107 protein-coding genes, 1 tRNA gene, 1 other RNA gene and 3 pseudogenes (1 of these 112 only partly in view) are annotated in these 109,231 nt (G+C 71.3%); 47 read left to right on the top strand and 65 right to left on the bottom strand.

What is annotated here, in order from left to right:
* The first annotated feature begins 155 nt into the window (after nucleotides 1–155).
* Nucleotides 156–491, top strand: coding sequence for a peptidase inhibitor family I36 protein (locus ACTVZO_RS13615; RefSeq protein WP_443298632.1), 336 nt, complete (start codon nucleotides 156–158; stop codon nucleotides 489–491).
* Between the two features lie 347 nt (nucleotides 492–838).
* Here the strand turns inward: ACTVZO_RS13615 and ACTVZO_RS13610 are convergent, their stop codons facing one another.
* From ACTVZO_RS13610 to ACTVZO_RS13600, 3 genes are read right to left on the bottom strand one after another with little or no spacing between them, the layout of a single operon-like run.
* Nucleotides 839–1,366, bottom strand: a complete 528-nt coding sequence (locus tag ACTVZO_RS13610; protein ID WP_443298631.1) for a hypothetical protein — start codon at nucleotides 1,364–1,366, stop codon at nucleotides 839–841.
* 2 nt (nucleotides 1,367–1,368) lie between these two features.
* Entirely contained in the window at nucleotides 1,369–2,808 is a 1,440-nt protein-coding gene (locus tag ACTVZO_RS13605) for a methyltransferase domain-containing protein (RefSeq protein WP_443298630.1), read from the bottom strand.
* Nucleotides 2,805–3,473, bottom strand: coding sequence for a ParB N-terminal domain-containing protein (locus ACTVZO_RS13600; RefSeq protein ID WP_443298629.1), 669 nt, complete (start codon nucleotides 3,471–3,473; stop codon nucleotides 2,805–2,807). The genes ACTVZO_RS13605 and ACTVZO_RS13600 overlap by 4 nt, the downstream gene beginning before the upstream one ends.
* Before the next feature lie 304 nt (nucleotides 3,474–3,777).
* On the opposite strand from ACTVZO_RS13600, the gene ACTVZO_RS13595 reads away from it, so the two are divergent.
* Entirely contained in the window at nucleotides 3,778–5,016 is a 1,239-nt protein-coding gene (locus ACTVZO_RS13595; RefSeq protein ID WP_443298628.1) for an MFS transporter, read from the top strand.
* Here the strand turns inward: ACTVZO_RS13595 and ACTVZO_RS13590 are convergent.
* The 6 genes from ACTVZO_RS13590 to ACTVZO_RS13565 all read right to left on the bottom strand — a co-directional run bounded on the left by ACTVZO_RS13590 (nucleotide 4,935) and on the right by ACTVZO_RS13565 (nucleotide 9,342).
* Nucleotides 4,935–6,311, bottom strand: coding sequence for a TfuA-like protein (locus tag ACTVZO_RS13590; protein ID WP_443298627.1), 1,377 nt, complete (start codon nucleotides 6,309–6,311; stop codon nucleotides 4,935–4,937). The two genes, ACTVZO_RS13595 and ACTVZO_RS13590, sit on opposite strands and share 82 nt — an antisense overlap.
* The gene (locus tag ACTVZO_RS13585) at nucleotides 6,308–7,477 is read right to left on the bottom strand and encodes a YcaO-like family protein (RefSeq protein WP_443298626.1); all 1,170 of its coding nucleotides are present in this window, start codon (nucleotides 7,475–7,477) and stop codon (nucleotides 6,308–6,310) included. The genes ACTVZO_RS13590 and ACTVZO_RS13585 overlap by 4 nt, the downstream gene beginning before the upstream one ends.
* 92 nt (nucleotides 7,478–7,569) lie before the next feature.
* Nucleotides 7,570–7,728, bottom strand: coding sequence for a hypothetical protein (locus tag ACTVZO_RS13580; RefSeq protein WP_443298625.1), 159 nt, complete (start codon nucleotides 7,726–7,728; stop codon nucleotides 7,570–7,572).
* Nucleotides 7,729–7,754: 26 nt separating this feature from the next.
* Nucleotides 7,755–8,375, bottom strand: coding sequence for a hypothetical protein (locus tag ACTVZO_RS13575; RefSeq protein ID WP_443298624.1), 621 nt, complete (start codon nucleotides 8,373–8,375; stop codon nucleotides 7,755–7,757).
* Complete coding sequence (locus ACTVZO_RS13570; RefSeq protein ID WP_443298623.1) at nucleotides 8,375–9,010, bottom strand: hypothetical protein; 636 nt, start codon at nucleotides 9,008–9,010, stop codon at nucleotides 8,375–8,377. Before ACTVZO_RS13570 ends, ACTVZO_RS13575 begins: the two co-directional genes overlap by 1 nt.
* 71 nt (nucleotides 9,011–9,081) lie before the next feature.
* Nucleotides 9,082–9,342, bottom strand: a complete 261-nt coding sequence (locus ACTVZO_RS13565) for a hypothetical protein (protein ID WP_443298622.1) — start codon at nucleotides 9,340–9,342, stop codon at nucleotides 9,082–9,084.
* Nucleotides 9,343–9,641: 299 nt separating this feature from the next.
* On the opposite strand from ACTVZO_RS13565, the gene ACTVZO_RS13560 reads away from it, so the two are divergent.
* Both ACTVZO_RS13560 and ACTVZO_RS13555 read left to right on the top strand, forming a co-directional pair.
* Complete coding sequence (locus ACTVZO_RS13560) at nucleotides 9,642–10,640, top strand: XRE family transcriptional regulator (RefSeq protein ID WP_443298621.1); 999 nt, start codon at nucleotides 9,642–9,644, stop codon at nucleotides 10,638–10,640.
* Nucleotides 10,641–10,658: 18 nt separating this feature from the next.
* A complete protein-coding gene (locus ACTVZO_RS13555) occupies nucleotides 10,659–11,237 on the top strand; it encodes an HD domain-containing protein (RefSeq protein WP_443298620.1) in 579 nt (192 codons plus the stop codon).
* Here the strand turns inward: ACTVZO_RS13555 and ACTVZO_RS13550 are convergent.
* Both ACTVZO_RS13550 and ACTVZO_RS13545 read right to left on the bottom strand, forming a co-directional pair.
* Nucleotides 11,142–11,447 carry a DUF6233 domain-containing protein gene (locus ACTVZO_RS13550; RefSeq protein WP_443298619.1) on the bottom strand — a complete coding sequence of 102 codons (306 nt, stop codon included), beginning with the start codon at nucleotides 11,445–11,447 and terminating at the stop codon, nucleotides 11,142–11,144. The two genes, ACTVZO_RS13555 and ACTVZO_RS13550, sit on opposite strands and share 96 nt — an antisense overlap.
* Before the next feature lie 306 nt (nucleotides 11,448–11,753).
* Nucleotides 11,754–11,942 carry a hypothetical protein gene (locus ACTVZO_RS13545; protein ID WP_443298618.1) on the bottom strand — a complete coding sequence of 63 codons (189 nt, stop codon included), beginning with the start codon at nucleotides 11,940–11,942 and terminating at the stop codon, nucleotides 11,754–11,756.
* Nucleotides 11,943–12,297: 355 nt separating this feature from the next.
* Here ACTVZO_RS13545 and ACTVZO_RS13540 point away from each other — a divergent pair, with 355 nt between their 5' ends.
* Complete coding sequence (locus ACTVZO_RS13540; RefSeq protein ID WP_443298617.1) at nucleotides 12,298–12,909, top strand: LON peptidase substrate-binding domain-containing protein; 612 nt, start codon at nucleotides 12,298–12,300, stop codon at nucleotides 12,907–12,909.
* Nucleotides 12,910–13,136: 227 nt separating this feature from the next.
* Here the strand turns inward: ACTVZO_RS13540 and ACTVZO_RS13535 are convergent.
* The 11 genes from ACTVZO_RS13535 to ACTVZO_RS13485 form a co-directional block, all read right to left on the bottom strand.
* Nucleotides 13,137–13,228 (bottom strand) — tRNA-OTHER (locus ACTVZO_RS13535).
* A gap of 12 nt (nucleotides 13,229–13,240) precedes the next feature.
* Nucleotides 13,241–13,510, bottom strand: coding sequence for a hypothetical protein (locus ACTVZO_RS13530; protein ID WP_443298616.1), 270 nt, complete (start codon nucleotides 13,508–13,510; stop codon nucleotides 13,241–13,243).
* On the bottom strand, nucleotides 13,510–13,671 hold the full coding sequence (locus ACTVZO_RS13525; protein WP_443298615.1) for a hypothetical protein: 162 nt from the start codon (nucleotides 13,669–13,671) through the stop codon (nucleotides 13,510–13,512). The genes ACTVZO_RS13530 and ACTVZO_RS13525 overlap by 1 nt, the downstream gene beginning before the upstream one ends.
* A 103-nt stretch (nucleotides 13,672–13,774) precedes the next feature.
* Nucleotides 13,775–14,113, bottom strand: coding sequence for a VRR-NUC domain-containing protein (locus tag ACTVZO_RS13520; protein WP_443298614.1), 339 nt, complete (start codon nucleotides 14,111–14,113; stop codon nucleotides 13,775–13,777).
* The gene (locus tag ACTVZO_RS13515) at nucleotides 14,110–14,358 is read right to left on the bottom strand and encodes a hypothetical protein (protein WP_443298613.1); all 249 of its coding nucleotides are present in this window, start codon (nucleotides 14,356–14,358) and stop codon (nucleotides 14,110–14,112) included. Before ACTVZO_RS13515 ends, ACTVZO_RS13520 begins: the two co-directional genes overlap by 4 nt.
* A gap of 390 nt (nucleotides 14,359–14,748) precedes the next feature.
* Entirely contained in the window at nucleotides 14,749–15,015 is a 267-nt protein-coding gene (locus ACTVZO_RS13510) for a hypothetical protein (protein WP_443298612.1), read from the bottom strand.
* Between the two features lie 31 nt (nucleotides 15,016–15,046).
* Nucleotides 15,047–15,283, bottom strand: coding sequence for a hypothetical protein (locus ACTVZO_RS13505; protein ID WP_443298611.1), 237 nt, complete (start codon nucleotides 15,281–15,283; stop codon nucleotides 15,047–15,049).
* Nucleotides 15,284–15,326: 43 nt separating this feature from the next.
* Nucleotides 15,327–15,941 (bottom strand): hypothetical protein, encoded by a 615-nt coding sequence (locus tag ACTVZO_RS13500; RefSeq protein WP_443298610.1) that lies wholly within the window; start codon nucleotides 15,939–15,941, stop codon nucleotides 15,327–15,329.
* Nucleotides 15,928–16,167, bottom strand: a complete 240-nt coding sequence (locus ACTVZO_RS13495; protein ID WP_443298609.1) for a hypothetical protein — start codon at nucleotides 16,165–16,167, stop codon at nucleotides 15,928–15,930. The genes ACTVZO_RS13500 and ACTVZO_RS13495 overlap by 14 nt, the downstream gene beginning before the upstream one ends.
* 67 nt (nucleotides 16,168–16,234) lie before the next feature.
* Nucleotides 16,235–17,179 carry a ParB/RepB/Spo0J family partition protein gene (locus ACTVZO_RS13490; RefSeq protein WP_443298608.1) on the bottom strand — a complete coding sequence of 315 codons (945 nt, stop codon included), beginning with the start codon at nucleotides 17,177–17,179 and terminating at the stop codon, nucleotides 16,235–16,237.
* A gap of 190 nt (nucleotides 17,180–17,369) precedes the next feature.
* Nucleotides 17,370–17,693 (bottom strand): hypothetical protein, encoded by a 324-nt coding sequence (locus ACTVZO_RS13485; protein WP_443298607.1) that lies wholly within the window; start codon nucleotides 17,691–17,693, stop codon nucleotides 17,370–17,372.
* 548 nt (nucleotides 17,694–18,241) lie between these two features.
* Between ACTVZO_RS13485 and ACTVZO_RS13480 the strand changes: the two genes are divergently transcribed.
* The 4 genes from ACTVZO_RS13480 to ACTVZO_RS13465 all read left to right on the top strand — a co-directional run bounded on the left by ACTVZO_RS13480 (nucleotide 18,242) and on the right by ACTVZO_RS13465 (nucleotide 21,385).
* A complete protein-coding gene (locus tag ACTVZO_RS13480) occupies nucleotides 18,242–18,748 on the top strand; it encodes a helix-turn-helix domain-containing protein (protein ID WP_443298606.1) in 507 nt (168 codons plus the stop codon).
* A gap of 216 nt (nucleotides 18,749–18,964) precedes the next feature.
* On the top strand, nucleotides 18,965–19,603 hold the full coding sequence (locus ACTVZO_RS13475; protein WP_443298605.1) for a hypothetical protein: 639 nt from the start codon (nucleotides 18,965–18,967) through the stop codon (nucleotides 19,601–19,603).
* Nucleotides 19,578–20,774 (top strand): MAB_1171c family putative transporter, encoded by a 1,197-nt coding sequence (locus ACTVZO_RS13470; protein WP_443303160.1) that lies wholly within the window; start codon nucleotides 19,578–19,580, stop codon nucleotides 20,772–20,774. Before ACTVZO_RS13475 ends, ACTVZO_RS13470 begins: the two co-directional genes overlap by 26 nt.
* Nucleotides 20,771–21,385: a phosphatase PAP2 family protein gene (locus tag ACTVZO_RS13465; protein WP_443298604.1), complete on the top strand. Its 615-nt coding sequence runs from the start codon at nucleotides 20,771–20,773 to the stop codon at nucleotides 21,383–21,385. The genes ACTVZO_RS13470 and ACTVZO_RS13465 overlap by 4 nt, the downstream gene beginning before the upstream one ends.
* Before the next feature lie 58 nt (nucleotides 21,386–21,443).
* Here ACTVZO_RS13465 and ACTVZO_RS13460 read toward each other — a convergent pair whose 3' ends face one another.
* Nucleotides 21,444–22,364: a hypothetical protein gene (locus ACTVZO_RS13460; protein WP_443298603.1), complete on the bottom strand. Its 921-nt coding sequence runs from the start codon at nucleotides 22,362–22,364 to the stop codon at nucleotides 21,444–21,446.
* Nucleotides 22,365–22,645: 281 nt separating this feature from the next.
* Nucleotides 22,646–22,840 carry a DNA-binding protein gene (locus tag ACTVZO_RS13455; RefSeq protein WP_443298602.1) on the bottom strand — a complete coding sequence of 65 codons (195 nt, stop codon included), beginning with the start codon at nucleotides 22,838–22,840 and terminating at the stop codon, nucleotides 22,646–22,648.
* 282 nt (nucleotides 22,841–23,122) lie between these two features.
* On the opposite strand from ACTVZO_RS13455, the gene ACTVZO_RS13450 reads away from it, so the two are divergent.
* Nucleotides 23,123–24,646, top strand: a complete 1,524-nt coding sequence (locus ACTVZO_RS13450) for a site-specific integrase (RefSeq protein ID WP_443298601.1) — start codon at nucleotides 23,123–23,125, stop codon at nucleotides 24,644–24,646.
* Nucleotides 24,647–25,075: 429 nt separating this feature from the next.
* Here ACTVZO_RS13450 and ACTVZO_RS13445 read toward each other — a convergent pair whose 3' ends face one another.
* The 3 genes and pseudogenes from ACTVZO_RS13445 to ACTVZO_RS13435 form a co-directional block, all read right to left on the bottom strand.
* Nucleotides 25,076–26,224, bottom strand: a complete 1,149-nt coding sequence (locus ACTVZO_RS13445; protein WP_443298600.1) for a site-specific integrase — start codon at nucleotides 26,222–26,224, stop codon at nucleotides 25,076–25,078.
* Nucleotides 26,224–26,421, bottom strand: a complete 198-nt coding sequence (locus tag ACTVZO_RS13440; RefSeq protein ID WP_356810335.1) for a helix-turn-helix domain-containing protein — start codon at nucleotides 26,419–26,421, stop codon at nucleotides 26,224–26,226. Before ACTVZO_RS13440 ends, ACTVZO_RS13445 begins: the two co-directional genes overlap by 1 nt.
* A gap of 448 nt (nucleotides 26,422–26,869) precedes the next feature.
* Nucleotides 26,870–27,871, bottom strand: a pseudogene (locus tag ACTVZO_RS13435) (ATP-binding protein); the annotation flags it as partial.
* A 248-nt stretch (nucleotides 27,872–28,119) separates the two neighbouring features.
* Between ACTVZO_RS13435 and ACTVZO_RS13430 the strand changes: the two are divergent.
* The gene (locus tag ACTVZO_RS13430; protein ID WP_443298599.1) at nucleotides 28,120–29,553 is read left to right on the top strand and encodes a hypothetical protein; all 1,434 of its coding nucleotides are present in this window, start codon (nucleotides 28,120–28,122) and stop codon (nucleotides 29,551–29,553) included.
* Between the two features lie 255 nt (nucleotides 29,554–29,808).
* Here ACTVZO_RS13430 and ACTVZO_RS13425 read toward each other — a convergent pair whose 3' ends face one another.
* Together ACTVZO_RS13425 and ACTVZO_RS13420 are read right to left on the bottom strand one after the other, a co-directional pair.
* A complete protein-coding gene (locus ACTVZO_RS13425; protein WP_443298598.1) occupies nucleotides 29,809–29,970 on the bottom strand; it encodes a hypothetical protein in 162 nt (53 codons plus the stop codon).
* A 524-nt stretch (nucleotides 29,971–30,494) separates the two neighbouring features.
* Complete coding sequence (locus tag ACTVZO_RS13420; RefSeq protein WP_443298597.1) at nucleotides 30,495–31,208, bottom strand: transposase; 714 nt, start codon at nucleotides 31,206–31,208, stop codon at nucleotides 30,495–30,497.
* A gap of 497 nt (nucleotides 31,209–31,705) precedes the next feature.
* Here ACTVZO_RS13420 and ACTVZO_RS13415 point away from each other — a divergent pair, with 497 nt between their 5' ends.
* Together ACTVZO_RS13415 and ACTVZO_RS13410 are read left to right on the top strand one after the other, a co-directional pair.
* Nucleotides 31,706–32,338 carry a TRADD-N-associated membrane domain-containing protein gene (locus tag ACTVZO_RS13415; protein ID WP_443298596.1) on the top strand — a complete coding sequence of 211 codons (633 nt, stop codon included), beginning with the start codon at nucleotides 31,706–31,708 and terminating at the stop codon, nucleotides 32,336–32,338.
* Nucleotides 32,339–32,354: 16 nt separating this feature from the next.
* A complete protein-coding gene (locus ACTVZO_RS13410) occupies nucleotides 32,355–32,582 on the top strand; it encodes a DUF2277 domain-containing protein (protein ID WP_443298595.1) in 228 nt (75 codons plus the stop codon).
* A 16-nt stretch (nucleotides 32,583–32,598) separates the two neighbouring features.
* Here ACTVZO_RS13410 and ACTVZO_RS13405 read toward each other — a convergent pair whose 3' ends face one another.
* The 4 genes from ACTVZO_RS13405 to ACTVZO_RS13390 form a co-directional block, all read right to left on the bottom strand.
* Nucleotides 32,599–33,120: a hypothetical protein gene (locus ACTVZO_RS13405; RefSeq protein WP_443298594.1), complete on the bottom strand. Its 522-nt coding sequence runs from the start codon at nucleotides 33,118–33,120 to the stop codon at nucleotides 32,599–32,601.
* A 168-nt stretch (nucleotides 33,121–33,288) separates the two neighbouring features.
* Nucleotides 33,289–33,921, bottom strand: coding sequence for a DedA family protein (locus ACTVZO_RS13400; protein WP_443298593.1), 633 nt, complete (start codon nucleotides 33,919–33,921; stop codon nucleotides 33,289–33,291).
* Between the two features lie 208 nt (nucleotides 33,922–34,129).
* Nucleotides 34,130–35,788, bottom strand: coding sequence for an alkaline phosphatase D family protein (locus tag ACTVZO_RS13395; RefSeq protein ID WP_443298592.1), 1,659 nt, complete (start codon nucleotides 35,786–35,788; stop codon nucleotides 34,130–34,132).
* 95 nt (nucleotides 35,789–35,883) lie between these two features.
* On the bottom strand, nucleotides 35,884–36,528 hold the full coding sequence (locus ACTVZO_RS13390) for an HNH endonuclease family protein (RefSeq protein WP_443303159.1): 645 nt from the start codon (nucleotides 36,526–36,528) through the stop codon (nucleotides 35,884–35,886).
* 513 nt (nucleotides 36,529–37,041) lie between these two features.
* On the opposite strand from ACTVZO_RS13390, the gene ACTVZO_RS13385 reads away from it, so the two are divergent.
* Nucleotides 37,042–37,623: a TMEM165/GDT1 family protein gene (locus tag ACTVZO_RS13385; RefSeq protein WP_443298591.1), complete on the top strand. Its 582-nt coding sequence runs from the start codon at nucleotides 37,042–37,044 to the stop codon at nucleotides 37,621–37,623.
* 308 nt (nucleotides 37,624–37,931) lie between these two features.
* On the opposite strand, the gene ACTVZO_RS13380 is transcribed toward ACTVZO_RS13385, so the two are convergent.
* Both ACTVZO_RS13380 and ACTVZO_RS13375 read right to left on the bottom strand, forming a co-directional pair.
* Nucleotides 37,932–38,612 (bottom strand): HAD-IA family hydrolase, encoded by a 681-nt coding sequence (locus ACTVZO_RS13380; protein WP_443298590.1) that lies wholly within the window; start codon nucleotides 38,610–38,612, stop codon nucleotides 37,932–37,934.
* A 237-nt stretch (nucleotides 38,613–38,849) separates the two neighbouring features.
* Nucleotides 38,850–39,824, bottom strand: coding sequence for a peptidoglycan-binding domain-containing protein (locus tag ACTVZO_RS13375; protein ID WP_443298589.1), 975 nt, complete (start codon nucleotides 39,822–39,824; stop codon nucleotides 38,850–38,852).
* Between the two features lie 216 nt (nucleotides 39,825–40,040).
* Here ACTVZO_RS13375 and ACTVZO_RS13370 point away from each other — a divergent pair, with 216 nt between their 5' ends.
* Complete coding sequence (locus ACTVZO_RS13370; protein WP_443298588.1) at nucleotides 40,041–42,113, top strand: DHA2 family efflux MFS transporter permease subunit; 2,073 nt, start codon at nucleotides 40,041–40,043, stop codon at nucleotides 42,111–42,113.
* 186 nt (nucleotides 42,114–42,299) lie between these two features.
* Here the strand turns inward: ACTVZO_RS13370 and ACTVZO_RS13365 are convergent, their stop codons facing one another.
* Entirely contained in the window at nucleotides 42,300–42,776 is a 477-nt protein-coding gene (locus ACTVZO_RS13365; RefSeq protein ID WP_443303158.1) for a GNAT family N-acetyltransferase, read from the bottom strand.
* Nucleotides 42,777–42,950: 174 nt separating this feature from the next.
* On the opposite strand from ACTVZO_RS13365, the gene ACTVZO_RS13360 reads away from it, so the two are divergent.
* On the top strand, nucleotides 42,951–43,346 hold the full coding sequence (locus tag ACTVZO_RS13360) for a nuclear transport factor 2 family protein (protein WP_443298587.1): 396 nt from the start codon (nucleotides 42,951–42,953) through the stop codon (nucleotides 43,344–43,346).
* Nucleotides 43,347–43,452: 106 nt separating this feature from the next.
* On the opposite strand, the gene ACTVZO_RS13355 is transcribed toward ACTVZO_RS13360, so the two are convergent.
* Complete coding sequence (locus ACTVZO_RS13355; protein ID WP_443298586.1) at nucleotides 43,453–43,800, bottom strand: antibiotic biosynthesis monooxygenase family protein; 348 nt, start codon at nucleotides 43,798–43,800, stop codon at nucleotides 43,453–43,455.
* A 119-nt stretch (nucleotides 43,801–43,919) separates the two neighbouring features.
* Here ACTVZO_RS13355 and ACTVZO_RS13350 point away from each other — a divergent pair, with 119 nt between their 5' ends.
* Complete coding sequence (locus ACTVZO_RS13350) at nucleotides 43,920–45,980, top strand: bifunctional glycosyltransferase 87/phosphatase PAP2 family protein (protein WP_443298585.1); 2,061 nt, start codon at nucleotides 43,920–43,922, stop codon at nucleotides 45,978–45,980.
* Here ACTVZO_RS13350 and ACTVZO_RS13345 read toward each other — a convergent pair.
* Together ACTVZO_RS13345 and ACTVZO_RS13340 are read right to left on the bottom strand one after the other, a co-directional pair.
* A complete protein-coding gene (locus ACTVZO_RS13345) occupies nucleotides 45,949–47,436 on the bottom strand; it encodes an FAD-binding oxidoreductase (protein ID WP_443298584.1) in 1,488 nt (495 codons plus the stop codon). The genes ACTVZO_RS13350 and ACTVZO_RS13345 overlap by 32 nt on opposite strands.
* Nucleotides 47,437–47,819: 383 nt before the next feature.
* Nucleotides 47,820–49,064 (bottom strand): cytochrome P450, encoded by a 1,245-nt coding sequence (locus ACTVZO_RS13340; protein WP_443298582.1) that lies wholly within the window; start codon nucleotides 49,062–49,064, stop codon nucleotides 47,820–47,822.
* A 242-nt stretch (nucleotides 49,065–49,306) separates the two neighbouring features.
* Between ACTVZO_RS13340 and ACTVZO_RS13335 the strand changes: the two genes are divergently transcribed.
* Complete coding sequence (locus tag ACTVZO_RS13335; RefSeq protein WP_443298581.1) at nucleotides 49,307–50,476, top strand: steroid 3-ketoacyl-CoA thiolase; 1,170 nt, start codon at nucleotides 49,307–49,309, stop codon at nucleotides 50,474–50,476.
* Between the two features lie 175 nt (nucleotides 50,477–50,651).
* Here the strand turns inward: ACTVZO_RS13335 and ACTVZO_RS13330 are convergent, their stop codons facing one another.
* The 7 genes from ACTVZO_RS13330 to ACTVZO_RS13300 all read right to left on the bottom strand — a co-directional run bounded on the left by ACTVZO_RS13330 (nucleotide 50,652) and on the right by ACTVZO_RS13300 (nucleotide 58,769).
* Nucleotides 50,652–51,095: a transglycosylase SLT domain-containing protein gene (locus tag ACTVZO_RS13330; RefSeq protein ID WP_443298580.1), complete on the bottom strand. Its 444-nt coding sequence runs from the start codon at nucleotides 51,093–51,095 to the stop codon at nucleotides 50,652–50,654.
* A gap of 279 nt (nucleotides 51,096–51,374) precedes the next feature.
* Nucleotides 51,375–52,298 carry an ECF transporter S component gene (locus ACTVZO_RS13325; protein WP_443298579.1) on the bottom strand — a complete coding sequence of 308 codons (924 nt, stop codon included), beginning with the start codon at nucleotides 52,296–52,298 and terminating at the stop codon, nucleotides 51,375–51,377.
* Entirely contained in the window at nucleotides 52,295–54,139 is a 1,845-nt protein-coding gene (locus ACTVZO_RS13320) for an ABC transporter ATP-binding protein (RefSeq protein WP_443298578.1), read from the bottom strand. Before ACTVZO_RS13320 ends, ACTVZO_RS13325 begins: the two co-directional genes overlap by 4 nt.
* Nucleotides 54,136–55,425: an energy-coupling factor transporter transmembrane component T gene (locus ACTVZO_RS13315; RefSeq protein ID WP_443298577.1), complete on the bottom strand. Its 1,290-nt coding sequence runs from the start codon at nucleotides 55,423–55,425 to the stop codon at nucleotides 54,136–54,138. The genes ACTVZO_RS13320 and ACTVZO_RS13315 overlap by 4 nt, the downstream gene beginning before the upstream one ends.
* Complete coding sequence (locus ACTVZO_RS13310) at nucleotides 55,422–56,090, bottom strand: SCO2322 family protein (protein ID WP_443298576.1); 669 nt, start codon at nucleotides 56,088–56,090, stop codon at nucleotides 55,422–55,424. Before ACTVZO_RS13310 ends, ACTVZO_RS13315 begins: the two co-directional genes overlap by 4 nt.
* Nucleotides 56,090–57,343, bottom strand: coding sequence for a prenyltransferase/squalene oxidase repeat-containing protein (locus tag ACTVZO_RS13305; RefSeq protein ID WP_443298575.1), 1,254 nt, complete (start codon nucleotides 57,341–57,343; stop codon nucleotides 56,090–56,092). Before ACTVZO_RS13305 ends, ACTVZO_RS13310 begins: the two co-directional genes overlap by 1 nt.
* A gap of 283 nt (nucleotides 57,344–57,626) precedes the next feature.
* Nucleotides 57,627–58,769: an MBL fold metallo-hydrolase gene (locus tag ACTVZO_RS13300; RefSeq protein ID WP_443298574.1), complete on the bottom strand. Its 1,143-nt coding sequence runs from the start codon at nucleotides 58,767–58,769 to the stop codon at nucleotides 57,627–57,629.
* A gap of 192 nt (nucleotides 58,770–58,961) precedes the next feature.
* On the opposite strand from ACTVZO_RS13300, the gene ACTVZO_RS13295 reads away from it, so the two are divergent.
* From ACTVZO_RS13295 to ACTVZO_RS13285, 3 genes are read left to right on the top strand one after another with little or no spacing between them, the layout of a single operon-like run.
* Complete coding sequence (locus ACTVZO_RS13295) at nucleotides 58,962–60,425, top strand: aldehyde dehydrogenase (RefSeq protein WP_443298573.1); 1,464 nt, start codon at nucleotides 58,962–58,964, stop codon at nucleotides 60,423–60,425.
* The gene (locus tag ACTVZO_RS13290) at nucleotides 60,425–60,658 is read left to right on the top strand and encodes a ferredoxin (protein ID WP_443298571.1); all 234 of its coding nucleotides are present in this window, start codon (nucleotides 60,425–60,427) and stop codon (nucleotides 60,656–60,658) included. Before ACTVZO_RS13295 ends, ACTVZO_RS13290 begins: the two co-directional genes overlap by 1 nt.
* Before the next feature lie 60 nt (nucleotides 60,659–60,718).
* Complete coding sequence (locus tag ACTVZO_RS13285) at nucleotides 60,719–61,252, top strand: GNAT family N-acetyltransferase (RefSeq protein WP_443298570.1); 534 nt, start codon at nucleotides 60,719–60,721, stop codon at nucleotides 61,250–61,252.
* Nucleotides 61,253–61,508: 256 nt separating this feature from the next.
* On the opposite strand, the gene ACTVZO_RS13280 is transcribed toward ACTVZO_RS13285, so the two are convergent.
* Nucleotides 61,509–62,144, bottom strand: coding sequence for a TetR family transcriptional regulator (locus tag ACTVZO_RS13280; RefSeq protein WP_443298569.1), 636 nt, complete (start codon nucleotides 62,142–62,144; stop codon nucleotides 61,509–61,511).
* A gap of 226 nt (nucleotides 62,145–62,370) precedes the next feature.
* Between ACTVZO_RS13280 and ACTVZO_RS13275 the strand changes: the two genes are divergently transcribed.
* Genes ACTVZO_RS13275 through ACTVZO_RS13265 form a run of 3 tightly spaced genes read left to right on the top strand, consistent with a single transcriptional unit; the run spans nucleotide 62,371 to nucleotide 65,583 of the window.
* Entirely contained in the window at nucleotides 62,371–63,687 is a 1,317-nt protein-coding gene (locus ACTVZO_RS13275) for a glycosyltransferase family 4 protein (protein WP_443298568.1), read from the top strand.
* 58 nt (nucleotides 63,688–63,745) lie between these two features.
* Nucleotides 63,746–64,489 (top strand): class I SAM-dependent methyltransferase, encoded by a 744-nt coding sequence (locus ACTVZO_RS13270; RefSeq protein ID WP_443298567.1) that lies wholly within the window; start codon nucleotides 63,746–63,748, stop codon nucleotides 64,487–64,489.
* Nucleotides 64,486–65,583, top strand: coding sequence for a prenyltransferase (locus tag ACTVZO_RS13265; protein ID WP_443298566.1), 1,098 nt, complete (start codon nucleotides 64,486–64,488; stop codon nucleotides 65,581–65,583). Before ACTVZO_RS13270 ends, ACTVZO_RS13265 begins: the two co-directional genes overlap by 4 nt.
* Nucleotides 65,584–65,589: 6 nt before the next feature.
* On the opposite strand, the gene ACTVZO_RS13260 is transcribed toward ACTVZO_RS13265, so the two are convergent.
* Nucleotides 65,590–65,898 carry a hypothetical protein gene (locus tag ACTVZO_RS13260; RefSeq protein WP_443298565.1) on the bottom strand — a complete coding sequence of 103 codons (309 nt, stop codon included), beginning with the start codon at nucleotides 65,896–65,898 and terminating at the stop codon, nucleotides 65,590–65,592.
* A gap of 112 nt (nucleotides 65,899–66,010) precedes the next feature.
* Here ACTVZO_RS13260 and ACTVZO_RS13255 point away from each other — a divergent pair, with 112 nt between their 5' ends.
* From ACTVZO_RS13255 to ACTVZO_RS13240, 4 genes are all read left to right on the top strand, one after another.
* Complete coding sequence (locus ACTVZO_RS13255; RefSeq protein ID WP_443298564.1) at nucleotides 66,011–66,649, top strand: hypothetical protein; 639 nt, start codon at nucleotides 66,011–66,013, stop codon at nucleotides 66,647–66,649.
* Nucleotides 66,650–66,690: 41 nt separating this feature from the next.
* Complete coding sequence (locus tag ACTVZO_RS13250; protein WP_443298563.1) at nucleotides 66,691–67,125, top strand: hypothetical protein; 435 nt, start codon at nucleotides 66,691–66,693, stop codon at nucleotides 67,123–67,125.
* A 104-nt stretch (nucleotides 67,126–67,229) separates the two neighbouring features.
* Nucleotides 67,230–67,949 carry a TNT domain-containing protein gene (locus tag ACTVZO_RS13245; protein ID WP_443298562.1) on the top strand — a complete coding sequence of 240 codons (720 nt, stop codon included), beginning with the start codon at nucleotides 67,230–67,232 and terminating at the stop codon, nucleotides 67,947–67,949.
* A gap of 8 nt (nucleotides 67,950–67,957) precedes the next feature.
* Nucleotides 67,958–68,197 carry a hypothetical protein gene (locus tag ACTVZO_RS13240; RefSeq protein ID WP_443303157.1) on the top strand — a complete coding sequence of 80 codons (240 nt, stop codon included), beginning with the start codon at nucleotides 67,958–67,960 and terminating at the stop codon, nucleotides 68,195–68,197.
* 43 nt (nucleotides 68,198–68,240) lie between these two features.
* Here ACTVZO_RS13240 and ACTVZO_RS13235 read toward each other — a convergent pair whose 3' ends face one another.
* The 6 genes from ACTVZO_RS13235 to ACTVZO_RS13210 all read right to left on the bottom strand — a co-directional run bounded on the left by ACTVZO_RS13235 (nucleotide 68,241) and on the right by ACTVZO_RS13210 (nucleotide 74,584).
* Nucleotides 68,241–69,254 carry an LLM class F420-dependent oxidoreductase gene (locus ACTVZO_RS13235; RefSeq protein ID WP_443298561.1) on the bottom strand — a complete coding sequence of 338 codons (1,014 nt, stop codon included), beginning with the start codon at nucleotides 69,252–69,254 and terminating at the stop codon, nucleotides 68,241–68,243.
* A 112-nt stretch (nucleotides 69,255–69,366) separates the two neighbouring features.
* The gene (locus ACTVZO_RS13230) at nucleotides 69,367–70,170 is read right to left on the bottom strand and encodes a hypothetical protein (RefSeq protein WP_443298560.1); all 804 of its coding nucleotides are present in this window, start codon (nucleotides 70,168–70,170) and stop codon (nucleotides 69,367–69,369) included.
* Between the two features lie 151 nt (nucleotides 70,171–70,321).
* On the bottom strand, nucleotides 70,322–71,257 hold the full coding sequence (locus ACTVZO_RS13225; protein WP_443298559.1) for an N-acetylmuramoyl-L-alanine amidase: 936 nt from the start codon (nucleotides 71,255–71,257) through the stop codon (nucleotides 70,322–70,324).
* 632 nt (nucleotides 71,258–71,889) lie between these two features.
* On the bottom strand, nucleotides 71,890–72,522 hold the full coding sequence (locus ACTVZO_RS13220; protein ID WP_443298558.1) for a class I SAM-dependent methyltransferase: 633 nt from the start codon (nucleotides 72,520–72,522) through the stop codon (nucleotides 71,890–71,892).
* Nucleotides 72,523–72,638: 116 nt separating this feature from the next.
* The gene (locus tag ACTVZO_RS13215) at nucleotides 72,639–74,096 is read right to left on the bottom strand and encodes an FG-GAP and VCBS repeat-containing protein (protein WP_443298557.1); all 1,458 of its coding nucleotides are present in this window, start codon (nucleotides 74,094–74,096) and stop codon (nucleotides 72,639–72,641) included.
* A 53-nt stretch (nucleotides 74,097–74,149) separates the two neighbouring features.
* A complete protein-coding gene (locus ACTVZO_RS13210) occupies nucleotides 74,150–74,584 on the bottom strand; it encodes an ATP-binding protein (RefSeq protein ID WP_443298556.1) in 435 nt (144 codons plus the stop codon).
* Between the two features lie 84 nt (nucleotides 74,585–74,668).
* Here ACTVZO_RS13210 and ACTVZO_RS13205 point away from each other — a divergent pair, with 84 nt between their 5' ends.
* From ACTVZO_RS13205 to ACTVZO_RS13195, 3 genes are read left to right on the top strand one after another with little or no spacing between them, the layout of a single operon-like run.
* Nucleotides 74,669–75,517: a helix-turn-helix domain-containing protein gene (locus ACTVZO_RS13205; protein ID WP_443298555.1), complete on the top strand. Its 849-nt coding sequence runs from the start codon at nucleotides 74,669–74,671 to the stop codon at nucleotides 75,515–75,517.
* Entirely contained in the window at nucleotides 75,477–75,743 is a 267-nt protein-coding gene (locus ACTVZO_RS13200; RefSeq protein WP_443298554.1) for a DUF397 domain-containing protein, read from the top strand. Before ACTVZO_RS13205 ends, ACTVZO_RS13200 begins: the two co-directional genes overlap by 41 nt.
* 8 nt (nucleotides 75,744–75,751) lie before the next feature.
* Nucleotides 75,752–77,338 carry a serine/threonine-protein kinase gene (locus ACTVZO_RS13195; RefSeq protein WP_443298553.1) on the top strand — a complete coding sequence of 529 codons (1,587 nt, stop codon included), beginning with the start codon at nucleotides 75,752–75,754 and terminating at the stop codon, nucleotides 77,336–77,338.
* Nucleotides 77,339–77,346: 8 nt separating this feature from the next.
* Here ACTVZO_RS13195 and ACTVZO_RS13190 read toward each other — a convergent pair whose 3' ends face one another.
* Entirely contained in the window at nucleotides 77,347–77,934 is a 588-nt protein-coding gene (locus ACTVZO_RS13190; RefSeq protein ID WP_443298552.1) for a hypothetical protein, read from the bottom strand.
* Nucleotides 77,935–78,076: 142 nt separating this feature from the next.
* Here ACTVZO_RS13190 and ACTVZO_RS13185 point away from each other — a divergent pair, with 142 nt between their 5' ends.
* The 3 genes from ACTVZO_RS13185 to ACTVZO_RS13175 all read left to right on the top strand — a co-directional run bounded on the left by ACTVZO_RS13185 (nucleotide 78,077) and on the right by ACTVZO_RS13175 (nucleotide 82,374).
* On the top strand, nucleotides 78,077–80,242 hold the full coding sequence (locus ACTVZO_RS13185) for an acyl-CoA dehydrogenase (protein ID WP_443298551.1): 2,166 nt from the start codon (nucleotides 78,077–78,079) through the stop codon (nucleotides 80,240–80,242).
* Nucleotides 80,243–80,254: 12 nt separating this feature from the next.
* Nucleotides 80,255–81,439 carry a lipid-transfer protein gene (locus tag ACTVZO_RS13180; RefSeq protein ID WP_443298550.1) on the top strand — a complete coding sequence of 395 codons (1,185 nt, stop codon included), beginning with the start codon at nucleotides 80,255–80,257 and terminating at the stop codon, nucleotides 81,437–81,439.
* Nucleotides 81,440–81,534: 95 nt separating this feature from the next.
* Complete coding sequence (locus tag ACTVZO_RS13175) at nucleotides 81,535–82,374, top strand: class II glutamine amidotransferase (protein ID WP_443298549.1); 840 nt, start codon at nucleotides 81,535–81,537, stop codon at nucleotides 82,372–82,374.
* Nucleotides 82,375–82,423: 49 nt separating this feature from the next.
* Here ACTVZO_RS13175 and ACTVZO_RS13170 read toward each other — a convergent pair whose 3' ends face one another.
* The 3 genes and pseudogenes from ACTVZO_RS13170 to ACTVZO_RS13160 all read right to left on the bottom strand — a co-directional run bounded on the left by ACTVZO_RS13170 (nucleotide 82,424) and on the right by ACTVZO_RS13160 (nucleotide 89,998).
* A complete protein-coding gene (locus ACTVZO_RS13170) occupies nucleotides 82,424–82,870 on the bottom strand; it encodes an SCO4225 family membrane protein (RefSeq protein WP_443298548.1) in 447 nt (148 codons plus the stop codon).
* Between the two features lie 122 nt (nucleotides 82,871–82,992).
* A pseudogene (locus ACTVZO_RS13165) lies at nucleotides 82,993–89,092 on the bottom strand (RHS repeat-associated core domain-containing protein).
* Nucleotides 89,093–89,632: 540 nt separating this feature from the next.
* Nucleotides 89,633–89,998, bottom strand: coding sequence for a DNA-binding response regulator (locus tag ACTVZO_RS13160; protein WP_443303156.1), 366 nt, complete (start codon nucleotides 89,996–89,998; stop codon nucleotides 89,633–89,635).
* A gap of 257 nt (nucleotides 89,999–90,255) precedes the next feature.
* Between ACTVZO_RS13160 and ACTVZO_RS13155 the strand changes: the two genes are divergently transcribed.
* The 3 genes from ACTVZO_RS13155 to ACTVZO_RS13145 are packed head-to-tail and all read left to right on the top strand — an operon-like array spanning nucleotide 90,256 to nucleotide 93,213.
* The gene (locus ACTVZO_RS13155) at nucleotides 90,256–91,128 is read left to right on the top strand and encodes a MaoC/PaaZ C-terminal domain-containing protein (RefSeq protein WP_443298547.1); all 873 of its coding nucleotides are present in this window, start codon (nucleotides 90,256–90,258) and stop codon (nucleotides 91,126–91,128) included.
* Nucleotides 91,129–91,161: 33 nt separating this feature from the next.
* Nucleotides 91,162–92,238 (top strand): Zn-dependent alcohol dehydrogenase, encoded by a 1,077-nt coding sequence (locus tag ACTVZO_RS13150; RefSeq protein WP_443298546.1) that lies wholly within the window; start codon nucleotides 91,162–91,164, stop codon nucleotides 92,236–92,238.
* Nucleotides 92,239–92,271: 33 nt separating this feature from the next.
* Nucleotides 92,272–93,213 carry a 3-oxoacyl-ACP reductase gene (locus ACTVZO_RS13145; RefSeq protein ID WP_443298545.1) on the top strand — a complete coding sequence of 314 codons (942 nt, stop codon included), beginning with the start codon at nucleotides 92,272–92,274 and terminating at the stop codon, nucleotides 93,211–93,213.
* On the opposite strand, the gene ACTVZO_RS13140 is transcribed toward ACTVZO_RS13145, so the two are convergent.
* On the bottom strand, nucleotides 93,200–94,285 hold the full coding sequence (locus ACTVZO_RS13140) for a hypothetical protein (protein ID WP_443298544.1): 1,086 nt from the start codon (nucleotides 94,283–94,285) through the stop codon (nucleotides 93,200–93,202). The two genes, ACTVZO_RS13145 and ACTVZO_RS13140, sit on opposite strands and share 14 nt — an antisense overlap.
* Before the next feature lie 216 nt (nucleotides 94,286–94,501).
* Here ACTVZO_RS13140 and ACTVZO_RS13135 point away from each other — a divergent pair, with 216 nt between their 5' ends.
* The 4 genes from ACTVZO_RS13135 (at nucleotide 94,502) to ACTVZO_RS13120 (ending at nucleotide 98,638) form a co-directional block, all read left to right on the top strand.
* Nucleotides 94,502–95,542, top strand: a complete 1,041-nt coding sequence (locus ACTVZO_RS13135; RefSeq protein WP_443298543.1) for an ABC transporter substrate-binding protein — start codon at nucleotides 94,502–94,504, stop codon at nucleotides 95,540–95,542.
* 116 nt (nucleotides 95,543–95,658) lie between these two features.
* Nucleotides 95,659–96,516, top strand: a complete 858-nt coding sequence (locus ACTVZO_RS13130) for a Nif3-like dinuclear metal center hexameric protein (RefSeq protein WP_443298542.1) — start codon at nucleotides 95,659–95,661, stop codon at nucleotides 96,514–96,516.
* Complete coding sequence (locus ACTVZO_RS13125) at nucleotides 96,513–97,256, top strand: zinc ribbon domain-containing protein (RefSeq protein ID WP_443303155.1); 744 nt, start codon at nucleotides 96,513–96,515, stop codon at nucleotides 97,254–97,256. The genes ACTVZO_RS13130 and ACTVZO_RS13125 overlap by 4 nt, the downstream gene beginning before the upstream one ends.
* Nucleotides 97,256–98,638 (top strand): bifunctional RNase H/acid phosphatase, encoded by a 1,383-nt coding sequence (locus ACTVZO_RS13120; protein ID WP_443298541.1) that lies wholly within the window; start codon nucleotides 97,256–97,258, stop codon nucleotides 98,636–98,638. The genes ACTVZO_RS13125 and ACTVZO_RS13120 overlap by 1 nt, the downstream gene beginning before the upstream one ends.
* Before the next feature lie 86 nt (nucleotides 98,639–98,724).
* Here ACTVZO_RS13120 and rnpB read toward each other — a convergent pair.
* Nucleotides 98,725–99,126: RNase P RNA component class A (gene rnpB / locus ACTVZO_RS13115), an RNA gene on the bottom strand.
* Between the two features lie 74 nt (nucleotides 99,127–99,200).
* Between rnpB and ACTVZO_RS13110 the strand changes: the two are divergent.
* A pseudogene (locus tag ACTVZO_RS13110) lies at nucleotides 99,201–99,503 on the top strand (MerR family transcriptional regulator); the annotation flags it as partial.
* A gap of 157 nt (nucleotides 99,504–99,660) precedes the next feature.
* Here ACTVZO_RS13110 and ACTVZO_RS13105 read toward each other — a convergent pair.
* Nucleotides 99,661–101,103 carry an RNB domain-containing ribonuclease gene (locus ACTVZO_RS13105; protein ID WP_443298540.1) on the bottom strand — a complete coding sequence of 481 codons (1,443 nt, stop codon included), beginning with the start codon at nucleotides 101,101–101,103 and terminating at the stop codon, nucleotides 99,661–99,663.
* Between the two features lie 158 nt (nucleotides 101,104–101,261).
* On the opposite strand from ACTVZO_RS13105, the gene yaaA reads away from it, so the two are divergent.
* The gene (yaaA, locus tag ACTVZO_RS13100) at nucleotides 101,262–102,065 is read left to right on the top strand and encodes a peroxide stress protein YaaA (RefSeq protein WP_443298539.1); all 804 of its coding nucleotides are present in this window, start codon (nucleotides 101,262–101,264) and stop codon (nucleotides 102,063–102,065) included.
* 104 nt (nucleotides 102,066–102,169) lie between these two features.
* On the opposite strand, the gene ACTVZO_RS13095 is transcribed toward yaaA, so the two are convergent.
* Complete coding sequence (locus ACTVZO_RS13095) at nucleotides 102,170–102,919, bottom strand: bifunctional DNA primase/polymerase (protein WP_443298538.1); 750 nt, start codon at nucleotides 102,917–102,919, stop codon at nucleotides 102,170–102,172.
* A gap of 149 nt (nucleotides 102,920–103,068) precedes the next feature.
* Nucleotides 103,069–103,680 (bottom strand): TetR/AcrR family transcriptional regulator, encoded by a 612-nt coding sequence (locus ACTVZO_RS13090; protein WP_443298537.1) that lies wholly within the window; start codon nucleotides 103,678–103,680, stop codon nucleotides 103,069–103,071.
* A gap of 131 nt (nucleotides 103,681–103,811) precedes the next feature.
* Between ACTVZO_RS13090 and ddaH the strand changes: the two genes are divergently transcribed.
* Nucleotides 103,812–104,621 carry a dimethylargininase gene (gene ddaH, locus ACTVZO_RS13085; RefSeq protein WP_443298536.1) on the top strand — a complete coding sequence of 270 codons (810 nt, stop codon included), beginning with the start codon at nucleotides 103,812–103,814 and terminating at the stop codon, nucleotides 104,619–104,621.
* 13 nt (nucleotides 104,622–104,634) lie between these two features.
* Here the strand turns inward: ddaH and ACTVZO_RS13080 are convergent, their stop codons facing one another.
* Together ACTVZO_RS13080 and ACTVZO_RS13075 are read right to left on the bottom strand one after the other, a co-directional pair.
* Nucleotides 104,635–105,660, bottom strand: a complete 1,026-nt coding sequence (locus tag ACTVZO_RS13080) for a small ribosomal subunit Rsm22 family protein (protein WP_443298535.1) — start codon at nucleotides 105,658–105,660, stop codon at nucleotides 104,635–104,637.
* A 9-nt stretch (nucleotides 105,661–105,669) separates the two neighbouring features.
* Nucleotides 105,670–106,980: a Bcr/CflA family multidrug efflux MFS transporter gene (locus ACTVZO_RS13075; RefSeq protein WP_443298534.1), complete on the bottom strand. Its 1,311-nt coding sequence runs from the start codon at nucleotides 106,978–106,980 to the stop codon at nucleotides 105,670–105,672.
* 109 nt (nucleotides 106,981–107,089) lie between these two features.
* On the opposite strand from ACTVZO_RS13075, the gene ACTVZO_RS13070 reads away from it, so the two are divergent.
* From ACTVZO_RS13070 to ACTVZO_RS13060, 3 genes are all read left to right on the top strand, one after another.
* Nucleotides 107,090–107,851: an SDR family oxidoreductase gene (locus ACTVZO_RS13070; protein WP_443298533.1), complete on the top strand. Its 762-nt coding sequence runs from the start codon at nucleotides 107,090–107,092 to the stop codon at nucleotides 107,849–107,851.
* A 65-nt stretch (nucleotides 107,852–107,916) separates the two neighbouring features.
* Nucleotides 107,917–108,777, top strand: coding sequence for a PhzF family phenazine biosynthesis protein (locus ACTVZO_RS13065; RefSeq protein WP_443298532.1), 861 nt, complete (start codon nucleotides 107,917–107,919; stop codon nucleotides 108,775–108,777).
* Nucleotides 108,774–109,231, top strand: the 5' portion of a protein-coding gene (locus tag ACTVZO_RS13060; RefSeq protein ID WP_443298531.1) for a GNAT family N-acetyltransferase. The gene runs 127 nt beyond the window's last position; the window shows 458 of its 585 coding nt (coding positions 1–458); its start codon is at nucleotides 108,774–108,776; its stop codon lies off the right edge, out of view. Before ACTVZO_RS13065 ends, ACTVZO_RS13060 begins: the two co-directional genes overlap by 4 nt.

Raw genomic sequence — 109,231 nt, 5'->3', positions numbered from 1 at the left:
ATGCGCACCCGCCCTTCCTCCGGCTGGCCCCCCGTTGCAGGCTCTTTTGAGCCATCGAGCGTCAAAAATTGACCAGAAGGCGAATCTTAGTCGGACGCCTCATCCCCGGACATCGAATATCGTGCCTACACAACACGACTGGGAAGGCAACACTGATGCCCGTAACCTTGTACTCAGACAGCAACTACGCTGGCAAGAACGTGGAACTCGCCGCAGGACGCTACAAGCTGGATGCGGACTTCAACGACACCATCTCCTCACTTCAGGTTCCCGCCAACTGGTCCGTGACGCTGTACGACGCCGAGGACTTCACCGGCGAAAAGGTGACCCTCACCTCCGACACCGCGAATCTGGCAGGCGTTTTCGATAACAAGGCGTCCTCCATCGAGGTGACGCACAAGGCTGCCGCCAGCACCAAGGAAAGTGAACTCTATTACGTCGGGGGTGACTGGATCATCAAGTCAGGTGGGGCCACCGGGTTTCTGCGCTGACGATCGCCGTCTCCTCCGGACGGGTTAGTCTTCGCACTTCAGGGACACTCCACAGCCTGACCTGTGGTTTCGCTGGACAAGGCGAGATAAAGCGGGCTGTGAAACGTCAGGGGCGGCGATGAAGCCGCCCCTGACACCTCAGACGCCCCAGCGGCCGTCCATCGTGCCTGCCGCCCCGTCCACCGGGCAGCCCACCCGGCTTCCAGGCTGCGACCGGGGCGGAGCAGCATCGGCAGGGAGCCGAGTGAGTCGGCGACTCATGAACGTGATCGAGACAAGCCAGAGCTTCGCTTCGGACTGCTTGAGGGAGCCGACCTCAAGCCGCGCCGGATTTGACGATGTGACGGCTAGTCGCCGAAGGCCAGCTGTGTCACCCCCGGTGGCTCCTCCAGTTGCGGCCCGGCCGGAGCCGCTGGGACATTGCGGTTCTGCTTCAGCCACCATCCGAACTGCCAGTTCCGGCAGGTCCGGAACAGTCGCGCCTGCCGGAGCGGTTCCCCAGCAGGGATCGAGTGCTCCCCCCATCCGGTGATAGGCCGCGCGTTCTGCAGCCGCACCCCCAGGCCCGGCACGAGAGCATCCCCGTCCCACTCCTGGCCGGGCGCGTACTCGAAGCCGAGGTGCGCGTTCCTGCCCCAGTCCCAAGGGATCGCCAGAGCGCACAGGTACCAGGCTGCCGGTGGATTCGCCGCCGGCAGCAGCAAGCTCTGCCTCTTCAGTCGGTGGTCCACAGCCGGCCTGTCGCACTCCGCGAAGGTCTTCAGGCAGTGCTGAGTCAGATCGACCTGACGTACCCCTGCGAGCCACATGATGCGAAACGTGTTGCGCGACTCAATTTCTATGCGAACCCCTTCCGGGTTCGCTCCCGATTTCATTCCTACCCCTCCGGTTGAGCGTTCCTTTCCTTGATCAATTCTATCAATATTTCCACAATTCCGAAATGCTTGTCGTGTCGGTATTCGTTGGGGTAAGGCATGTTGAATTCATTCCGGAAAGCCTCTTCGTATTCCTCGACTGGGAATATCCGAGGCTTGCGGCAGACGGCCTTCAGGGTCGCCCGGGTGGCGTCGCTGAGTTCGACCTCCTCGAAGTACCGCGACAGCAGACCGCGCAGCGACTCCGGCGTGTGGTACCGGATCCGCTGCCACTTCCCACGCACGAACCGCATGTCCACGTTCTCGCTGTCGAGGAACTTCAGCCGCTCCGCATCCCGGCTGATGGAGTGCTCTGAGTTCTCGTACGCCTGCTCGCGGTGCAAGTTTCTGGTGCCGATGGCGACCGTGCCGTCCTTGGTGCACAGGGCGTTGACCGTGAGGAGCACCCAGTGCTGATACTCCAGACTTGTCGTCGCGTTGATCACTGAATCCAGGACGACGACTTCGTACAGGCCCCGCTCGCGAAGGTCCCGTTCGATGGTTCGGATCATGCCGACGATGCCGCGGATGTCCAGGCTGTACTTGCCCTTGAGGGTGCGGTACGGCTCGTAGTCGTGGACCTGGTAGCCCTGCGCCCTCAGGTGACGGGCGTAGTCTCCGTGGCCGGCGCCGAAGTCGACGACCCGGTGCCCGGTCGTCAGCCACGGCAGGACCAGCTGCTCCCACGTCTCGCTCTTGTACCTGACCTGGTCCGCCTTGGCCTTCGAGGAGTGCTCCCTCAACCTGTTCGGCTGGACGATGTGCTGGTTCCACACTGGGGCCTTCTCCTCCAGGCCCGTCCAGTCGTACACGCCGTACTCGCCCGTCAGGTCCTCCACGAGCTGGCCCGCGTCGAAGGAGGCGACGGTCCAGGCAAGGACGTCGAACCTCTGCGCCTTCGCGACCGCGGCGTACTCCGCGTTCAGGACGATGCGGCCCTGGTCGTCGATGACGACGGACCCCCACGGGCCGTGGCCAGCGGTCATGAAGCCAATGGCTTGCTGGAAGGGGATGTTCTTGGAGGCGACGACCTCGATCGTCTGCCACGGGATCCAGCACCACTGACCGATCGGGCCCGCTTCCGCATACACCACGGACGACTCGGTCTCGACCCGGTTGTGCAGGAGGTTGAACTTGATCTCGTCCTGGAGGCGGACCTTCTGCGGGAGGATCATCGCGGGCACCGTCTCCTGCCCGATGGCCTTCAGGCCCTTGGTTCGCTGGTGACCTGCGACCAGCGTCCCGTCCGCGTTGAGGATGACCGGCTTCACGACGCCGTGCCGGCGCAGGGAGCCCTGGAGCCGCACGAATGACGCGTCGGACAGGCGGCGCGGGTTGTAGTCGGCCGGGCGGAGGTCGGACAGCGGGTACGCCGGGTCGAACCGGACGTCGAGCGGGTTCACGCGCTCACGTCCTCGCCTGCGTGGTGCTCCTCGTTCAGGACGTGCCAGCCGAACCCGAGGTCCGAGTCGTTGTCGTCGACGTACTTCCGGTAGAGGCCGTTCAGGAACTCGACCTCGTCCTGGGTGATCCGTACGCGGGTCGAGGACCACTGGAGGTAGCCCCACTGGAGGTAATCCACCGTCGCCGCCGCGCCGGTGCCCGCGCCGTCGCTGGGCAGCTCGATCGGCGCCGGCAGGGAGGTGTCATCGAGGAGGTCATCCAGCTGCGCCTGGTCGTAGCCGGTGCCGTCGAGGTCGGGCAGGTCGGTGAGGATGTCCGCGAGTAGCTGCGTGTCGTATCCGGCCAGGTCGCTCGTGCGGTTGTCGACGATGACGATCTTCGCCGCCGTGTCCTCGTCTACGTCCAGCCAGGTGACCGCGATCTCCTCCCACCCGAGGGCCCTGGCAGCCTTCACGGTGTGGTTGCCCGCCAGGATCTCGTTCGGGCGGCCGGTCCGCGACCCCTTATTGACCACGACCGGCTTGTACTGGCCGTGGGTGGCCAGCGACTCTGTGATCGCCTCAAGGTTGCCTGTACGCGGGTTGCGGTAGTAGTGCGAGAGGTCCGCGAGCGGTACGGCCAGTGCCGCGAGCGAGTCGGGGATGCGGGGTGCAGCAGTAGACACGAGAGCTCCAGCCCCGCGCCCGTCTACGAGCGTAGGTGATCAAGCGTGCGGCCCGCGTGCGGCGTACGTGGCCCGAGTCCCTCTCGTACGGGTGACGGTCGGGTCAGTCGTGGCGTTGGCGACACACGATCTTGGAGTTGTCCTAGGGTGTGAGGGGTTCCCGGTGGCGTCTGGCCTCCGGGACTTCGTGTTTCCTGGGCGGAGTTTGATCTTGCGGTACGGGCGCGTTGCGGGACGGCAGGAAGAATCGTCGGCCGTTCCTCGGATCAGCTGGACGGTACGTGTACGGGAAGCCTCCGCCCCCTTGAAGGTCAAGCCGTACCGGCTCCACTTCTTCGCGCGCATGCTGTCGTGGACCGGTTCAGCAGTGTCCACCATCGGCCTGGCATTCGCCGTCCTGCACATCCAGGGAGGGTCCGGCGCGCTCGGCCTGGTCCTGGCCGCCGGAATGCTGCCGCAGATCCTCCTGCTCCTGGTGGGCGGCGTCATCGCGGACCGCTGGTCGCGGGCCAAGGTGATGCTGTGGGCCAACGTGGTGTCCTTCGCAGCGGAGGGCGCGGCGGCGGCGCTGCTGTGGTCCGGTACGGCGAAGGTGTGGCACCTGGCCGCGATGGCCGCCATGTGCGGGGCGGCCTCGGCGTTTTTCACCCCGGCCGCCGGCGGTGTGGTCGTGGAGGTCGTGCCCGCCGAGATGCGGCACGCCGCCAACGCCCTGCTGAAGCTGGGGCAGAACACGGTGAAGGTCGGCGGCCCGGCGATCGGCGGCGTCATGGTCGCGCTCGTGGGACCGGCCTGGGTGATCGGCTGGGATGCGCTGACCTTCGCGGCCGCGGCTGTGCTGTGCTCGCGTATCGGCCTCAAGGCGGCGCGGGTCAAGGTGAGGGCCGGGTTCGTGGCTGATCTGCGCGAGGGCTGGTCCGACTTCTGGTCGCGGCGCTGGCTGTGGGTCATGGTCATGCAGGGAGCCGTGATCGTCCCGGCGTGGCTGGTCGGCTACCAGGCGCTCGGCCCGGTCTACGGAGAGCAGTTCCTCGGCGGGGCGGGACTCTGGGGCGTGGTGGTGTCCGGGTTCACCGGCGGCCTGATCGCGGGCGCGGCCGCCGCGCTGATGTGGAAGCCGCGCCTAGCTGCGGTGGTGGTGTGCGCGGGAACGGGCACCATGGCGCTGCCCCTAGCCGCGATGGCCCTACATCTGCCCCTGCCCGTGCTCGTGGTCACCGCAGTCACTGCCGGCGCCGGGCTCGCCTTCAGCGGAACCACGTGGGCGTCGGTGGTGCAGGCCCGCATCCCGGCGGACCGGATGAGCCGGACGATGTCCTACTCGACGCTCGGCCAGCTCCTCCCGGTTCCGGTGGGCTACATGCTCGTCGGCCCGCTCGTCGCCATCTGTGGGCTCCGGGCCACGCTTGCGGCCGGAGCCCTTCTGATCATGTGCGCGGCCGTTGTGCCCCTGGCGCTGGCTCAGGTGCGGGAGCTGTCCGTGACGGTGCCCGAGGAGGCGGACGAGACGACGTTGGCCTCATCCGCTCGGGCCCCGAGGTAGAAGGCCCGGGCCACCTCGACGGCTCCGGCGAAGTCCCGGAACGCCCGGTCGCGGGCTGCCGCGTCCAGGGCCGCCGGGTCGGCATCGGCTGGAAGTGCCCAGCGGGACAGCAGGTGCGTGGTGATGCGCCCGGCGTCCAGGTGCGCGGGAGTGTGCCGTGGGTTGTCGGCCTGCGCGGCGGCGTTGACGCGGAACGCCTGCTCAACCAGATGCTCGGTGCCCACGTCAGGGTCGAGCAGGCCAGCCGCCTCAGTGTGAGTCGCCGGCCAGACGCTCCAGGCCCCGTCGAGCCGCGCCGAGCGGACCATGATGCGCAGCATGGCCTCGCCAGGTTCGAGCTGCTGCTCTTCATCGGGGGTGAGCCAGTATGCGTGCTGCGCTGGGGACAGGTTCGGCAGGGTGGTCCCGGCCCGGTCGGCGGTGGCGAGTGCGGCGTTCTCCAAGGCCTCCAGCGGCAGTCCGGTCGGACTGTTTGAGATCGCTGCGAGGACCCTGACACGCCAGCGGTCGGCGAAGGCAGGGTCGTAAAGCTGCTGGTGCTGGAGGAGGGGCAGGAGAGGCGCTTGCCCGGCGCCGGGCCGGAAGGACGCTGTCCAGTAGCGGACGAAGCTGGTCTGCCACCGCTCTCCCCGCCATCTGGACCGGGTCGCCGGGGACGGAAGGCCTCGGGACAGGAGGGCCAGGGCGCTCTCCGCGTCCTCGTGCTTGAGGTCGTAGGGGTTGGCCTGCCGCCAGGTGTTCACAGCGTAGAAGGCGGATTCCAAGTCAGCCTGCTGGGCGGCACGTCCCAGGGCCTGCCAGGAACGGCGGGTGTAGGGCAAGGACCGTGCGAGGTCGAGCAGGGCCGCAGCGTCGGAGCTGTTGACCTGCCTGTTCGCCGCCGCACGGTCGATGGCGCAGCGGAGGTTCACCAGAGCCTCGGTGACCTTCCGGCCCTCGGGGGTGTGGAGGACGGCTACCTCGTCGTCGGCATCCAGGACGCCGCTCGCGTACCCGTCGAAGACCTGCCCGATGCCGACCATGCCGTACGGGGCGAGCTCGGCGGCTCGCAGGGCGCCCATGCTGGCGGCGCCGACCACGGTCACGCCGGCGGCCAACGCGTGGAGGATTTCCTTGTGCCGCAGCGGGGCGACCTGATGCCACAGGCCGTCGATGATCAAGACCTTGTCCGCGGCCGCCAGACCGAGCCGCAGCAGGTCACCGTGCCGGGCCGGGGGGTGGCACACGGCGTCGGGCAGGATGCGGCGGATGCCGGGTGCATCGATGGTCGGGCCGGCGAAGACGTGCACGGTCACGGTTGCTCCTGCCTGCGGGGACGCGGGATGGTGTGGCGCGCGTCGTAGCGCAGGTGCGGCGCGCAGACCTTGACGACAGCGAACTCCTCGCGGGCATAGGGCCCAGCCGTCAGGTCAATCGCGAAGGGCGGTGTGCCGGTAGCCGCGGTGACGACCTTCGCCAGGTGAGCAGCCTCGTCGTTGTGGGTGTGGAAGTGCAGGCCGTAGGCATCGCTGATGCGCGACCAAGGCGTGCACGGGACCTCCGTGGTGGCGGGCGCCTGGTAGACACCAGGCCGGTATACCGCAGAGGCGGTGTCCTCGCGGCTTCCCGCAATGAGCGTCAGACGGGACTGGGCGGCCTCGGTGATCGCGCGCGCGAGCGCCACCGCCGGGGACAGGTGGGCTCCAGACCCGCTGACCAGGACGGTGGGCTGGTCCTCCCGCCACAGGTAGCAGGCCATGACCGGTACCCCGAACGGGGTGGGCAGGTGCCACAGCTCGAACCACACCCCTGCGGCCGTCAGACGGCCGATCGCGGTGGTGCACTCGGCGGTGTCGATGCTCCAAGGGTCAATCAGTTGCGCACCAGGATGGCCGCCGGGCAGATCGCTGATCGCTTCCCGCTCGATGACCTCGTACAGGCCGTGCACGACGGCTTCCTCGGTGGTGTTGCCGGAGGCGAGTCCGTTTGTGGAGGCGCTTGGCAGGTGCATTCGCCAATCTACGTGTCCCTCGCGACCCAGCCTCACGGCGGCGCCCGGCACGGGTACGGGGCGGCCGTCGATCAGGGATCGGCCGTTGACCCAGTCCAAGCGGGTGTGGGGGGTAAGGAGGCTGCCGGCGTGCTGTTCTAGTGCGGTCACGGGATACGGCAGCGGCATGTCGATGGCTGCGGTCTGCCGCGCGATGGGCTTGGGAACGGTGCGCTCGGCGTGCCAGACCTCGATCGCCTCCATCGCGCCGGAGACGCGGGCCGCGTCCAAAGTCGCACCCTTGCCCTGCGCGACGGAGAGAGTGCGGGCCAAAGGGCGGACGGCCATGGTCACGGGAATTCCGAGGTCATCGAGCCCGGTCACGTCCGCGACGCGGCTGATCCCGTACCGGGCCAGCAGAGGGCGGATGGTCTGCCAGGTTTCCGCCGGGTGACGGGTGCGGTGCGTGCCATCGAAATAGGTCTTGAGCATGTTCACCTCCTGCAGGTGCGACGGCGCCCGGCCGCCGGGCATCCCAGGGAAGGGAGCTCCGGCGACCGGGCGCGCTCAGGGCCGGCTGTCGGTCAGACGGCGGGGTGCTCGTAGGTGTGGGTGTCGGGGAACGCGGAGTCCGGCACGGCCGGGTCGCCGCCCACGTTCTGCGAGAGGTTGCCCTCCGCGTGCAGGTCGGCCACGAACTCGGCCGGGTCCACCGCCTGGGTGGTGACTTCGAGCTTGCGCATCAGTCCTCCTGTTGATTGGGCGGCTGCTACACCGTGAGGTCGGTGTAGCAGATGGTGATCAGCACCTCGCGCGACTTCGAATCGAGCGGGGTACGCCAGTGGGGGATCCGACTTCCGTCGAACCCGGTGAGGACGCGGTGGCGGATCGGGAACTCCTCGCCACCGTCGGGGTAGGGGGTATCGGCCAGCCGTTCAGCCACCTGCTCAGTGGTGAGCCACCGCAGGTTCGGCAGCCAGCTCATCGCGGCGAGCCCGGGGGTGAGGCCACACGAGAACGTGATCTCGCACTTCCCGTCGTCGCGGTGCACGTGCATGTAGTCGCCGGGCTGGTAGTACTTCAACCCGAACCGGATCGGCGTCATCGAGGCGCGGCCGGTGGCCTCGCACGCGACTTCGGCCAGACCCTTGGACATCGCCAGGGAGTTCAGCGCCTCACCGCCGGGGTGGACCTTGCACCTCTGGGGCGAGGTGATCGACCCGTCCCGCATCGCCAGCAGCCCGGGACGCTGGTTGTGCCGAACAGCCGCGAACGGTTCGCACCGCTCAGCCTCCGCAGCGATCTCCTCCCACAAGCCGGCCTCGACCACGTCGCCCGGAACCTGCGCGCGGCCCTCGGCGAGCCACGTCCGCCGCAGCTCCGACCCCATCACAGGTCCATGAAGGACATCGTGGCCAGCAGCGCCCGCTCCTTGGCCGGCGGGCGCCAGTGCGGCACGTTGTAGCCGGCGAAGGCGCGCACGCTGCCGTCCGCGAAGGGGTGCTCCAGTGCGGTGAAGCTGTCTCCGGAGGGGAACAGGCCGTAGTCGGATACCACCTTGCCGAGCGTGTCACCCGCGGCGTTGCGCAGGTGCGGCGCCCAGCCCATCGGACCGAGCGTTTCCGTCAGGGCGATCGAGACGGTGACGGTGGACTTCACCGAGTCGGTGTGGATGCCCTGGAAGTCGCCCTCCCCATAGAGGACGACCGCACCGCCGCGGGGGATCAGCCGCGGGATCCCCGTCGCCTCACGGAGCGCCGCCAGGAGCTGTTTATCCCAGGCCAGACCTTCGAGGGCGGGCCCAGGCTCGATGAAGCCGCAGTGCACGGGTGAGGCGAAGGAGCCGTCGCGGTGGGCGGCGGTGTGGTCGTGGATGTGCGGTGTCACGCGCTCGATGCGCTCACGCGCTTCAGCCACGATCGCACGGAACCGGGCTCGCTTGAGGACGTCCGGCACGACGACGGTGCCGGTCTTGTCCCAGTCGGCACGGGCCGGGAGCTGGGTGGCGGACGGACCGGTGTCCATAAGGCAACTCCTCACAGAGCAGGGCGGAATGGATTGCCGTTGGGTGTAGATCGGCTATCGGGCATGGAAGGTCAGGACCTCGGGCGGCGCACGATGCCCGAGGGCGGGCCAGCGGGCACGAGCTCGATGTTCGTCAAGTCGGCGGGCAGCTCGATGCCGCCGTTCTTCGGCCGGATGAAGGCGCGGCGTTGGGTGACGGCCTCGCCCTTGTAGTTGCGCATCGGTTCCTGGACCACGGCGGTCAGCTCCCCCTCGGTGCCGGTGGCGGGGTCCTCCACGAGCAGGCCGAGCCAGGGGTGCGGTTCATGCAGGAAGCTGCCGACGGGGGCCATTGCGTATCGCCTCTCTTCGAGGGGGCCGCCTGTGGCGGCGGATGCGCTGAGCAAACGGTGTTGCAGGCCGAACGATGCGGCCTCACGTCCAGCAGAACTTGTGGGCCGTTTCCGAGACTTGAACGTACGGCCGGAGCGAACGCGGTAGGACTGACTGGCAGTACGTGTTGGCGGCGGAGCACGTCCGGGGAGCTGGTATGGCAGCGAGATCACCCGCGCGGGGACGTGCGGCTACGGGGGCTGTAGCGGGGTTCGTGCTGCGCCTGGCGCGTGAGAGCATCCCGCGGACCCAGGTGGACATGGCGGATGCGCTGGCCATCGACTTAGGCACGCTGCAGGGCTGGGAGTCCGGGCGCAGGCCGCTGGCGAACATGAAGGCCGGGGCACTGTTGAGCCTGCGCCGCCGGCTGGGGCTGCTAGGCGCGGACCAGGCGGTGCTGGGACTGCTGGACGCCGCGATGGATGCCGACTCGATCATCGGGGCGGCCCTGGAGCCCCCGGAAGACATCGAACTGCACCCACTCGCTTCCTGGGTACACACGAGGGACACGGCGCACATGCTGGCCTGGTCCTTGACCGGGACGGCGCCCCCGGCCTTGGCCGGGCGCCTGCCCGCGCCCCGCCGCGGCCCCTCGGCCTCCGCGCCGCTGCTTGCCGCAACGGAGAAGGCGATGTTCTTCGACCGCCTTCGAGAGGCAGCCGAAGCAGCCCGGGGGCCGGGGGGCGGCTCGCTCCTGCACCGGCAGGCCCTCTATCTGGCCTCGTACGACCGGGGCCCGGGAGCGGCTGCGTGGACGAAGCAGGCACTGCACGCCGGTCGAGATGTCCTCGCGCGACGAGGCTGGTCGCAGTACTGGGCCCAAGCGCGTTCCACGGCAACGGCATTGGCCCGCCACGGAGATCCGCAGCCGCTGCTCGACTTCATCGAGCGATCCCTCGCCGGGGATGACGACGCCGAGGCCGCCAATCTGAACTACTGGGCGTACTGGCTGGGCGGGGTCCGGCTGCCGCAGGCGGACGACCAGTTCATGCAGGACCGGGAGCTCACCAGCTGGGACCCAGTCACGCTGCTGCGGGATCTGACGTACGGGCTGCACTATGCCCCCGGGTACGTCGACCTGTACGCCCACACACTGTGGGCCCTGCTTGCGGCTCACCCGTGGCTGCCCCAGGCGTCGAAGCCGCTGGCGCACGACCTGGTGGAACGCGCGCAGCGGCTACTGGATGGGAACGGCATCTCCGAAAGATCCCGCCGCGAACTCACCACCGTGCACTACGTTCTTCGTGATCGCACCTGAGACCGGAGGTCATCACACATGGCAGACGACACGGCGCACGCCAAGGGCACAGCCGGCTTCATCTTCGAGATGGGCGTGCTCAAGAACGCCAAGCGCACCGGATGGTGGTTCACCGGCAACAACAACCCCGAGTCCATCGCCGAGCACAGCTTCCGAGTCGGCATCATCGGCTCCGTGCTGGCCATGATGGAAGGCGTTGACCCGGCCAAGGTCGCCCTCATGTGCCTGTTCCACGACACACAGGAGACCCGGATCGGGGACATCCCCCACATCGGCCGCCGCTACATCGAGGCCTCCACGAACCAGACGGTGACCGCTGACCAGGTCTCCGCCGCCCACCCGGCGGTGAAGGCCGGCGTTCAGCGCGTCGTCGACGAGTACGAATCCAACGACAGTCCAGAGGCGATCGTCGCAAAGGACGCGGACAAGCTGGAGTGCCTGGTGCAGGCCGTCGAGTACCGCGCGCAGGGTAACACCCTGGTGCAGGACTGGATCGACACCTCACTGTCCAGCCTGAAGACCGCTTCCGCCCAAGCTCTTGCGGAGGCTGCGCTGACGATGTCCCCGCTGGAGTGGCGCAAGACGTTCCTCAGCTGAGCGCGATCGTCCCCTACCGCTACCTGTACCGAGCTTAAGCGCAGGTACCAGGTCTGCGGCGGCATCACAGCTGGTGCAGGCTTCGATACCTGGGCGTTTCAGGGCATCGAGGGAATCCTCGACGCCCGGCTCCCGGCCGCCGCTCTCCCCGCGCGGGCAGTCGTGATCGTGGACGACCAGGCCGCGGCCTCCCGGTTTCGGGCGCGTCACCCATCCCCACCGGTACGGGATCGGCTAGTGAACTGCCCGATGCTTGGGAACGACGTGCAGGTCGACGCCCAGGATGGGTTCCAGCACGTAGGGGCCACCCACGTCCGGAATTCCAACTGCTCGATCTCACCGCCCTCCGCGTGCCGCCACATCGGCGCACCGATGTACATCCAGGGAGCCGTGATGGTCTTGGCGCCACGCGTAGAGCCTGGGCTCCAGCCGCAGGTGCCCGTCGGGCAGCAGCCGCGTGATCGGTGCCCACGGCTCAGGCTCGACGCCCTCTTTCCACAGGTCCGGGGCACCCACTCACGCCGCCTCCACCCACGCTTGCACCCTCGCTGTCCGGCGCAGTTCCACCAGGTCGGCGTACGAATGTCCCGGCTGGGCCCGGTAGGGGTGGGCGTACAGGTCACGCAAGTCTGCGATCAGCTGATGCCGCAGGTCGGTGGTGTGCCAGCTGTAGGGCCGGGCGAGTGTGGCGTAGGTCCGGATCACTTTGACCTGGGTGAGTAGAAGATCGTCAGGGAATGCCGTTCGCACCGTGAGTCGAATAGGCCGCTGGTTCGATTTACTCGGCAAGCCTCCAGGGGGTAGCACTGTCTGGCGCATCGCACTTTGAGTGAAGCTCACCGAGTCTGGTGAACCTTGGTTCATCTTGGCGAGAGTTAAGCACGCAGGTCAAGCCAACTATCGAGCTCTTTGAGCCGCGTTGCTGGGGCCGATGGCTGAAAGGGCGGTAGGCGGGGCAGGCAGGCTCGAAGATCGGCTACGTTCCGTCTGTGTACGGCCGTGTCACGCCTGCTCGGCAGTGCGGAGCGCGGTAGGAACTTCGAGTCTTAAGGACGGGAACATGGCAGCCAACTTCATCGGTCCGGTGCTGGTCACGACGGGGAACTTCGTGTTTCCTAAGGTCGAGATGGAATTGGAAGTCGGCCGCAAGGCCGGTGTTTCTGCTATCAACGAGGCCATCGGCAAGTTCGACGGGCAGATCGTCCTGGTCCCCCGGATGGACGACCTGAAGGCCGACATTCCACAGCTCGATGACATCGCGAAGGTCGGCACCCTGTGTCACGTCAAGGTGCACAAGACCCACGAGGATGGCACCCTCGCCGTCTCCTTCCATGGGCAGCGCCGTGTGTCTCTGACGAAGCTGAACGAAGGGGCCGCCTTCTATTCGGCCGAGACCGAGTACCTCGCTGAGGCAGAGCTCACCGAGGAGGCCGAACAGCAGCTGATCAGCAGGATCATCGACAGCCTCCAGCACATCCTGGACGTTCACGGCGCGGTGCCCCAGAACCTGATCAGCGACGTCTCCGGAGGCCTGAAGGCCACGCAGATCATCGACAAGCTGGCACAGTTCCTCCCCTACCTGACCGTGGGCAAGCGCCAGGAAATCTTGGAGGAGGCGGACCCCGTCAAGCGGCTCGACCTGCTGCTGGAGGGCACGTCACAGGGCAAGTAGCCACTGGAGGGCGCTGGCAGCTCGACACCTGCTCTCACGAGCAACAGCCTGAGAGCCCGACGGCGAGTTGCCGGCTCCCACCGGGAGGCAACCGCAGGACATCCGCTGCTCAGACTTCGGGGAGACCGCTTAAGGGGCGATGCGACAGGGCAGCACGTTTGTGCGGGCGAGCCCCCGTCGAGCGCGCGAAAAGGTCCCCCGGCTTGGACAGCCGAGGGACCTTGAGGTGCCCACCCCGGGGGTCGAACCCGGATCTCTATGGCCTTCCTCCCGAGCGAATCGGGTGACCACGCACCTCTACCAATTGGGTCAGGCGGGCAAGGGGGCAGCCCTACGGTCGGTCCGCCGCGGGGGTGCCGACGTAGCGCGCCCAGACCGCCCCGCTCGACTCGCCCGTCTTGCGTGAGGTCGCCTCGAAGGCCCCGGCGGGCCGGAAGGCGCGGATCTTGCCTTGCCGGATGCGGTACGCAAGGTTCGCGGCCTGGGTCTTCAGGTCGTGGTCGGAGATGTGCGCCCAGTCGCCGGGGCGCTCGCGCAAGGCGCGGGCAGTGCGGCCGGCCGCGGTGGCGTCGTCCGGCAGCGTGTCGAAGCGGGCGTGCATCAGTGTTCTCCGTTGGTGGCCATGGCGGACTCGGCGAGAGCCCGGATGCGGGCTGCTGTCGCGAAGGGCTCGTCGGCGAGGTGGGCGCAGAGTTCGTTGGCGAGCGCCGCGATCTCCGCGAAGGTGGCGGTGGCCGCGGCGGTCGCTCCGGGTGTCGTCATCAGCGGTGGTTGCAGCGGCATGTGTTCGTGATCGGGTTGAACCACGATTCGCAGGAATGGCACCAGACGGCGCCGGGGACCGGGGGGTTGGACGGGTCGGGGCTCATGTGGTCTCTCTGGGGCGGAAGGCATCGGACAGGGTGGCCCGCGGGCCGTCGGGGGCTAGGGTGGCGACGATCTGTACCAGGTCGCGGGGGCGCCACAGGGCGACCTCGAAACCGCAGGCGGCCAGGTGGCGGAGCCATTCCTCCTGCGCCGGCCGGATGCGGCCTGTGTCGGTCTTGAGCTCGACGAAGAGCGTCCTGCGAGCCTTCGGGTGTCCGTAGACCTCGTCAGGCCATCCGGCGTCGCTGCGTCGCGAGTTGTGCGTGTGGTAGGCGAGCGACCAGCCGCGCATCGCGGCCAGCTGGCGAACGTGGCGGCGGAAATGCTCCTCGGTCACGTGCTGCTGGGCTGGTAGGTCCAGTCCGCGATGGCTGCGGCAAGGACTCTGCGGTGGTGCGCGGCCATCGGGTCCGGGCGCGGCTTGTGCGCCGGTGGAGCGGCCTTGCGGGCGGTGCGGCGGACGCGTTCCTTGAGGACGTCCTGAACGCGGTATCGCTCACTGAGTAGTTCAGCGAGCGGGTGCCCGTACTGCTCGATGAGGTGCTGCTCGTCGAGGCCGTCAATGGTCGTGGTTGTAGGCATCTGGCTTCTCCATGGGTGGGCCGGGACCCGCAGTGGGGGCGGGTCCCGGCCGGAGGGGGTGGCTCGTATCGGACGAGCCGGTCCGGGCGGGCTGGGCGCGGGGTGTCGCTGCCCGTCCGGAGGCTGGGTGGGTGTCGGGCCGTGCCTGCGGCCTGACGATCAGACCGTAACACGTAAATAGATGGTGGCCTATATCTAGTCCACTTCGATCACCTCCGTCAGGACATGGGATGCAGGTTGGGGCCGGTCGGGCCACTGAACCCGCACGAGTCGATCGCCCGTAAACGGGTCGGTCGCGTGACCCACGACCGTCCCGAAGAGGCGCAGTTGGCCGGAGCGTGGGGAGCTCGCCGGTGTCACGGTTGCACCCTTGCCGGGTTCCGATGCCACTCAGGCCCCCCGGCCGGCGGCGAGGAGTTCGAGCCCTTGCCCCCAGGGGGCCGTGACCGGTTCGTTGAAGGCGCAGCCGCCGCCCGCCCCTTCGAGGTCGGTGGCGGTCCAGTCGGCGCCGCTGCCGGAGGCCGGGCGCTCGAAGTGCTGGACGTCACCGGCCTCCAGGCGGATGGCCAGGCGGAGGCCGCCGGAGCCGGTCGGGGCGATGCTGAAGGCAGTGCCGGTGGTGAGTGCCTCTTGGGTGAGTGCGTCTCCGGGAGTCATGGTGGTCCTTTTGTTGATGGCCTATTTGGGTTCAGAAGAGGGCGCCGAAGCCGTCGCAGAGCGGGCAGGTGTCATCGTCCGGGGCTACGTCGTCTTCGCAGGCGGGGCAGTCGAGCCGCCTGCCGATTCCCCGGCAGTCCTCGCACTCCCGGATCTGCTCGTGCGGGCCGTGGAGGTAGGCCTCCGTGCCGACCCCTTCGCAGTTGCCGCATTCGGGGGCGTCGATGCCGAGGATGTCGGCGCAGTCGACCGGGCTGAAGACGGGCATGTGAACCTCTCGATCCGGAGGGGTTCACCCCCTCTCCTTCTATCTAAATTCTACTATCCTTGAGGGAGGTGTCTACCCCTTCGGTGATCCAGTTCTCGACAGCGTCGAGCGCCGCATCCACGCACAGCCCGGCGGAGGCGCTGTTCAGGCGCCGCTCCCGCGCCCACCGCCAGGCCATGGCGATGCGGCCAGCGGCTGACACCCTCACCGCACTGTTCCCTGGCGCTTGCCCTATCCAACCGCGCCGCTGCAGGAGCGCGGTGGCGGCCGGCGGGATACGGGTGAAGCCGGATTCGATGCGGACCTCCCCGCTGGGGCCGGTCACGAGGTGGGCTCGGTTCGCCGCGAGGAGAAGAAGCCTCAGGTCCTCGTCCTGCCGCGCGGTGAGCGTCTTGGGGGCGGCGACGGGGTCGAGGACTACCCGTCGCCCGCGCTTCTCGAGGATCAGGGCCCCGTACGCTCTGGCCCGGACAACGCCCCGCGGGTGGCCCGAGACTCGCGCGATCAGCCGGTCGGCCTCCCAGGCGGTGAGATAGCCGAACTCCCCGCCACCGGGGAAGGGCATCTCCTTGTACGCGGCGTACTCGAACCCGCCGTCCAGGTGCGGGCGAGGCGTCAGCACCCAGTCCTTCCCGTATCGGGTTTCAGGGTGCGGCATCGAACAACTCCGCCTGCCCGGCGCCCGGAGCCCGCCGGGCCTTCGGGTGTTCGGTGGCCGGTGCCGCGGGCTCGTCGCCGAACAGGGCATCCGTGCCGGATCGGTGCTGCGCCGCCACGATGCGCGCCGGCCCCGGCATGACGGCCAGGGCAAGGGGAGCCTTGGTGTCGAAGTCTGCGGTGGTCATGCTCGCCCAGTCGCTGCCCAGTGCACTGCTGTCGTTCATCGCTTTCCTCCTCGTGTGGTCGGGGTGAGGCCAGGGGCGGGGCCTTGGAGCCCCGCCCCTGTCGGCATCAGGCCGCGACCGGCTCGGGCTGCTCGCTGTGCTCCTCGGCCTCGGCCTCCGGGTTCACGAGAATCTCCCGGGCCTCGGCGTGCGCCTTGGCCTGCTTGAGCTGGAAGCGAGCTTTGGTCAGCGACTCGGCCACTCGGTCCAGCTGCTCCAGCCGCTTGCCGACCTCGCCCTCCAGGGCCTCGGCGAGCTTGAGTTCGCTGGTGGCGCCGATCTCGTCCAGCAGTACGCGGATCTGCTCGATCTTGTCGAGCGTGGTCTTCGTCTTGCGCTGGGAGGCGGCCCGCTTCTCCTTCTGCTCGGGCGTGAGGTCCTCGGTGATCATCAGGACGGCCTGGTTCTGCTGCTGCTTCATGGCGTAGGCGAAGTGAACGATCTGGTTGTCGCTCTCGAAGTCGCCTCGGGTGAACTTGCTCAGCATCGCGCCTTGGTTGGCGAGGCTGAGCTGTGCGATCTGCACGGCTGCCTGGGTGCCGATCTTGCCTTCGGAGACGATCTTCTGGAACTCCAGTCGGAGGTTGAGCAGCTGGAGGCGGAGCTTCACGTACGCCACCGTCTTGCCGAAGTCGGCGGCCACCGTCTTCTCGGTGGCGCCGCTCTCCTCGTCCAGGATGCGCTGGTAGGCGTTGGCCTCCTCGAAGGGGGTCATGTCCTCCCGGTTCACGTTCTCGCTCACCGACCGCTTGAAGGCGCGCAGGTCATCCTTCTCGGAGATGACCGAGACCTTGATCGTGGCCTTCTCCAGGAGCTGGTGCGCCCGCCAGCGCCGCTCACCGGAGACGATCTCGTACCCCTTGTCGACGGGCCGGACCTCGATCGCGGTGATGAGGCCGTAGTTCTCGATGGAGGCGGCCAGCTCCTTCAGTGCCTCCTCGTTGAAGTACTCGCGGGGCTGGTTCGGGTTGCGGCGGACCTGGGACATCTTGACGGTGCGGATCGTGGACATCTCGTGCTCTCCAAGAGGTAGTTGGTGGGGCTTCCCGCCCTCACCTTATATCTAAATTCTACTACCTCTGAGGGAGGTGTCCAGCTCGGGGTGATCGTGGGAGTGTGACCCCTGTCACGCTCGCCGGGGGCGCTGGCCTGCGGAAACACCAAAGGGGCGCCAGCGATCTGGCGCCCCTTCAAGCTGAGCCCTACGCGGCCAGTAGCCCCCCGGCCTCCACGCGCTCACGCCACGCCCGAACCTCCGCCGGGGCCCCAGGAAGCAGGGCGGCGGCGCAGTCGTGGCGGATCGGACAGGTTCTACACAGGCTGTCGGGGCAGCCTGCGCTCTGCATTGCCGCGGCGGCCGACCGGCACGCCGCGCTGCTCCACGCGATCGGCCGCGCGAGCGGCTCGGTCATGTGGCCAAGATCGCTCAGCATCATCAGGGCGCGCGAAGCGTCGGCCGGTGTGCCGGCCGCGCCTCCCTGCCGTGGCTGCTGAGACAGCGCGATGACGCGCTGCACGTCGATCACGTGCCCCCCAAGGGTCGGTCGAGGCATTGGTACGGTCCCGCCTCGATAGCCCCGGCGCCCCCCGCGGACGCCGTTCTTATGCCGTCCGGATCGAGGGAGCCTGATCTCCCGGGCCTGGACGGCGGCCGCCGAGGCTGGCCCGCCGGCCGGGGTCCGCTTGTGGCGGATCGGGTCGGTCGCGGGGAAGTCGGGCGGCATTCTTCTCCTCGGCCTCGCTGTCCACGAGGCGAGGTGACCACCTCACAGGCGGCCAGCGTCGCGTAACTGCGTCCGGCGTGAAAGCACGTACTGCTCCGATGTCGGGCCCGGGCCGCAGCGCCGGGCAGAGGAGGGCGGCCCCTGCGTGGAACACGGTTGCCCCAGGTCACGCGCGTGTCGCTCACCTGAGAGGGGTCGTTAACAACAGAACATACGTCCGGGGACCGACACACTGTCAAGTCAGCAAGACAGGCACGGGGTGGGGTGCCTGAGGAACCGTTAAGCAGACTAGATACCCTGGGGGAACCAGCAGGGCAGCCCCGCCAGGGGCGAGAGCAGATAGGACGGCCATGGGGAAGGACGCTCCCCCCAGCCGTGGTGTGATCGGCGACCGACTTGACCACCTGATCCGGGAAGTGCACCCGAAGGACCAAGACCCCTTCAGCGAGCGAGAGATCGCACGCAGGATGGCCGAGAAGGCAGCCCCGGGCGAGCCGACCCTGACCCACGCGAGCATCAGCAACATCCGCAACGGCACCACGCGGAACCCTGGCGTGGACAGCCTCCGGGCGCTGGCGAAGTTCTTCGGCGTCCCCGTCGCGTACTTCCTCGACGACGACGTGGCCGAACTCACGGACCGGCGCATGGCCGAGCTCAAGGCGGCTGCCGAACGGGCAAGAGAGGTTGAGAGCCTCGCCCAAGTCTTGGAGGACAACGACGTCCGGGCGATCGCCTTCCGCCTCAACGACCTTTCCACAGCGTCGCTTCACAAGATCGCCGGGTTCGTTGAGGGCATGCGCGCCTCGGAGGGACTGGCGGATGTTGCCGACCGCAAGTCCCGCTCGTCGCACGCTTAGCGATCTTGGTTATCGCCACCGCGTCTTACCGCTTGTTTCGCCAGGTGAAATAAGGCGAAGGGTGTCAGTGGGTGCGGTTACTCTTGGCCACGACGCCGGAACAACCAGGCGTTACCAGGGGAGCAGTGTCGGTGAGTCCGGCCAAGGGCCGGATTGCGGGGCGGGATCATGTGGTGGAGCAGGCGACGACGTCGCAGTGATCCACTCGCCGAACTCGTGGCGAAACTCCAGATGCCGCGACCGTTCGAGCTCCACAGCTTTCTCGAGGCCGTATCGGCAGAGCGCGGCCGCCCGCTGATCATCGCCGAACTCAAGGAAATCAACCCGTTGATTCCCTGCGGCATGTGGATGAGCACGAGTGAGGCCGACCACATTCTCTACAAGCCGGCCGCCAGTCCGATCCTGCGCACACAGATCGTCCTGCACGAACTGGCTCACATGCTGCTGAACCACCGAGGCCCCGAGTTCGACGTCCACGCATCGATCACACCGAGCGACGAGGACGTACGACTGACCACCGAAGCGATGACGTCCCTCCTCGCGGACGAGGCTCACGCCTTCGGGGCACCGGCCCCCGCTCTGCCCGCAGCAGCGGTACTGCGGGCGGAAGCTGCCCGGATCCGAGCCGCAGTCACCGAGACCACCGTCGAGGACGAGGCGTCGGGATTCGACGCGGACGCCATGTTCGCGCTGCTCGGCCGGACCAAATACTCCGCGCCTCAAGAAGCCGATGCCGAAGGCCTGGCCACCCTCATTCATGAGAGAGCCAGCCGAACTGAGGCGCGTTCCAGGACCAGCGACGGATCAGATGTCCTGGAACGCCTCAACGATGCATTCGGTCACCCCACCCAGTAAGAAAGTACGACCCATCAAAACCGCAGTAGTCATCGCCCTTTGGGTAGTGGCCCTTTGGCGCCTGCCCGCAGCCATCCGAATTCCAAGGCAGCGTCCCCTGTGGACCGCATTCGCCTGCGTAGCGGTGGCCTCCACGATCGCCCGGCCGGCCGTGAAGAGCATCGTGATCTTGCCTACCGGCATTAACAATCTCGCCACCGTGCTACAGCACATCCTTGGGATGGGCGGCAGTACCGCAGTGCTCTTCTTCGTCATCGCCATGGCCAAGCCGGACGCCCTTCGGTGGGGCCGGCCGCTGCTCTACTCCTGCGCCGCCGTCGGCTCGGCCCTGCTGGTGGTGTTCTTCGCGCTCACCCCCCGCCCGGTGGAGACCCACAACTTCTTCGAGGCGAACCTCGGGCAGCCGATGGGCACCGCCTACTGCCTGACGTTCCTCGGGTACCTCACCGTTGCGATGACCATCGCGTCGTGGCTGTTCCTCTCCTACGGGCGGCGCGCCGCCGGAACCTCGCTCAGGGCGGGCCTGCGGCTGCTGGGAGTCGGAGCCGCCTTCGGAGCGATCTACACCAGCTGGCGGATCGGCCACATGACGACCCGGCTGGCTGGGGTTCCCTTCGTCGCGGATGACGACACCGCCCAGTCCGTGGCCGACCTGGTCGAGTACACGAGCATCGCGTTGATCATCCTCGGCAATTCCGTTCCCGCGGTGGGCGTGCTGTGGCGCACGATCACCTACCGGCGAGCCCTGACTGAGGTACGTCCCCTGTGGGCGCAGCTGATCGAGGCGGCCCCCGGCGTCGTGCTGGACGAGCCCGTCGGTCGAAGCCCACGCCTTCAGCTGCACCGGCGACTCATCGAAATCTGGGACGTCGTCCTCATCCTGCGGGCGCATGCATCCGCAGAGCTGCTCGCTGCCGCCCACCGCGAAGCCCAGACCGCCGGACTCAGCCCGGACGTCACCGCCCGCCTCGCCGAAGCCATGTGGATACGCGTGGCCTGGCTGGCTGCCGTCCAGGGCGCGGAGCCTCGCGCGGACGCGTCGCAAGAGGCCGCCGACGAGCAGGACACCGAATTCGACGCGGAGGTACGCAAGGCGCTCGGGCTGGCCCGAGCCTTCCGCGACCCGCGCACCACGGCGTTCGTACGCCAGCACCAGGAGCAGCCCGCATGACTACCACCTCCGCCCCACCCGCTCCCGCACCGACCGAGACGAAGACCCCGCTGACCGCGCTCGGTACCGACGTCCTCGAACCCCGTACGTGGATCATCGCCGTCACCGTCTTGATGGGCTGGCACGCTGATTACCTTGCCGGCGTCGGCTGGGGCCTCATGGCCGCCGGATTCTGCGGCGTTATCCCCATCCTGTGGATCAAGTGGGGGCAGCGTCGCGGCTACTGGGGAGACCGGCACGTCCGCCGCCGTCAGGACCGGCTGATCGTCATACCCGGCATCCTCGTCTCTGTGGCCGCGTGCATCACGCTCATGGTCACCCTGGGTGCGCCTCGCGAGATGACCGCGCTCATCGTTGCGATGCTCGCCACACTGTTCGCGATCCTCGCCATCACCACGGCCTGGAAGATCAGCGTGCACACCGCCGTCTCTGCCGGCGCGCTGGTCATGCTCGCGCTCGCCTACGGCCCCTGGGTGCTCGCGGCCGCGCCGCTGGTGGCCCTCGTCGGCTGGTCCCGCGTCGTCCTGCGCGACCACACCCCCGCCCAGGTCCTGGCGGGGGCTGCGCTCGGCGCCGTGCTCGCCGGGGCGGTCTTCACCTGGCTGCGCTGAGCAGTACGACGAGGCGGGCCCGACCGATGGTCGGGGCCCGCCTCGTCGTACTTCCAGCTCAGCTGACCGACGTACGCCAGTCGATGCGGATCCGGCTGCGCGGGTCAACCGCTCCGCCGCCAGCCGCGAGGACGTGCACCTTCGCCACCGACAGCATGACCAGGCCCCGCTGGCTCGCCCGCGGTGCGGTGTTCCACCAGCCGACCACGTCGCGAGGGTCGGACAGCGGGACACCCGTGATCTGCTCCAGGAACCGCAGGCGGGCCCGAGAAGCGGCCAGGTCGTCCTTGGTCGCCTTCTCCGCAGCCTTGTACGCGTCCGGCACCATCTGGTCGCGGAAAGCCTTCAGGGAGGCGAACCGGCTGTCGGCGTCCTTGATGTGGGCAGCCAGCCTCTCGGCCTCTTCGAGGGCGTCTTGCTGGAGGCGAAGCAGCTTCTCGTGCTGGCCCGGACGGAGCAGATCGGCAAGGACCTCCGCGGCCACAACCGGCTCAAGTCGATCAGCATCCATGCGGATCTTGCCGCAGTCCTGGCACCGGTAGTTCGGTCCCGCCTCGGCGTGGACCCGGCCGCCGGTCAGGTCGAAGCCGCACTCGTCGCAGTCGGCGATGCCCTTGGTCAGCAGGTAGTCGTAGGACTCGCGTCGCTGTACCGGTTCGCCCCGGATAGCGGCACGCGCTTCCAGCAGGCCCCGCTGCTCATCGGGCGTGAGCACGGTGTCTCCGAAGCCCTCGATGGGATTGCCCTCACTGTCGAGGCCAGCCATCCGAGGGTTGGAAAGCGTCTTCATCAGGGTGTCACCCCGCCACAGCCCGCCCAGGGGAGTGCGCCCACCCGTCTGGTTCACCCACTCGGCCACCGTGTTCTGCGACTCCGGCGGATCGACGATGGACAGCCGTGATGCTGCGCGCCGCAGGAACGCCGCTTCTGCGTGGACGAGTCCGCCCCCGCCGTTGGCGTATCCGCACAGCCTCGCCATATCCCGCTGATCTCCGATCGGTCCCGCCCTGATCGACTGTCGATGAGGTGCTGATCTCTATCTAATAGGCCAACGCCTGTGAGGCATAACTCGCAGCTCGCCTGCAACTGCCTGCCTGCGGCATATCGGCAGGTGAGCGCACCGAAGGGTTGTAGTGAAGTGATGAAGGTCACAAAGGCGCCCCGGCTGGAACCGCTCGCTCTGGGCTGCCATCCCGGGTGAAATGCCTGATGGCTCGACCGTCGCCAGGTCGAGCCATCAAATATAGGTCAGCGCGCATTTCACGCTCGCACGCCCAGTACCTCCCACAGCGACGCCGTCGCGACCCGCGTCGTCGCACCCAGCGGAATCACCCGGGCAGGAAACGCCCCGCCCTTGATCAACGCGTGCGCCTTGTCCTGTCCGATCCCAAGCGCCCGCGCGGCCGTCGCCACGCTCACCGCCGGCGGCAGCTCAAGGAGATCCGTCATGGTCATCCCGGAGCCCCGCGCCCCACGCGCAGAACCCTCCGCGCTCACAACCGCAGATGAGGACATAGGTGGTCACATCCCTCTTCCCCGCGCCACCTGACCAGAAGCCTACGGTGTCCAACGAGGCGTCCCGCTCGCTACAGAAGGATGAGGACACGTAAGGACAGCCCAGGCCAGACGGGGGGACACCACGTGTTCAAGGGGAGCATCTACAAAAGGTGCGGCTGCACCACGCCCAAACTGGATGAGGCCGGCGCGCCCATCCTGAACGCCAGGGGCAACCCCGTCATGCGGGAACTCAAGGACGACTGCCCGCGGCTCAAGAAGCGGGAGAAGGGCCACGGCTCTTGGTACTACTACGTCCACCTCCCTGACGACGCCAAGGGCGACCGGCGCCGCCCCCGCAAAGGCGGCCACCTCACCAAAGAGGAGGCCGAGAAGGCCGCCCAGAAACTGTGGGATGAGGCATCCGACGGCGTTGACGTCGAGAACAAGGTCACCGTCGCTGACTTCCTCCGTACCTGGATCGCCAACCGCGCGGACCTCAAGGACACCATGAAGGAGGAGTACGCCGACGACCTTGAGAGGATCTTCATCCCGGCGCTGGGACACCGCCTTCTCCGCGAGCTCCGCACCGCGCACGTGCAGGCGGTCTTCGCGGACATCTGGGCGCAGAACGAGATAAAGGCCGCCAACCAGGTTGCCGCCGACCAGGCACGTGCCGTTTGCACCGCCGCCCACTCGGCCTGGAAGGACGCGCCACGCCCACGCCCGCATGAGCTCCGCGCAGCGTGGAGCGCCGCGCGGGCCAAGCTCAAGGACGCCCTGGCCGAGCCCCGCCGTAACACCGGCCCCGGCCGCCAGCTCAAGCTGCTCAACACCTTGTCCGGCGCGATGAAGCACGCGGTCAACACCAAGGTCCTAAGCGAGAACCCTTGCGAGCACGTCAACCTGCCCAAGTACGAGGCCCCCGAGCCGCTGGTCTGGACGGACGCACGAGTGGCGCGCTGGCGCGCCACTGGCGAGGTCCCCGGCTCGGTCATGGTGTGGACCCCGGAACAGACCGGCGAGTTCCTTGACCGCAGCACCGACCACCGTCTCTACCCCGCCTGGCACATGCAGGTGTTCCGGGCGCCGCGGCGAGGCGAATCGGCTGGACTGCGCTGGACCGAGCTCGACCTCGAGCAGGCCACCGCGACCATCTCGCACACCCTCGTCACCAACCGCAAGCATGAGGTCCGAGCGGAGACCCCGAAGAGCCGGGCGAGCAACCGGACCTTGACCCTCGACGGCAGCACCCTGGCTCTCCACGTCGCCCTGCGTGACACCCAGCAGATGGAGAAGGCCCAGTGGCAGGCCAAACACCGTGAGGACCCGAAGAAGTACGACCCGTACATGGACACCGGGTACGTCTACGTTCAGATCGACGGCCGCCCTTGGCACCCCGACTCCATGAGCCAGGCGTTCAGCCGCCACATCAAGCGCCTGGGCCTGCCGCCGATCCGCCTGCACGACCTGCGCCACTGTGCCGCTTCCCTCAGCCTCGCCGCCGGCCTGTCCATGAAGGCCATCCAGGCACTCCTGGGGCACGCCTCCTACTCCCTCACCGCCAACACGTACACCAGCCTGATGCCCCAGTTCGCCCAGGCCGAGGCAGACGCGACGGTCGCCGTCGTACCCCGGAAGAACGCCCCGCCCTCGGCCCCCGACCCGGAGGGCGGAGACCACCTGACCGAGCCGTCCGAAGGACTGGCTGCACCGCAGCTCACCCTGGTCCCCAGTCCATCGGATGCCGCCCCAGCGGCAGCCTGATCTTCCCCCGCGCAGGCCCCGCACCGTCCGTGCGGGGCCTGCGGTCTTCCTGCCTGGGGCACCTGGATACGCCCTGGGGACAGGGTGGGGACAGGGCCCTTCCTGGGGACACCACGGGGACAGACGGGCGGGGACGGATAAGGGCAGACGAGGTCACATGAGGTGGGACTCGGACCGTCCGTCAGGGCCTCGACTGGCGGCAGTACGACACCCTGACCTGCGAAGACGCCTCATCCGGCAGTCGGAACCCATGTCCCGCAAGGGCTGAGTGCCGTTTCGCCCACTTCCGGACGTAAAGGCGCGACTCGGCTGTCCGAGGCTCTTACAAAGCAGATGTCGGCGGTTCGAAACCGTCCGCGCCCACCAGTGCAAAGGCCCCCAACCGATCTTGGTTGGGGGCCTTTGACGGCTATAAGTGACGGCAGTCCCTCACTCGCTCGGCCGCCGACGGCGCAGCATACGGTCCATGTGCCCCATCGCCTCGCGCCGGCCGCCGTCGGCCACGTGGGTGTAGATGTTCATCGTGACGGCGATCTGCGAGTGCCCCAGGATCTCCATCACCACCCGAGGCGGCACCCCGGCTGCGAACAGCAGCGTGGCGCACCCGTGGCGTGCGTCGTGCAGCCGGATCCGCGGCAGGCCGGCGTCCTGGCCGATCCGCTCGAAAGACCGGCTGATGTTGCGCGGCTCGATCGGCCGACCGGTGCGGGTGGTGAACACGTAGTCGCTCTCCTCCCACTGCTTGTCTTTGGCTGTGGCCTGCAACGCGACCTGCCGCATGCGCTGCCAGCGCAGGGGCGCGACGCACATCCGGGGGAGGGGGATCACCCGGCTCCGCCGGTTCTTGGTGGAGTCCGCGTACAGCTCCTTCTGCACGCGCTGGATCTGGTTCCGCACGGTCAGCGTCCGGCGCTCGAGGTCGATGTCGGACCAGCGCAGCCCGAGGATCTCGCCCCGGCGCAGGCCCAGGGCCACCGCCAGCACGAAGGCCGCGTACAGCGGGTCGCGGCGACTGGCCTCCAGGAACGTGAGCGTCTCGTCGAGGTCCCACGGCTTCAACTCGCGCTGCACCACACGCGGCGCCGGCACGAGCATCACGATGTTGCGGCTGATCAGCTCCTCGCGGTTCGCCGCGGTGAGCGCGCTGCGCAGCACGCGGTGCGATTCCTTCGCAGTTGCGGCGGAGGCCTGGGCGGTGACGGCAGTCAACAGGCGCCGCACGTCCGGTACGCCGAGGGTCTCCAGGCGCTTGGAGCCCAGGTGCGGGATGAGGTACAGCCGGACGTGCGTCTCGTATTTGGCGTACGTCGTCTTCTTGCGGTCGTGCTTGACGAACGTCTCCAGCCAGTACGGCAACCACTCGGAGAGCTTGGCCGAGCGGGTGGGCGTCGGGATGCCCTGGCGGTCGCGCAGCACGAGTTCCTGCCGCTTCGCGTCGCACTCCGCCCACGTCTTGCCGTACACGGTTTTCCGGGCGCGGGTGCCGTCGGGCTGGGGGACGTAGACGCGCGCCTCGTAACGCCCGTCGCTGCGCTGCCAGATGCTGCCGGCGCCGTTCGGGTTCCTCTTGCGTGCCATCAGGCGGCTTCCTCCAACTTGGCTTCCAGGTAGGCGCGAACGCTGTCTGCGGGGATCCGGCGCGAGCGGCCCTCGGTGAAGCTCCGCAGGGCGCGGGAGCGGATCAGGTTGTAGACGGTGAAGCGGCTGAGCCGTAGGGCGGCCATGACCTCGGGGACGGTCAGGGCCTGGTGCGTGGTGGGCAGGGGGGAACTCACAGCGGCCTCCGCAGCGGTGGTCAGGGCGTGTGTGTCCGAGGTTGGGATTTCTGCGTCATCGCGTCATCTGCGTCATTCAGGGCCCTGACCTGCGGGTTTTGGTGACGCAGGGGGTTGGGGGCTGTGTCACCGGTGACACAGCCGTCCGTCATGGGGTGACGCAGATGACGAACGGTGACGCAGAAAATGGGGCTCTGCGTCACCGTTGTTGTTGCAGGTCAGGGCCGGTTCTCGGGGCCGTCGTGACGCAGGTGACGCAGCGTCTTCCTACTTAGGAAAAAAGAAAGGGCTTGTCTCTGTTGTTGGGTGCGCCTTCGGGCGAAATGCGGAGCCGCAGAGCGGCACGCCCTTCGGGCGGCGGCGCGGCCGCCGAAGAACAAGAAGAGCACCGGGCCGCGAGGGCGGGGGTGCTCCTCTTGCTTGTGCGACCGGACCGTTGGCGCGGCATTTAGAAGAGGTCCTGCTGCGCGTCCTGCGGGGGCTGAGGCCTGGCCATGGCGATGTAGCGGGCGGCCTTGGTGCGGCCCCAGTCGACGAGGACGCCGCGGGCGGCGAGGACGGGTTGGAGGCGTTTGAGGCGGTCGGAGAGGACTTTGCCGGTGGTGGGCCAGCCCTTGGGCTGGGGCCGGAAGTCGTCTCCGGTGTAGAGCTGGGTGAGGGCGTGCAGCCACTCGGCGGACGTCATCCGGGTCTCGGTGCCGGGTTCGATGTCGGCGGCGTGCTTGAGGACGGTCTGGGCGAGGAGGTCGCCTTCGATGACGTCGTCGTTGAGGTCGTCAAGGCTGGTCCGGTAGGCGTCCAGCGCACCGAAGCTGCGGGCGGCGTCGAGCTGCGCGCACAGGTGGGCGAAGTCGGCCATGCGCAGGTCGGTCGGGATGTCGGCCTGGGCGGCGCGGACGCTGACGGCGAGGTCGAGGACGGAGCCGAGGATCACGGGGAGGTCCCGTGCGAAGTCCTTCCACAGCTCCTCCTCGGTGCGCCGGATGCGGGGGCGTTCCAGGCGGAGGGGGAGGAGGCGTTCGGCGAGGTCGGGGCGGATGACGCCGACGTCGATGCCGGTGAGGAGCAGGGGGCGGCGGTAGCGGGAGCGGACGACGTCGCCGTCGGTGAACAGGGCCCGTTTGATGTTCTCGGCGCCGGTGACGATGCAGCACATGAGGTCGGAGAGGTCCGGGCCGAGGTGGGAGAGGTTGTCCAGGCCGGTGATCCACCCGGCGGCAACGGCGGTGATCAGGTTCTCTTCGTCCTTGGGCGGGCGGCGCAGGTCACCGCTCATGCCCTCGATGATGCGGGCGAGCATCTTGCCGGCCGTGGACTTGCCCGCGCCCTGGAGGCCGGTGAGGAACGGGGCCGGGACGGGGACGTCGGGGCCGAGGCAGCCGACGAGCCAGGCCAGGGCCAAGCCCTCGCTCTGGGCGCTGGCGAAGTTGACCAGGCGCATCAGCAGGTCCCTGCTCCAGGGGAGCAGCGGCCCCTGGTACAGCATGTCGGCCGTCGGGCCCTTCAGGGTCAGTTGGTACGGCCCGCCACCTGCGCGACCTCACCAGAACGGCATACGAGTTCAACCTGAGCGACAGGTTTGCTCGATCCTTTGCCCATTGGGTCATAGACCTCAAATAGCAAATCCAGTATTACTCATGTAGCAAAATGAGTGGAGCTTTCCGCGCATTTCTGATCAATCGATTCGAGGAATTTTAAATGCAACAGCCCAGCGAGATGCCGCTACATCTGAGTTACGAAAACGCCGAATGGCGATCGGTGTATGTGGCGGGGGTGGAGGAATTGGGCGACATCAATCTGCTTTTCGGTGCCGAGAATACCAAATCGCGACACTTTATTGCGTACTGCAAGAGTCTCGGAGTGAAGAGGATCCCACCATCCTCTGCCGAATCTTCCAAAATTCTGTCAGCTATGCAGCAGTACCTAGCTGGCCAGGGTAGCGGACTAGGTGAAGTATTCCTTCACTACGGGAATCTTGTGCGTGCCGAAAAGGAGCGTTTCTGGGAATATTCCCCGGATCTTTTTAAGAAGACGCGACGCGACCACGAAGAAGCGCTGGCCGAGGAGTTGAAGAAGAAGAGTGTTGCTGATGAAAAACTCAAACGCAAGGGGCTAGAGGGCAGAGTGGAGGAGCTCGGGAGGGTGATTACCGCAATGAGTCAATCCAGCTCCGAGTATGTGATAGCGAACGAGAACAGATGGCTTCAATCGATCCAGAAGTACAAGGAGGGGGCCAAACAGCTCGACCCTGCAGCGGCCAAGCGCCTACAAGTAGGAAGTGTGCTCGAGAAGATAGCGCGGAAGACTGCAAGGGTGAAGGTGGTTAAGGAAGCAACTGCAGCTACGCGCACGCGTAAGGAGAAGGAGGCCGAAAATCGGCTCGCGCGTAAGCGGAAGGATGCCGAAGATCGACTTTCCGAAATTACGGAAAAGTCAACTGAGGTTCCACACGGTCAATTGCTCGAGAATGCCCTGAAAGATTACATTGCAGAGGTCAGAAAACTCGGCGCCAAGAATTCGCCGAATATGACAGTCATCGGCAAGGTCAGGATGAGATCCTACGCACTGAAGCGCCTGGCCGAGGCGTTGGAAGCAAGGTCACAGTTTTCGAAGAATTCGGCCAAGAAGCCGACGGCCACCCTACTCGATATCCTGACTCTGCTCCAAGGGCGCTACACTGAGGCGGTTTCAGCGGTGCAAAAGGATCCGGAATTGCACCAAAAGCATGCGACCTCGATCAGGCTAACCCAGCAACGTATGAGCACCACGATCTCTGCTTGGCAACGCAGTCTTGCTGATAATGGTGGCGGTGTTCGGCGAGGGCTTGAACGGGGGCCGAATCAGATTGCGTGGTCTCCCAATCTGGGCACTCGATTCCCATATTCAAATGTTGAACAAATCCTGGCGCAAGTTTCCGGCGAGCTGTCTACATGGGCAATCGGAGAAGTTAAAGCGTACTACGCGTACTGCCACCTCAGTGTGCACAAAGCGGACGCAGAGCAATCTCATCTCACGTGGATGGAAATCCTGACCCCGGAGCAAATCCTCGCCAGTATGGAAATGGACATGGGAATACCGCACGATCAAGCCGTTCTGGCCTTTAAATCCGCACTGACCTCGATCCCTCGGTGATGACGTCGCGTTCATGAGGTGGTCGGTTCAACCCGGTTTGTTCTCGTGGTGAGGTCCCTGCCTCGATCATTCACGTGCGCGCGCCAGCGTGAGTTGTTCGGCTGGGGTGTCCGGTTCCTGGTGATTCGCTCTATGGGTTGATCGTGGTGGGTCAGGCTGGTGGGCCGTGTGTCGTCACCGGGTGTCGTCGGCGTCCACTCGCCGGGGGTGCTGCGGGTCTTCTCCTTCCGGCGCGTGGGGGCGGTGACCTGCCGGTCAGCCGGGGTCGGGCAGGGCTTGGATGCGGTCCCAGGCAGCGACGACGGGCCTGGCGGCGGGCCAGGTGGGGTCGAGCTTGAGCTCACGACGGCGGGCGTGGTCGACCAGTCTGGCGGGGGCGTCGAAACAGGTCGGTGCGGACGGTGGCGGGCTCGGCACGGGCCAGGCGGCCGTCGAGTGCGAGGAGCTGCAGGTCAGGCGAGCAGGTCCAGGGCCAGGGCGAGCAGGGTGCACCAGGCCTGGTTGAGGGCGAACTTGAACGACGGTAGCCACAGCAGGGTCAGGGCCTTCGACCTGCGGATCGTGGACTCAACGTGCGCGTGGGTCCGGTGCCGGGCATCGAGCCACTGCAGCTGCCGACCGACGGTGTTCGTGGCGATCGCCGTGTACCGGAAACCGGTCGCGATCTCGTAGGGTTTGAGATCCTTGGTGTATTTGGGGTGGACGGGCTCGCGTCGGACGATGATCCGCAGGCCAGGCGGCTATTCACCAAGGTTGAGCAGGTCGGTGATCTCCACCAGGGCGGCATCCTGGCGAGGATCTCCTTTAGCATCGAGCGCGGGTGTCCAGGGCTTCTCGGGGGCCTTGGCCAGGCCGGCCCAGAAGTCCGCCTCGCGCCTCCAGCCAACCGAGTACTCCCAGGTGTGGGCCTTGTTGCCGCCGCCCGAGGTGATCCATGCCAGTCATTCCTTGGTGGCACCGGCCCCGTCGGCACGGAAGAGGATCTTCCTGCGGCGGCGGGTGGGGAGCTGCCGGACCGCCTCGGTGGCCACGTCGATGTGGTCGCTCGCGGTGTTTGCTCCCGCCGAGCCCGGACGAAGCCGGCACACCAGGTGCTCGTCGGTGTTGTCCAAGAAGACCAGCAGCGGGTGTAGGCCGAAGCCCTTGCGGTGAGGCTCGGCGCCCTCCTTCTCAGAGTGGGCGGGCACGAAGGAGGCGTCCACGTCCAGCACCGTCCAGCCGGTCAACGCGCGGCCGTCCACGCCTATCCACGGGAAACCGCCGGGTCGCAGGTCCAACAGGTCGTGCACTCGAGCGCGGACCTTCGCCCGCGCCGAGACTATCCTGGCGAGCTGGACCGGGCCGACCCCCTCCAGCGTCCGGTACAACGTCGAAGCCGATGCCGGCCAGCCCAGCACCAGCGCTGCCTGCCGCATCACCGCGGTGCCCGCGATCGAATGCGCCCCCAGCAGCACCGCCCACGCCGCGCTCACCAGCAGCCCACCCCGGTCGTGGACCGGGTGGAAGTCCCGCCGCACCAGCGCGCCGCTGAGCGCGTCAGTCAGTCCGACCTTGTCCGCCAGCCGCCGCACCGGCACGATCCCGGCCTTGCCCACCAGCTTCCGCCCGCCCGCCGACAGCGACAGGCCCTCCGCCCACTCCGTAAGCTTCGACACCGGAAGGGTGCCTCCTCCCCGCCATGATCCAGTCCTCGAGAAACTGAATCATCACAGGTCACGGCACCCTTCCTCCCCTGTTCTCACACTCCGTCACCAACACCGGCGACCACGGTGAATTCATGAGGCCTGACGGCAACGACCGACGGCAACGACGGCGCACGCCGACTGCCTGCGGCTGATCCTGTGGAGGAGGGTGGTGCGCGGGCAGGCTGACTGCTGAAGGTCACCGCGGCGCTTGGGGGAGCTTACAAAGCAGATGTCGGCGGTTCGAAACCGTCCGCGCCCACCACGACAGAGGCCCCCAACCGATCACGGTTGGGGGCTTCGGCGTCCCCGGAGGGGATGGGGTTCCGGCGGGCGATTCTGGTGAAACCCGGCGGAGCCGTGCGGGCGGTCCACGCGCGCCGGCCATGGGCGCATGAACTACCGCCGCGCCGACGGCGGGCAGTTGCGGTGGGGTTACCAGGACGGGCGGGGCGTGGGAACCTCGGGGGATGGGCGAGTGGCTCGCGTGGGGTGGGGTGGTCGCGGCGGTCGTCGCGGCGTTGGCGGTGCTGGAGCGGGCGGTCGGTGCGGGCTTCGAGCGGAAGCGGGCCGAGGAGAGGGCCCGGCTGCTCGCGCACGTCGCCGAACCGGCCGTCGTCACGACGGGGAACCCGAAGTTCGATGATGTCGGGGGTCTCCAGCACCCTCCGGCGGGGGAACTCGGCGACCGGCGCGACGAGTTCACGCCGATCCTCGTGGAGTACTACGCCTACGGGCTGACACAGGCCCGCAGCAGCTTCGCCACCAGCCAGCGGTTCGCCGGGGTCGGGGCGGCGATCCTGCTCGCCGGGGTCGCCCTCGCCGTCTGGAAGGCGGAAACCGGCGGGGAGCTGTACCTCGGGGTCGTGACCAGCTCGTTCGGACTGGTCACCACCCTCATCGGGCAGCTCTTCCACCGGCGGGCCGACATCGCGCTCAAGCACATGGCCGACCAGACCACCTCGCTGCGCGACGACCGGCGGGCCGCCGAGACCACTCAGCAGGCCATCGGACTGCTGGACGAGGTCGCGGACCCGGAGCTCCGGAGCCGGCTGCAAGCCGGATTGATCATGAAATTGTCCGGGGCCGAGCTGCCCCGCTAGCGGGATAGTTAGGGGTATGTGCCGTTCCATTAAGACCCTGCGCCCGCCCGCCATCCCCGAGAAGGCAACCGAGGAGGAGATCCGCGCAGCCGCGCTGCAGTACGTACGCAAGGTGTCCGGCTTCCGGGCGCCCGCAGCGCACAACCGCGAGGTGTTCGACGCGGCCGTGGACGCCATCGCCGAGGCCACCGCCGAGCTCCTCGACGGGATGCACGTACGGGGCCAGGCCGCCGCCCCCGCGTGAGCGGGGCGGTACGTCGTCAGGCGGCCGCTCGGCGCCGCATCACCCACACGCCGGCGCCGAGCGCGCCCGCGACGAGGGTGCCGCCCATGGCGATCTGCCCCGGGCTCATCGAGTCGATGCTGCCGCCCGTACCGCCGTTCGCCGCGCCCGGGGTGACGTTCAGGGACACGGTGACGCGTTCCCCGCCCGGTGCGCACTCGAAGGTGACGTTGTGGGTGCCCTGGCGGGCGTTGCGGTTGACGGTGGCGCTGCCGAAGAGGTTGGTGGCCTCCAGGTTCCCGGGGGTCAGGCGTGCCTCTCCGAACGCGCTGGAAGTGGCCCGGCCGACCTTGGTGCCGCAGCCCTCGAGATTGAGGGACACCCGGCCGCCCGGGGCGACGGTGTTGGGGGAGACGGTGGCGGTGGGAGCGGCGTACGCCAGCGTGACGGGAGTGGCTGCGGCGACGGCCAGGGTCACGGCGGCGACGGCCAACACGCGGCGACGGGCCCTGGCGGGCAGGGCGGCGGTATGGGGTGTGGCGGGCAGTTTGGCGGGCATGGAGAGAACTCCTCGGCTCCTCGAAACGGCGCGGCCACGGCACGGATGTGACGCGGGTTCGGTTGTGCACCGTGCTGTGGACGCTAGGAGCCGAGCCCGGGGGCGGCGATCGGGGCCGGGTGAACGGGTGAGCCACTGCTCCGCCCGGGGGAGGGCGGGGGCGGATCCCTACGCCGCGGGCGCCACCGCCGGCGCGGCCGGGCGGCGGACGAGGAAGGCCGCCAGGGCGCCCGCGGCGAAGAGCGCGACGACGGAGACCGCGGTCCCGAGCCACTGCGTGCCGAGCCACTGGGTGCCGAAATAGCCCAGGGCCACGCTATAGCCCGCCCAGGCCATGCCCGCCAGCATCGACCAGGGCAGGAACTCCTTCACCTTGCGGTGCGTCTTGCCCGCGCCCAGCGACACCACCGAACGCCCGGCCGGCGCGAAGCGGGCGATGACCACCAGGGCGCCGCCGCCCCGGGCCAGAGCCGTACCGAGCCGCTCATGGGCGCGGGTCAGCCGGCGGGAACGGGCGATGGCCCGGTCCAGCCGGGCACCACCGCGCCGGCCCAGCCGGTACGCGGCCATGTCACCCAGTACCGAGGCAGTCGTGGCGATCACGAGCAGGGCCAGGATGTCCGGCACCTGCGCGGGCACGGCCACCGGCCCCGCCGCCCCGGCAGCCGCGGCCGCCGCCGCAGCGGTGATCACCAGCACCCCGCTCGGCAGCACCGGAAGGAACACGTCGAGCACGACGGACACCGCCACCACGGCGTAGATCCATGGGCTCGCGGTCAGCGACCCCAGAGTCTCAAACAAAGCGGGACTCCCCAGTCCGGTTGACGTGCAGCGGCATGAAGCGCCGCGACGTCGCGGGGGAGCGGCAGGAGCGGCTTGACAGCCATACAGCGTACGCCCGGCGTTCGCACACCGGATGCCCGGGGCGCCCCCGCCCCCCCGGCGCGTCAGACCCCGATGCCACACCGAATCCCGCACCCGGCGCAACACCCGAGGCCAGGCCCGCACCCTACTCCGCCCCGGCGAGCTCCCGGTCCAGGACTGTCACCAGCCGGGCACCGTCCCGCCCCCTGCCGCCCTTCTGCGCCTGGTCCAGCCGCAGCCGGGCCGTCCGGCCCGCCAGCGCCAGCGTCATCAGCTGGTTCCCGAACCACGGCCCGCCCGTACGCCGCCAGCTGAGCGGCGGCCGACCCGTCCGCCCGTGCCGCGAGAAGCCCCGCCCCAGCCACCGGCCCAGCCGAGACCAGCCCAGCCGGAAACCCAGCTTCACCGCCGTGTGGATGGAGTTGTGCACCGGCGAGCACGTCAGCTGGAAGACCCGCGCCGTACTGGGTATGTGCGGCTCGGCCACATACGCGTGGTGAACGTCCCCCGACAGCACGCACACCGTCGCCGGCGCCCGCGGACCCGTCCCCACCTCCTCGATCAGATCGCTCAGCGCCGCGAACGAAGCCGGGAACGCCGCCCAGTGCTCCAGATCGCTGCGCCGCCGCAGGTTCTCACCGATCCGCGCCCACCGGGGCCCCCGCTCCCCACGGCACAGCGCGGCGTTCCACGTCTCCGCGTCATGGATCAGCGGCGGCATCAGCCACGGCAGCGAGGACCCGATCAGCAGGTGGTCGTAGGCTCCGTGCCCCGCGAGCGCGTTCTCCCGCAGCCACGCCTGCTCCGACGGGTCGAGCATCGCCCTGCCGTCCTCGGCCAGCACCCGGGCGGCCCGCGTGTCCACCATCAGCAGCCGCGTCCGGCCGAAGTCACGCCGGTAGCTCCAGCGCACCGCCGCCGGATCGGCGTCGGCCGCGGACGCGAAGGAGCGCAGCAGGTCGGTGCCGTCGGGGGCCTGCCGTATCGCCCCGTACAGCCCGTCGGCCTCCAGCTCGGCCGGCGAGAGGTTGCCCAGGTGCTGGTGCACCCAGTACGACATCAGCCCGCTGACGACCCGCTCCTGCCACCACGGCGTCGCCCGCATCTCGGCCAGCCACGCCGCGCTCGTGTTCCAGTCGTCGATGACGTCGTGGTCGTCGAATATGTGCAGGCTCGGCACCGTCGACAGCAGCCAGCGGATCTCCGGGTCGAGCCAGGACTCGTAGTAGAGCCGGGTGTACTCCTCGTAGTCCGCGACCTGGGCGCCCGGCGCGTCCCGCAGGTCCCGCCGGGCCGCCAGCCACTGCCGGGTCTCCAGCGACAGCGCGTCCGCGTACACCTGGTCCCCGAGCAGCAACAGGACGTCCGGCCGCACCGCCTCCGGGTCGGCGGCCAGCCGCGCCGCGAGGGTGTCGAGCGCGTCCGCCCCGTGCGGCCCGTGCCGGCCGGCGGGCGGCGCGGCCTGCCGGCAGGAGCCGAAGGTGATGCGCAGCCCCGGATCACGGCCCGCCACGGCCGGGCTGGTGATCGTGCTCGGCGGGAAGCCGCTGTCCGCCAGCGGCCACACGCGGACCCCGTCGAGCAGCACCTCATAGGCCGTCGCCGTCCCGGGGGTCAGCCCGGTCACCGGCACCAGCGCGTAGTGGTGCCCGGCGATCTGGAAGGTGCGCACACTGCCGCCGGCCCCGTCGGCGCACCGCACCTCGGCCGTGCACGGGCGGTCCGCCTCGACCCATATGGTGGCGGACCCGCCCGTGTCCCAGTCGACGTGGCGCAGCAGCGGCCCCAGACGCAGTCCGGCCATGTAACTCCCCCTCCTCAGTAGCCCCTTTGATCACGGTACGACGCGGAGGGGGAGCCCCGCCTCCCCCTGGCGGGGGAAATGACCGGCAGCCCGGGTCAGCAGCCGCCGAGCACGCTCACGAGGGTGTTCTTCTCGGCGGAGTCCATGCTCAGACCCCAGTACTGCTTCACGTGGACCCACATCCGCGCGTACGTACAGCGGTAGGCGGCGCGCGAGGGCATCCACTCGGCGGGGTCGAGGTCGCCCTTGGCCTGGTTCACGTTGTCGGTGACCGCGATGAGCTGCGGGCGGGTGAGGTCGTTGGCGAACTGCTGGCGCTTGGCGGTGGTCCAGGAGTTGGCGCCGGAGCGCCAGGCCTCGGAGAGGGCCACGACGTGGTCGATGTCGAGGTCGGAGGCGGCGGTCCAGGTGGCGCCGTCGTACTCGGAGTACCAGCTTCCGCTCACGGCGGCGCAGGAGGAGTCCTGGACGACGTTCACGCCGTCCCGCTTCAGGACGGTCTCGCGGGTGTTGCAGCTGCCGGAGACGGTGCTCCAGTGCGGGAAGAGGTCGCGGCTGTATCCGCTGCCGGATCCTTCCGCCCGCGGGGTGACCGTGGCGAGGTAGGAGCGGGCGGCCGAGGCGCTGATGGGGGCGGGCGGGGCGGCCTGGGCCGCGGGGGCGTTGACGAGGGAGGTGAGGGAAGCGAGGGCGACGGCTGATGCGAACACGCCAATTCGACGCGCGTAGACGGTGGGTATGAGTGCCATGAGGGGCTCCCTGGGTGCGGGGGGTGTGGCCGTGCGGCCCCGGCGGGGCGCGGCCATGGTTGCGGCGCCAGGTTTCGCGGGGATGGGCGCCGGGTGACAGCCTGGCGACATGAGCACGTCAGATCAAGCCAGGCAACGCCGTTCATTCAAGCGGAAGTTGAGATTCCGGCGGCGTGGGGTGCCGCCGCCTGCGTAGAGCGGGACCAAGGGCCTATTCCGGACACCCCCCGGCGTCGCGTACCCTTGTCGGAGCAGAAGGGGAGTAGCTCTTCGCCGGACCGTCGACATACTGCTGGGTCACCCCAGCCGGCGCCCGGAGGCAGGCCGCACACGGCGGCCGGCCAGCGAGACCTTCGGCCGCAGTGTCCTGTTCCTGCGTGCGCGCGCAGCCATGCGCGCATACGCCAGCCAGGGCGCCGCCGAGCCGAAGCGACCCCTGAAGCAAGCACTCCAGGTCTCTCGGTACAGACGGCGCCCTGCCCTACCGATTGAGGTTCCACCCCCGTGTTCAGCTTCAGCGTCACGGCGATCGCCTTCGGCGTCGTCTTCCTCGCCGAACTCCCCGACAAGACGGCCCTCGCCGGCCTGATGCTCGGCACCCGCTACCGCGCCTCGTACGTCTTCGCGGGCGTCGCGGCAGCCTTCGCCGTACACGTCGCGCTCGCCATCGCCGCGGGAAGCGTGCTCACCCTGCTCCCGCACCGGCTCGTACAGGCCGTCGTCGGCGTCCTCTTCCTCGCGGGCGCCGCCATGCTGCTGTGGAAGAAGGACGAAGGCGAGGAGGAGGTCAAGCCGCCCGCCGACCAGTCCTTCTGGAAGGTCTCCGGGGCCGGCTTCATGCTCATCCTGGTCGCCGAGTTCGGCGACCTGACCCAGATCATGACCGCCAACCTGGCCGCCCGGTACGACAATCCGGTCTCGGTCGGCCTCGGCGCCGTACTCGCCCTGTGGGCGGTCGCGGGCATCGGCATCCTGGGCGGCCGCACCCTGATGAAGTACGTGCCGCTGCGCCTGATCACCAAGATCGCGGCCGCGGTGATGGCGGCGCTGGCGGTGTTCTCCCTGTACGAGGCCATCGCGGGCTGAGGCTGCGGGAGTCGAGGGAGCGGTCGTCGAGGGAGTGGTCGTCGAGGGTGCGCGAGCCGTGGGTGCGGGAGCCCAGGGTGCGGGGCGGGGCCGGGGGGACCCGAGGGCCCCGGGTCCGGGGCCCTCGGTCCCGCCCGGGGCCTTCGGGTCCTACGGCCGCCGCAAGGGCAGGTCGCGGGCGGCCGCCAGGTTCGGCCCGGTGGTCACATCGCGGGCGGCGCCGCGGTGTTCGGGGTCCCCGAGGGTGCGTGCCGCACGCTCACCGGCCACCCGCAGTCCCCCGCGCGCACTGCGGGGCGCCGTGGTCGTCAGGCCGTCGCGTGGACCGTGATCTCGATCGATCCGTCCCGGGCCGTGGCCACGCGGAGGGACGGGAGGTCCGGGGCGTGCGTCGTCGGGTTGTGGGCGGCCGCGCGGGGGCCGATGCCGATCACGCGCATGCCCGCGGCCTGACCGGCGGCGATGCCTGCGGCCGAGTCCTCGAACACGATGCAGTCGGCCGGGTCCATGCCCAGCGCGGCGGCGCCCGCGAGGAAGCCCTCGGGGTGGGGCTTGCTGGCCCGGACTGATTCGGCGGTGACGCGCACGGCGGGCATCGGCAGGGCCGCGGCGGTCATCCTGGCCGTGGCCAGGGCCGCGTCGGCGGAGGTGACCAGCGCGTGCGGCAGTTCCGCGATCGACTCCATGAACTCCGGAGCGCCCGGAACGGGGACCACGCCGTCCGTGTCGGCGGTCTCGCGGGCCAGCATCACGGCGTTCTCCGCGTGGTTGACCTCCATGGGGCGGTCCGGCAGCAGGACCGCCATGGTCGCGTAGCCCTGGCGGCCGTGGACCACCTTGAGGGCCTCTTCCGGATCCAGTCCGTTCGATACCGCCCACTCGCGCCAGCAGCGTTCGACCACCGCATCGGAATTGACGATGGTGCCGTCCATGTCCAGCAGCAGGGCCTTGGCGGTGAGGACGACGGGTGCGGTGGTGCTGGCCGGCATCGGAGGGCTCCAGACGGGGCGGGAAAAAGAGAACAAGTGGTTCCGTCCACCGGTCAGGGAGAGAGGACGGAACCACTTTGTTCCTCCACGATACAAAACGGTGGCGGTCCGCGCCACCGCCGGAGGTGTGACCCCTGTCCCTTCTCTCCCCGCTCGCCCGTTGCCTCCCCCTCCGTGGCTTCTCCTCAGGAGCGGGCCCGCCGCCGGCGGTCTTCGGCGCGGGGGAGTCGTCAGCCCTCAGCCCTCCAAGGCCTTGCGGGTGATCGGGCCGTAGACGCCCCACTCCTCGTCGTCGATGTCGTTCTGGTACTGGAAGGTCGACACGGCGTTCTCCACCCGCCAGTCGAACCTTCCGTTGATCTTGGACGTGTACAGGCCCCTGGCCGCCAGCAGCCGCTGGAGCTTCTCCACCTCCGCGCCCGAGTCCCCGTACCGCAGGGTCGGTGCCGCTGCCGGCGGCGAGGGGGTGGGGGTGCGGCTCGTGCTCGGTGACGCGCTCGGGGAAGGGGGCGCCGAGGAGCGGGACGCGCTCGGGGAGGGCGAAGAGGACTTCGACGTGCTCGGCGACGGGGACGGCGAGGCCGAGGCCGAAGGAGAGGGGCTGGCCGAACTGGAAGGGGCCGGGCTCTGGGACGGGCTGGGCGGGGCCACGCTCGACACGGGCGCCGAGGCCTTCGCGTCCATGAGGGCGGTGTCCGTGCCCTGGGAGTCCGGGAGCACCCACAGGGCCATGGCCGTCCCGCCGAGGGCCACCACTGCGGCGGCGGCGATCAGGAGCGGGAGCAGGCGGCGGGCAGCGGGTCGGCTCCGCGTCTCGGGGCCCCCTCCCCCTCCCCTCCCCCCGAACCCGAACCCGAACCCGGACTCGGTCCCAGACCCGGACCCGACTGCGTTCGGGTGCGTCCCGGTCCCGGCCGGGACGGCACGGAGCTGCACCGTTTCGGCCGGGTCCGGTCTCCCCGCCGGGTGCGACGGCTCGGCCGGGTGCGCCGAGCGTGCCGGGGCGTGCGGGTGCCCCGGAGCGTGACGGTCGTCCAGGCCGGGCTCGTCGGCGGGCCAGGGCTGGTGGGGCGGGGGCGCGGGTATTCCGTACGCCGGGGTATCGGCCTGCCGTGCCGGCGTCACGACGCGCGGTATCGGAGGCGGAGGCGGCAGGTCGTCCTCGTCCGGTTCGCCCGGGTCGGGCAGCGAGACGTACGGGCGGATGCGCAAGGGGTCGAAACCCGCACCCGGCACGCACCGGCAGCGGGCCCCGCGGGCGCCGCAATCTGGACAGTGCTCACCGTTCACTGGAATCCCTCCCTGGCCACTGCCAGGCATTATGCAGACCCGCCGGGCCGCCCCCAACCCTCCGCCCACCCTGCCGAGAGGCCATAACCGGACACACCGCGCAGGATGGAGATGTTGATCCGGCCTGAGGAGGAATCGATGGCCCAGGATGTGACCACGGATGCCGTGGACCCCGGTCACGGCCCGCAGAACTCCGGACCCGCCGCCGAACGTGCCTCCCGCGAGGTTCTCGTCTCCATCAGCGCCCTGCTCCTGGGCCTGCTCATCGCCTCCCTCGACCAGACCATCGTCTCCACCGCCCTGCCGACCATCGTCAGCGAACTCGGCGGCATGGCGCACCTGTCCTGGGTCGTCACCGCCTACATGCTCGCCTCCACCGCCGCCACCCCCCTGTGGGGCAAGCTCGGCGACCAGTACGGACGCAAGAAGCTGTTCCAGTACGCCATCGTCCTCTTCCTCATCGGGTCCGCCCTGTGCGGGATCGCCCAGGACATGGCGCAGCTCATCGGCTTCCGCGCCCTCCAGGGCCTGGGTGGCGGCGGGCTGATCGTGCTGTCCATGGCGATCGTCGGCGATATCGTCCCGCCCCGCGAACGAGGCAAGTACCAGGGCCTGTTCGGTGGTGTCTTCGGTGCGACGAGCGTCCTGGGACCGCTGCTGGGCGGCCTGTTCGTCGACCACCTGTCCTGGCGCTGGGTCTTCTACATCAACATCCCCATCGGTCTGGTCGCGCTCGCCGTGATCGCGAGCGCGCTGCGCATCCCGGTGCCCTCCTCGAAGCACATCATCGACTACCTCGGCACCTTCCTCATCGCGTCCGTCGCCACCTGTCTCGTCCTGGTCGCCTCCCTCGGCGGCACCACCTGGGCCTGGGGTTCGGCCCAGATCATCGGGCTCGCCATCCTCGGCGCGGTGCTGCTGGCCGTGTTCCTGTTCGTGGAGCGCAAGGCCGCGGAACCGGTCCTGCCGCTGAAACTGTTCTGCATCCGCACCTTCACCCTCTGCTCGGTGATCAGCTTCGTCGTGGGCTTCGCCATGTTCGGGGCGATGGTCTACCTGCCGACCTTCCTCCAGGTCGTCCAGGGCGTCTCGCCGACGCTGTCCGGAATCCACATGCTGCCGATGGTGCTCGGCATGCTGATCGCCTCCACCGTCTCCGGCCAGATCGTCAGCCGCACCGGGCGGTGGAAGGTCTTCCCCATCGCCGGGACCGCCGTCACCGCCGTCGGCTTGCTGCTCCTGCACCAACTGCACCGCACCAGCTCCACCTGGGAGATGAACGTCTACTTCTTCGTCTTCGGCGCGGGGCTCGGCCTGGTCATGCAGGTGCTCGTGCTGGTGGTGCAGAACTCCGTCAGCTACGCGGACCTCGGAGTCGCGACCTCCGGGGCGACCTTCTTCCGTTCCATCGGTGCCTCCTTCGGCGTCGCGATCTTCGGCACGATCTTCACGAACCGTCTCGAAGGGAAGCTGGCCACGGCCCTCACGGGCGTGCGGCTGCCACCCGGTGCGAGCGCCGCGCAGCTGGAGGCCGACCCGCGGGCCATCGGCACACTCCCCGCCGAGGTGCGGCCCCGTGTCCTCGACGCCTACGCCACCGCCATCACCGACGTCTTCCTCTACGCCGTGCCCGTCGTCCTCGTCGCGTTCGTGGTCGCCTGGTTCCTCAAGGAGGACAAGCTGCGCGGTTCGGTCACCGCGCCCGATGTGACAGAGACCCTCGCCTCAAACCCCGTTGAGCGGTCCTCCCGTGATGAGGTCGCCCGTGCGCTGTCGGTGCTGGGCACCAGGGAGGGCCGCCGGCACGTCTACGAGAAGATCACCGCGAAAGCCGGGTACGACCTGCTGCCTGCCGCGAGCTGGCTGCTGCTGCGGATCAACAAGTACGGCTCGGCGGAGCCCGCGGTGCTGGCCGAGCGCACGATCGTGCCGTTGAAGGCCATCACGGACGCCGCCCGGCAGGTCGAGGAGCGTCACCTCGCCGTACGGGACGGGCTCGCGCTGATCCTCACCGACCAGGGGCGCGAGGCGGCGGCCAGGCTCTCCGCCGCGCGGGAGGAGTCCCTCGCCGAACTGCTGGGCGACTGGTGGGGCCCGGACCGCCCGACCGACCTGGTCAAGCTGGTCCAGGAGATCAACGCGGAGCTCTGCGGGTCCGATGCCGAGGAGCCCTACGACGCCTTGCCCCGCCGCGACCACGCCGCGCACTAGGGGGTGTCTGACGGGTGTCCGTGGGGAAGGAGTGGCGTCCGGTGCGTGCTCTCGGTGTGGCGGCCGGAAGCCTGCGTGCTGGGCGTACTCGGGCTTTCGGCCGGTGCGGCGAGAGTGCGTGCCGGGCGTCGCGACGCCGCGGGCATCCGTCAGACACCCCCTAGCCCCGTCCGACGGCGCGCAGGGTCAGACCAGGCGCTTCTCGAACCAGTGCTCCGCATACGGGCCCGAGTTGTACGCGGGTATTTCCGCGTAGCCATGACGCGCGTACAACGCCCGGGCTTCGACGAGGTCCGACCTGGTGTCCAGCCGGATCCGCTCGGCGCCCAGCGCGCGGGCCTCGGCTTCGAGGACTTCGAGCAGGGCCGCGCCGCCGCCCGTGCCGCGGGCGCGTTGGTCGACGTACACCCGGGTGAGCTCGGCGGTGGCGGGGTCGAGGAGGCGTATTCCGCCGCATGCCAGGGGCTCGCCGTCCAGCCGGCCGACGACGAACTGGCCGGTGGGCGGCAGGAGGCCGTCGTCGGGGAAGTCCAGGAGTCCCTGGTCGATCTCGGCCTCGGTGACGGAGCGTTTCCAGTAACGGCCCGCGACCTCGGCGTAGTACGCGCGGCGCAGGACCGTGGCGTCAGGAGTGGTGAACGGCTCGGGTGCCACAGTCCACATGGGCGTGGACGTCGGCGTCGAGGTCGGCGTGTGGGTGCCGGTGCGGTGTTCGCTGTGAGTGGTCATGGCGTCATTGTGGAGTTCGCCGCGGATCTCTGGCGTGCAATATCCACAGGCACGGGCTGATGATAGGAAAAAAGGGCAAACCGTGCGTTCTGGAGGGTGTGAAACCACATGTCCGAGCATCCCGACTGCGCCCTGATCCGCCGCGGCTACGAGGCATTCGCCAAGGGCGACATGGACATGCTGGGCACGCTGATGACGGCCGACGTCATCCACCACGTGCCCGGCGCCAACCCGCTGTCCGGGCACCACAAGGGGCGGGAGAACGTCATGGACTTCTACCGCCGGCTCGGGGAGGAGACCAACGGCACCTTCCAGGTCCACCTGGAATCCGTCCTCGCCGACGGCCGGGGCCACGTCATGAGCTTCCACACGGCGCGCGGCGACCGCGGCGACCGCGGCATCGAGATCCGGCAGGGCCTCTTCTTCACCATCGTCGGCCACAAGATCACCGACATCGACCAGTGCACGGCCGACATCGACGAGGAAGACACCTTCTGGAGCTGAGCGCGGCGAGGAGCGGCCCGGGGCCGCGAACGCCCCGGGCCGCTCCTCAGCGCCTCATGCCGTGACGCCGTACGCCGTACGCCGTCACGCCGTACGCGTCATGCCCTCACGCCTTCTTCGGCGACGCCTGCTGCACGACCTCGAACGACCACACCGACGAGCCCGAAGCCGCCGGCTTCGGGCGCTCGCCGCCCTCGCCACCAGCCCCGCCGGCCCCGCCGCCACCCTGGTGCGCGGCCTTCATCGGCCCCTCCATCCACGCCTGGAAGTCCTCCTCGGACCGCCACCGCGTGTAGACGAGGTACTGGTCGGTGCCCTCGACCGGCCGCAGCAGCTCGAACCACTCGAAGCCGTCCGAGTTCTCCACGGTCCCCGCGCGCGAGGCGAAGCGCTGCTCCAGAACCTCCCGCTGCTCGGCCGGAACGGTCAGCGCGTTGATCTTCACGATGCTCATGCGGGCCATCCTAGGTATCCCGCGCGGGATATCGTCGTCCAGGTAATGGAACGGGGCACGAAACGCGGCAGCCAGGCAAAGTCAGGGTTGCGGTCAACAGGGCGGGAGGCCGGCGAGGCGTGGCTAACGCGGCGGAGCACAGTGGTGGGCACGGACATGCCGGAGTCATAGGCGGTAGCGGCAGCAGGCTCGGGGCGGCACGCCTCCTCCTGTGGGCGCTGGCGGGGGCACTCGCCGTCAGACAGGCCGCCGTCGTGCTGAGCGTCCCACCGGGCCAGTGGCTGAGCGGCTTCCACCTCCCCGGCAGCCTTCCCGGCTCGATCTACGACACCGGCCAGTTCACCGGCACGCCCTTCGCCGGGCTGGTCCTCAAACCGCTCGTCGGCCTCGCGGCGCCGTCGCTGGAGGTCGCCTGGATCTCCCTGACGCTGCTCTTCGTCGCCGCCATCGGACTCGTCGCCGCGCGCGGCCTGCCCGACCCCGTGCCGCGCCGCACCGCACTGCTCGCCGCGCCCGTGCTGACCGCCCTGATGATGGTCTCGCTGCCCGTCCGCGAAGCCGCCTCACCCAGCCAGACCGCCGTGCTGCCCGTGCTCCTGGTGCTCCTGGCCGTCTTCCGCGTCCCCGGCGGGCGCCAGGCCGGCTTCCTCATCGGCCTGGCCGCGGCCCTCCAGCCCGCGCTGCTGCTCTTCGCGCCGCTCCTGTGGCTGACCGGCCGCCGGCCCGCCGCCGGGGCCGCCGCCGTCACCTTCGCCGGAGCCACCGCGCTGTCCTGGGCGGCCATGCCCCGCGACTCCTGGACGTACTGGATCCACCACCTGGCCGGCACCGGCCTCGGCGGGGCCCCCGACAGCCTCGCCAACCAGTCCGTGCACGGCGCGCTGCTGCGCCTCGGCCTGACCGGACCCGTCGAGATCCTGCTCTACGCGGCCCTCGCGGCCGGCTTCGCCTTCATCGGTCTGCGCCGCGCCGTCCGCTACGCCCGCGACGGTCAGCTGCTGCTCGCCGTGGCCGTCACCGGCTGCGTGGCCGTCGCCGTGTCCCCGGCCGGCTGGCGCCACCAGCTGCTGTGGGTGCTCCTCGCCGTCGCGGGCAAGGTCGGCAGGCGCGCCGCGGACCGGCCCGTGTGGCCCGTCGCCGTCGTCCTGGCGATGACCCTGCCCAGCGCGGTGCTGCTGCCGAACCTGGCCGCGCTGGCCCCCGTACGCGACAACGTGCTGCTGCTCGCCGCGCTGGCCGCCGCCTGCGCCGTACCGTTCCTGCCGCGCTCCTCGCCGTACTGGCGCGAGCCCGTACCGACGGCCTACGGGAAGCCCGCGGCCGCCCGCTGGCAGCGGGTGCCGCTGCTGCCGTTCTGGCGGCGCGTGCTGTCCCGCCCCAACCTGCTGCTGGAACTCCTGCTGATACGGGTCGGGTACTCGCTCTACTCGCACATCAGGGCCGCCGCCCCCACCAGCCGCGACCTCGCCGAGGGCAACGGAAGCCAGATCCTCGGGATCGAGCGGGCGCTGGGCCTCGACATCGAGCACGCCGTGAACCACGCCGTCGTCGCCACGCCCTGGCTGGAGGCGTTCTTCAACTTCTACTACACCTCCTTCCACTTCGTGGTCCCGCTGACGATCCTGGCCGTCCTGTACTGGCGGCGCCCCGGCGACTACCGCTGGGCGCGCGCCTCCCTGGGGCTGGCGACCGTACTGGCCCTCATAGGCTTCTGGCTGTACCCGCTCGCGCCGCCCCGCCTGATGCCCGGCCTCGGCTTCATCGACACCGTGCACGGCCCGCAGGACCTGGCCAACCCGTCCTACGGGGCCATGACCGCGATCTCCAACCAGTACGCGGCGATGCCCTCGCTGCACTTCGGCTGGTCGCTGTGGTGCGGGATCGTGATCGTCGTGCTGGCGCCCAAGGGCTGGCAGAAGCTGCTCGGCGCGCTCCACCCGCTGATCACGGTGTGCGCGATCGTCGCCACCGCAAACCACTGGGTCCTCGACGCGGTGGGCGGCGCGGTCGTCGTGAGCGCCGGATTCGGGCTCGTGTACGTGCTCTCCGGGCCGCGGCGGCTGCGGGCGGTGCTGCCCGCGCAGCGCACGGCGGGCGCCGGGGAGCGGGGAGAGGGACAGGGGACGGGGAACGGGAACGGGCAGGAGCTCAGGACTCCGGCAGGGGCCCGGTCTTCGTAGGCCCGGCCTCCGCCGGTGGCCCCGTCTGTGCGGGCGGCCCCGTCTGTGCGGGCGGTGCGGGCTCGGTGTCCGCAGGTGCGGTGGCGGCGGGCGGGATGTTCTGGTTGAGGCGGAAGAGGTTCCCGGGGTCGTAGCGGCGCTTCAGCTCGCGCAGGCGCCGGTACTTCCGCGGTCCGTAGGCCTGCTCGACCCGCTCCTCGCCCTCCTCCATCAGGAAGTTCGCGTAGACCCCGGTCTGGTGGGGCGCGAGCGCCGACCACAGGCCGCGAGCCCACGTCCGCTCCTGCTCGAAGCCCTCCGGGCCCTCCGTCGTCCCGTTGATGTTGAAGGTGTGCCCGGCGCCGCGCCCGCCGAAGGCCGTCTCGTCCTCCCCGACGCGTGCGATGGCCCCGCCGAGCTGGAAGATCGGGAAGGCGGTGAACGGCGAGACGATCCGGGACGCGTGCTCCGCCGTACTGTCGATGATCTTGTCGGTGAGCCGGTCGACGTCGCACGACTTGAAGTAGTACCAGCGGCCGTGCGGGAACGACGGGTCGAACATGGCCTGGTGCTCGGTGAACGGCTTGGGCGTGCACAGGTCGAGTACGGGCGCGGTCCCGGCGTCCTCGCGCAGCGGACGCAGTACCTCCTGGCCCTCCTCGACCGGGCCCGCGTAGCAGCAGACCACCATCACGACCGGCTTCCCTTGCAGGCGGGCGGGGATGTACGGGGCCGTCGGCGCCTTGCGGTGGACGACCGCGGTCGTCAGCTCGTCGGGCACTGCGGTGATCCACTCGCGGTAGAAGCGCAGCAGCCGGGCCGACTCGGACATCGGCCAGATGACGGGGCCGGCCAGTACGATCGGCCCGAGCGGGTTGAGGCGGAACGTGAACTCCGTGACGATCCCGAAGTTCCCGCCTCCGCCGCGCACGCCCCAGAACAGGTCCGGGTTCTCGTCCTCGTCGGCTTTCACGAAGGATCCGTCGGCGGTGACCAGGTCGACCGAGAGCAGTTGGTCGACGGTGAGCCCGTACTTGCGCATCAGCCAGCCGATCCCGCCGCCGAGCGTGAGCCCCGCCAGGCCGGTGTGCGTGACGATCCCGGCCGGTACGGCCAGGCCGAACGCCTGCGTCTCGTGGTCGAGTTCGCCCAGGAGGACCCCGGCCTGGGCGCGGACGGTGCGGGCGTCGGGGTCGACGCGGATGCCGCGCAGGGGGGAGAGGTCGACGACGATCCCGCCGTCGCACACGGACTGGCCGGGGAAGCTGTGTCCGCCGCCGCGTACGGCCACGGGCAGTCCGGCGGCGGGGCCGGCCGCGAAGCGCACCGCCTCGATGACGTCCGCGACGCCCGTGCAGTGGGCGATGAGGGCGGGGGAGCGGTCGACGGAGCCGTTCCAGACGCGGCGGTCCTCGTCGTAGGTGGGGTCTCCGGGCTGCACGAGTCGGCCCCGGAAGGACTGGCTGAGCGTAGCCATGCCTTCAGTCTGGCACTGGGGGGTGGCTTCGGCCTGTGCGGGCCTGTGCGGGACTGTGCGGGTCCGGCTTGTGCGGGCCGAAGGGGCGCCGGGGCGCATTGGCCCCGGCGCCCCTTCGGCTGGATCGCCGCTGTCTGTCAGGATCGCCCGGTTCGGGCGGGTGCGCCACTTGGGTGGGCGGGGTGGGCGGGGTCGGCGGATCGGGGCCCGGCACCGGGGGTCCGCGTCCGTCGGTGCCGGCTGGCCTCACCGATCGGGGCTCCGCCCCGGACCCCGCGCCTCAAGCGCCGGCGGGGCTGGATTGGGCCGGCGGCTGGATTGGGCCGGTGGGCGGCAGGGGCCCGGGCGCGGGAGGAGGGGCCCCTGCCGTGCTGGGGCGCGGGTCAGCCGTGGCTGACCCGGAGTTCCTTGATGCCGTTGAGCCAGGCCGCGCGCAGGCGGCGCGGTTCCTCGCCGGTCAGGCGGAGGTCGGGCAGGGCGTCGGCCAGGGCGTTGAAGATCAGGTCGATCTCCATCACGGCCAGGGACTTGCCGAGGCAGAAGTGCGGGCCGCCGCCGCCGAAGCCCAGGTGCGGGTTGGGATCGCGGGTGATGTCGAAGACGTCGGGATCGGTGAAGACCTCCGGGTCGTGGTTGGCGGAGGAGTAGAACATGCCCACCCGGTCACCCGCCTTGATCTTCTGGCCGCCCAGCTCGGTGTCCTGGGTCGCCGTGCGCTGGAAGGACACCACCGGGGTGGCCCAGCGCACGATCTCCTCCGCCGCCGTCGAGGGCCGGGTCGCCTTGTAGAGCTCCCACTGCTCGGGGTGGGTGAGGAAGGCGTGCATGCCGTGGCTGATCGCGTTGCGCGTGGTCTCGTTGCCCGCGACCGCCAGCAGCAGGACGAACATGCCGAACTCGTCCGATCCGAGGTTGCCCTGGCCCTCCGCCGCCACCAGCTGCGTCACGATGTCCTTGGCCGGGCACTCCTTGCGCTCGGCGGACAGGTTCATGGCGTAGCCGATGAGCTCCATCGCCGCCTCGGCGCCGACCTCCTCGGTGATCGCGTACTCCGGGTCGTCGTAGGCGATCATCTTGTTCGACCAGTCGAAGATCTTGGCCCGGTCCTTCTGCGGTACGCCGATCAGCTCCGCGATGGCCTGGAGCGGGAGTTCGCAGGCCACCTGCGTGACGAAGTCGAAGCTGCCGTCGCCGGACCCGGTCACCGCCTCCTCGACGATCTTCCGGGCCCGGTCGCGCAGGGCGTCCTCCAGACCGCGGATCGCCCGCGGGGTGAATCCGCGCTGCACGATCTGGCGTACGCGGGTGTGTTCCGGCGGATCCATGTTCAGCATGATCAGACGCTGGGCATCAATCTGGTCGCGCTGGATGTGCTCGTTGAAGCGGATGATCGCCGTGTTGGTGGTGGAGGAGAACAGTTCGGGGTGCGTGGAGACGTACTTGACGTCCGCGTGCCGGGTCACGACCCAGTAGCCCTCGTCGTCGAAGCCCGTGATGCCCCGCCGCTGCGGGCACCACCACACGGGGGCGGTCTGCCGCAGCTGTGCGAACTCCGGGAGCGGGACGCGGCTTTGGAGCAGGTCGGGGTCGGTGGCGTCGAAGCCTTCGGGCAGCGCGGGGCAGGACATCGGGCGACTCCAAAGTCTGACGGCCCATCAGAAGTTGGCTTGAAGGTAGTAACGAGTTCTAGAAGTGACAAGGGTCGGTGCGTCAACTGTTGCGTGTGGAATCCGTGCAGGCCGCGTGCAAGACCCTTGCGTGCCGGGGCTTGAGGTCATAAGACTGCGGGGAGAACTAGAACGCGTACTAGTTCAGGGCGGGGCGCCGGGACGGCCCGCCGCGCTGTCGCAGTGCAGGAGAGGACGAGCTCATGGCCGCGGAACCCGTCATCGTCGAAGCCGTACGCACCCCCATCGGCAAGCGCGGGGGCGCGCTCGCCAACCTCCATCCCGCCTACCTGCTCGGCGAAACCTACCGGGAGCTCCTCGCCCGCACCGGAATCCAGCCCGACTGCGTCGAGCAGATCGTCGGCGGCACCGTCACCCACGCCGGCGAGCAGTCGATGAACCCCGCCCGCAACGCCTGGCTCGCCATGGGCCTCCCGTACGAGACCGCCGCGACCACGGTGGACTGTCAGTGCGGCAGCTCCCAGCAGGCCAACCACATGGTCGCCAACATGATCTCCGGCGGGGTCATGGACATCGGCATCGCCTGCGGGGTCGAGGCCATGAGCCGCGTACCGCTGGGATCGGGGTCGAAGCACGGGCCGGGCAAGCCGTTCCCGGACGAGTGGAACGTGGACCTGCCCAACCAGTTCGAGGCGGCCGAGCGGATCGCCCGCCACCGGGGGCTGACCCGCGAGGACGTCGACAAGCTGGGGCTGCTCTCGCAGGAACGGGCCGCTGCCGCCTGGGCCGAGGAGCGCTTCAAGCGCGAGACGTTCGCCGTGCAGGTGCCGACGACCGAGGAGGAGCAGGCCGCCGGGCAGGGCATGTGGCGCCTGGTCGACCGGGACGAGGGCCTGCGCGATACCTCCATGGAGGCGCTGGCCCGGCTCAAGCCGGTCATGCCGACCGCCGTGCACACCGCCGGGAACTCCTCGCAGATCTCCGACGGGGCCGCCGCCGTGATGTGGGCCTCGCGCAAGATGGCCCGCGCGCTCAAGCTGCGGCCGCGCGCGCGGATCGTCGCCCAGACGCTGGTCGGCGCCGACCCGCACTACCACCTGGACGGGCCGATCGACGCGACGCGGGCCGTGCTGGGCAAGGCCGGCATGTCCCTCAGGGGCATCGACCTCGTCGAGATCAACGAGGCCTTCGCCTCCGTCGTCCTCAGCTGGGCCCAGGTCTTCGACCAGGACCTCGAGAAGGTCAACGTCAACGGCGGCGGCATCGCGCTCGGCCACCCCGTCGGCGCCACCGGCGCCCGGCTGATCACCACCGCGCTACACGAGCTGGAGCGCCGCGACAAGGAATTCGCGCTGATCACCATGTGTGCGGGTGGCGCGCTGGCGACCGGCACGATCATCCAGCGCCTGTAGTCACCAGGGACCGCAGGGGCCGCAAGGCGCTGAACACAGACCCCGTGGGATGGGATGCAGAAGGCCCCGGTGGCCGGACCTGGGGAGGCCGGCCACCGGGGCCTTCGTATGCCGTGCCGCCGCTCTGCTCTGGCTGCCGCTCGGCCCGCTGCTCTGGCTGCCGCGTGCTGGTGGCTTAGTACCAGTGGTTGGCGGACCAGAAGTTCCAGGCGCCGACGGGGCTGCCGTAGCGCTCGTTCATGTACTTCAGGCCCCACTTGATCTGGGTGGCCGGGTTGGTCTTCCAGTCCGAGCCCGCCGAGGACATCTTCGAGGCCGGCAGGGCCTGGACCAGGCCGTACGCGCCGGACGAGGAGTTCGTGGCGGTGTAGTCCCAGCCGCTCTCGCGGGAGATGATCTTGTCGAAGGCGGCGAACTGGGCCGGGTCCTTGATCATCTGCTGGGCGATCGCCTTGGCGCTCATCGGGGCGGCCTGCGCGGGAACCGCGGCCAGCATGGAACCGGCGACACCCAGGGCGAGGACGGTACCCGTGAGGGTCTTCTTCGAAGCGGCGATGCGGCGGATGACGGTGTTGGACACGGACTGACCTTCCGAAGGGGACAGGGACGGTCGCGGCATGCCGGTGACATGCGTGAGCCACTCACGGGGAGGAGAGGGGTTCGTCGGCGGGGGGGGGGGTGAAGCACCCCTGCCGCCTTGCGACTCATCCAGTTCTACAGACCCCCCGACCCCCTGGCAACGACCCCTCTTACTAGTGGACCTCGCAGCCGGGGCGGAACGGCCCCCCTGCCGGCAGCGGGCCGTCCGCCCAGGTGGGAGGGGGTGCGGCAGGGCGCATACGGGACCTTTAAGGACCACTATCCCGGTTCGTATGTGACCTGGGTCCTGTGGGGCGGGTCACCGCCGAGGGGCCCGGATCTCACCCTCCGTGCCCGACTCGTCCCTTTTGTCGGTGTGGTCCGGGCCACTCTCCACCCCCGAATCGAAGGTGACGGGCGCGTCGAACGCTGCTTTTCGAGTCGCCCGGCGCAGCGCCCGCAGCAGCGTGCCGCCGAGCGTGAGGGTCAGTACGACCGTCAGCGCCGCCCGTCCCAGGTCCCAGCCCACCGAGGTCGCCAGGCAGTACGCGACGAAGCGCGCCAGGTTCGCCGCGACCGGCTCGCCCGGGTGGAACGAGATGCCCTGCCCCATGCCCTGCAGGATCACCCAGCCCTGCAGGTTCATGACCGTGCCGTACGCGAACGAGCCCGCGCAGCCGTACGCCGCCAGCATCAGCAGCTCCGCCCGGCCCCGGATCCTCTCCGGCCCGGGCAGCAGCCCGGCGCCCAGCGCGAACCAGCCCATGGCCAGCATCTGGAACGGCATCCACGGGCCGACCCCGCCGGTCAGCAGGGCGGACGCGAACATCGTCACCGATCCGAGCACGAAGCCGAAGCCGGGGCCGAGGACGCGGCCGCTGAGCACCATCAGGAAGAACATCGGCTCCAGGCCGGCCGTGCCCGCGCCCAGCGGTCTCAGCGCCGCGCCGACGGCCGCCAGCACGCCGAGCATCGCCACCGCCTTGGCGTCCATGCCGTTGTCGGCGATGGTCGCGACGACCACGGCGACCAGGAGCGGCAGCAGCGCGGCGAAGAGCCAGGGGGCGTCCTGGGAGTGGGCGAGGCCCGACTGCCGGTCGGCGAGCAGCGGCCAGCCGAAGGCCGCGATGCCGATGAGGGTGACGAGGACCAGGGCCGCGGCGGCGCGGGGGCCGAGGCGGATGGGCCGGGCGGGGCGGGAGGGCCGGGCGGGGCGGGTGGCTCGGGGCGCTGCGCGGCTCATGCGGGGGCCGTCCCGGGCGTGGCGGCTTCCGGGGCCTCGTCCGGGGCCTTGGCCAGGGTCCCGGCGACCTGGCCGACCGTGAGCCAGTGGCCCGGGGCCAGGATCTTCGCGACCTGGGGTGCGAAGGCGGGGGAGGAGACGACGACCTCGGCGGTCGGGCCGTCCGCGACGATCTCCCCGCCGGCCAGGATCACCACGCGGTGGGCCAGCTCGGCGGCCAGCTCCACGTCGTGCGTGGCCAGCACGATGGCGTGCCCCTCGGCGGCGAGCGCGCGCAGGATCTCGATCAGGCGGGCCTTGGCGGCGTAGTCCAGGCCGCGAGTGGGCTCGTCGAGGAGGAGCAGGGCCGGACGTCCGGTCAGCACCAGGGCCAGCGCCAGGGCCAGGCGCTGCCCCTCGGACAGGTCCCGGGGGTGGGTGTCGTCGGGGACGTCCGGGAGCAGGGCGGAGACCAGGTCCCGGCAGGTGCCGGGGGGTGCGGCGGCGTCGGAGTCGGCGGCGGAGCACTCGGCGGCCACCGTGTCGGCGTACAGGAGGTCGCGGGGCTCCTGCGGGACGAGGCCGACGCGGCGGACCATCTGCGCGGGGGCGGTCTTGTGCGGGGTCGCGCCGGCGACGGTGACGGTGCCGGTGGTGGGGGCGAGGGTGCCGGTGAGGGCGGCGAGGAGGGTGGACTTGCCGGCGCCGTTGCGGCCCATCAGGGCGATGGTCTCGCCCGGGGCGACGGTGAGGTCGATGTCGCGGAGCACTTCCGTGCGGGTGCGGCGGATGCCGAGGCTGTGGGCGGTGGCCAGGTCCGCGCCGGTGGCCGGCGCGGGGGCGGGGGCCGTCGGCTTGCTCCGGCGGAGCAGACGCGTGAGCAGCCCGGCGGCTCCGGCGCCAGGGGCTCCGCCCCCGGACCCCCGCGCCTCGAACTCCCCCGGACCCCGTCCGGGGGTGCCCCCAGGCGGGGCTGGATGTGGCTCCGCCCGGCCGTCGGCTGCGGCGGGGCGGTGACCGGGCTCCGGCCGGACCCGTGTCTCCACCGCCGACAGGCGGGTTCGGAGAGGGGCGGATTCGCGGCGGGCGTCGCGGATCGAGAGGGGGAGCGGGGACCAGCCCGCCAGGCGGCCCAGGGCCACCACCGGCGGGTGGACCGGGGAGACGGCCATGATCTGCGACGGCGTGCCGAGCACCGGCGCCGCGCCCGGGGACGGCAGGAGCAGCACCTGGTCGGCGTACTGGACCACCCGCTCCAGCCGGTGCTCCGCCATCAGGACCGTCGTGCCGAGGTCGTGGACCAGCCGCTGGAGCACGGCCAGGACCTCCTCCGCCGCCGCCGGATCGAGCGCCGAGGTGGGTTCGTCCAGGACGAGGACCCTCGGGTGCGGGGTCAGCACCGAGCCGATCGCGACCCGCTGCTGCTGGCCCCCGGACAGGGTGGCGATGGGACGGTCGCGCAGCTCGTTCAGGCCGAGCAGGTCCAGGGTCTCCTCGACCCGGCGGCGCATCACCGCCGGGGGCAGCCCGAGGGACTCCATGCCGTACGCCAGCTCGTCCTCGACCACGTCCGTCACGAAGTGCGCGAGCGGATCCTGGCCGACCGTACCGACCACGTCCGCGAGCTCCCGCGGCTTGTGCGTGCGCGTGTCACGGCCCGCGACCGTGACCCGGCCCCGCAGCCTGCCCCCGGTGAAATGGGGGACCAGACCGGAGACGGCGCCGAGCAGAGTCGACTTGCCGACACCCGACGGGCCGACGAGGAGGGTCAGCTCGCCTTCCGGGATCACCAGGTCGACGCCCTGGAGCGAGGGCCCCGCCGCGCCCTCGTAGGTCACCGAGACCTGTTCGAACCGGATCACGGGGACGCCTCCTTGGACGGTACGGGTGCCACGAAGGCGGGCAGCAGGCCGATCAGGATCGCGGCCGCCGGCCAGAGCGGGAACGCGGGCGCGACCAGCGGGACCACGCCCGGGTGCAGGGACTCGGGGTCGACGGTGCCCGCGTGGACGAGGAGCGCGGCGACGGCCGCGCCCGACCCGGCGACCAGCCAGGCGCGCGGCCCCCAGCGGTCGGGCCGGTAGCGGGTCCGCACCGACCTGCGGCCGCCGAGGCGCAGCCCCGCCAGGGCCAGGACCAGGCCGACGAGGAGGACGGGCAGGCCGTACACCGCGCCTTCGGCGGCGAGCAGCCCGTACGTGCCCGCGCACATGCCGAGCAGGCCGCCGAGGGTGAGGACGTTGGTGGTGTGCCGGACGGCGGGAGGGACCTGCGCGGTACGGCCGTAGCCGCGCGCGTCCATCGAGGCGGCGGTGGCGACGGAACGCTCCAGGGCGCCCTCCAGGACCGGCAGGCCGATCTGGAGGATGGCCTTGATCCCGCCGGTGGGGCGGCCGCGCAGCCGGCGGGCGGTCCGCAGGCGGACCACGTCGGCGACCATGTTCGGCGCGAAGGTCATCGCGACGACGACGGCGACCCCGGCCTCGTACAGGGCGGCCGGGAGGGACTTCAGGAGCCGGGCCGGGTTGGCGAGGGCGTTCGCGGCGCCGACGCAGACGAGGAGCGTGGCCAGCTTCGCGCCGTCGTAGAAGGCGAAGACCAGCTGCTCGGCGGTCACCCGGCCGCCGAAGCGGATGCCCTGGGCCCAGGCCGGGAGCGGGAGCTCCGGGAGGGTGAACAGGGTGTGCGAGCCGGGGATGGGGGAGCCGAGCAGCATGGAGAACAGGAGGCGCAGGCCGATGACGAAGAGGCCGAGCTTGAGGAAGGCGCCGTAGGACCGGGCCCAGGGGGCGTTCGTGCGGCGGGCCGCGACGACGTAGCCGGCCACGCCGACGATCAGGCCGAGGAGGAGGGGGTTGGTCGTCCGCGAGGCGGCCGTGGCCAGACCGAGGGCCCAGAGCCACCAGGCTCCCGCGTGCAGGGCCGTGGCCCGGCTGGAGTGCGGGGCCCGCCATTTTCCGTACGACGGCCCGTGCCCGGGATCCGACGCCCCGGGCCGGCTCCGCCGGGTCGGGGCCGCGGGGGCGGGTGCGGGTCCGGTGGGGGTGTCCCCGGCCTGCGGCCGGGCGGGGTTCCCACCCGCACCGCCCGTGCGGGTGGCACCGGTGGGCGGACCGGCGTTCGGGGTGCCGGGGGCGGGGGGTGTCATCGGGTGCGGCGGCGGGACTGCCAGAGGCCGGCCGCGGCCAGGGCGGCCACGGCTGCGATGCCTGCCAGGAGGCCCGCCGACGGGCCGGTGTCCTCCTCGGCGCCGGCGCCGGCGTCGGCCTTCGGCTGGGGGGTGGCGGGCGGGGCGTCCGGGAGGGGCTCGCCGCAGCCCTGCTTCGGGTAGCCCGTGACCCCGCACAGCAGGGCGGCGCCGTTGTAGCGCAGCGGCTTCGCGACCGAGGCCAGGGCATCGGCCGCGGTGGCCTCCGGGGCCACCTGGGCGCAGGCCGTGCGCGGGTCCGCCTGCGGCGGGGTCTCGCCCGACGGGGTGTCCTCGGGGAGGCCGAAGTCGATGACGAGCGCCACCCGCTTCTTGCCCTCGGCCGCCGGCGTCGCTCCGCAGATCGTCGTGAAGTCCGCCGCCGCCCGCGGCCGCGCCGCCTCCGCCGCCGCGTCCTTGCTCACCGCGAAGCGGAAGCCCTGCACGGAGCCGTCCGTCGGGCGGGCCATCGACGGCCCGACGGTGGCGTACGCCCACGTACCGCCGGCGCCGTCCCAGAACGACCAGTAGCGGTAGCTCGAGGCCAGGGCCGGGCCGGCGGCCAGCACGGCCAGCACGACACCGAGGGCGAGGGCGAGGGCGCGGGGGAGGAGGCGGCGGCGCATCAGAGCTGGTTCTTCTTGCGGCGGCCGCTCAGCAGGATGCCGATGCCGACGCCGGCCGCGGCGCCCGCACCGATGATCCACCACACGCTCTGGCCGCCGGACGGCTTGTCCTTCTCGCTGTCCACCGCGGTCGCGGAGGTGTCCGCGCCCTGCGGCGCCGGGCCGGTCGCGTTCAGCGCCGCGACCAGGTCGGTGCCGCCGAAGGACTTCGGGTCGGTTCCGGTCGCGTGCGCGGCCAGGATCAGTGTGCCGAGACCCGCCGGGCTGCCCTTCGCCCACTCCGCGGAATTGGCCTTGAGCCACTCCAGCGCGCCCGCCGCCGACTGCTTGTGCCCGGCCGCGGCCAGGGCGATCACCGCGTCGGCGGTGTTGCCGGTGTCCGGCATGGCCTGGTCGGAGCCCGGGGTCACGGCCGTCAGGTGGCCGTCCTTCTTCAGGACCTCCGCCAGGTAGCCGGCCGCGCCCTGGGCGGCGGCCGCCGGGTCCGCGGCGCCGGCCGCCGGGCAGACCAGCGGGGCCGCCGGGGTGTCCGTGGTGGACGGGACGACGGCCGCGCCCTTGCCGAGGCCGGCCAGGGCCGCGGCGGCCGTGGCGTCGGCGTTCGCGAGGAGCTTGCCGTCGACCGGCTGGTAGGCGAACGCGCCCCGGTCGGCGGCCGGCTCGGCGGAGCAGCCCAGCTGGAAGGGGAGCAGCCCCTCGTACGCCGACTTGCCCGCCTTCGACTTGATCTCGGCCGGCTTCTCGCCGGCCACGGCGAGGGCGCTGATCACCAGGGCGGTGGAGTTGGACTCGCTGGGGGAGCCGGGCACGTACGCCCAGCCGCCGTCCTCGTTCTGGACGGACTTGAGCCAGTCCACTGCCTTGGTGACGGCCTCGTCCTTGCCGCCGAGTGCCTTCAGGGCCTGTACGGCCGCGGCGGTGGCGTTCGTGTCGAACATGGTCGTCGCCGCGCACGCCGTGCCCGGCTCCGCGCGGAACGAGGCGAAGCCGCCGTTGGCGCACTGCTGGCCCACCAGCCAGTCGACGGCCTGCGGGGCGGGCTTGACGCCGACGGTGTGCTGCGCGAGCAGGGCGAAGGACTGCCGCCACACGCCGTCGTACGTCGGGTCGTTCTTGCCGTACAGCCCGGAGGGGATGACCGGCGGCGCGGAGGGGGAGGCGGGCGGCGCGGTGTCGGCGAGGGCTGCGGGGGCGGCGCCCACGCAGAGCACGGCGGAGGCGGCGAGCGCGGCGGCGCTGCGACGGACGTTCATGGGGGCGGGTGCCTCTCCTGCTGGGGAGCTGGAGGCAGGCACGCTCAGGCACCGGGCTCCGGCTCCGTATACCTCGACGGTGCCGGCCGCCGGGGGGTCCGGCGGCACGAGCCGCGCACCTCCGGTACGGGGCGTTCCGACTTCCCGCCGCCGGGCGGGCCGGGGGCGGGTCACGGTTGCGGGTCAGTGCCGGATTCGCACCGGCTTTCCCCCGTACGGAAGGGTGGACGACGGGTTCACTCTACCGGCCCGTAGGGTGCGGGCCCCGGCCGGCGGCCTGGCCCTACAGCGCCCGGTACGTCACCGGGTCGCTGCCCGGGACCGCCTCCGCGCGGCCCTGTTTCACCAATCGCCGCAGGTGGGCCTCGGCTTCGGAGACGGCGATGTTGCGGGAGCCGTACGGGATCTGCTCCCAGGGCCGGTTCCATTCCATGCGCTCGGCCAGCCTCCACGGGGTCAGCGGTTCGGCCAGCAGCGCCCACAGGCCGGTGAGGCGCTCCTCGTGGTGGTCGAGGAGTTCCCGTACGCGGGCGGGGGCGTCGGTGAAGGCGTGCTGGTGGGCGGGGAGCACCTCGGCCGGGTCGAGGCGGCCGATGCGTTCGAGGGAGTCGAGGTAGTCGCCGAGGGGGTCGGTGACGCGGGTGACGCCGTTCTCGTCGGGGGCCTCGTACAGCCCGATGTGCGGGGAGATCCCGGGCAGCAGGTGGTCGCCGGAGAAGAGGCGGCCGTTGCCGGGGAGGTTCGCCGGGTGGGCTTCCTCCAGGTGCAGGCAGACGTGGCCGGGGGTGTGGCCGGGGGTCCAGATCGCGCGCAGCCGGCGTCCGGCGAGGGGGAGCAGCTCGGCGGGGACGATCTCCCGGTCGGGTACGGCTGCGTGCAGGCCGGGCAGGGTGCGCAGGCGGCCGCTCGCGCGCGCGGCGCGCAGCGGGGCGATGTGCTCCTCGGGGGCTCCGGCGGCCGCGAGCTTCTCGCTCATGTAGTCGAACCACACGCCGGGCTCGGCGGACCGGGTCCGTACGACGACCTCGGTGTCGGCGGCGTGCATGGCGATCCAGGCGCCGGAGGCCTCGCGGACCTGGCCGGACAGGCCGTGGTGGTCGGGGTGGTGGTGGGTGATGACGACGCCGTGGACGTCGGCGGCGGCGATGCCGAGTGCGCCGAGGCCGGCGACGAGGGTGTCCCAGGAGGCGGGGTCGTCCCAGCCGGTGTCCACGAGGACCGGGCCGCGGTCGGTGTCGAGGACGTGGACGAGGGTGTGGCCGAGGGGGTTGTCGGGGATGGGCACCTTGATCCCCCACACGCCTCCGCCGTGATCGGTGACGGGCGGCGTGCGCTCCGGGCCGTGCGGTCCTGCCGCTCCTCGCGCCTCCCGCGCCGCGTTCGCCTCCCGCGCCGCGTCCGTCTCCTGCGCCTCGTTCGTCGACATGAGATCCCCTGCCCGCTCGTCCCACCAACAAGAACCTGTTTCAGTAGTAGCCCAAGTCGACCACTTCCGGCTGCTCCTGACTAGTCGTTGGATCTTCCGGACCTCCGTGCGGGCGGTTCCGTCCTGGCCGTGGACTCCTCTAACTAGAACTGGTATCAGTTCTGCAACGTCAAGCCGCAGGAGGCCTCAGCCATGACCGAGCTCGTGGAACACGGACAACTGTTCATCGGCGGGGAATGGACGGATCCGCTGGGCACCGACACGATCCGGATCGTCTCCCCCCACACCGAGCAGGTCATCGGCTCCGTCCCGCACGCCTCCCGCGGGGACGTGGACCGCGCCGTCGCCGCCGCCCGCCGGGCCTTCGACGAGGGGCCGTGGCCGCGGATGACCCTCGAGGAGCGCATCGCCGTCGTCTCCCGGATCAAGGACGCCATAGCCGTCCGGCACGAGGAGATCGCCCGCTCGATCAGCTCCCAGAACGGGTCCCCGTACTCCTGGAGCGTCCTCGCCCAGGCGCTCGGCCCGATGATGGTCTACGACGCCGCGATCACCGTCGCCCGCGCCTACCCCTACGAGGAGCACCGCCAGGGCGCGCTCGGCCCGATCCTGGTGCGCCGCGAACCGGTCGGGGTCGTCGCGGCCGTCATTCCGTGGAACGTGCCGCAGTTCGTGGCGGCGGCCAAGCTCGCCCCCGCGCTGCTCAGCGGCTCCACCGTCATCCTGAAGCCCTCGCCGGAGGCCCCGCTCGACTCCTACATCCTCGCCGACATCGCGCGCGAGGCCGGGGTGCCGGAGGGCGTGCTGTCGATCCTGCCCGCCGACCGGGAGGTCAGCGAGTACCTGGTCGGCCACCCCGGCATCGACAAGGTCGCCTTCACCGGCTCGGTCGCCGCTGGCAAGCGCGTGATGGAGGTGGCCGCGCGCAACCTCACCCGGGTCACCCTGGAGCTCGGCGGCAAGTCGGCCGCGGTGATCCTGCCGGACGCCGACCTGGAGACCGCGGTGGCCGGGATCGTCCCCGCGGCCTGGATGAACAACGGCCAGGCGTGCGTGGCGCAGACCCGGATCCTCGTCCCGCGCGGCCGGTACGAGGAGGTGGCCGAGGCCTTCGCGGCGGCGGCCGGCGCCCTGGTCGTCGGCGACCCGCTGGACCCGGCCACGCAGCTCGGCCCGCTCGTCGCCCAGCGCCAGCAGCAGCGGTCCCTGGACTACATCCGGATCGGGCAGGAGGAGGGCGCGAAGGTGCTGTCGGGCGGCGGGCGCCCGGCGGGCCTGGACCGCGGCTGGTACGTGGAGCCCACCCTCTTCGGGGACGTGGACAACTCCATGCGCATCGCGCGCGAGGAGATCTTCGGCCCGGTCGTCTGCCTGATCCCGTACGGGGACGAGGCGGAGGCGGTACGGGTGGCCAACGACTCCGAGTTCGGCCTGAGCGGCAGCGTCTGGACGGCCGACGTGGAGCACGGCATCGACTTCGGCCGGCAGATCCGCACCGGCACCTTCAACGTGAACACCTTCAGCCTGGACATGCTGGGCCCGTTCGGCGGCTACAAGAACAGCGGTCTGGGCCGGGAGTTCGGCCCCGAGGGCCTGGGCGAGTACCTGGAGCACAAGATGATCCACCTGCCCGCGGGCTATGAGGCGGGTGCCTGATGGGCGACCGCTGGCAGGTCGAGGTGGACCGGGGCGTCTGCATCGGCTCGGGCATGTGCGTCAACCACGCCCCGCAGGGCTTCGTCCTCGACTCGGCCCGCCAGTCCCACCCCCGCGCCCCGGAGTCGGACGCGAACGAGCCGATCCTGACGGCGGCGGAGGGCTGCCCGGTCGAGGCCATCCTCATCACCCTGGCCGAGACCGGCGAGCCGGTGTTCCCGCCGGAGGAGTGACGGTCGCGGCAGGGCCCCGGTACGGCGCGAGCGGTACCGGGGCCGTGCCAGACTGCCCGCATGATCGCCCCCACAGCCCCGCAGGTATCCGTCCGCGCCATGACCGAGGCGGACATCGAGGCCGTCTCCACCCTGCGTGTCCGCGGCTGGCAGCACGCCTATGCCGGCTTGATGCCCCAGTCCCATCTCGACGGGCTGAGCATCGCCGACGACGCCGCCCGACGACGCGGCCACTTCCGTGACGCGTCCGGTGAAACGACCCATCTCGTGGCCGAGAGCGCGGACGGCGCCGTCGTCGGCTGGGCGTGCTTCGGGCCGGCCCGCGGCGACGACCTTCCCCGGGGAGAGGGCGAGCTGTACGCCATCTACGCCCGCCCGGACCTCATCGGCACCGGAATCGGGCGGACCCTCGTGGACGAGGTCCTCCGGCGGGCCCCCTACCGGGCGCTGCGCCTGTGGGTCCTGGAGGGCAACACCCGCGCGCGCACCTTCTACGAGCGTGCCGGCTTCAGCCCCGACGGGGCGGTGTGCGCCGACCCCGTCGAGGGCGTCCCCGTACCCGAGGTGCGCTACCACCGCCCCCGCACCCGCTAGGGCCTGTCGTCAAACTCCCGTCTGCCCCGCGACGCCTGGCACGCGCTCTCGCCGCACCGGGCGAAAGCAAAGTACGTCCAGTACGCGTGCTTCCGCCCGGCGCACCGAGAGCACGCACCAGACGCCGCAAGGCCGCCCTCCGGGCGACGACGGGAGTTTGACGACAGGCCCTAGTGCCGTGACCGGGAAGGGCCTTCGCGGCGGTGGTTCACGGCGGTGCTTCACGGCCGGTGGCGCGGTGGTCCCAGCGGCGGGTTCAGGCCTTTTCCGGGGTCCGGGGCGGGGCCGTCAGGTCGATGAGGCGGCAGACCGTTTCGATGTCGATCTTGACCTGGGCGATCGAGGCGCGGCCCGAGAGCCACGTGATCAGGGCCGAGTGCCAGGTGTGCTCGATGACGCGGACCGCCGAGAGCTGTTCCGCCGTCGGCGGGGCGTCCAGGCCCATCGCGTCCAGGATGATCGCCGTGGTCAGCCGCGAGACCGTGTCCACCTCGGGGCTCACGCTGCGGTCCGCGAAGGTCAGGGCCCTGACCATGGCGTCGGCCAGGTGCGGTTCGCGCTGGAGGGCGCGGAAGGCCCGCATCAGGGTCTCCGCGACGCGCGCCGCCGGCTCGTCGCCGGCCGGCGGGCGCTTGCGCAGCGTGGTGTGCATGTGCTGGAGCTGGTCCTGCATGGTGGCGACCAGCAGGTGCACCTTGGACGGGAAGTAGCGGTACAGGGTGCCCAGCGCCACGCTGGAGGACTCCGCGACCTCGCGCATCTGGACCGCGTCGAAGCCGCCCCGGCTGGCCAGCTGGGCGCTGGCGTGCAGGATCCGGCGGCGGCGCGCCTCCTGGCGCTCCGTCAGGGGAGGCGACGCCGGTGTGGTCACGGCCTTCACTTCCGCTGTCATGTGTCCCGTTGTCCCGTTCCGTGTCGTTGCGCGAGCTGATTCCGGGCCGATCGGGAGCCAGCATGGCAGGCGCCGGAGCCGTGGCGCGAATCACCTGCTCCGCCTCTTACGGTGTAGTTTCCGGCCGGTAGATTCAATGGTCTTCGACGGATCAAGTCTGAAACTTGTTCTACATTATCCGAGCGGTTACGCTCCGGCGAAAGTTGCAGGGAGAAGGGGGCCGAGAGTGACCGCTGAGGCCATGGTGACGAGCCCTTTCGCGGGTTCCGCCACCGACGGCGACCGCCCGCTGCGCATCGCACTCCTCACCTATAAGGGGAACCCGTTCTGCGGCGGCCAGGGCGTCTACGTCCGCCACCTCTCGCGCGAGCTCGTGAAGCTGGGCCACTCCGTCGAGGTCATCGGCGCGCAGCCCTATCCCGTCCTCGACACCGGCGCCACCCTCACCGAAGTGCCGAGCCTCGACCTCTACCGCAGCCCCGACCCGTTCCGCACCCCGAAGCGCGACGAGTACCGGGACTGGATCGACGCCCTCGAGGTCGCCACCATGTGGACCGGCGGCTTCCCCGAGCCGCTGACCTTCTCCCTGCGGGCCCGGCGCCATCTCGCCGCCCGCGCAGGTGAGTTCGACGTCATCCACGACAACCAGACCCTGGGGTACGGACTGCTGGGCGACCTCGGCGCGCCGCTGGTCACCACCATCCACCACCCCATCACCGTCGACCGGCAGCTCGACCTCGACGCCGCGAAGGACCGCAAGAAGCGGCTCTCCGTGCGCCGTTGGTACGGGTTCACCCGCATGCAGGGCCGCGTCGCCCGCCGGCTGCCGTCCGTGCTCACCGTCTCCGGCTCCTCCCGGCAGGAGATCTCCCAGCACCTGGGCGTCCGCGACGAGCGCATCCACGTCGTGCACATCGGCGCCGACACCGACCTGTGGTCGCCGGACGCCTCCGTGGCCGAGGTGCCGGGCCGCATCGTCACCACCTCCAGCGCCGACGTGCCGCTCAAGGGACTCGTCCACCTCGTCGAGGCCCTCGCGAAGCTGCGCACCGAACAGCCCGACGCCCACCTCGTCGTCGTCGGCAAGCGCGCCGAGAAGGGGCCGGTCGCCCGCGCCATCGAGACGTACGGGCTCGGCGACGCGGTGCGGTTCGTCAAGGGCGTCACCGACGCCGAACTCGTCGACCTCGTCCGCAGCGCCCAAGTCGCCTGCGTGCCCTCCCTCTACGAGGGCTTCTCGCTCCCCGCAGCCGAGGCCATGGCCACCGGGACCCCGCTCGTCGCCACCACCGGCGGTGCGATCCCCGAGGTCGCCGGCCCCGACGGCGAGACCTGCCTCGCCGTGCCCCCCGGCGACGCGGGAGCCCTGGCCGCCGCGCTCGGCCGGATGCTCGGCGACCCGCAGCTGCGCGCCCGCCTCGGCGAAGCCGGGCGCGAACGGGTCCTGACCCGCTTCACCTGGGCCAAGGCCGCCGAGGGCACCGCCGCGCACTACCGCGCCGCCATCGAGCAGGCAGCCGCCCGTACCCGCCGCTCGCGGTGACCCTCCACCAGACTCGCCCCCTCCTCAGACACCCCCGCGACCGCGAAGGCAGGACCCCGTGCTGACCGTCGATTTCTCCCGGTTCCCGCTCGCCGCAGGCGACCGCGTACTCGACCTGGGCTGCGGCGCAGGCCGGCACGCCTTCGAGTGCTACCGGCGAGGCGCCCAAGTGGTCGCGGTCGACCGCAACGGCGAGGAGATCCGCGAGGTCGCCAAGTGGTTCGCCGCGATGAAGGAGGCCGGTGAGGCGCCCGCCGGCGCCACCGCCACCGCCATGGAGGGCGACGCGCTCGCCCTGCCCTTCCCCGACGAGTCCTTCGACGTCGTCATCATCTCCGAGGTGATGGAGCACATCCCCGACGACAAGGGCGTCCTCGCCGAGATGGTCCGCGTCCTCAAGCCCGGCGGGCGCATCGCGATCACCGTGCCGCGCTACGGCCCCGAGAAGATCTGCTGGGCGCTCTCCGACGCCTACCACGAGGTCGAGGGCGGCCACATCCGCATCTACAAGGCGGACGAACTGCTCGGCAAGATGGAGGCCGCCGGCCTCAAGCCGTACGGCACCCACCACGCGCACGGGCTGCACTCCCCGTACTGGTGGCTCAAGTGCGCGTTCGGCGTCGACAACGACAAGGCGCTGCCCGTCAAGGCGTACCACAAGCTCCTGGTCTGGGACATCATGAAGAAGCCGCTGGCCACCCGCCTCGCCGAGCAGGCCCTGAACCCGGTCATCGGCAAGAGCTTCGTGGCGTACGCGACCAAGCCGCACCTCCCGGTCCTCCCCGACGGCGACACGAAGTGAGCTCCCCCGGGCGCACCGAACACCTCGTCCTGGACGGGGTGCTGACCGCCGAGCAGGCCGCCCAGACCGTGGCCGGGATCCTGGCCGCGCAGCGCGCCGACGGGGCCATCCCGTGGTTCCGCGGCCACCACCTCGACCCGTGGGACCACACCGAGGCCGCGATGGCCCTGGACGCGGCCGGCGAGCACGAGGCCGCCGAGCGGGCGTACGCGTGGCTGGTCCGGCACCAGAACCAGGACGGCTCCTGGTACGCCGCCTACGCCGACCGGCCGGACGGCGTGGACACCGCCGAACCGCAGGACGCCGGCCGGGAGAGCAACTTCACCGCGTACATAGCCGTCGGCGTCTGGCACCACTACCTGTCCACCGGCGACGACGCCTTCCTGGACCGGATGTGGCCCGCCGTCGCCGCGGCCGTCGAATGGGTCCTCGCCCTCCAGCAGCCCGGCGGCGAGATCGGCTGGAAGCGGGAGGCCGACGGCACGCCCGTCACGGACGCCCTGCTGACCGGCTCCTCCTCCGTCCACCAGGCCCTGCGCTGCGCGCTGGCCATCGCCGAGCACCGCGAGGAACCCCAGCCCGACTGGGAACTCGCGGCGGGCGCGCTGCGCCACGCCGTCCGCCGGCACCCCGAGCGCTTCCTCGACAAGAACCACTACTCGATGGACTGGTACTACCCGGTCCTCGGCGGGGCCCTGACCGGACCCGAGGCCAAGGCCCGCATCGAGGAACGCTGGGACGAGTTCGTCGTGGCCGGCCTCGGCGTGCGCTGCGTCCTGCCGAACCCGTGGGTGACGGGCGGCGAGTCCTGCGAGCTGGCGCTGGCCCTGTGGGCGACGGGCGAAGCGGACCGGGCGCTGGAGATCCTGCGCTCGATCACGCACCTGCGCGCCGACAACGGCATGTACTGGACGGGCTACGTGTTCCGGGACGACGCGGTGTGGCCGGTCGAGCAGACCACCTGGACCGCCGGGTCGCTGCTGCTGGCCGTCGCCGCCCTGGGCGGCGACGAGGCCACCACCGAGGTGTTCGGCGGGGCCTCGCTCCCGGCCGGGCTGGAGCCGGACTGCTGCGGCCTTCGGGAGACGCCCTAGCCGCGGCTAGCCGCGGCGGTACAGCCAGCCGGCCAGGCCGTGGCCGATCAGGAGGTACACCACCGCCGCCAGGCCGTAGCCGAAGACGACTTGGACCCACTCGCGGCTGAAGGTGAACAGGTCGTACGACCAGCCGGACAGCCAGGTCGCCGTGTCGTGGACGAACTCCACCAGCTCGTTGCCCCGGTTGGCGTCGAGCAGGTACAGCAGGATCCACAGGGCGATCACGAAGGCGAGCACGTCAGCCACCAGTGCGACGGCCCGGCCCGCCTGATTGCTTCCCCGGGCTACTCGGGTGTGCGTGTGTGAGGGCATGTGGCGCGTCTTGCCGCTCGGGCGCGCCGCAAACCCGAACGGGTCCGCCCCGTGGTGCGGCCGCGGGGCCCGGGTGAGGCTGCGGGGGACGTCCCACTCCCCGGAGGACAGCGTGTCCCTCTCCACGACGGTTCGATTCCGCCGCACCGTGACGGTGGTGGTCCTGTCCACCGCGCTGCTGGCCGACGCCACCTCCTGCAGCGACGGCGGCGACCGGGCCCAGCGGGACGAGACGGTGTCCTCGGCCTCGGTGGCGGAGCTGGCGGCCCTGGCGGCGGCCGAGCCGGCCGCCGTCGCGGCCGACGAGGCGGCCCCGACGCCCTCGCCGAGCACGACCGCCCAGAAGCAGAAGTTCGCCAAGACGCGCTTCGTCGCCAACGCCGGGCTCGCGGCCGGGGCGACGTACCAGTGGATCATCAAGCCGAACCGCGCGGGCAAGTTCAAGAAGGGCGTGAAGGGCCGTAGGTTCGCCCTCATCAAGGCGGGTCTCGCGGGTGCCTTCGCGTACAACCGGCTGAAGGCGGCCGCCGACAACGCCAAGGGCGACCCGCTGCTGTCGAAGGCGACGGGCCCGCTGACGGCGGGCATCGAGTCCCTCAAGGGCCTGGGCCACAAGCTCCGCAAGGGCCAAGCGGGCGACGCCGACATCGACGCCTTCAACAACGTCATCAACGGCGTCAAGGAAGCGGGCAAGGGCGCGGGCGCCCCGGTGACCGACCAGGTCCCGAGCTTCTCCCAGCTGGGCGGATAGGCCGGCCCGGCCCGGGGCCCGCGGCCTGTTTCAATGGTCGCGTGATCGAGATCGTGGTGGCCGTCCTCGCCGCCGCGGGAGCCGGCTGGCTCCTGCGGCGCAAGCACCTCGCGCGGACGGCCGCCGGGCCCGTGCCCGGCATCCCCTGCATGGCCCGGCAGCCCGCAGGACAGGGGCGCTGGCGGCCGGGCCGGGTGTACGCCGACCAGGACGCGGCCCGCTGGGTCCCGCAGCGCGGCGAGCCCGTGCTCCTGCCCGGCGGCCGGGCCACCGGGGTGCGGGCGCCGTCCGTGAAGGAGGGCCTCTCCATCAACCCCGGCTCCCGGATCGTCAGCTGCGCCTACGACGACGGCGGGACGATGGACATCGCCGTGATGCCGCTGGACCTGCGCGAGCTGCTGGCGGCGGTATCGCGGACGGGGGAGACCGGGGAGACCGGGGAGGCCGGGGAGACCAAGGAGCCCGGGGAATCCTGAGAGGTCCGGCCGGGGGCGCGATCAGGCCACGGACCGTCACCGTGTGCCGGTGATCCATTACTGTGTGCGGTGCACTGACACACCGTCACACAGGAGCTCCCCGCATGCAGCGCAGCCGCACCGCCCTGAGGATCCGCGTATTGCTCGCCGCCATGGGCTTCACCGCCGCACTGGCCACGGCCCCGGCGGCCCAGGCCGCGGCCGGCCCCGCCCCGGCCCCCGCCGCCGGGAACGCGGTGGACGCCGCCGCGGCCGCCGCGCTCCCCGGGCCCTGCACCGGCGAGTTCAAGGGCGACAAGCGGCTCGGGCCCAAGCGCCTGCCGAACAGGTGGCAGGAGCCCGTCGGCCCGCTGCTCCGCGGCTACCACCGCACCGGCAGCCTCTCCTCCGCGGACTTCCTCAAGAAGTACTGGGACGGCCCGGCCGACACCGGCGGCTGGAAGTACCCGCCGAACGACGGCTTCGCCGAGGTCAACGGCCAGGTCGACAAGGCCCCCGAGCTGCTGGAGGAGGGCGAGCGGCTCGACCGCTTCGGGTCGGAGTTCGGCTCCTACCTCGCCCCGGCCGGCGACCCGTACGCCGAGCGCGCGCTGCCCCCGCAGAACCTGAACACCCGGGACGCGGCCTTCCCCTGCGACTACCACCTGTACGAGGTGACCCGGTCGTTCACCGTGTGGGAGGGGTCCATCGCGCCCTGGTTCGAGCAGCCCGGCGGCGGCCGCCAGATCAAGCTCGACCCGGCCTTCCTGAACCCGGGCGAGGGCCAGCGGCTCAACGTCAAATGGCTGCTCGACAACGGCTACCTGGTGCCCGTCCCCGCATGACACGGCCCCTGGACCGCGCCGAGCTGGCCCGGGCACTGCGCGCGGCCGGGGTGCCCGACGGCCACTACCGGATCGAGGGCGTCCACGAACCGGCGCCCACCCCGCCGGACTTCGTCTACCTCCGCTCCCGGCCCGGCGGTGACGGCTGGGAGACGGGCGTCTACGAGCGCGGCGTCCACGAGCCCGTCGCCGCGCACGCCACCGAGGCGGAGGCCTGTGCGCACCTGCGCGGCCTGATCGGGGTGTGAGCGGAGCCGGGGGCCGTGTCCGGGCGGCCCCCGGTACCGGTCGTCACTGGCCGTTCAGCTCCGCCAGGACGCGCAGGGTGTGCGGGTCCGGGGCGGTGAGGAGCAGGTCGGTGACGGGCCCCTTGCGCCACAGTTCCAGCCGTTCCGCGATCCGCTCGCGGGGGCCGATCAGCGAGATCTCGTCGGCGAAGGCGTCCGGTACGGCGAGCACCGCCTCCTCCTTGCGGCCGGCGAGGAACAGCTCCTGGATCCGGCGGGCCTCCTCCTCGTACCCCATCCGCGCCATCAGGTCGGCGTGGAAGTTGCGGGCCGCGTGGCCCATGCCGCCGATGTAGAAGCCGAGCATCGCCTTGACCGGGAGCAGCCCCTCGGCCACGTCGTCGCAGACCTTGGCCCGGGCCATCGGGGCGATCACGAACCCGTCGGGGAGGTCGGCCAGCGAGGCCTGGTACACGTCCGTGCGGCTCGGCGACCAGTACAGGGGGAGCCAGCCGTCCGCGATCCGGGTGGTCTGGGCGATGTTCTTCGGGCCCTCCGCGCCCAGCAGGACGGGCAGGTCCGCGCGGAGCGGGTGGGTGATGGGCTTGAGCGCCTTGCCGATGCCGGTGCCGTCCTCCCCGCGGTACGGGTGCTGGTGGAAGCGGCCGTCGAGGGCGACCGGGCCCTCGCGGCGCAGCACCTGCCGGATGACGTCGACGTACTCGCGGGTCGCGGTGAGCGGGCTCGACGGGAAGGGGCGCCCGTACCAGCCCTCGACGACCTGTGGTCCGGACAGGCCCAGGCCCAGCATCATCCGGCCGCCGGAGAGGTGGTCCAGGGTGAGGGCGTGCATGGCGGTCGCGGTGGGGGAGCGGGCGGCCATCTGCGCGATGGCCGTGCCGAGGCGGATCCGCGAGGTGTGTGCGGCGATCCAGGTGAGCGGGGTGAAGGCGTCCGAGCCCCAGGCCTCGGCGGTCCACACCGAGTGGTAGCCGAGGCTCTCGGCCTCGGTGGCGAGATCGAGGTGGTCGCGGCCGGGGCCGCGGCCCCAGTAGCCGAGTGCGAGTCCGAGGCGCATGCGGTCCCCTCCGGCGCTACAGTTTCTGACGATGCGTCAGGTGACTGTAAGGCAACGGCCCCCCGCCCGGAAGGGCGGGGGGCCGTTGCCGAAACGCCGGTGAGGCGCGGGATCAGCCGCGCTGGATGTCCGAGGTGTCGTTCAGGACGCCGCGGCGGCCGTCCTGCGTCTGCGCGATCAGCGTGGCCGCGCCGCGCTGCTCGACGGCCAGGTACCAGGTGCCCGGGGCGAGTTCGGCGATCGGGGTGGGGGAGCCGTCTTCGGCGAAGAGGGGGCGGGCCACCGGGACCGCGAACCAGAACGGGGTGAAGTCGGCGGCGGGAGGGGTCGCCGCCTGCGGCGCCGGGGCCGGGGCCGGCGTCGGGGTGCCGCCGTACGGCGGGACCGGCTGCGGGGTGGAACCGTACGGCTGCTGCTGCCCGCCCGGGTAGCCGTATCCGGCGCCCGGCTGCGGCTGGCCGCCGTACGGCGGGACGGCGGCGGGCTTCGGCTCCGGCATCAGGGGGGCGGCGAGCGCCGGAACCTTGGCGCTGAAGAGGGCGACGCCGGCCAGGGCCAGGGTCGCGAGGAAGGCGATGATCGAGCCGGCGCCGAGGTCGATCTGGCTCGGGCAGGTGATCAGCGCCCAGAGCGCGGACCAGGCGGCCGAGACGGCGAGCACGGAGCCCCACGCCGCCAGCGGCAGGCCCAGCACCTTGCGAGTCTCGGGCTGGAAGCGGCCGGCGATCAGCAGGCCGGCGGCGATGAAGCCGATCAGGAAGACGCTGGGGAGCACCAGACGGTAGGAGTCGGTGTCCCACGCGCTCGGGAGGTCGCCACCGGTGGCGGAGTAGAAATCGAGGAACGAGGCGATGAACAGCAGCACCGCTGCTCCGATCACCACGCCGTCGCCTCGAGTGAGGGAGCGGATGTTCACGTCTTAGGTGTCCTTCTCGGTCTCGGTCGTCTCGTGGTGCCGCGGTCGCAGAACGTGCCTGGAGCGGGGCGGGCGGCACCATGGTACGGAGTGTCCCGCGGCCGAGCGGATCGGGGCTGCGAGCAGCCCCGATCCGGGATTCCCGAGGGGACTACCCGCCGAGGAAGCCTACGATGCCGTCGCTGATGCCCTGGGCCGCCTTCTGCCGCCACTCCGGACTCGTGAGTTGCGCCGCGTCCTTGGCGTCACGCATGTTGCCGCATTCGATGAACACCTTGGGCTGGGTTGACAGGTTCAGTCCGCCGAGATCGTCGCGGACGACCAAGCCGGTGCCGCCGCCGAGGTAGTTGGCGGGGGAAGAGCCGGTGGTCCGGGCGAAGTTGGACGCGATGCGCTCGCCGAGGCGGCGGGAGGGCTCGACGATGGCCGCGGTGTCGGCGGCCCCGCCCTTGACCTTGGCCGGGAGGATGATGTGGTAGCCGCGGTTGCCCGAGGAGACCCCGTCGGCGTGGACGGAGACGACGGCGTCGGCCTTGGCCTCGTTGCCGATGCGGGCGCGCTCGTTGATGCAGGGGCCCCAGGGGCGGTCGGCCTCGTGGGTGAGGACCACCTTGGCGCCCTGCGCTTCCAGCGCGGTCCGCAGGCGCAGGGAGACGTCGAGCGTGAACTCGGCCTCCATGTAGCCGGCGTTGGTGGTCGTGCCGGTGGTGTCGCACTCCTTGCGCGCCGTGCCGATGTCGACCTTCCGGTCGATCTCTTCGGTGTGGTCGAAGTTGCCGGTGTTGTGGCCGGGGTCGATGACGACGGTCCGGCCGGACAGCGGGCCCTTCGCGGGGGCCTCGGCGGGGGCTTCGGCAGGGGTGGGTGCGGGGTCGGCCGGGGTCGTGGCGGCGGCCGCGGGCTTCGCGTCGCGGCCGTCCGGGCCGGCCCCGGTCAGGACCTGGGTCAGGACCCAGCCGGCCAGGGCGGTCGGGGCCAGCGCGGCCACCGCGATGACGAGGGTGGAGCGGCGCGTGTACCAGGGCCGGTGGTCCGGCCCGGCCGACGCGGCGGCTTCGGGGCGTGGGGGGCTGTCGTCGTTGCGCACGCCGCGATGCTAGACCGGGGTCCTGCGGTGGGTCCGGACCGTGGGCCATCCGGGGGCGTGGTGTGCTTATACGCCTGGCCGGCGGGGCGTGGTTTGCCCCCTGGGGGATCGGCCCGCGGGGCCCGGTCGCCCTTCGCCTCAAACGCCGGCGGGGCTGGGTTTGCCCCCCCTGAGCGGGATCGGCCCGCGGGGCCTGGTCTCCGGTCGCCTCGAACGCCGGCGGGGCTGGGGTTGCCCCCCTGAGCGGGATCGGCCCGCGGGGCCTGGTCTCCGGTCGCCTCAAATGCCGGCGGGGCTGGGTTTACCCCCTTGAGCGGGATCGGTCTGCCGGGCCGTGCGCGGGGTCCCTCCGGGGCGTCTCCTCGGCTCGCGCACCGAGCCGCGTCCCGGCCGCCGGGCCACGGTTGCGCGCTCGTCCTGCGGGGACGCCCCTGCACGCCCCCGCTCCCCCACCGAGACCAGGCCCCGGCTCCGGAGCCGGGCGTGGGGTGGGGACGTGCAGGAGGGTCCCCGCAGGACGAGCGCGCGAACTGGGCGGCGCTTGCGTAGCCGGGGCTTGGTGCGCGAGCCGAGGAGACGCTCCGGAGCGGCCCCGCACCACCCCCCGATCCCGCCACCCCGCCCGGGAGGGCTTAGCGGCGGCGGTGGAGGACGCGGAGGGAGTCCGTCGCCGAGGTCTCCTCGAAGGCGCCGGAGGCGAGGGCTCGGAGGTAGATGCGGTACGGGGCCTGGCCCCCGTCGGCCGGGTCCGGGAAGACGTCGTGGATGACGAGCGTCCCGCCCACCGCGAGGTGCGGCGACCAGCCCTCGTAGTCGCCGGTGGCGTGCTCGTCGGTGTGGCCGCCGTCGATGAAGACGAAGCCCAGCGGGCCGCCCCAGGCCGCCGCGACCTGCGGGGACCGGCCGACGATCGCGATCACGTGGTCCTCGAGACCGGCCCGGTGCAAGGTGCGCCGGAAGGTCGGCAGCGTGTCCATCAGGCCGACCTCCGGGTCCACGACCGTCGGGTCGTGGTACTCCCACCCGGGCTGCTGCTCCTCGCTGCCGCGGTGGTGGTCGACGGTGATCGCCGGGACCCCGGCCTCGCGGGCCGCGTCGGCCAGCAGGATCGTCGAGCGACCGCAGTACGTCCCGACCTCCAGCAGCGGCAGTCCGAGCGCCCCGGCCGCGACGGCCGCCTCGTAGAGGGCGAGCCCCTCCCGTACGGGCATGAACCCCTTGGCCGCCTCGAAGGCGGCGAGGGTCTCCGGCTTGGGCGTGGCCATGGTTCCTCCGGCAGTCGGTGCGTGGGCCCCGGGTGGGCCCGGTGTGGCGGCCCCATGGTGCCCTACCGCCGAGTAGGGGTCCATGCCGGGGCCGGGGCCGGAGCCCCGAGGGCGGATCAGCGTGCGAAGTGCGCGCCGAAGGCGAGGCCGCGGGTCGCGGTCAGGCCGGCCTGGCCGGGGAGGATCAGCCGGGCGCCGGGCGCGGCGACCTTCGCGCCGTTGGACGGCAGGTACGTCACGGACCCGCTGTTGACGCCGTCCGCGTCGGACGCGCCGACGACCAGGTCCGCCCGCCCGTCCCGGTTCGGGTCCGCCAGCGTGACCTCGATGCCGAACTGCTCGGCCCGCCGCGCCTCGCCCGGCACCCCCGTCGAGGTGCGGTTGACCGCCTGCACTCCGGTCCCCGTGACGAGGCCGGCCGCCGATCCCCGGAACACGTGCACCCCGCCCGCGAGCGCGACCGGGCCGAGGGACTCCCCGTAGGACCCGACCGCCAGGTCCTGGTACCCGTCGCCGTCGACGTCGCCGAACGCGACGGACACGCCGAAGCCGTCGCCCTGCTCGCTCGCGCCGGGCACTCCGGGCGTGTCCTGGTCGACGACGACCGGCGTCGCGGAGGGTCCGGCCGCCGAGCCGTACGCGACGAGGATCCGGCCGCCCTTGCCGCCCGAGCGGTCGCCGATGACGACATCGCCGAACCCGTCGCCGTTGACGTCCCCGACGGCCTGCTCGTCCCCGGCCCCGAGGGGCTGCGCAGCGGCGGGGAGGAGGCCGTCGGGGCTGCCGGGCACGTAGTGGTTCAGGCTCGATACGGCGCCGGCCAGCACCAGGTCGTCGCGGCCGTCGCCGTTGACGTCCCCGCTCTCGATCCCTTCGTGGTACTGCGAGAGGCGGAAGCCCAGCCGGGTCTCGGCGGGCGCGGCCTGCGCACCGGACCTGGAGATGTTCCGGAAGGTGTAGAGCGTGCTGTCTGCGGTTGTGTTGGTGGAGGCGGCCACGACGAGCTCGGCCCTGCCGTCCCCGTCGAAGTCGCCGACGGCGAGCTTCGCGCCCCAGGTGCGCCGGTTCTGGAGGGCGGGACTGGCGAGCCGGTCGGGGTCGTCGAGGGTGACTCCGCCGGTCAGACCCGCCTTGGATCCCCAGACGACCGTGAGCAGGCCGGTGTGGTCGTTGTCGCCGTGCGCCGTCACGGCCAGGTCGGAGAAGCCGTCGCCGTCGAAGTCGCCGGCCGCGGAGACGCCGCCGAAGCCGTCGTACGCCTCCGCGCCGTCGGGTATGCCCGATTCACCCTGGGCGAGCAGCTGCCGGTCGTCCGCCGTGATCCCGTCGGCGGACCCGTAGAGGACCACCGCCTGGCCCGCCCCCTTCACCCCGGCGACGTGCGCGTAGGGCGTGCCCACGACCACGTCGTCGAAGCCGTCGCCGTTGAAGTCGGCCCGCTGTGCGGGCGCGGGCGCCGGCCTCGGCACCGGTACCGGAGCGGCCGCCGCGGTCCCCGCCGGCAGCAGCAGGCCGCCACCGACGGCGGCGGCCACGGTGAGGGTGGCGAGGGCGGTGCGCAACTTCGGTCGCATGCGGGGTCCTTCGGATCAGCCGGGAGATCGGTGGGTAGACCGGCCGCACCGGCTCATGGTTGTACGCGGCAAGGGTGTTTCGCGTCGCACTCGAACCACACCGTCTTGCCGGGCGCCTGCGGCTGCGTGCCCCAGCGGTCGGTGACGGCTTCGACGAGCAGCAGCCCCCGTCCGCCCTCGGCGAGGGCGTCGCCGCCGCGGACGGGGTGCGGGGTGCGGGGGTCCGCGTCCGCCACCTCGACCCGCAGCCCTCCCGGCCGGCGCAGGATCAGCACGGTGCACCGGCGGCCGGGTACGTGGCGTACGACGTTCGCGACCAGCTCGGTCAGCGCGAGCCCGGCGTCGTCCGACAGTTCCGCCATGGTCCACGCGGCCAGGTACGTGCGCAGGATGCGCCGCATGTGGCGGGCCGAGTGCTCACCGACGGTGAAGCCCATCCGGTAGCTGCCGTCAATGTCCGCCGGAGAGGCGTCAGTTGCGTGATTCATGTCACCAGGGTGGGATGCCGTGGTTACGCTCGGCTACGGGCTGAAACGAACGCCGCACCGTGTGAACTTGGGGGTGACCGCCTCATGGTCAACATCCGTGATCTGGACCCCAGTGCCTCGCCGCTGGACTACTACGGCTCGGAACTGCGCCGCCTGAGGGTGGGGGCGAAGCTCAAGCAGTGGCAGCTGGGCGAGACCATCTTCTGTACGGCCTCGCTGATCGGGCAGATCGAGACGGCGAGGAAGGTCCCGACACGGGAGTTCTCCGAACGGGTCGACGCCGCGCTCGGCACCGGTGGTGTGTTTTCGCGGCTGGTGGGGCTGGTGCTGAGGAGTCAGCTGCCGAGTTGGTTCCAGCCATATGCCGCGATGGAGGCCAAGGCGGCGTACATTTCCACGTTCCAGTGTCAGTTGGTGCACGGCCTGTTGCAGTCAGAGGCATACGCTCGTGCGGTCCTGAGCGTCGAGCAACCGGACACGCTCGACGCCTTCGTGGAGGCGCGGTTGGATCGCCAGCGCATCCTGACCCGCGAGAGTCCTCCAGCGTTGTGGGTGGTGCTGGACGAGGCGGTTCTGCACCGCGAGATCGGTAGCCGTGAGGTCATGCGGAAGCAACTCGCTCTCTTGTTGGACCTCCGCAACCGGCAGTGGGTGGACATCCAGGTGCTGCCGTTCTCGGCGGGCCAGCACGCGGGGATGATGGGTTCGTTCACGCTTCTGCGCCTCGAAGACGACCCGGACATCCACTACAGCGAGAGCTACGACGCAGGCCACATGACGGCCAATCCTCAAGTGATCAGGGAACGTTCCGTCGGATACGCTCGACTTCAGGCCGAGGCTCTCTCCCCTGGGAAGTCGGCGGCCCTGATCGCTCGCGTGATGGAGGAACGCTATGGAGACCATCCAGGACCTGGTGGGCGCGCGGTGGCGTAAGTCCTCGTACAGCGGCAGTAACGGCGGCGAGTGCGTCGAGTGCGCCCCGCTAGGTGCCGCCGTCTGGCGTAAGTCCTCGTACAGCGGTGACACCGGCGGGCAGTGCGTGGAAGTCTCCACCCGGCCCTGTCTCGTCGCCGTGCGGGACTCCAAGGACCCCGGCGGGCCCGTTTTCACCGTCCAGGCCCCGGCGTTCGCGGCGTTCGTGAGGTTCGTCTCGGTATGATCCGACCCTTGCCGCAGGGACCGGACGGTCCGACGCACGTGGGGCCGTTCAAGGTGGCCGGTGTGCTCGGGCAGGGCGGCATGGGGCGGGTGCTGCTGTGCGCGGGTCCCGACGGGCGGCTCGTGGCCGTCAAGCAGGTGCTCGCGCACTTCGCCGACGACGAGGGGTTCCGGGCCCGGTTCCGGCGTGAGGTGGCCGCCTCGCGCAAGGTCTCCGGTGCCTATACGGCGGCCGTGATGGACGCCGACCCGGACGCGCCGACGCCATGGCTGGCCTCGGTGTTCGTGGCGGGTCCCTCGCTCGGGGCGGTGGTCAAGAAGGACGGCGTGCTCGACGAGGCCGTGGTCCACCGGCTCGCGGCAGGGCTGGCCTCGGCCCTGGTGGAGATCCACCGGGCGGGGCTGATCCACCGGGACCTCAAGCCCGACAACGTGCTCCTCACCGAGGACGGCGTGCGCGTCATCGACCTGGGGATCGCGCGGGCCACCGGGGGCGCGTCCGACGGGGAGACCGGGCTGACGCGCACCGGCTGGGTGATCGGTTCGCCCGCGTTCATGTCGCCCGAGCAGGCCGAGAGCAAGCCGCCCACCCCGGCGAGCGATGTGTTCTCGCTCGGGTCCGTGCTGGTCATGGCGTTGACGGGGAGGAGCCCGTTCGCCGGGACCTCGACCCTCCAGACGCTCTACGACGTCGTGCACTGCGCGCCCGACCTCGGCGCCGTGCCCGCCGGGCTGCGCGGGATCGTGGAGCGCTGCCTCGCCAAGGATCCGGCCGCGCGGCCGACCCCGGCGCAGTTGCTGGAGCTCCTCGGGCCGGTCGCTCCGGCGGGCCGGCAGTGGCCGGCCGCCGTGTACCGGATGCTGGCCGCGCAGCGGGAGGACATCGACCGGCTGTTCTCCGGCGAACCGGCGGACGACGCGATCCCGGCACCGCCGGAGCCGCAGCCGCAGCCGGAGCCCGAGCCGGAGCCCGGGCCCGCCGGGGAGGTGGTGGAGCGTGCGGCCGAGGTCACGCGGGACGCCCCGCCCCGGCCGGCCGTGCCGCCGCGCCGGGCCCCGCGGTCGCGGCAGCGCACGGTGGCCCTGGTGGCGGCCGGGGTGCTCGCCGCGTCGGGTCTCGGCGTGGGCGTGTACGCCATGGACTGGGACGCGGCCGGCTCTCCCGCCGCGTACCCCGACGTACCGGCCTGCCCGGAGGTCACCGAGCGCATCGCGCTGACCGGCCGGGAGTCGAAGGAGGACTACCGCAGCGCGACCGGCCGGCAGGCGCACACGATGTGCTCCTGGTACGACTTCCCGGCCGACCGGCGGATCGCGCTGGTCCGGTGGGACGTCAAGCGCGGCGCCGGCGCCGTCGCCGACGCCAGGCTCCAGCAGACCGGTTTCGCCGCGGACGCGGCCCAGGGGACCCGGGCGAGCGGCCTGGGGTTCGGGGACGGCGCGTACTGGCAGTCCACCGGCACCGAGTGGACCTGCGTGCTCTCGGTCCGGCAGGGCAACCTCGTGGTGTGGGTCGGCCTGTACCGGCCCGGCGGGTGCGAGGCCAAGGCCAAGGAGGTCGCCAGGGCGGCGCTCGCGGCGGTGCCCGGGGCCTGACCCGTCTCTCAGTCGAAGAGGTCGAGGAGGTCCGGGGTTCCGTCGGCGGCGGCGGACCGGGCCCGCATCGGGCGCGGCTCCGGGTAGGTCTCCGTCGCGGCCCTGGTGCGGACGGCCTCCGGCCCGCCGCACTCCGCGACCGCGAAGGCGCCGAAGACCTCGGCGAACGCGGCCGGGTCGCGGAACTCCACGCCGAACGCCCGGCCGTCCCGGAGCGGCACCCACATCGCCCGGTCGCGCCGCGGCCACTGGGCCACCGGCTGGTCGTCCGCGGTCGAGCGCCCCTCCAGCCACAGCCGTGCCACGTGCAGCAGGTTCACCTGCTCCATGGACAGGCGCTTGCGCCGCACGCGCAGTTCCCGTGCCGTGAGCGTGATGCGCTGGTCCTTCTTCGGGTACCAGACGACGCCGATCCCGAACGTCCCCCACAGCAGGATCCCGATCATCGGCAGGACCACGGCGTCGCCCCACGAGCGGAGCAGCCCGCCGTCCAGCAGGTACAGGACCCCGAAGACCAGGACCCACTTCGCCGTCATCCGCCAGAACCCGGTGCCCTGCCGGTACAGGACCCGCTGCTTGCTCGTCAGTGCTGCCATGCCCGCACGGTATCCGCAGCCGTCCCGCCCGCCTGAAGGCGGCCCTTCGCCGGCCCGCGCGCCGGCCCCACGGCGCCTCCGAGCCGATCCCGGCACTCATCTGACCTTCCGTCAGATTGGAACGTGTTCTAGTCTGCCGCGCATGGGCATCGGAATCACGCAAGAACAGCGGGAGTTGGCCGAGGCGGTGCGCGGGTGGGTGGCGCGGACCGTCCCGCCCGAAGAGGTGCGCAAACTTCTCGACACCCCGCCGCAGACCGGGGCTAGGCCCGCCTACTGGGACGCGATGGGCGCACAGGGGCTGCTGGAGCCGCACCTGGAGGGCGGGACGCTGCTCGATCTGGCGGTCGTGGTGGAGGAGGCCGCCCGGGCGGCGCTGCCCGGGGCGTACCTGCCGAGCGCGCTGGCTTCCGTCCTGCTGGACCGGGCCGGGGCCGAGCCGCTCGACGGCCGGGTCGGGGCGGTGGCCCTCGGCCCCGGGAGCCTGACCGCCGTCGCCGTCGAGGGCGGCGGGTACCTGCTCGACGGCGCCGCGCCGCCGGTGCTCGGCGCCGGTGAGGCCGACCTCGTCCTGCTCGCCGCCGAGGCCGCGCACGGCACCCGCTGGTTCGCCGTGGACGCCGCCGCGCTGGACATCCGTACGCACGAGAGCGCCGACCCGACCCGGCCCACGGCCGAGGTGCACGCGCGCGGGGTCACCGCCCCGCCCGGCCGGGTGCTGGAACTGGACGCGGCCCTGGTGCGGGACCTGGCCTGCGCGCTCTTCGCCGCCGACGCCTGCGGCACCGCCGCCTGGGCGCTGCGCACGGCCGCCGAATACGCGAAGGTGCGTGAGCAGTTCGGCCGCCCCATCGGGCAGTTCCAGGGCGTCAAGCACCTGTGCGCCGACATGCTGGTGCGTCTCGAGCAGGCCAGGGCGCTCGCCTGGGACGCGGCGCAGGCGATGGACGAACCGGCGGAGGTGCGCTCGCTCGTCGCGGCGCTCGCCGCCGGGACCGCGCTGGACGCCGCGTACTCCTGCGCCAAGGACTGCATCCAGGTGCTCGGCGGGATCGGGTTCACCTGGGAGCACGACGCCCACGTCTACCTGCGCCGGGCCCTGGTCGCCCGCCAGCTCCTGGGCCCGGGCGACGGGCACCGGGTGCGGGCCGTGCGGCTCGCGGCGGCGGGGGCCCGGCGGGAGCTGCGGCTGCGGCTGCCCGAGGAGGCCGAGGCCCACCGGGCGAAGGCGCGGGCCGCCATCGAGGAGGCGCGCGGGCTCGACCCGGCCGCCGCCCGGCGGATCCTGGCCCCCACCGGCTACGCGGCCCCCTACCTCCCGCCCCCGTACGGTCTGGGCGCGGGCCCCGTCGAACAGCTCGTCGTCCAGCAGGAGCTGCGCGATGCCGGGGTCAAGGTCGCCGACCTCGGCATCGCCACCTGGGTCGTGCCCTCGCTGCTGGCCTACGGGACGGACGCGCAGCGCGAGGCCTACGTCCTGCCGACGCTGCGCGGGGACGTGACCTGGTGCCAGCTCTTCTCCGAGCCGGGGGCGGGCTCCGACCTGGCCTCGCTGCGGACCCGGGCCGAGCGTGCCGAGGACGGCTCGTGGAGGGTCAACGGGCAGAAGGTGTGGACGAGTTCCGCGCACAGCGCCGACTTCGGGATCCTGCTGGCCCGGACGGACCCGGCCGCGCCCAAGCACAAGGGGCTCGGTTACTTCGTCGTCGACATGAAGCGCACGCCCGGTATCGACATCCGGCCGCTGAAGGAGATCACCGGCGAGGCCCTCTTCAACGAGGTGTACTTCGACGACGTGGTGCTGCCGGCGGACGCGCTGGTCGGGGCGGCCGACGGCGGATGGAAGGTGGCCCGCAACACCCTCGGCAACGAGCGGGTCCACATGGCCGACCAGATGAGCTTCGACACTCCCGCCGGGCCTGGCGGCCCGGGAGGTACCCCCAGCCTGGAAGCGCTGATCGCCCGCTCGGCCGAACTCGACGGCGCCCACCGGGCCCGGATCGGGGCGCTGGCCGCCGAGGCGCACGCGCTGGCCTGCATCGGGCTGCGCACCACGCTCCAGCAGGTGTCGGGGCTGGAGCCGGGCGCGGGTGCGTCCGTACGCAAACTCGTGCAGACCCCGCACCAGCAGCGGACCGCGGAGCTCGCACTCGAACTGCTGGGCCCGGCGGGCGCGGTGCGCGAGGGGGCGGGGGAGCGGGCGGTGCACGGGATGCTCATGTCCCGCTGCCTGACCATCGCCGGGGGCACCACGCAGGTCCAGCTCAACGTCGTCGCCGAGCGGATTCTCGGCCTACCCAGGGACTAGGAGTTGTCGGGCATGAAGTCGTACATCGTGGGCGTCGGCATGACGAAGTTCGAGAAGCCGGAGTCGCGGGACTGGCAGTACTGGGACATGGCCAAGGAGGCCGGGAGCGCGGCGCTGGCGGACGCGGGCGTGGACTACGGGCTGGTGGAGCAGGTGCCGGTGGGCTACTGCTTCCAGGCCTCCACGGCCGGCCAGCGGGCGGCGTACGAGCTGGGGCTGAGCGGGGTCCCGGTCTACAACGTGAACAACAACTGCGCGACGGGTTCGACGGCGCTGATGTTGGCGCGGCAGTTCGTGGAGGGCGGACTGAACGACTGCGTACTGGCGCTGGGCTTCGAGAAGATGAAGCGCGGCGCGCTGGGCGGCGGGGCCGACGGAGGCGACTTCAAGACCTCGCCGGTGGCCCGGCACTACGGGATCATGGCGGCGGCGCACGGCTTCGAGATGTCCCCGCCGACCGCGCAGATCTTCGGGAACGCGGCCCGCGAGCACATGGAGCGCTACGGGACCACGGCCGCGCAGCTCGCGGCGGTCGGCGCGAAGAACCACCGGCACTCGGCGAACAACCCGAACGCACAGTTCCAGGACGTGTACTCGGTGGAGGAGATCCTCGCGGCGAAGGAGATCCACGCGCCGCTGACGAAGCTCCAGTGCTCGCCGACCTCGGACGGGGCCGCGGCGGCGCTCGTCGTGTCCGAGCGGTTCGTGGTGCGGCACGGGCTGCACGACAAGGCGGTGGAGATCGTCGCCCAGTCGATGACGACGGACACCGAGGCCAGCTTCGGCGGCTCGTGCATCGACGTCGTCGGCAAGCCGATGACGGCCGCCGCGGCCCGCCGCGTGTACGAGGCCTCGGGGCTCGGCATCGAGGACGTGGACGTGATCGAGCTGCACGACTGCTTCTCGGTCAACGAGCTGCTGACGTACGAGGCGCTGGGCATGTGCGAGGACGGGGCCTCCGGCAAGCTCGTGGAGAGCGGCGCCACCACCTACGGCGGGCGCTGGGTCGTGAACCCGTCCGGCGGCCTGATCTCCAAGGGCCACCCGCTGGGGGCGACCGGGCTCGCCCAGGCCGCGGAGCTGGTGTGGCAGCTGCGCGGGGAGGCCGGGGCCCGGCAGGTCGCCGGCGCGGGCGTGGGACTCGCCCACAACATCGGGCTGGGCGGGGCGGCGGTGGTGACGCTGCTGCGGCGGTAGGCCGTGCGGGGCGGGCCCGTTCGCGTGGCGCGCCCCGGGGAAGGAGCCGAGAATGGGAGGGTCCACCGGCTCCAGGGGACGGCAGGTGAGGGCGCATGTGCCGATGGCTCGCTTATTCAGGAACGCCGATGTTGCTCGACACCATCCTGTACAAACCGGTGCATTCCCTGATCGATCAGAGCCTGCACTCGAAGCTGGGTGTGGAGACGACGAACGGTGACGGCTTCGGCGTCGGCTGGTACACGGAGACGGAGGAGACCGACACCCCGGCGGTCCTGCGGGACATCGGCCCCGCGTGGAACAACCGGAACCTGCGGGAGATCGCGGACCACGTCCGCTCCCCGCTGTTCTTCGCGCACATCCGGGCGTCGACCGGCACGGCGGTGCAGCAGACGAACTCGCATCCGTTCCGGCACGGACGCTGGATGTTCATGCACAACGGGGCCGTCGCCGGGTTCCACCTCATGCGCCGGGAGCTGTGCCTGCTCGTGGATCCGGCCCTGTTCGCCGACATCGAGGGGACGACCGACTCCGAGGTGATGTTCTACCTGGCCCTCACCTTCGGCCTGGAGGACGACCCGCCGGCCGCCGTCGCCGCGATGGCGGGGGTGGTCGAGCGGGCGGGCCGCGCGCACGGGGTGGAGTTCCCGCTCCAGATGACGCTCGCCATCACCGACGGCGAACGCGTGTGGGCCTTCCGCTACTCCAGCGAGCACAAGTCCCGGTCGCTGTTCTACAGCAGCCGCGTCGATACGCTGCGCAGGCTGCACCCGGACGTGGCGTTCCTGCAGGGCGTCTCCGACGAGACCCGGCTCATCGTGTCCGAGCCCCTCGGTGACCTGCCCGGCGCCTGGAACGAGGTGCCGGAGAGCAGCTACGGCATCGTGCAGCCCGGGGCGGACGCGCTGTTCCCGTTCACCCCCGCGGCGGCGTGACGGGCCGGGATCCGGGATCCGGGATCCGGGTTCACGGGTGCGTGGCGGCTCAGGCGTGCCAGAGGGCGAAGAGGGCCGCGAAGAAGCAGAGGGCGACCGCCGGGACCACCCAGGGGGCGGTGGCGGAGCGGCGGGCGGAGCGGGCCATGCGGGCCAGGAAGCTCGCGTTGAGGAGCCCGGCGGCCACGCAGTAGACGAACCACAGCGGCTCGAAGAGCAGGGCCGGGGACTCGGCGTAGAAGTTGTACCCCAGCAGCCAGGTGTCGACCTGGGTGACGACGAGGAACAGGTGCACGGCCAGCAGCCACGGCAGGGTCAGGATGACCGCCAGGTGACGCGGCAGCCAGCTCCCGTCACCGAGCCCGGCGCCGCCGGCCATGGCCCACAGCGCGCAGAACGCGAGGAGGACGAGGTACACACGGGAAACCGGCTCGCTCCAGGCGCGTATCGCGGCCTGCCGGATGCGGCGGGAAACGGGTTCTTTCACGGTCTGCATGATCAGTCACCTGGAGTCTCGCGGGTCGCGCCATCGTAAGGGAAAGGGCGGAGTGGTGGACGGGGTGGTGGACGGAATTCCGGTGAATTCCGTCCACCACCCCGATGGATCTTGCTATTCGCCTACCAGAGGATCCGGCGCAGGTTCTGTGCCAGGCGGCCCCACGTGTTGTAGGCGCCGTTCTTGTACATCCAGCCCGGGATCCAGCGGTCCGCCCACGTGTTGCCCTCGGTGTGGCCGTGGACGTTCAGGTAGAGGTACCCGTACTGGCGCCAGTACGGCTTTCTGGTGATCCAGAATTCGATGTAGGAATTCCGTCCGTAGACGATGCTGCCCGGAGCGGCCCACAGCAGCAGGTAGGTGGACCCGATGTATCCGACGCGGACGTTGAAGTTGATCGAGCCCACGCCGAAGATGCTGTCGCGCAGCGACATGTGCTGCCAGTAGTAGTGAACCCGGCTGGCCCGCCCGCCGAGCGGGAAGATCTTGCCGAAGTAGTTCATCCAATAGCTGAACACGCCCTGGGGAGTTGCCTTCCCCTGACCCAGGTAGAACTGGAAGCTGTAGTCCAGCAGACCCGTCGGGTCGGCGCAGTTCACCGCGTCACCGGAACAGTAGACGTAGGCGTTGGCCCCGCCCTCCGGGTCCGCGTCGGCGCTCAGGAAGCGGCCGGTGGCAGGGTTGTACAGGCGCACGCCCATCAGGGTGAGCCCGCTGACCGTTTCCCCGGAACGCTGCTTGGCTCCCAGGTAGTCGTAGCGCGAATCGGGGGTTCCGGCACGCGGGTTGCCGTATTCGTCGGTCTCCAGCGCCACGGGCGGCTGGGAGGTGTCCAGCGGGAGCTGGAGGGCCACGTCACCGTGGATGTTCGTCAGCTGCAGCACGGTGGCGCCGGTCGCGCTCGTGGTCGCGGCGAAGTCGCCGGTGGCCGAGCTCACCATGCGGGTGATGCCGCCCGCCTGGGTGTCCTCCACGATCCAGCTGGGGCTGTCGCCGTCCGCCGCGTAGTGGTTGAGCTTGGACGCGGTCTGCGTCCACGTGCCGGAGGCGTTGCTCTCCACCGTCCAGGAGCGGAACCGCTGGGAGGCGTCCAGCTGCCAGGTCTGGCGCTTGGAGCCGGCGGTCTGCTGGCGCACCAGGTCGTTGTTGTAGTAGCCGACGGTGGTGCCCGGAAGCGCCGTCGTGCGTCCGTAGGCGTCGTACGCGTAGCCGCTGTCGGTGATGCGGTCGGCGCTGTCGTAGGTGTGGTTGACGGTCGTGCCGCCCGAGGTCGGGCAGGCCGCTCCCGTCGCGCCCGCCGCGGTGGTCTCGGACGTGCGGTTGGAACGGGTGTCGAAGGTGTAGGTCCGGGTCGTGCAGCTCTGGGCGGCCTGGTCCCGGGTGGCGGTCAGACGGCCGAGGCCGTCGTAGTCGAACTCCTGGGCCGACAGCCCGGAGTGGGTGAGGACCTGGCCGTGGACCGAGCGGGTCACGCTGTCGGACAGGACGGCCGTGCCGTCGCTGGTGCGCGTGTACTCACGGGCGATCACCGCGCCGGTGGGGTCCCGCCGCTGGGTCAGCGTGTAGCCGCCCGGCAGCAGTTCGGTCAGGGCGGCGCCGTCGGCGTCGTAGGTGACCTTGAAGGTGCCCGCGACGGAGTCGGTGACCTGGGTGGCCACGGCACGGGGCTCGGCCGCGTGGTCATAGCCGTACGTCACCGTCGAGGGGACGGAGTCGCTGCTGGTGACCGGACGGTCCAGCAGGTCGTAGGCGGTCGTGGTGGTCCCGCCGTCCGCATCGGTGTACGAGACGACACGACCGAGCCTGTCGAAGGCGGTGGTGATGGTTCCGGCGGTCGGCGACAGGGTCTTCACCGCGCGTCCGCTCACCGGGTCGTACTCGGTGCGGGTCTCGGGCACCACGGTGCCGAGACCGCCGGTGACCTTCACACCGGTCTGCCGGCTGCCCGCGTCGAAGGTCTTCTCCGTGACGCGGGTCTGCCCCGCAACGGTCTCGGTCGACTTGGTCGTGTTGCCCCAGAAGTCGTACTCGGCCGACACCGTGGGACGCTCGGCGGGGTTGGCCCCGCCGCCGGTGATCTGACCGCCGGGCTTGCACGCAGGGCTTGTCGGCCCACTCCGGTCGGCCCTGGCAGGCGCCGGTCCCGGTGGCGGACCAGTACGTCGTGACCTGCGAGGTCGCGCCCTGTCCGGTCGTGCCCGGCCGCGTCTCGTTGACCGCGCGTCCCTGGTCGTCGTACTCCAGGGTCTCGGTGATCGCGAGGCCGCCCGGGTCCTGGACCGTCCTGGTCTTGAGCCCCTTGACCCAGTCGTAGGTGTGCTCGGTGACGCGGGGCTCCGCCATCACGGTCGGGAAGCCGAGCGGCTGAGCGCCGGTGGAGACCCGGGTGATCTGGTCCTCGACCGTCGCCGAACCGTCCGTGGGACGGCCCTCGTCGTAGGTGTTCTTCGTCCAGTTGCGGGCCACGATCGACTCGCCGGCCGCGGCCAGCGTGCTCCCGCCGGAGGTCAGCGGCTTGGCGAGGGTGATGCGGCGCAGCGGCGCGAAGGCCTCCAGGCCGCGGGTCCCGCTCTCGTTGTAGACGGTGCGCGCCGAGAGCAGCTCGGCCCGCTCCTCCGTCGTCAGGCCCTGGACGCCGAGGTCGGCGAGCTGGGCCCGGTCGGCCGCGGAGACGCCCAGCGCCAGTTCGCGGTTGGCCGCCGAGAGGCTGCGGACGGTGTTGCCGTTCCGGTCGTACTCCTTGGTGGTGACGTGCCCGCCGGGAGAGGCCGTGTTGGTCTCGCGGCCGGACGCGTTGGTGTACATGATCGCCGCGCGGGTGTAGCTCCCCGCGGTCAGCTGGGTGCCGTCGTTCGAGGCGGGCACGCTGTCGGCGCTGAAGACGGCGGTGGCGTCGGTGACGAGTTCCCGTTGTCCCCAGGTCCGCAGGTCCGCGGCGCCCATCTGGTAGGGGGCCTTGGCGCCGGTCAGCGGCACGTCGTAGACGACGCTGGTCGCGGCGGTGCCCTCCACCACATCGGTGGTGCCCTGCTTCAGGCCGGGCCGCGACATGCCGAGCAGCATGCCCTCACCGGCCGCGGCGCTGTTGCCCGCCTTGCCGTAGGTGAAGGTGAACGGCAGCTCCGACTGCGAGCCCAGGGTGGTCACGCGGCCTGCCGCGTCATAGCCGTACTCGGTCTGGGTGGACTGGGCCACGTTCGGGTTCCAGCGCTGGCGCAGCCGGCCCTGGTCGTCGTACCGGTAGGTGGACATGGGCTTGGACGTGGCCGCGGCGGCGCCGGGCTCGGTCGCCCACAGGCGGATCTCCTTGACCTGCCCGGCGAAGTCGCCGTAGGCGAGCGTGGTGGCCGTGGTGTTCGTGGCGTACACGAACTCCACCACCCGGCAGCCCTTGGTGGACGGCGTCGCCTGGCAGGTGGCCATCGGCACCGCGGAGGTGGCCGCGACCAGGAGCTTCGGCCGCGGCAGCTTCTTGCCGTCGACGGTCACGATCTCGGCGACCGCCTTGCTCTCGGTGCCCGACAGGCCTTCGCGCTCGGTGGTGGTGGCCACCCAGACGGGCTGCGCCGGGTCCTGCTTGGTGAGCTCGGTGACGATGCCGGCCGAGTCCTTCAGGGTGAAGGAGCCCGTGAAGGAGCCGGTGAGGTCGAGTTCCTCGGAACCGGGCTCCGGCTTCCAGCCACCGCCGGTGACGGCGGTGAAGCCGACCTCGAGTCCGGCGGCGGACACCAGCGCGAGGGAGGTGTCGGAGGTCTTGCGGACCTGCTGCCAGGCACTCGCCTCGTCCAGGACGGTCCCGGAGATCCACTCCTTGCCGAAGATCGGCGCGGTCTGGGAGGAGGCGGTCTGCCGGCCGCGGGAGGCGGCGGTGCGCGAGACGGTCATGCCGAAGGCACTGGCGTCGGTCGCCGACAGGACGTAGTCACCGGTCAGCATGTTCAGCACGCCCGGGCCCATGGTCTGGGTCGGGGAGGTGCCCGCGTTGCGGTCGACGGTCAGGACGTTGGCGGGGGAGTTCGCCGTCTGGGCGCCCACGGCGAACACCGCACGGACCTCGACGGGTCCGTCCACGGCCAGCGTGTCGGTCAGGTTCCAGGTGAGCGCCTCGGGTGCGCCCTGGGGTGCGGGCAGCGGCCAGGACGCCACGGCCGAGCCGTCGGACGCCTTGCGGACGTCGGCGACCGGCACGTTCTGCCAGGTGTCGGTCTCGCCGCGGCGGTACTGGTAGGTGACGCCGGTGTACGTGTCCTTGCCCTGCGCGGACAGGACCGTGCGGCGCGCCGAACGGTCTCCGGCGGCCGGGGTGAGCAGCGCCGCGCCGGAGCCGGCCGCGAACGGGTACGAGGTCTCGGCGGAGAGGTTGCCGGCCTTGTCCCGGGTGCGGACCTTCAGCGTGTGCTGACCCGCGGAGAAGCCCAGGTTCCGGGTGACCGCCGTAGTGGAGCTGACGGTGGTCCAGGCGGCGCCGTCCAGCGCGTACTGGATGTCGCGCACGTCCGCGCCGGGCGGGGTGAAGGTGAAGTCACCCGCCAGCTTGCCCTCGGCGTCCGGGGTGCCCGACCAGGTGTCGCGGGGGAAGGCGGCGGAGGCGACGGCGGTGGTGGCCGGGGCGGTGGTGTCGACGGTGAACGTCTTCCACTCCGACCAGCCCAGGTTGTAGTGGGTGCCGTCGTACGGGGAGGAGCGGAACTTGTACGTCTTTCCGTTGGTGAGCACCCCGGCGGGGACGGTCACCGGGGCGGCCTGACCGGAGGGCACGAAGGAGGACCGCAGTACCTCGCCGACCTGGGTGTCGGTGGCCGAGTCGAAGATCTGGTAGGCGCCCTGGACGGTGTCGCCGTTCGTGTCGACGAAGGTGTCGCGCAGGGTGGGGGTCGGGGTGTTGACGGTGTAGGCGCCGCCGTAGGAGAAGAACGGCGGGCCGGCTTCCTGCTTGGTGCCGGTGCGGGGACGGTAGTTGTAGGTGACCGTCAGCTTGGGGACGTTGGAGGCGGCGTTGGAGGAGTTGACCCTCTTCCACTGCTTGGTGTTGTTCTCGTCGGTGGCCCGCAGGCCCATGCTGGAGAACGTCCACTTGTTGTTGGACCAGTGCTGGACCAGGTTGGTGACGTTGGCGTTGATCCAGCCGTCGGGCTGGGCGGCGCAGCCGGGGTTGCCCTTGGTCTCGGTGGAGGTGGCCATTTTGGTGACCATGGCGGGCTGGCTGGTCCAGCGGGAGGCGGTGGTGGGTCCGTTGGAGGTCCACACCTCCCAGGGCTGGGTGGTGCAGTCGGTGTTGCCGGAGTGGAAGTTCCACAGCGAGAGCTTGGCGTCGGAGATGAGTGCGTCGGCGACGGGTGCGGTGTTCCAGGTGATGAAGGAACGGGCGGTGCGCCAGGTTCCGTCGGCGTTCTTGGTGCCGGGGTTGCCGAGGTCGAGTTCGGTGTCGTTGGACCAGTCGACGGTTTCGCCCTGCTGGACGTAGGTGTCGAAGAGGTTGCCGAGTGAGGAGGTGGAGGGGTCGACGGTGACGGGGTACTTCGTCGCGGGGTCCGCGAGGAAGGCGGCGTCGGGGGTGATGACGAGGTCGACGCCGTCCTTGGTCTTGACGGCCTTGAGGCCGACCTTGGCGCGTCGGGTGTGTTCGCCGGAGGCGGGGTCGACGGTGGCGTCCCACATGACCGGGGCGGGCATGGTGGCGGTCTTCTTCGACTTCTTGTCGGTGAACAGCACGCTGCCGTCGGGTTGCTGTTCGACCTTCAGGCCCTTGGTCTTCAGGGGCAGGGTGTAGCCGAAGCCGGCCTCGGGCTTCGCCTTGAGGTCGACGAACTGCTCGAAGCCGGTCCGGGTCGCCTCGACGATCAGGTCCGCGCCGGGTATCGCGCCTTCGTAGGTGGCGCGGGTGCCGTCCAGCTTCGGGGCGGGCAGGCCGCCGCGCCACTGGAGCGTGATCGCCTCGTCGCCGGAACCCAGCGTCACCAGGTCCGCGGCCGGAGCGGACTGGGCGGCCCGCAGCGAGGCCGCCTTGGTGCCGGTCTTCCCGGTGAGTCGCAGGCCGCGCGGGTGGGCCTTCGACGAGACGGAGCCGTCCGCCTGCGCGGCCAGCGCCACGTCCACGTCACGCCACTGGCCGGTCGCCGCGTCCTGGAAGCGGACCGGGCCGGCGAAGACCTCGGAAGTGAGCGAGCCGTCCTCGTTCACCCAGGTCGTCGACGTCTCCGTACGCTCCGACAGTGCCTCCACCCGCTCGCCGTACAGGCGGGCGGCGACGCGCGCCGAAGCGATGTCGGCGGCCGAAGTCGGCCCCTTCCGGGCGTCCTGACCGGGCTGAGGCGCACCGGGCGACGCGAGGGCGGTTTCGGCTCCGTACAGCGTCGATATCGACGTCACCATCGCCAGACCTGCCGCTATCGCGCGCAGTCTTCGGACGTTCATGTCCCCCCAAAGAAATGACTTCAAAGAATGAACAGCGCCGCACTGATTGCAGCCGGGGGGAACGTAGCGTGCAGGTAAAGAGTAAATAAGGGGCAACAGCAGATTAAAGCGGACGGGTAGGTTCCGGACTGTTATCCGATCTTGATTTTCCTTTTTGTGCCGGTTGTGGCGGCAGTTTTGGATACGTTCCGGGTGTTTGCCGGGCGCGCGCCGAGCTGAATTCCGGGCAGTCGGCAGCCGTCGGATCGTCAACTGTGCGGGGCGGTCGGGCGGCTGCGTTTCGGCCGCTCAATTCACCCTGGATGAATTGGATGTGACGGGCCGTTCGGTGCGGCTCCGTGGCAGGGTTTATTCCTGCGGGGCTTCGAGAGCCGGATCGACGACGACTTCACCCATCGAGGCGCGGCGGACGGCGTCCGCCAGGTATTCGATCGGGCCGTCGCGCAGCACCAGTCCGGCCGCGCCCGCCGCCAGGGCCGAGGCCGCCAGGCCGGCGTGTGCGGAGCCCGTCATGACCAGCACCCGGCACTCCGGATTCTCGGTCAGCACCGCTGGCACGGACCCGACTTCCTCGACCAGCGCCACCGCCGGGCGGGACAGGGCGGAGGACACCACCTCGATGTCGGGCTGCAGTCCGAGGCGCAGCGCGAGGGCCGGGGCCGGCGGGTCCAGCAGGACCCGCAGGGAGCGCGCCGGACGATGGTGCACGGGCATTTCCTCCACCCGCGAAGGCTACGCCCCCCGCCCGGTGGAGCGGGCGCAACACGCCCCGGCAAGGCAGAATCTGACGTGAAGTCAGCAGTCTTCCCAAGTGCTGGGACGTGCGTTATACATTCCTTCACCGGCCCTAGAACGCGTTCTAGAACGCACTGCGGGCCGGCCCGCATACGACCTCGGTGCGGCCGACGGTGCGGACGGCCGCACCGAGGTCTTCCAAGGCCCCCGTTTCCACGACAGGGAGCAGCATCCACATGCCGATCGATGCCGCCAAGGCCCTCGCCGCAGACCCCCGCCAGGGGGACATCGGCTGGGACCACAAGGACATCCAGCTCTACCACCTCGGCCTCGGCGCCGGTACCTCCTCGAACGGGCAGCGGGGAGCCACCGACCCCGACGAACTGCGCTACACCCTCGAATCCAGCCTCCACGTCCTGCCCAGCTTCGCGACCGTCGCCGGCGCCGGCATGGCCATGCTCGGCGGCCTCGGCCAGCCCGGGATCGAGGTCAACCTCGCCCACGTCCTGCACGGCGGCCACTCCATCGAGCTGCACCGGCCCATCCCCGTCAAGGGACGGGCCACCTCCAGCTCCAAGGTCGCCGCCGTCTACGACAAGGGCAAGGCGGCCGTGATCGTGCTGCGCTCCGAGGTCGCGGACGCCGACGGGCCGCTGTGGACCAGCGACGCGCAGATCTTCGTACGCGGCGAGGGCGGCTTCGGCGGGGAGCGCGGACCCTCCGTCCGCGAGGAGCTCCCCGACCGTGCGCCGGACCGCGTCGAGGAGCGCACCATCCGCGAGGACCAGGCACTGCTCTACCGGCTCTCCGGGGACTGGAACCCCCTGCACGCCGACCCGGAGTTCGCCAAGACGGCCGGCTTCGACCGGCCGATCCTGCACGGCCTGTGCTCGTACGGGATGACCCTCAAGGCCGTCGTCGACACGGCCCTCGGCGGCGACGTGTCCCGGGTCCGCGCCTACCGCACGCGCTTCGCCGGGATCGTCTTCCCCGGCGAGACCCTGCGCATCCGGATGTGGCAGGAGACCGGCCGCGTCCTGGTGGCCGTCAGCGCCGCCGACCGGGACGACGCGCCGGTCCTCGCTGACACCGTCGTCGAACACTCGTAAGCACGAGACCGCAAGGACTTAAGGAGCCGCACCGTGCGCGCAGCACTGCAGAGCGAGATCGGCCAGGACAAGCTCGAGGTCGTCGACGACATGGAGGCCGTGGGTCTGGGCCCCGGCAAGGTCAAGATCCGGATCAAGGCCACCGGCCTGTGCCACTCCGACCTTTCCGCCATGAGCGGCGTCCTGCCGCAGCCCGCCCCCTTCATCCCGGGCCACGAGGGCTCCGGAGTGATCTCGGACGTCGGTGACGGCGTCACCAGCCTCAGCGTCGGCGACCGGGTCCTCGTCTGCTGGCTGCCGCCGTGCGGCCACTGTCCGTCCTGCAAGCGCGGCCAGGGCCACCTGTGTCTGGCCAGCCTGGTCAACGCGGGCACCCCCAACTTCAAGCGCGCGGGCGGCGACATCTTCGGCTTCGCCGCCACCGGCACCTTCGCCGAGGAACTCGTCGTCGACGCCGCGTGCGCCGTGCCGATCCCCGACGACGTGCCCTTCGACATCGCCGCGCTCATCGGCTGCGGGGTCACCACCGGCCTCGGCGCGGCCATCAACACCGCCAAGGTGGAAGCCGGTTCCTCGGTCGCCGTCATCGGCTGCGGCGGCGTCGGCATATCCGTCATCCAGGGCGCCAAGGTCCAGGGCGCGGCGCAGATCATCGCCGTCGACCCGGTGGAGTCGCGGCGCGCCGCCGCCCTGCGGTTCGGGGCCACCGAGGCGGTCGCACCGGACGCGTTCGACGACGCCAAGAACCGGATCACCGCCGGCGAGGGCTTCGACTACGTCTTCGAGGTCGTCGGCAAGTCCGCCACCGCGCAGACCGCGTACAAGATGACCCGGCGCGGCGGCAGCGTGGTCATCGTCGGCGCGGGCGCCATGGACGACACCTACCAGGTCGACATGTTCTCCCTCTTCTTCGACGAGAAGAAGATCCTCCCGTCCATGTACGGAGGCGGCGACGTCCTGCGGTCCTACGAGCGCACCATCGCGCTGTGGCGGGCCGGCCGGGTGGACCTGGCGGGGCTGATCACCCACCGGGTGCAGCTCGCCGAGATCAACGACGCCCTCGACCAGATGCGCACCGGCACGGCCCTGCGCACCTGCATCGAACTCTGACCCGTTCCACCGATTCCGAGGGGAACCGTACGGATGTCACTGCCACTTGAGGGGCTCAGCGCCATCGTCACCGGCGCGGGGCGCGGGCTCGGCCGGGCCGAGGCGATCGAACTCGCGCGGCTCGGCGCGAGCGTGGTCGTCAACGACTTCGGGCAGCCCGGCCGCGACGGCTCGGGCGAGGCCTCGGCCGCGCCGGCGGAGGAGGTGGCCGAGGAGATCCGGGCAGCGGGCGGACAGGCCGTCGCGCACCTGGGCGACGTGGCCGACTTCGAGCAGGCGCGCGAGCTCGTCGAGCTGGCCGTCGGCAGCTTCGGCAAGCTCGACATCCTCGTCAACAACGCGGGCATCCTGCGCGACCGGATGGTCTTCTCCATGTCGGAGGCGGAGTGGGACTCGGTGATCCGGGTCCACCTCAAGGGGCACTTCAACACCACGCACTTCGCGTCCGTGCACTGGCGGGAGAGGTCGAAGGCGGCGGGCGGCCCGGTCTACGGCCGGATCGTCAACACCTCCTCCGAGGCCTTCCTCGGCGGTTCGGCCGGCCAGCCGAACTACGCGGCGGCCAAGGGCGGCATCGTGGGCCTGACCACGTCCACCGCCCTGGCCCTCGCGAAGTACGGGGTGACGGCCAACGCCATCTGCCCGCGCGCCCGCACCCGGATGACCGAGGACGTCTTCGCGGGCTTCCAGGTCCCGGAGGAGGGCAAGCTCGACGCCCTCGCCCCCGAGCACGTCTCCCCGCTCGTCGGTTACCTGGCCTCACCCGCCGCGGCCAAGGCCAACGGGCAGCTGTTCGTCGTACACGGCGGGATCGTCGTCGTCATGGAACGCCCCAAGGTGGCCGCGAAGTTCGACACGGCCAAGGAGGCCTTCTCCTTCGAGGAGCTCGACGAGCTCCTGACCCCGCACTACGACTCCCGCCCGGCGAACGAGACCTTCGCCGCGACGGAGGTGCTGGGCCTCAAGCACGGCTGAGCGGAGCCTGCTGGAGCGGTACGGGGCGGGGCGCGGGCGGCGGTACGGGGTCCAGGCGGACCGGCGGGGGAGGGGCGAGCGGAATGCCCAGCCCGAGGATCCCGCAGGGCACGTCCGGGGTCGCGTACGGGAGGCGCAGGCGGCCCTCAGGGCTCCACAGCCCCGCACCGCCCAGCCAGCCCTGGGGCGCCCCGAGCCGGAAGACGTGCCGGTCGGCGGGGCGCCACAGGCCGATGCCGCCCTCCCCCGACGGGCCCATCCGCAGGGCGACCCCGCAGGTCTCCGGCATCAGCGCCTGGCCCGGCTGGACCGCGAACGGGGTCGCGTCGTCGTGCCGCAGGCACTCCGGGAAGCGGACCGGCAGGGAGCTGCCCAGCACCCCCCAGCCCAGGCGCGGTTCGCCCGGCGCGTCGGAGCGGATCAACAGCAGCCCGCTGTCCGGGTCGGCCAGCAGCAGCCGGTCCTCGCTGCCCTCCGCGATCTGCAGCAGCGGGGACACCTCCCCGCCGCGCTCCAGGTCCACGGCCACCGCCTTCGTGGTGCCGTCCAGTTCGCGGTCCAGGGCCAGCAGCCGGCCCGTCCGGTCCAGCCAGACGCCGCCGGAGCAGCGGCCGGGGACCTCGGCCACCCGCCGCGGCCCGAAGGCGCCCCCGGCCACCTGCCAGACCGTGGACCCGGCCTCGCCCGAGGCCAGCGCGAAGGCGCCGTGCCCGTCCGGGGACGGGGGCAGCAGGCGGACCCGTACCCCGTCCGCCGTTTCCACCCCGCCGAGCTGGAGCTCCCCGGTGCGCGGGCCCGCCGCGGCACCCGTCGGGTACAGCAGGGCGAAGGCGTGCCGGTCCGCCACCCGCCGGTGGATCAGCACCCGCCCGTCGGCCAGCGGCAGCACCTCGCTGTCGGCCTCCTCGGGCTGCGCGAGCGGCAGCGGCACCGCGTACGGCTCGGGCCCGGCCAGGGTCCAGCGCTCCGCGTAGAGCGCCTCGCCGTTCCCGGCGAGCCGGGCGGCGTACGCGCCGTCCGCGGTGATCGTGAACGGGGCCGTGATCGTCGTTTCGATGGCACAGACAGTCATCCGTGCGTCACCTCCGGTGAGGAAGCTAGTTTTCGCACTTCGTCCCGAACAACACGACCAACCCCGCTTCACACGTACGGGTGGCCGGGTGGGGGTTCGTGTGAGTGCGCGGCGGCGATTGTGCTGGGCGGGAGCGGGACGTTTAGGGTGGGCGTCCGGTTAGGTATGCCTAACTCGACCTGGCCGGCCCCCGCCCCCCACCCCTGGAGATGTGACATGTCCTTCCGACGCCGCGCAGCCGCCGCCGTCGCCCTCGCCGCAGCCGCCGCCCTCACCCTCACCGCGTGCGGCGGCCAGGACGCGAAGTCGGCCGAGGACTCCGCCCCCACCGGAGGCGGCGACAAGAAGGCCGTCGCGCAGGGCGGCAAGGAGTTCGGCGAGGCCGCCAGGAAGACGGCCGCCTTCGGGACCACCGCCGCGGCCGGGCAGTTCCCGCGCACCGTCACGCACGCCATGGGCTCCACCGAGCTGAAGGCCGCCCCCAAGCGCGTCGTGGTCCTGGACGTCGGCGAACTGGACAACGTTGTCTCCCTGGGCATGCAGCCCGTCGGCTACGCGCCGTCCGAGGGCGACGAGGGCATCCCCGAGTACCTGAAGAAGGACGCGGGCGACCCCAAGTCCGTCGGCACCATCAACAGCCTCAACCTGGAAGCGATCAACGCCCTCAAGCCCGACCTGATCCTCGGCAGCCAGCTGCGTGCCGCGGACAAGTACGACGCCCTCTCGAAGATCGCCCCGACCGTCTTCTCCCTCCGCCCCGGCTTCCCGTGGAAGGAGAACTACCTCCTGAACGCGGCCGCGCTCGACAAGACCGCCGAGGCCAAGGCCAAGCTCGACGCCTACCAGGCCAAGGCGGCCGAGCTCGGCACCGACCTCGGCGAGAAGAAGCCCACCGTCACGATGCTGCGCTACATGCCGGGCAAGACCCGCCTGTACGCCGGGGCCTCGTTCATCGGCACGGTCCTCAAGGACTCCGGCATCCCGCGCCCGCAGAACCAGCAGGTGGAGGACCTCGCCGTCGAGATCAGCCCGGAGCGGATGGACGAGGCCGCCGCCGACTGGATCTTCACCGGCGTCTACGGGGCCAAGGACAAGACCAAGCGCGACTCGGCCGAGGCCAACCCGCTGTGGAAGAACCTGGGCGCCGTGCAGCAGGGCCACGCCAAGGACGTTCCGGACGAGACCTGGTACCTGGGCCTCGGCGTGACCGCCGCCGACAAGGTCCTCGACGACCTGCGCGGCTTCCTCGTGAAGTAGACGGCCCGCGCGGCCGCCTCCCGGGCGAGACCCCCGGGCCGGGCCCCGAGCCAGCCCCCGGCCCGGCCCAAGCGGTCGGGCCATGGGGCGGGCGCCACGGACGGTAGCCTTGCACCGTGCCCCGTCTCTCTGAAGTCATCGCCGCGCTGGACGCTCTCTGGCCCCCCTCGCGGGCCGAGCAGTGGGATGCCGTCGGCACCGTCTGCGGCGACCCCGAAGCCGAGGTCTCCCGGGTGCTGTTCGCCGTGGACCCCGTACAGGAGATCGCCGACGAAGCCGTGAAGCTGGGCGCCGACCTGATCGTCACGCACCACCCGCTCTACCTGCGCGGCACCACGACCGTCGAGGCCGGCACCTTCAAGGGCCGCGTCGTGCACACGCTGATCAAGAACGACATCGCGCTGCACGTCGCCCACACCAACGCCGACACCGCCGACCCCGGAGTCTCCGACGCCCTCGCGGGCGCCCTGGACCTGCGGATCACCGGACCGCTGGTGCCCGACCCCACCGACCCCGCGGGCCGCCGCGGCCTCGGCCGGATCTGCGAACTGGACCACCCCGAGACGCTGCGCGAGTTCGCCGCCCGCGCCGCGGCCTGGCTTCCGCAGACCGCCCAGGGCATCCGCGTCGCCGGCGACCCGGACGCCCCGATCCGCCGCGTCGCCGTCAGCGGCGGCTCCGGCGACAGCCTCTTCGAGCAGGTCCGCGCCGCCGGCGTGGACGTCTTCCTGACCGCCGACCTGCGCCACCACCCGGTCTCCGAGGCCCGCGAGCAGAGCCCGCTCGCCCTCGTCGACGCCGCCCACTGGGCCACCGAGTGGCCCTGGTGCGAGCAGGCCGCGGCCCAGCTCGACGCGATCTCCGAGCGCCACGGCTGGGGTCTGCGCACCCACGTCTCGCGCACGGTCACCGACCCGTGGACGGCGCACGCGCCGTCCGTCACACACCCTTCTATCTCTGGAGCCCCCAACTGAACGCCGAGCCCGCCGACCAGATCCGACTTCTCGACGTCCAGGCCCTGGACGTGCGGCTGTCTCAGCTCGCCCACAAGCGCAAGTCGCTGCCCGAGCACGCCGAGGTCGACTCCCTGACCAAGGACCTCAGCCAGCAGCGCGACCTGCTCGTCGCCGCCCAGACCCAGGCCAGCGACGCCGCGCGCGAGCAGACCAAGGCGGAGCAGGACGTGGACCAGGTGCGCCAGCGCGCCGCCCGCGACCAGCAGCGCCTGGACTCCGGCGTGGGCATCTCGGCCCGGGACCTGGCCAACCTGCAGAGCGAGGTCGTCTCCCTGGCCAAGCGGCAGGGCGACCTGGAGGACGTGGTCCTGGAGGTCATGGAGCGCCTGGAGGCCGCGCAGGAGCGGGTCACCGGCCTCACCGGGAGCGTCTCCGCGCTCGAGGCCAAGCTGACCGACGCCACCGCGCGCCGCGACGCGGCCACCGGCGAGCTCGACGACGAGGCCGCCAAGGTCACCAAGGACCGCGAGGTCATCGTCACCTCCATGCCGGCCGACCTGATGGCCCTGTACGAGAAGATCCGCGTCAAGCAGGGCGGGGTCGGCGCCGCGCGCCTGTACCAGCGCCGCTGCGAGGGCTGCCGGCTCGAGCTCGACATGGCCGAGGTCAACGAGATCAAGGCCGCGGCCCGCGACCAGGTCGTGCGCCACGAGAACTGCGGCCGCATCCTGGTCCGTACGGCCGACTCGGGCATCTGATGCAGAGGCCTGTCCGGTTCGTCATGGAGGCGGACGGCGGCTCCCGGGGCAACCCGGGGCCCGCCGGCTACGGCGCGGTCGTCCTCGACCCGGCGACGGGCGAGACGCTGGCCGAGCGCGCGGAGTACATCGGCGTCGCGACGAACAACGTGGCCGAGTACAAGGGCCTGATCGCCGGGCTCAAGGCGGCCCGCGAACTGGCCTCCGACGCACAGGTCCTGGTCCGGATGGACTCCAAGCTGGTCGTCGAGCAGATGTCCGGCCGCTGGAAGATCAAGCACCCGGACATGAAGCCGCTCGCCGCCGAGGCCGCGAAGATCCTCCCGCGCACCCAGGTGACGTACGAGTGGATCCCGCGCGAGAAGAACAAGCACGCGGACCGGCTCGCGAACGAGGCGATGGACGCGGGCAAGCGCGGCAAGCAGTGGGAGCCTTCGGCGTCCTCCGCCGCCCTCGACCGCGGCGCCGCCGCCCCCGCCGGTCCTCCGGGGGACGCGGCGAAGGGCGCCGCCGCGGTCCGCGCGGCCCTCGCCTCGGGCTCCGGTCCGCGGGCCACCGCACCCGCGGCGGCCACCGCCGAGGCCGCGGACACCCGCGCGGCACGCGTCGCCGCCTCCGCCGAACCGGCGGGCACCGGCACGCTGTTCGCCGAACCGGGCCTGATCCCGGCCCCGGCGGCGGTGTCCGCCCCGGCCGGGACCGGCCTGCCCCGTCCCGCCGCCGGAGGTACCGGCGGCGCCGGCTGGGGGCCCGACATGGGGACGCCCGCCACCTTCGTGCTGCTGCGCCACGGCGAGACCGCCCTCACCCCGCAGAAGCGCTTCTCCGGCACCGGGGGCAGCGACCCCGAGCTGTCGCCGGCCGGCCGCCGACAGGCGTCGGCGGTGGCCGAGGCGCTGGCCGCCCGCGGCACCGTGCAGACGGTCGTCAGCTCCCCGCTGCGCCGCTGCCGCGAGACCGCCCAAGCCGTCGCCGACCGCCTCGGCCTCACGGTCACGGTCGAAGAGGGCCTGCGCGAGGTGGACTTCGGCGCCTGGGAGGGCCTGACCTTCGCCGAGGTGCGCGAGCGCTACCCCGACGACCTCCAGGCGTGGCTGGACTCCCCGCGGGCGGCCCCGACCGGCGGCGGCGAGAGCTTCACGACCGCCACCCGCCGGATCTCGGCGACCCGCGACCGGCTCCTCACCGAGCACGCGGGCCGCACGGTCCTGCTGGTCACGCACGTGACCCCGGTCAAGATCCTGGTCCGCCTCGCCCTGGGCGCCCCGCCGGAGGCGCTGTTCCGCATGGAACTGTCGGCGGCCTCCCTGTCGGCAGTGGCGTACTACGCCGACGGCAACGCCTCGCTCCGCCTCCTGAACGACACCTCGCACCTGCGCTAGCGCGTGGCCGGTGCACGCACAGAACCCCCCGCCCGTACGGGCGGGGGGTTCTCGTGTCCGCGGCACCCCGAACGGGGTGGGAACGGCAGACGAGCCGGCCTGTACGCCGGGTTCTGTCGCCCGGTGACCTCGCGGTCGCCGGGGAGACGGCCATCCATCTAGGGCCGGCGTTGCCGCCGGCCTCGTGCGGTCTACCCGCGAACTCGGGCGGGCAGCCCTCGAGCGTTCGCGCAGACCCGTCCGGGGACGGATCCTCTTGACCTTGCTCCGGGTGGGGTTTACCTAGCCGCCTGAGTCACCTCAGGCGCTGGTGGTCTCTTACACCACCGTTTCACCCTTACCGGGGGCCGAAGCCCCCGGCGGTCTGTTTTCTGTGGCACTGTCCCGCGGGTCACCCCGGGTGGGCGTTACCCACCACCCTGCCCTGTGGAGCCCGGACGTTCCTCGGCGGGATCCGGAGATCCCGACGCGGCCGCCCGGCCGACTCGTCTGCCGTGGCGACCATGTTACCGGCTGTGCCGTCGCCGCTTGACCTTGACGCAACGGCAGGGTTTCTACGGGCAGCCTGGACGAGGTGCGCGACGTCCTCGCGGACGACGCCGGGCGCGAGCTGGCCGACGTACTCGAAGAGCTCGACGCCGACCTGGCCCGCCAGGAGGCCGAGATCGCCGAGCGCCGGCGACGGCTCGCCGTGCTGCTGGCCGCCCCGCCCGGGGTGCTGGCCCTGTACGAGCGGCTGGACGAGCTCGCCGACGCCCCCGCGGACGACCCGCGGACCCCGCTCCTGGCGGCGGAGCTGGTCGCGGCCGTCCCCGACGAGGTGTTCGCCGCGATCCCGTCCGAGGGCGCGGTCGTACCCGGCTTCGTCCCGCCGGACGCGGTGGCCTCGGTCCGGGTCGACCGGCGCCATCCGCAGGGCCGGCTGGTCACGCTGTCCGAGGACGGACCCGCGCGCGCTGGTCAGCGCCCTGCGCCAGCCCGCGTAGCCCGGACCTCCCGGCGGGCCGGGCTTCGGCCGGGCTTCAGGCCGGGGCGAACAGGACCTTCGCGGTGCCCGGGTCCGCCTCCGTGAGGCGGACCCGGATCCGCTCGCCCAGGAGCAGTTCCAGAGCGGTGGACACCACGCGGCCGACCACCGCCGGGTCCTCCAGGTGGACCGTGCCCTCCCGTGGCTCCCGGTCCTTGACCTCGATCACCGTGGCCTCGAAGGTCTCCCCGACGCGGTCCTTGAGCAGGGCCGCCTCGACGAGGTCCACGCACTCCCGCTCGGCCCCGTTGGCCAGCCGCGCCCCGTCCGCCATCTCCTTGGGCAGCGCGTCCAGCGCCGCCACCGCCCACCGCGGGGGCTCGGCCCCGGCCACCGCCGCCAGGCACAGCTCGCCCGCGTACCGGTCGGCGAGCCGGCGCAGCGGGGCGGTGCAGTGGGCGTACGGGGCCGCGACCGCCGCGTGGATGGCGGGGTCCGGGGTCTCGCCGCCGGTGAACACGGTGTAGCCGGCGCCGCGCAGCAGGGCCGTGCACTCCTGGAGGAAGGCGGCGTGGGCGGGGCGGTGCGGGTCGAGGGAGCGCACGAGTTCGGCGTACGGGACGTGGTGCGGCCAGTCGATCCGCAGGGCCTTCGCCGTCCGCCGGAGCCGGCCGACGGCGCCGTCGGGGGCCTGCGGGAGGGTCCGCAGGATTCCGGTTCCGGCGGCCAGCATCAGGTCGGCGGCGGCGATGCCGGTCATGAGGGAGATCTGGGCGTTCCAGCCGTCGGCGGGGAGCGGGGCCCGGTAGGCCAGGGCGTACGAGCCGTCGTGGGCGACGACCTCCTGCTCGGGCACGTTCAGGGAGATGCCGCCGCGCTCCACCTCCAGGGCCTCGCGGAGCCGGCCGATGTCCTGGAGCAGGGCGACGGGTTCCTCGGCCGTACCGGTGTCGATGGCCTTCTGTACGCCGTCGTAGTCGAGCTTGGCCCGGCTGCGCACGAGGGCGCGGCGGACGTCGGTGGTCTCCACCCGGCCCTCGGCGTCGAGGTCGAGGCGCCAGAGCAGCGCGGGGCGGGTCCGGTCGGGCAGCAGGCTGGCCGCGTCCTCCGAGAGCACGCCCGGGTGCAGCGGGACCCTGCCGTCGGGGAAGTAGAGGGTGGTGACGCGGCGGTGGGCCTCCGCGTCGAGCGCGCCGCCCGGGGTGACGAAGGCGGCGACGTCGGCGATGGCGTAGTGGACGCGGAAGCCGCCGGCGGGCCGCCGGGCCAGGTGCATGGCCTGATCGAGGTCGCGCGCGGCCGGCGGGTCGACGGTGAACAAGGGGAGGTCGGTGGCGTCGGTGTCGGGCAGGCGGGGTTCGCGGGCGGCCCGCTCGGCCTCGGCGAGCACCTCGGCCGGGAACTCCTCCGGTACGCCCAGCTCGGTCCGCAGTGCGCGCAGGGCGGCCCGCAGGGCAGCCCCCTCCGCGCCGGTCATGTGCATGTGGCGGCGTGGCATGGACCGAGCCTAGGCCCTGGCCGGGCGATGTGCGCGGTTCGGGCGGCTTCGGCGGCCGGGCGGCGGCCGAAGCCGGGGGCGGGGCGGGGCGCGCGGGCCGTCTACCCTGGCTCGGGGGCCGCATCCCCTGCGCCGTGTCGTACCGAAGGAGATCCACCGTGCTCGTGCTGCTGCCGCCGTCCGAAGGAAAGGCCGCCGGCGGCTCCGGCGCACCCCTGAAGCCGGAGTCGCTGTCGCTGCCCGGTCTGGCCGAGGCCCGTGCGGGGGTCCTGGACGAACTGGTCGAACTGTGTGCGGCCGACGAGCTCAAGGCGCGCGAGGTGCTGGGCCTGAGCGAGGGCCTGCGCGGCGAGGTCGCGAAGAACGCGGAGCTGCGGTCGGCCCCGGCCCGGCCGGCGGGGGAGATCTACACCGGCGTGCTGTACGACGCGCTGGGGCTGGCGGACCTGACGCCGGCGGCGCGGGCGCTGGCCGAGGAGTCGCTGCTGGTGTTCTCGGGGCTGTGGGGTGCGGTGCGGATCACCGACCGGATCCCGTCGTACCGCTGCTCGATGGGCGTGAAGCTGCCGGGGCGCGGGGCGTTGGGCGCGTACTGGCGGGGGCCGATGGCGGAGGTGCTGCCGGCCGTTGCCGGGGAGGGGCTGGTGCTGGACCTGCGGTCGGCGGCGTACGCCTCGGCGTGGAAGCCGAAGGGCGAGGTGGCGGGGCGCACGGCCACCGTGCGGGTGCTGCACTCGCAGGTGGTGGACGGGGTGGAGAAGCGCTCCGTGGTGAGCCACTTCAACAAGGCGACGAAGGGCCGGCTGGTGCGGGACCTGCTGCTCGCGGGAGCGGCTCCGGCTTCGCCGGCCGAACTGGTCGAGGCCCTGCGAGGGCTGGGCTACCTGGTCGAGACGGACGCGCCGGTGAAGCCGGGCCGGGCCTGGGGCCTGGACGTGGTGGTCACCCAGATCCACCACTGACCCGCGAGCCCCGGCGGGGCCGGCACCGGATCGGGGCTCCGCCCCGGACCCCGCGCCTCACACGTCGGCGAGGCTGGATGCGGCCGGGCCCCGGCAGACACCCCCTAGTGGCCCAGGGGCCAGGCCACGGCGGCCGGGGTGAGGTTCGCGGTGCCCGCGTACGTGGCGCAGGCGTCCGTCAGGGTTTCGAGGAGGGTGAGGGGATCCGGCAGCGGGTGCTCCATGCCCCGGAGCCAGCTGACCGCCAGGTCACCCGGCAGGGCCGCCGGCGGCACCAGGACGTAGCTGCCGCGGCAGTGCCACCGCAGGCCCGGGTGCTCGTCCATCGTCTCGGGATGGCAGTCCAGTTCGCAGGGCCACCACTCGTCCTCGTCCTCGGGAGTACCGCGGGTGGCGGTGAAGAAGAGCATCCGGGCCTGCTCCCCGGTACCGCCCGACTCGGCGACCGGCCCGACCTCGATGCCCGCTTCCAGCAGGCGGGCGAGGGCGGCCGCGCCCGCTTCCAGGGGGACGTCCAGGACGTCGTGGACCATGCCCGTCGCGGTGATGAAGTTGGCCTGGGGCTGGTTGCGCGCCCACCGTTCGACCTGTGCGCGGTCGGTGGTCGACTGGGTCTGCCAGGCGAAGGAGAGCGGGTGGCGTGCGGGCGTCGGACAGCCGATCCGGTCGCACGAACACCGGTAACCGGCGGGATGGGCGGCGGGTGCGAGCGGCAGACCGGCGGCGGCGACGGCCAGGAGGAGCGCCTCGCGCTCTTTTCCGGGGTCCTCGGCGACGGGTTTCTGCCGCCGGCGCAGCCACTGGGAAATCCTGCTCTGCTCGCCGCGTTTGACGCGGCCGGACTCAGACCCCATCTATCCCCTCACCTCACCGTATCCCCGGCGGACCTTCACATGGTCCCACCATCCTGCGCCCCGGGTGACCGGTCTCGGTGACCGGGGGGTTGGGGATGGGTGACCGGCAACCCCCACATAACCACACAATTCAGCCATTTGGATTCCGGTCAGCGGCTGGTGACGTTGGCCACCCCGCCCAGTACCCGGTCCACCAGCGCGTCGCAGAAGGCGTGCGTCAGCGGCTGCGTGCGCAGCAGCCACCGGTAGGTGAGCGGGCCCAGCAGCATCTCCACCGTCAGCCGCAGATCGGTGTCCGGGGCCAGCTGGCCCGCCTCGCGGGCCGAGCGCAAGCGTGCCTCGTACAGGGCGAGCTGCGGCTCCAGCAGCCGTTCGTTGAAACGGGCCCCGAGCTCGGGGTCGGTCGCCCCGGCCGCCGTGAGGGCGCGCGCGGGGGCCGCGTACTTCTCGTCGCACAGTTCGTCCACCGTCGCCCGCAGGACGTACTTCAGGTCGGCCGCGAGGTCCCCGGTGTCGGGGAAGCCCGTCCACTGGCCTTCCGTCTCGGCCTCGCCGGCGAGCGAGAGCGAGGCGTCGAGCAGGACGGCCGCCTTGGAGGGCCACCAGCGGTAGATGGTCTGTTTGCCGACCCCGGCCCGGGCGGCGATCGCCTCGATGGTCAGCTTGTTGTAGCCGACCTCCCCGACCAGTGCGAGCGCGGCGTCGAGGATGGCCCGCCGGGAGCGGTCGCTGCGGCGGGTGGCGTCAGGGGTCTTGGTCATGTCCTGAAACTACCAACCGAGACGTCTCGTCTTCCTCTTGTCCGTTAAACCACCCAATCAGTTCACTGCGGTGTCCGGCGTAAGGAGAGACGATTCTCTCCACACCCGTCGTAAGTCGTGAGGAGCCTTCTTTGCGCAGAGACGCCACACCCCGGCGCTATCTGATGTGCCCACCCGTGCACTTCAAGGTCACCTACTCCATCAATCCGTGGATGGATCCCACGAAACCGGTGGACCTGCCCCTCGCCCTCGCCCAGTGGGAGGACCTGAGGGACCGCTACCGCTCCCTCGGGCACACCGTCGAAACCCTCGAACCGCACCCCGAGCTGCCCGACATGGTCTTCGCGGCGAACGGGGCGCTCGTCGTCGACGGCCGGGTGCTCGGGGCCCGGTTCGCCTATCCGGAGCGGGCCGCCGAGGCCGGGATCCACCTGGAGTGGTTCCGCGGCCACGGCTACCGGGACGTCCACGAGCCGTCCCACGTCAACGAGGGCGAGGGCGACTTCGCCGTCACCTCCAGCTACCTCCTGGCCGGCCGGGGCTTCCGCTCCAGCCCGCTCTCGCACGACGAGGCGCAGGAGTTCTTCGGCCGCCCCGTCATCGGCCTCGACCTGGTGGACCCGCGCTACTACCACCTGGACACGGCCTTGTGCGTCCTCGACGGGGACGAGGTCATGTACCACCCGGCCGCCTTCTCGCCGGGCAGTCAGGCCGTACTCAAACGCCTGTTCCCCGACGCGCTGCTCGCCGGGGAGGAGGACGCGGCGGCCCTGGGCATGAACGCGGTCTCCGACGGCCGGCACGTGCTGCTCCCGCAGGCGGCGACCGGGCTGCTGGCTCCGCTGCGGGCCCGGGGGTTCGAGCCCGTCCCGATGGACCTGGGCGAGCTGCTCAAGGGCGGCGGCAGCGTGAAGTGCTGCACCCAGGAGCTGAGGCCCTAGGCCGCCGGAGCGGCTAGGCCGTCGGAGAGGCCTGGCCCTCGGAGGCGGGCGGCGGCCAGGAGCGGCCCCAGTCGGCGTCCCGCGCCGCCTTGTAGAGGTCACCGTGGCGCTTGGTCACGGTGGCCCGGGTCAGGCCCTCGTCCCGGGGGCCGCACAGCTCCAGCAGTACGAGCCCCTTCCGGATCTGCGGCTTCCGTGTGATCCGGGAGGTGGCCGGCTCCGTCGGGAAGCGGGTCGCGGCGACGTAGCTGAACTTCTCGTCCTCGTACGGGAGCGAGCCGCCCTTGACCTTGCGGTGCAGGGAGGACCGGCTGACCCGCGCCGAGAAGTGGCACCAGTCCTGCCCGACCTCGATCGGGCAGGTCCCGTCGTGCGGGCACGGGGCGGCGACCCGCAGCCCGGCCGCGATCAGCTGGTCGCGGGCTTCGCGGATGCGCAGGTACCCCTCCGGCGTGCCCGGCTCGACGAACACCACGGCCTGCCCGGCGCGTGCCGCCTCGGCGATGACGGCCGTACGGGCCTGCGGGGTCAGCTCGCCCAGTACGTACGAGACCGTCACCAGGTCGGACTCGGGCAGCGTCAGCCCGGCGCCGATGACCTCCCGCCGCCAGGCCGCGCCGCGCAGCACCTCGGAGGCGGAGGCCGCGGCCAGTTCACGGCCCAGGGCCAGCGCGGGCTCCGCCCAGTCCAGCACCGTGGTCTCCCGCGGGCCGTCCCAGGTGGCGTCGACCGCCCAGGTCGCGGCGCCCGTGCCGCCGCCCACGTCCACGTGCGAGCCCGGCGTCCACCGCGGGGCCGCCTCGGCGAGGCCGTCCAGGGCGGCCCGGACGGCCTCGAAGGTGGCGGGCATCCGGTACGCCGCGTACGCCGCCACGTCGGAGCGGTCGCGCAGCACGGGCGCGTCGGTGGGGGTCTGCCCCCGGTAGCTGGCGATGAGCCGCTCGACGGCGGCCGCGGCCTGCTTGGGCGGAAGTCCGTCGAGCAGCCCGCCGAGCGTGCTGCGGAGGGTGTCGGAGGTGGTGGGGGCGGAGACGTTCACCCGCGAAGTTTACGGCGCCGCGGGCGCCATGGGTTCGCGGCTGCGCCAGGGGCGGCACAGGCCGATGAAGCAGGCCACCGCCAGCAGTGAGCAGGCCAGCTGCACCACGGCCATGGGCACCGCCGTGTCCTCGCCCGCGATCCCGACCAGCGGCGAGGCGACCGCGCCGACCAGGAAGGAGGAGGTGCCGATCAGCGCGGAGGCCGAGCCGGCGGCGTGCGGGGTGCGCATGAGGGCCTGCGCGTTGGTGTTCGGCATCACCAGGCCCATCGCCGACATCAGCACGAACAGGGCGGCGGCGATCGGGACCAGTCCGACCTCCCCGAACACCCCGGTCGCCATGAGCAGCAGGGCCACCGAGGCGACCGTGGTGATGGCGAGTCCGATGGACAGGGTCTTGTCCATGTCGACCCGGCCGACCAGCAGCTTGCCGTTGATCTGGCCGACGGCGATCAGGCCGAAGGAATTGACGCCGAACAACAGGCTGAAGGCCTGGGGCGAAGCGCCGTAGATCTCCTGCACCACGAAGGGGGAGGCGGCGATGTACGAGAACAGCACGGCGAAGGCGAAACCGCCGGCCAGCGTGTAGCCGGTGAAGACGCGGTCGCCGAGCAGTCCCCGCATGGTCCGCAGGGCCGCGCCGACGCCGCCGGTCTGGCGCCGCTCGGGCGGCAGGGTCTCGCCGAGGCTGCGCCACACCATCACGGTGAGGACCACGCCGACGGCGGTGAGGACGAGGAAGACCCCGCGCCAGTCGGAGAAGCGCAGCACCTGGCCGCCGATGAGCGGGGCGACGATCGGGGCGGTGCCGGATATGAGCATGAGGTTGGAGAAGAACCGGGCCATCTCGACCCCGTCGTACAGGTCGCGCACGACCGCCCGTGCGATGACGATCGCGGCCGAGCCGGCCAGGCCCTGGAGCAGACGGAAGGTGATCAGCAGTTCGGCGGTCGGGGCGAGCGCGCAGATCGCGGTGGCCAGGACGTACATGACCATGCCGATGAGCAGCGGCTTGCGGCGGCCCCACTTGTCGCTCATCGGGCCGATGACCAGCTGGCCCAGGGCCATACCGGCGAGGCAGGCGGTGAGGGTGAGCTGGATGGTGGCGGCAGGGCTGTGCAGGACGTTGGTGACTTCCGGCAGGGCCGGGAGGTACATGTCCATGGACAGCGGCGGGAGGGCGGTGAGCCCGCCGAGTATGAAGGTGACCAGCAGGCCCGTGCGGCGTGCTGCCTTCAGGGGTGCGGTGGTGGTGGGGACGGAGGGCGTTTCGGGTGACGGTTCGTGTGCGCGGGCCGTCACGGGGCCTCTCTCCGACATGCGGAACTCCAGTCTGCTTGTCTTCTTTTGTGCACCCCTGACCGACCCATGCTCTCAGCAATCGGAACGTTCGGGGACTGGGGCGCCGTGTGACGTACTCTGCGGCCCCATGGACGAACCCACGACGAAGATCGCTGTAGTGACGGGGGCCGGCTCGGGAATCGGCCGCTCCGTGGTCCTGGCCCTGGCCGCGGCAGGCTGGTCCGTGGCGCTGGCGGGCCGCCGTGCGGAGCCGCTCGAGGAGACCGCCGAGGCGGCCGGGGACGGCGCCGACGTGCTCCGCGTACAAACGGACGTCAGCGATCCGGACGAGGTCGCCGCACTGTTCGGGGCGGTCCGCGAGCGGTACGGGCGGCTCGACCTGCTCTTCAACAACGCGGGCACCTTCGGCCCGGGCGGCGTCCCGCTGGAGGACCTGTCCTACGAGGCCTGGCGCTCGGTGGTCGACGTCAACCTGACCGGTTCCTTCCTGTGCGCGCAGGCCGCCTTCCGCCAGATGAAGGCGCAGGACCCGCAGGGCGGCCGGATCATCAACAACGGCTCGATCTCGGCGCACGTGCCGCGCCCGAACTCCGTCGCCTACACCGCGACCAAGCACGCGATGACCGGCCTGACCAAGTCCCTGTCGCTGGACGGGCGCCCGTACCGGATCGCCTGCGGGCAGATCGACATCGGCAACGCGGCCACCGAGATGACCGAGCGGATGCAGACCGGGATCCTCCAGGCCAACGGGCAGCTGGCCGTCGAACCGGTGATGGACGCCGCCGACGTGGCGCGCACGGTGCTGCACATGGCGGAGCTCCCGCTGGAGGCGAACGTGCAGTTCGCGACGGTGATGGCGACGACGATGCCGTACATCGGGCGGGGCTGAGCCCTGCGCGTTCCCCGCCCCGGGCGGCGGGGAATGCGCGCCGCGACCCGGCAGTTGAGCTGATCATGACGACTGAGGTGCTTCACTACGCGGCCTTCTCCGGCGACCCGGCGGGCGGCAACCCCGCCGGTGTCGTGCTCGACGCGGCCGGGCTGGACGACTCCGCGATGCTGGGCATCGCCGCCGCGCTCGGCTACAGCGAGACGGCCTTCCTGACGGCCCCGCCCGAGGGGCTGGGGGGCGAGCCGGGCCGGGCCTTCACCGTCCGCTACTTCAGCCCGAAGGCCGAGGTGCCGTTCTGCGGGCACGCCACCGTCGCCACCGCCGTGGCGCTGGGGGAGCGGATCGGCCCCGGGGAGCTGCTCCTGGCGACGCGGGCGGGCACCGTCCCGGTGTCCGTCACCGCGCGGGACGGGCTGCTGCGGGCCACGCTGACCAGTGTGGAGCCGCACACCGAGGAGATCGGCGCGGACGACCTCGCCGAGGCGCTGGCCGCGCTGGACTGGCCGGAGGCGGACCTGGACCCGGCGTTCCCGCCCCGCGTCGCCTACGCCGGAGCCCGCCACCTGGTGCTCGGCGCCGGCAGCCGGGCCCGGCTCGCGGACCTCTCGTACGACTTCGCCCGGCTGGAGGCGCTGATGCGGCGCCTGGACCTGACGACCGTGCAGCTGGTGTGGCGCGCGGGCCCGGCGGAGTTCCACGTACGGGACCCCTTCCCGGTCGGCGGGGTCGTCGAGGACCCGGCGACGGGCGCCGCCGCGGCCGCCTTCGGCGCGTACGCCCGCGAGCTCGGCCTGGTCCCGCCGGACGCCGTGCTCACCCTCCACCAGGGCGCCGACATGGGCCGGCCGGGCGTGCTCACGGTGGAACTGCGCGCGGGCGACCCCCGGGTCCGGGTCGGCGGAGAGGGTGTGCGGATCGAGTGAGCGCGGACCCCGGCGCCCTGCGGGTGGCCGGCTTCGCCGAGGCCGCCGTTCCCCCGGCGCAGGCCCGTCAGGTCGCCGCCCTGGAGGCCGCGGCCTGGCCGGGGTCCTCGCCCGGGCACGACCCCGCCCTGGCGCCGCGGGCCCTGCTGCTGACGGCCCGCGACGGCACGGTGGCCGCGGCGCTGGCGCTGCTGTACAAGGAGATCGAGGTCGCGGGGCGGACGTACCGCGCGGCCGGGCTCAGCGGCGTGGTCACCCGGCCCGAGCTGCGGGGCCGCGGGCTCGGCGGCCGGCTGGTGGCGGCGGCCCGCGCCGAACTGGCTGCCGATCCGGCCGTGGACCTGGCCCTGTTCAGCTGTGACCGTCCGCTCTCGGCGTTCTACCGGGCGGCCGGCTTCCCGCCGCTGCCGGGCACGGTCCTGGTCGGCGGAACGCCCGGGGAACCGCTGGCCAC

It is taken from the genome of Streptomyces sp. IBSNAI002, assembly GCF_052244475.1.
In the GTDB taxonomy this organism is placed as follows: Bacteria; Actinomycetota; Actinomycetes; order Streptomycetales; family Streptomycetaceae; genus Streptomyces.
The sequence above is the reverse complement of the archived record's forward strand: the minus strand, read 5'-3'. Positions and strand labels throughout refer to the sequence as shown.

Coding starts and splice junctions, on each gene's coding strand:
- ACTVZO_RS13610 (WP_443298631.1), bottom strand. CDS start 1,366: ATGAAATCGGGAGCGAACCCGGAAGGGGTTCGCATAGAAATTGAGTCG.
- ACTVZO_RS13505 (WP_443298611.1), bottom strand. CDS start 15,283: ATGCCCGTCTTCAGCCCGGTCGACTGCGCCGACATCCTCGGCATCGAC.
- ACTVZO_RS13315 (WP_443298577.1), bottom strand. CDS start 55,425: ATGACACCCCCCGCCCCCGGCACCCCGAACGCCGGTCCGCCCACCGGT.
- ACTVZO_RS13065 (WP_443298532.1), top strand. CDS start 107,917: ATGACGACTGAGGTGCTTCACTACGCGGCCTTCTCCGGCGACCCGGCG.
- ACTVZO_RS13210 (WP_443298556.1), bottom strand. CDS start 74,584: ATGAATCACGCAACTGACGCCTCTCCGGCGGACATTGACGGCAGCTAC.
- ACTVZO_RS13455 (WP_443298602.1), bottom strand. CDS start 22,840: ATGACCATGACGGATCTCCTTGAGCTGCCGCCGGCGGTGAGCGTGGCG.
- ACTVZO_RS13365 (WP_443303158.1), bottom strand. CDS start 42,776: ATGTGGACTGTGGCACCCGAGCCGTTCACCACTCCTGACGCCACGGTC.
- ACTVZO_RS13450 (WP_443298601.1), top strand. CDS start 23,123: ATGCGGGAACTCAAGGACGACTGCCCGCGGCTCAAGAAGCGGGAGAAG.
- ACTVZO_RS13380 (WP_443298590.1), bottom strand. CDS start 38,612: ATGCCGGCCAGCACCACCGCACCCGTCGTCCTCACCGCCAAGGCCCTG.
- ACTVZO_RS13560 (WP_443298621.1), top strand. CDS start 9,642: ATGGCGGATGCGCTGGCCATCGACTTAGGCACGCTGCAGGGCTGGGAG.
- ACTVZO_RS13295 (WP_443298573.1), top strand. CDS start 58,962: ATGACCGAGCTCGTGGAACACGGACAACTGTTCATCGGCGGGGAATGG.
- ACTVZO_RS13510 (WP_443298612.1), bottom strand. CDS start 15,015: ATGACTCCCGGAGACGCACTCACCCAAGAGGCACTCACCACCGGCACT.
- ACTVZO_RS13445 (WP_443298600.1), bottom strand. CDS start 26,224: ATGGCACGCAAGAGGAACCCGAACGGCGCCGGCAGCATCTGGCAGCGC.
- ACTVZO_RS13200 (WP_443298554.1), top strand. CDS start 75,477: ATGGAGACCATCCAGGACCTGGTGGGCGCGCGGTGGCGTAAGTCCTCG.
- ACTVZO_RS13405 (WP_443298594.1), bottom strand. CDS start 33,120: ATGCCCGCCAAACTGCCCGCCACACCCCATACCGCCGCCCTGCCCGCC.
- ACTVZO_RS13325 (WP_443298579.1), bottom strand. CDS start 52,298: ATGAGCCGCGCAGCGCCCCGAGCCACCCGCCCCGCCCGGCCCTCCCGC.
- ACTVZO_RS13415 (WP_443298596.1), top strand. CDS start 31,706: ATGGGCGAGTGGCTCGCGTGGGGTGGGGTGGTCGCGGCGGTCGTCGCG.
- ACTVZO_RS13370 (WP_443298588.1), top strand. CDS start 40,041: ATGGCCCAGGATGTGACCACGGATGCCGTGGACCCCGGTCACGGCCCG.
- ACTVZO_RS13330 (WP_443298580.1), bottom strand. CDS start 51,095: ATGCCGCGACCGTCCCTGTCCCCTTCGGAAGGTCAGTCCGTGTCCAAC.
- ACTVZO_RS13410 (WP_443298595.1), top strand. CDS start 32,355: ATGTGCCGTTCCATTAAGACCCTGCGCCCGCCCGCCATCCCCGAGAAG.
- ACTVZO_RS13280 (WP_443298569.1), bottom strand. CDS start 62,144: ATGACAGCGGAAGTGAAGGCCGTGACCACACCGGCGTCGCCTCCCCTG.
- ACTVZO_RS13075 (WP_443298534.1), bottom strand. CDS start 106,980: ATGTCGGAGAGAGGCCCCGTGACGGCCCGCGCACACGAACCGTCACCC.
- ACTVZO_RS13360 (WP_443298587.1), top strand. CDS start 42,951: ATGTCCGAGCATCCCGACTGCGCCCTGATCCGCCGCGGCTACGAGGCA.
- ACTVZO_RS13580 (WP_443298625.1), bottom strand. CDS start 7,728: ATGCGCAAGCTCGAAGTCACCACCCAGGCGGTGGACCCGGCCGAGTTC.
- ACTVZO_RS13340 (WP_443298582.1), bottom strand. CDS start 49,064: ATGTCCTGCCCCGCGCTGCCCGAAGGCTTCGACGCCACCGACCCCGAC.
- ACTVZO_RS13540 (WP_443298617.1), top strand. CDS start 12,298: ATGGCAGCCAACTTCATCGGTCCGGTGCTGGTCACGACGGGGAACTTC.
- ACTVZO_RS13105 (WP_443298540.1), bottom strand. CDS start 101,103: ATGCCACGCCGCCACATGCACATGACCGGCGCGGAGGGGGCTGCCCTG.
- ACTVZO_RS13585 (WP_443298626.1), bottom strand. CDS start 7,477: ATGCTCAAGACCTATTTCGATGGCACGCACCGCACCCGTCACCCGGCG.
- ACTVZO_RS13515 (WP_443298613.1), bottom strand. CDS start 14,358: ATGCCTACAACCACGACCATTGACGGCCTCGACGAGCAGCACCTCATC.
- ACTVZO_RS13235 (WP_443298561.1), bottom strand. CDS start 69,254: ATGCGCCTCGGACTCGCACTCGGCTACTGGGGCCGCGGCCCCGGCCGC.
- ACTVZO_RS13525 (WP_443298615.1), bottom strand. CDS start 13,671: ATGACGACACCCGGAGCGACCGCCGCGGCCACCGCCACCTTCGCGGAG.
- ACTVZO_RS13460 (WP_443298603.1), bottom strand. CDS start 22,364: ATGGCGAGGCTGTGCGGATACGCCAACGGCGGGGGCGGACTCGTCCAC.
- ACTVZO_RS13355 (WP_443298586.1), bottom strand. CDS start 43,800: ATGAGCATCGTGAAGATCAACGCGCTGACCGTTCCGGCCGAGCAGCGG.
- ACTVZO_RS13120 (WP_443298541.1), top strand. CDS start 97,256: ATGCAGAGGCCTGTCCGGTTCGTCATGGAGGCGGACGGCGGCTCCCGG.
- ACTVZO_RS13470 (WP_443303160.1), top strand. CDS start 19,578: ATGCATTCGGTCACCCCACCCAGTAAGAAAGTACGACCCATCAAAACC.
- ACTVZO_RS13070 (WP_443298533.1), top strand. CDS start 107,090: ATGGACGAACCCACGACGAAGATCGCTGTAGTGACGGGGGCCGGCTCG.
- ACTVZO_RS13310 (WP_443298576.1), bottom strand. CDS start 56,090: ATGCGCCGCCGCCTCCTCCCCCGCGCCCTCGCCCTCGCCCTCGGTGTC.
- ACTVZO_RS13500 (WP_443298610.1), bottom strand. CDS start 15,941: ATGCCGCACCCTGAAACCCGATACGGGAAGGACTGGGTGCTGACGCCT.
- ACTVZO_RS13395 (WP_443298592.1), bottom strand. CDS start 35,788: ATGGCCGGACTGCGTCTGGGGCCGCTGCTGCGCCACGTCGACTGGGAC.
- ACTVZO_RS13555 (WP_443298620.1), top strand. CDS start 10,659: ATGGCAGACGACACGGCGCACGCCAAGGGCACAGCCGGCTTCATCTTC.
- ACTVZO_RS13575 (WP_443298624.1), bottom strand. CDS start 8,375: ATGGGGTCGGAGCTGCGGCGGACGTGGCTCGCCGAGGGCCGCGCGCAG.
- ACTVZO_RS13205 (WP_443298555.1), top strand. CDS start 74,669: ATGGTCAACATCCGTGATCTGGACCCCAGTGCCTCGCCGCTGGACTAC.
- ACTVZO_RS13170 (WP_443298548.1), bottom strand. CDS start 82,870: ATGCAGACCGTGAAAGAACCCGTTTCCCGCCGCATCCGGCAGGCCGCG.
- ACTVZO_RS13480 (WP_443298606.1), top strand. CDS start 18,242: ATGGGGAAGGACGCTCCCCCCAGCCGTGGTGTGATCGGCGACCGACTT.
- ACTVZO_RS13155 (WP_443298547.1), top strand. CDS start 90,256: ATGCCGATCGATGCCGCCAAGGCCCTCGCCGCAGACCCCCGCCAGGGG.
- ACTVZO_RS13465 (WP_443298604.1), top strand. CDS start 20,771: ATGACTACCACCTCCGCCCCACCCGCTCCCGCACCGACCGAGACGAAG.
- ACTVZO_RS13140 (WP_443298544.1), bottom strand. CDS start 94,285: ATGACTGTCTGTGCCATCGAAACGACGATCACGGCCCCGTTCACGATC.
- ACTVZO_RS13305 (WP_443298575.1), bottom strand. CDS start 57,343: ATGAACGTCCGTCGCAGCGCCGCCGCGCTCGCCGCCTCCGCCGTGCTC.
- ACTVZO_RS13335 (WP_443298581.1), top strand. CDS start 49,307: ATGGCCGCGGAACCCGTCATCGTCGAAGCCGTACGCACCCCCATCGGC.
- ACTVZO_RS13160 (WP_443303156.1), bottom strand. CDS start 89,998: ATGCCCGTGCACCATCGTCCGGCGCGCTCCCTGCGGGTCCTGCTGGAC.
- ACTVZO_RS13565 (WP_443298622.1), bottom strand. CDS start 9,342: ATGGCCCCCGTCGGCAGCTTCCTGCATGAACCGCACCCCTGGCTCGGC.
- ACTVZO_RS13220 (WP_443298558.1), bottom strand. CDS start 72,522: ATGGCCACGCCCAAGCCGGAGACCCTCGCCGCCTTCGAGGCGGCCAAG.
- ACTVZO_RS13300 (WP_443298574.1), bottom strand. CDS start 58,769: ATGTCGACGAACGAGGCGCAGGAGACGGACGCGGCGCGGGAGGCGAAC.
- ACTVZO_RS13180 (WP_443298550.1), top strand. CDS start 80,255: ATGAAGTCGTACATCGTGGGCGTCGGCATGACGAAGTTCGAGAAGCCG.
- ACTVZO_RS13135 (WP_443298543.1), top strand. CDS start 94,502: ATGTCCTTCCGACGCCGCGCAGCCGCCGCCGTCGCCCTCGCCGCAGCC.
- ACTVZO_RS13570 (WP_443298623.1), bottom strand. CDS start 9,010: ATGGACACCGGTCCGTCCGCCACCCAGCTCCCGGCCCGTGCCGACTGG.
- ACTVZO_RS13175 (WP_443298549.1), top strand. CDS start 81,535: ATGTGCCGATGGCTCGCTTATTCAGGAACGCCGATGTTGCTCGACACC.
- ACTVZO_RS13090 (WP_443298537.1), bottom strand. CDS start 103,680: ATGACCAAGACCCCTGACGCCACCCGCCGCAGCGACCGCTCCCGGCGG.
- ACTVZO_RS13095 (WP_443298538.1), bottom strand. CDS start 102,919: ATGGGGTCTGAGTCCGGCCGCGTCAAACGCGGCGAGCAGAGCAGGATT.
- ACTVZO_RS13260 (WP_443298565.1), bottom strand. CDS start 65,898: ATGCCCTCACACACGCACACCCGAGTAGCCCGGGGAAGCAATCAGGCG.
- ACTVZO_RS13145 (WP_443298545.1), top strand. CDS start 92,272: ATGTCACTGCCACTTGAGGGGCTCAGCGCCATCGTCACCGGCGCGGGG.
- ACTVZO_RS13615 (WP_443298632.1), top strand. CDS start 156: ATGCCCGTAACCTTGTACTCAGACAGCAACTACGCTGGCAAGAACGTG.
- ACTVZO_RS13285 (WP_443298570.1), top strand. CDS start 60,719: ATGATCGCCCCCACAGCCCCGCAGGTATCCGTCCGCGCCATGACCGAG.
- ACTVZO_RS13495 (WP_443298609.1), bottom strand. CDS start 16,167: ATGAACGACAGCAGTGCACTGGGCAGCGACTGGGCGAGCATGACCACC.
- ACTVZO_RS13185 (WP_443298551.1), top strand. CDS start 78,077: ATGGGCATCGGAATCACGCAAGAACAGCGGGAGTTGGCCGAGGCGGTG.
- ACTVZO_RS13345 (WP_443298584.1), bottom strand. CDS start 47,436: ATGGCTACGCTCAGCCAGTCCTTCCGGGGCCGACTCGTGCAGCCCGGA.
- ACTVZO_RS13490 (WP_443298608.1), bottom strand. CDS start 17,179: ATGTCCACGATCCGCACCGTCAAGATGTCCCAGGTCCGCCGCAACCCG.
- ACTVZO_RS13290 (WP_443298571.1), top strand. CDS start 60,425: ATGGGCGACCGCTGGCAGGTCGAGGTGGACCGGGGCGTCTGCATCGGC.
- ACTVZO_RS13215 (WP_443298557.1), bottom strand. CDS start 74,096: ATGCGACCGAAGTTGCGCACCGCCCTCGCCACCCTCACCGTGGCCGCC.
- ACTVZO_RS13430 (WP_443298599.1), top strand. CDS start 28,120: ATGCAACAGCCCAGCGAGATGCCGCTACATCTGAGTTACGAAAACGCC.
- ACTVZO_RS13190 (WP_443298552.1), bottom strand. CDS start 77,934: ATGGCAGCACTGACGAGCAAGCAGCGGGTCCTGTACCGGCAGGGCACC.
- ACTVZO_RS13245 (WP_443298562.1), top strand. CDS start 67,230: ATGCAGCGCAGCCGCACCGCCCTGAGGATCCGCGTATTGCTCGCCGCC.
- ACTVZO_RS13530 (WP_443298616.1), bottom strand. CDS start 13,510: ATGCACGCCCGCTTCGACACGCTGCCGGACGACGCCACCGCGGCCGGC.